Below are 82,437 nucleotides of genomic sequence, written 5' to 3' on the forward strand. Positions count from 1 at the left end.
GCCTGCTCTCAAGCGGATAGGGGCCGTAACATTGCGTTTTTCCGCAGCCTGCTAGATCAGGTCGTGTTCGTTTGGAATCGCCTCTGGCGATCCAACCAAACCTGTGAAGGTGCTATAGCGCCGCCAGGGATAGGGCCGGACGCCATTCGCGGTGGTTTCCTTTCGCCGGGGTTTCATTGTATGAGACTGTCTTGCCGGCGGGGACGGCAGTGACGCGTGCTTCCGTTTCCGTCGGGACCTGCTTGCAAACGCGCGACGGGCCCGTAAACAGGCGGCGGAAGACCGCCGGGATATGACGAATGAGCGGCGACGGCGCGAAGCGGCCAGTACCAGAAATCATTGCGGCTTGCGCCGTCGCGCTGGGGCTCGCCCTGCTGGTGCTGCCGGTATTCGAAGGCATACCGCAGGCGGCCCGCCAGGCGCTGGGCCTTGTCATCATCAGCGCGTCGCTCTGGGCGACGGAGGTGGTTCCCGCCCACCTGGCCAGTTTCATATTCTTCTTTCTGGCGCTCGTCGTCGCCGGTCAGCCCGCGCCGGTGGTGTTCTCGGGCTTCCATTCCGGCGCCACCTGGCTGATTTTCGGCGGAATCGTGCTGGGCCATGCGATCAACAGCACGGGCCTGGGCGCCCGCTTCGCCGAGGGGCTGATCGCCCGCCGCGAAAGCGGCTATTCGGGGCTGGTGATCGGCATCGGGCTGGTGGCGTTCCTGCTGTCCTTCGTCATGCCGTCGGCGATGGGGCGGGTCGTCCTGCTGACGCCGATCGTCGGCGCGCTGTGCGACAAGCTGGGATATGGCGCGGAAAGCCGGGGCCGCGCCGGGCTGGTGCTGACGATGATCTTCGCCACCGCCCTGCCGCCCAGCGCGATCCTGCCGGCAACCGTGCCGAATGTCATCCTCAGCGGCGCGGCGGAAAGCATTCACGGGGTCGTCTTTCGCTACGGCGAATTCCTGCTGCTGCACATGACCGTGTTCGGGTCGCTGACGCTGCTTCTCGTGCTCGTCCTCGGGCTGACCCTGTTCCGCGAGGCCCCGCCCGTCCGCCTGGTGCCGGAAGTGCGCGGCCCCGTGACCGGCGTTGAAAAACGGCTGATGGCGGTGCTGGCGCTGACCCTGCTGTTCTGGACGACTGACAGCCTGCACGGGGTGGCGCCGGCCTGGGTGGCGCTGGGCGCCGCGGTCGTCTGCCTGTTGCCCGTGGTGCGGCTCGTACCGCCCTCGGCGATGATACATAAGGTCAATTACGGCCCCTGGTTCTTCGTCGCCGGAATTGTCGGCATGGGGGCGGTCGTATCCCATAGCGGTCTGGCGGGATATCTGGGCGAATATCTGATCCGGTCGATCGGGATTGCGCCGCAACAGGACGCCTATAATTTCTTCGCGATGATCCTGACCGGCGGCATCCTGTCGCTGGGGGTCAATTACGCGGGCGTTCCCGCCATCCTGACGCCGCTGATGGGCGATCTTGCGGTGGCGGCCGGGTGGCCGCTGGAAACCATGCTGATGACCCAGGTCGCCAGCTTCTTCTTCATCCTGCTGCCCTACCAGATCGCGCCGGTCTTCACGGGCATGCTGCTGGCCGGCATTCCGCAGCGTTACGGTATCCGGATGTGCCTGATCTTCACGGTAATCCACCTGCTGGTCGTGTCGCCGCTGAATTTCCTGTGGTGGCGCTGGCTGGGGGTGTTTTCCGCGTAAACCATCCGTCGACAAGGCGACGGCATGCCGCCCGTCTTGCGCGATATGGCGAATGCTGCTTCACTTCCGTCACGGGAACGAAGTCGGGAGGAGTAACGAACATGACGCTGACCATCAGGAAACTGGGCGAGCATCTGGGTGCGGAAGTGTCGGGCGCGGACCTGACGACGGTGACGGACGACGCCGTGATAGACGAAATCAGGGCCGCGCTTGACGAACATTCCGTGCTGGTGTTCCGCGATCAACGGTTCGAGGACAACACGCAAACGGCGTTCAGCAGCCGTTTCGGCGCGCTGGAGCGGATGCTGTACAAGGCGGAGGGCGATGGCGGCATTCCCATCTCGAATATTTCCAATGTGGACTACAACACGGGGCAGATTTACCCGCCGGGCCATCGGCGCCTGAAGTCGAATACCGGCAACGAGATGTGGCACACCGACAGCTCCTTCAAGCCGGTGCCGGCCTATTGCTCGATGCTGTCGGGCCGGGAAGTACCGCCGGTCGGCGCCGACACGGAGTTCGCGACCTGCCGCGGCGCCTATGACGCCCTGCCGGAAGCGGAACGCCTGCGGCTGGACGGGCTGGTCGCGGAGCATAATTTCGCCTATTCGCGCAGCAAGGTGCCGGGCTATACGCCGCCGGCCGAGACACTGGCGGAGGTGCCGCCGGTCCGTCACGCGGTGGTGCGCACGAATCCGGCGACCGGCCGGAAGAATTTCTACACCGGCGCCCACGCCTCGCACATAATCGGCTGGCCGGTGGAAAAGGGCCGCAAGCTTCTGGAAGACCTGGTTGCCCAGGCGACCCGTCCGGAATTCGTCTATGTGCATAAATGGCGGCAGTTCGATTTCGTGATCTGGGACAATCGCTGCGTCCTGCATCGCGGCACGCCTTATGACAGCGCGAAGTACCGCCGTGTGATGCGCCGGACCACCGTTGCGGGCGCCGGACCCACGGTCAGCGAAGCCGGTGAGGCGCTCGCCGTCGCATAGGTGCGCCGGCGTCCTGTGACCTTGCGCCCGCCTCCGATAGCTGCTTCATTCCGGTTCTGGCGGCGCAACCCGGGAGACTGGACATGCAGTTGGATACACAACAGTTGGAAATACGGCCCCTGTCGGACCATACCGGCGCGGAGGTGCGGGGGATCGACCTGTCGCGCCCCGTGGATGGGGAAACCCGCGCGCGCCTCAACCGGGCCTTTGTCGATCATTCGGTTCTGGTGATCCGCAAACAGACGCTGACGGCGCCGCAATTGCTGACCGGCGTGCAACTGTTCGGCGACGTCTTCCATCAGCATAATACCCGCTTCGCGCTGCCGGAATGTCCCGAAATTCACTACCTGTCGAACCAGGACCGGTACGACGACGGCAAGCGTTATATTCCCGGCGCGGGCTATCATACCGACCATTCCAACGCCGCCATGCCGCCGAAGGCGACGATCCTGCTGGCGATCAAGCTGCCGGATTCCGGCGGCGACACCCAGTATGTGAATATGCATCGCGCCTATGAGGATCTGCCGGATGATATCAGGAAACGGATCGCGAACCTGAAGGGTATCCATGTCTATCAGAGCAAGCACAGCGAGCGGAAGCTGACGGGGCTGCCGCCGGAGGCGAAGGGCCGGGTGCCCGAATTCGTCCGCCACCCCATCGTGCGCACCCATCCGGAAACCGGCCGGAAGTCGCTTTACCTGAATCCCATCCGCATCGAATCCATCGAAGGCATGGGCGAGGCGGAGGCGCTGACGCTGCTCGACGAACTGCTGGCGCATGCGACGCAGGAAAAATACCAGTACCGGCATCGCTGGCAGCCGGGCGACATGGTCATGTGGGATAATCGCTGCCTGCTGCACAAGGCCAACGGCGACTATGACCACAGCCAGGTCCGCTATATGTACCGGGTGATGTTGCAGGGCGATACGCCGTATTAGATCGGCGCGGCGCGGTTCGGTTCAATACGGTCGGTATGCCGCCGCTCATCGACGGCGTCTCTGTTGGCGCGTTGATCGCCGACAAGGCTTTCGACAGCAACGCCATCATCGCCGGCCTCAACGAGCGCGGCGCCGGGATCGTCATCTTCCAGCATCCGCGTCGCGCCATGCGCGCCTATCTCGCAGCGACCGCAGAGAAATAGAAGTCGAGCATGGAATCAAGCGGTGCCGGGTCGCGGCGTAGACGGCTGCGCAGAGCCGCGCCCTCCCAGCAATTAACCAAGAGGTCCGCCATGCTGCACGGATCGACGTCCGCCGGCAGGCCACCACTGGCTTGCGCTTCCTGCATGCAGGAAGCGATGCGCCCGGCAATGGTGTCGAGACACGCCTCGATTTTTTCCTGGAAGACGGGATTCACGCCTGAGAGTTCCTGACCGAGTCCCCCTAGCATGCATCCGAGATAGCCGTCCTCACGATACTTGTCGCGCGTCGACTCAAAGAACTTGCGAACACGGTCGAGCGGCAGGAGCGAACGATCGCCGAGCGAAGCGTCTAGCCCTTTGTGAACCTCATCCATGTAGCGATCGATAACCTGCAGGGCGAAACCCTCCTTGCTGGCGAAGTGATGATAGAACGATCCCTTCGGCATGTTGGTTTCCTTGAGCACAGCCTGGATGCCGAGATCGTTGTAGCCATGGCGCAGGAGCATGGTCAGCCCTATAACAAGCATGCGCTCCTTGGTGGAATTGTTCATTCGTATGAGACCCGTAATCTTTTGCAATCGCAGATTGACCGCCGGGTAACCAAGTTCAATGCCAGGCGCGCACGGCGTCAGTGCTGGTGTTCGGGCGGTGCGAAAAGGACCAGTTCCACACGATCGTCGCCTTCGACATAGGCGTCGTGACCTGGCGGTATCTCGAAAAAGTCGCCGGGCGCGATTGTCGTGCTCGTTCCGGTGTCGAGCATGCGAACGACCAGGGTGCCGGAAATGCAGTAGCCCGTGTGATGCATCGGGCATGAATCCGGATTGCCGAGCAGAGGCTTCTCATCCTTTTCCCAAGTCCAGCCTGGTTCAAACACCGCATGCAAGCCGGTCGCTCCGGTCCCCATCTTGACGATGGCTATGCCGCCGCATTCCTTCATGTCGAGTAGCTGGTCGGGCTGTTCAAAGCGCCGGGTCTCGATTGTCGTGCTCATGATGTCGTTTCCTTCCTTCCGTCCATCGGCAAAATTGCCCGGACGCAACAGCTGTTGCATTTATTAGACCGACCGGTCTAATTGCAGGTTCGCACGGGACCGGGTTTGCGTCAATCCATGCGCTTGAGAGGCAGCTTTCTTTTCCATGGCGAGGCGGGCTTTACCGGTGTCGAAATAGAGCGTGTCGCGGCGCCGGTCCGTCCGGCTTCAGTTCAGGCATGCCTGCAATTCGAGAAGAAAATTTTGGGGCCTTGCCCGTCTCGCGCCGGATATGCATCGCAATGCGCGCGGCCAAAACCAATCAGAGCCTGAAGGCCATAATCTATCTCGCAGCAGCCGTGATAAACTCGCGATGAATCTCGACAGCCCAAGGCTGGCGCGGTTCGGTTCAGTCGGAGATCATGGTCAGCGCGGCCTTGCGGTCGCCGGGTTTCAGCCGCAGGAACAGCGTGCGGGCCTTCTTGATGTCCTTGTCGGCGCCGCTTTCGGCGGCGGCCGCGAGGGCCAGGGTTGTCGCATGATCCGGCCCGCAGATGAATGCCAGGGCCTTTGCCAGTCGGCCCATGGCGGCGGCGTCGGTTTTCATGTCGTCCATACAGGTTTCCTCCGGATTTTCAGGACTGTACAGCGCAGCGGTCAAATTGCTGGCCTGCGGCGGGACACTATCGCACATCAGGTTTGAAGGGAACCGCGACAGGTTCCGTTCAAACCTGCGAATCTGATCTACCCCGGCTGGACGGGCCCGTCACCGACAGGCGTTTTCGGTTCCTGCAGCAGCAGGTTCCGCAGATAGGCGCCGTAACCGGATTTATCCATCGGCCCGGCCAGGCGGTCCAGCTGGGCGTCGTCGATGAAACCCCGCCGCCATGCCACTTCCTCGACACAGCCGATCTTCTGGCCCTGCCGGGCTTCGATGACCTGAACGAACTGACCTGCTTCCATCAGCGACTGGTGCGTACCCGTATCCAGCCAGGCGGCGCCCCGGCCCAGCACTTCGACCGTGAGTTTCTCCTGCCGCAGGTACATCCGGTTAAGATCCGTGATCTCGAGCTCGCCCCGGCCGGACGGTTTCAGCGAACGGGCCATGTCGACCACATTCCCGTCGTAAAAATACAGCCCGGTGACCGCGTAGCGCGATTTCGGCCGCGCCGGCTTTTCCTCGATTTCATATGCCTTGCCCGTCGTGTCGAAGCTGACGACGCCGTACCGCTCCGGGTCGGCGACGGCGTAGGCGAAGACAGTCGCCCCGTGATCCCGGGTCCCGGCGCGTTCCAGCCTTTCGCTCAGCGCGTAGCTGAAGAAGATATTGTCGCCGAGGATCAGCGCGACCGGATCGCCGCCGATCCAGCCCTCGTCCAGCAGGAAGGCCTGCGCCAGGCCGCCGGGCGACGGTTGTTCGGCATAGGCGATACTCATGCCCCACTGGCTGCCGTCGCCCAGCAGCCGACGGAAGGCCGGGTTGTCCCGCGGCGTGGTGATGACAAGGATGTCGCGGATGCCTGCCAGCATCAGGGTCGACAGCGGATAATATATCATCGGCTTGTCGAATACCGGCAGCAGCTGCTTGCTCGTTGCGACGGTAACCGGAAACAGCCGGCTGCCGGATCCGCCCGCCAGAATAATGCCTTTCTCGGTGCGCGCCATGATACCGGTCCCTAATCCATTCCTCGTCTGTCGCTCAGGCCGCGGCGGCCGATTTCGCCGCCGTTCAGGACGGCTTCGGTCCAGTCGGTGTTTTCCAGATACCAGCGCACGGTCTTCCCGAGTCCCGTCTCGAATGTCTCAACCGGGCGCCAGCCCAGTTCCGCTGTGATTTTCGAAGCATCCATGGCGTAGCGCAGGTCATGGCCCGGCCTGTCGGTTACCAGCCGGATCAGCCTTTCATGGGGGCAGGCGGGCGAATCCGGCCGCATTTCATCCAGCAACGCGCATACGGTCCGCGCGATGGCGATATTCGTCCGTTCGCTGTCGCCGCCGATATTGTATGTCTCCCCGACACGGCCCCTGTCCAGTACGAGGCGCAACGCCGCCGCGTGATCCTCCACATACAGCCAGTCCCGCACGTTTTCGCCGGTGCCGTATATCGGCAGCGACCTGCCGGCCACGGCGTTGTTGACCAGAACCGGAATCAGCTTTTCCGGATACTGGTACGGGCCGTAATTGTTCGAGCAACTGGTGATCAGGCAGGGCAGGCCGAAGCTGCGCTGCCACGCCCTGACCAGGTGATCGGCGGCGGCCTTGGTCGCGGCATAGGGCGAACCGGGCCTGTAGGAGGATGTTTCCGTAAAGCGGCCCTCCGGTCCCAATTCGCCGAAAACCTCATCGGTGGAGACATGCAGGAAACGGAAGCCGTCCCGGGCCGCGCCCGTCAATCCGCCATAATAGCCCCGCGCGGCCTCCAGCATGTTGCAGGTGCCGGTCACGTTGGTTTCCAGAAAGGCGCGCGGGCCGTCGATGGAGCGGTCGACATGGCTTTCGGCCGCCAGATGGATGACGCCGTCGGGCTGAAATTCGGCGAATGCGCGGGCGACGGCGTCGAAGTTCCGGATATCCGCTTTCAGGAAATGATGGCGGGGATTGTCGCTGACGGACGCGATATTCGACAGGCTGCCGGCATAGGTCAGGGCGTCCAGGTTCAGGACACGCGCGTCCGTCTGCCGGATCAGCTGGCGCACCACCGCCGACCCGATGAAGCCGGCGCCGCCGGTAACGATTATTCGCACGCCTCGTACTCCTGCCGGTTCCTGCAATCCCGCAATCCCGGTCATTCCCGGGCGGCGCGACGCAGAAGGGTACCATCCTCCCGATTTATAGCGGACACGGAGCCAATCCGGCGATTTTGTTTGGCGGCAACCGGAAAAAAGCTGCCGACCCTACCGCAGATAGAACTGCACGGGGACAACCAGCCGGATGCGGTCGCCGGCGACTTCGGGCGGCGGCGGCGGCAGGGGTTCCGCGCGGCGGATCAGGGCGCGGGCCTCGTCGTCGAGCGCCGCATGCCCGGAACTCTGCCGCAGGGCCGCGGTGTGAATACGGCCGTCCCGGTCCATCTCGAAATACATCAGCGCCGTTCCCTGCTGCCTGTGCCGGCGGGCCAGCCGTGGATATTCCTTGTGCTTCTGCAGCCAGGCCAGCAGGTAGGACATGTAATCCGCCGAAGCGCCGGGCGTGCCGCCGCCGGCCGTGCTGTCCGCGTCGCCCGCGTCGGGTCGGTCCTGGATCCCTGATTTTCCGGCGGCGCCGGCGACGGACGGGGTTTCCCTGGCGCGCTGCTCGCGAACCGGTTCAGCGGCGGCGACGGCTTCCGGTGCGGATACGGCTTCGACCGCAGGCGGCGCACGGCGCGGGGGTTCCGGCGGCTTCGGTTTCTGCTGCGGCCGGGGCGGCGGGGCGATGGCCCGCACCTCGGCAATCGCGACCGGCGGCGCCGGGGCGACATCGACGGATTCGGCGACCGGTTCCGGCGGCGCGGGTTCGATAACGGTTTCAGGGGGCGATTCCACACGGGCTTCCTCGGGCTCCACGACGGGTGTTTCCGGGGTTTCGGCAACGGGATTTGCCGTATCGCCGGGGGCGCCGCCCGCCGGTCCCAGGGAAACCTCCACACCGCCCAGCCCCATCGCCTTTGCGCCATCGGGCGGCGGCGCCCACAGGACCGAAATTGCGAATCCGGCATGAAGCGCCGTCGCAATTGCGGCCGCCGCCGCAAGCTGCCGTCCCGTAACGCCGCTCATGGAACTTTCGGCGTTGTGAGAAGGGAGAGCGTCTCGACGCCGGCTTCGCGCAGCAGTTCCATCACCGCGACAACCCGGACCGCCGGCGCGCCGCCATCCGCCTTCAGCCGGATGCGCGGATTGGCGTCGCCGGCGCCGCCCAGCCGCGCCGCGACATCGGCGCCGAGCGCGGCGTCGTCGAGGATTTTCCCGTCCAGCGCCAGCTGTCCATCCGCGCCGACCAGCACCAGCATCTCCGGCGATTCGGCCGTCGCCTCGCTGGCCGATTGCGCCGGCGCCACGTTGAACGGGTCCGATGCGGCAAGCCGTCCCGCCAGCATGAAGAAAATCAGCAGCAGGAAAACGATATTGATCAGCGGCAGAATGCGTTCTTCATCCTTGCGGGGGCGGGGTGACGCGAAATGCATGGGGCGCCTACCGTACCGGCTTTCGGATCAGCGACAGGTCGCGCACGCCGGCCGCGGTGAGCGCGTCCAGAATCGCCACCGCATCCTGCAGCACGATGCCCCTGTCGGGCCGGACGACAACTTTCCGGTCCGGCTTCGTCCGCAACCCGTCGCTGACCTGCGCCACGAGTTCCCGGAGGCTGACCGACCGGCCCGCGAGGCGCAGCCCGTCGGGCCGGATGTCGACCAGTATTGTACCTTCCATCGTTGCCGCCGCCGCGGCCCTGCCGGGCGCGTTGAGGCCGATGGCGCGCCAGTCCAGAAAGGACGACGCCAGCATGAAGAAGACCAGCAGGATGAAGACGACATCGATCAGCGGCGTCAGGCTGATCGGCGAGCGCCGCCGCCTTCCCCTATTCGCCAGTCGCAGCGACGGCGGCGCGGATGCGGACGGTGTCATGGGTCCGGGATTCCCTGTGCGGGGTCAGGGGGGCGAGGGCGTCCTCCGAGAGGTCCTCGGTGAATACCTGCGTGACGATGCTGTCGAATTCGAAGGCGATCCGATCGACCCGTCGCTCCAGCCAGTTCAGCGCCGCGACGGTGGGGATCGCCACCGCCAGCCCGACCGCGGTCGTCAGCAGCGCCTCCCAGATACCGCCCGACAGGATCGACGGATCGACGCGGTTGCCGGCCTCGGAAAGTTTCCGGAACGCCTCGATCATGCCCAGCACCGTGCCGAACAGGCCGAGCAGCGGCGCCAGCGAGGCGATGACCTCCAGCGGCCGGAAAAGCCCGCGCAGGTCTTCCAGCATGTCGCCGCCGCAGCGCAGCAGTTCCTCGCGCAGCCTGGCGTCGGCGACGCCGCGCTGCTGGCCCCGGATCGCCTGGCCCAGCAGGACCGCCACCGGGTTGGCCGCGCCGCGCAGCAGCAGCAGGGCCTGGCCGGCGCGGCCCGATTTGAACAGGTCCAGCGCCTTGCGCGCGGTCTTGCGGTCGCCCAATCGCGTCACGTGGAACTGCCACAGCTTGGCCAGGATGATCGCGAGCGCCGCTACCGACATCGCCAGAAGGATCGCCACGACCGGACCGCCGGACGCGAGCAGTTCCGACAGGCGGCCAAAGAGGCTGTCCAGGGCGCCGGGCGCGGCAGGGATCGATTGGTCGGCATTGTCCAGGTTGTTCATCAAAGGCTGCTTTCGTTCGGTCCGTTCGATTATTTTATGAAGGGCGCGGTTGTCCGCGACGCGGTTTCCACCAGGTCCAGACAGTCATGGCGCGGCCCCGCCGCGCCGTGGCAATCCAGAATGTCGTTCAGCAACATGCGGCTGATGCCGTCACAGGGCTGGTCGGCGATATCGAAGACCTTCAGGCTGGTCTTGCCGGCCGGCAGCGGCGCCGCCTCGACCGCAATGCGGCGGGAAACCACGCCATCGGTGTCGAACATCACCAGGTCCAGCTTCAGCGACTCGAATCCCGCGCCCGCATCGTTCCGCATCATCAGATATGCCCGGCACGACGATCCGTTCGCTTCCAGCTTGTTCAGTTCGATCGTGACCGCCGGTCCATCGGCAAGCGCCGGCGGCGATACCAGCCCCATCGCCAGAACGAGCAACACTAAGCGCAACATCAATTACCTTCTCAAATTAGCGTCCTTGCGCGGCGCGTGGCCGTGCGCCACAGGCGACATGTTATTTATAATGATTCGCATTATCAATAAATTAATTCATACGCCGGCCGCGTTTCCCGAATGTCAGGCTATCCCTTCGCAGTTGCTTTCAATTTAGTTGCAATTGATTATCAATAACGATATTAATGCCGAATTGCCGGGGCGGGCGATGGCGCACCGTCCCGGCGAACCGCGCAATGGAAAATCCGTGACGGACAACGAACCGAGAAGCCGCGACCAAATGAAGACTCCTGAAAAGCAGCCCGTACGGGTCCTGCGCAGCGCCGATCTGCTGGCCAACGGCAGGGAGGTGGTGATCGACCATGGTGGCGAGCATTACCTTTTGCGATGCACCAGCAACGGAAAACTGATCCTGACGAAATAGTCCCGAACGGAGCGTCCGTGATGCGTGCGCTTCCCGATAAACAGAACGCCCAGCCAGCCACCCACCCCTTTGCGGTTTCGGCAGCCAGCCCGGACATAAATCTCGCAGCGAGAGGGTGGAACGATGAATCCGATTACAAGGGTGGCCCTACCGGCCATGGTCATGACCGTCGCCGGCAGCCTGGCGTCCGCGCAGGAGGCGAATCCGGACGGTACCGGTGCGGAACTGCACTACGTCCCGCCCGTATCGGTGACGGCGACCCGGAATGCGGTTGAGGCGTTTGAATATCCGGGCATGGTGACGGTTCGCGATCGCCGCGACATCCAGGACCGGCAGGCGACGTCGCCGGACGATATCCTGCGCACTGTTCCCGGCGTCGATTTCTTCGGCGGCCCGCGGCGGACCGGCGAGGTTCCCAGCATCCGCGGCTTTTCCGGCCCGGATGTGATCCTGCTGCTGGATGGCGCGCGGCAGAACTTCATCTCCGGCCATGACGGCCAGTTTTTCGTCGATCCGCTGTTCCTGCGCCGGATCGAGGTGGTGAAGGGCTCCAGTTCCGCGCTGTACGGCAGCGGCGGGACCGGCGGCGTTATCGAAATGCGGACGGTGGAGGCTATCGATCTGCTGGCCCCGGGCGGACGTTATGGCGGCGAAGTCAGCGCCGGATACCAGGGCGTGAACGAGGAATGGACCGCCGGATTTGTCGGCGCGGCAAAGCCGGGCGAGCGCTTCGAAGGGGTGGCCGGCATCACCTGGTTGACCGGCGACGATTACCGTCTTGGCGACGATTCATCGCTGGTTGCGGAAGACGATATTATCTCCGGCCTGCTCAAAGGCACGGCCAGACTCACCGAGCATCAGACGCTTGAGGCAAGCTGGCAGCGTTTCCAGAATGACGCAAAGGAGCCCAATAACGGGCAGGCGACCGGCGCCGATCTCGTCGACAAGGAGGTCCGGACCGACAATTTCCGCGTCGCCTACAAGAACAGCGACCCGACCGATCGCTGGCTCGATCTCGACGCGATCGCCTATTACGTGGACACCAATGTGCTGGAAACGCGGCTCGATAACCTGGGCGCCGGGCCGGCCGGGCAGGTCGAGGACCGGCAGTTGAGCACCATCGGCGCGCGGATCGACAACCGCACCCGCTTCGTGCACAGCGAAACCGCGCTGACAACCCTGACCTATGGCGTGGAAAGTTACCGCGACACGGGTGAGGGGACGACCGACGGCGCCGCGCGCGGCGGCGTGCCCAATGCGGAATCGACCTTCGCGGGCGTATTCATGCAGGGACAGGTCGATTTCGACGATATCCTCGGTAGCGGCGCCGGCATGTCGATCACGCCCGGCATCCGTTACGACTATTATGCCTCTGACGGCGATTCCGGCGAGATTTCCTCCGACGAGGTATCGCCAAAGATCGCGCTGCAAGTGCGGCCGGTCGAGCCCGTGTCGCTGTTCGCCAGCTACGCCAATGCCTTCCGCGCGCCGAACCTGAACGAACTGTTTCCCAGCGGCACGCATTTCGTCATTCCCGGTTTCGGCGTCAACAGTTTCATCCCGAATACGGCTCTGCAGCCGCAGTCCACCAGGACGTTCGAAGCCGGCGCGGGGCTGAAATTCGACGATGTCGTGACCCGCCGCGATCATTTCCAGATCAAGGGCTCGCATTACTGGATCGACGGCGAAAACTTCATCGACACCCAGGTGATCCAGCCCGCGCCGCCGGCCTGTTTTCCGCCGAACTGCAACGGCACGACGCAAAGCGTGAATGTCGCCAATGCAAATCTCGACGGTTACGAGATCGAGGCCAGCTACGAAAACGCCTCGCTGCTGTTCGAAACCGGCTATTCGCGGATCGACGGCGACAATGAGGCGACCGGCGCGCCGCTCGGCGTTCTGCAGCCGGACAAGTTCACGATGCATTTCGCCTACAAGATTCCGGAAACCGGCCTGCGGCTCGGCTGGCGCTACCTGCATGCCAGCAGGTTCGACAATACGGCGGACCCGGCTCTGGTTCGCGATGCCTATGACCTGAACGATGTCTACGCCAGCTGGCACGCGTCGAAAGACAGTCCGGTGACCGGACTGGGCGTCCTGGTCGGCGTCGATAACGTATTCGACCGCGCCTATACGCGCACCGCAAGCGGCGCCCTGGAACCCGGCCGGAACCTGAAGGCGACCGTCCGCTATGCGATCAAAATGTAGCCCGACAGTGAACAGAGGAGAAACAGCGATGACAGAGACAGCCATGGCAGATCCGGCGGAATCGGCGCCGCTACAGGCCCGGTTGGTCGCCCTGCGTGACGCCGAACCGAACATCCGCGCCCGCGATGCGGCGGAAAAGCTGGGCGTCAGCGAGGGGGAACTCCTTGCCTGCCGATGCGGCGCGGGCGTGCAGCGCCTCCAGGGACCCTGGGGCGACCTGATCCAGGCCCTGCCGGGACTGGGCCGGGTCATGGCGCTGACACGGAATGATCATGCGGTGCATGAAAAGAAGGGCGTATTCGGCAATATCTCGATCTTCGGCGACAGGATGGGGCTGGTGCTGAACCGCGATATCGACCTGCGCATCTTCCTCGGCCACTGGCATTTCGGCTTTGCCGTGGCGGAGGCCGCCGGCGAAAGCACACGTCACAGCCTTCAGTTCTTCGACTGCGATGGAACGGCGGTTCATAAAATCCACCTGCTGGAGGACAGCAACCGGGCGGGTTATGACGATCTGGTCGCGCGGTTCCTGACGCCGGACCAGTCGCCGGCGATGGCGGTTACACCGGTTCCGGCAGGCCCGGACGACCGGCCCGATCCGGCCATCGACACGGTCGTGCTGCGGGACCGCTGGCTCGGCCTGAGGGATGTGCATGACTTCCACGCCATGCTGGACGAAGTGGGCACGGGCCGGATGCAGGCGCTGCGTCTGGTCGGCAGGGATCTGGCCTGGCCTGTCGACGTGAAATCGTTCCGGATTGCGGTAACGGCGGCGGCGGCGCAGGAAATACCGGTCATGGTCTTCGTTGGCAGCCCCGGCGTCGTGCAGATCCATACGGGGCCTGTGGTCACCCTGCGCGATGTCGGCCCGTGGTTCAATATTCTCGATCCGCATTTCAATCTTCACCTGCGCGAAGACCGCATCGCCGGGGCCTGGGTCGTCCGCAAGCCGACGCGGGACGGCATCGTCACCTCGCTGGAAATCTATGACGGAGACGGTGCGCAGATCGCCTGGCTGTTCGGCGAACGCGGCGAAGGCAAGGGGGAGCGGCATGACTGGCGGGCGCTGGTCGAATCGCTGGAAGGAGCGGACGCTTGAACCGTTTTGTCCGGCTTGCCGTCGTTCTGGCGTTTGTTGCATCCGCGGCGCGGGCCGCCGATGCGCCGGCGCAACGGATCGTGTCCGCCGGCGGGGCGATCACCGAGATCGTCTACGCGCTGGGCTTCGCCGATAACATCGTTGCGGTCGACACGACGAGCTATTACCCGCCCGACGCGATGAAGAAACCCAAGGTCGGCTACTTGCGGCAACTTGCCGCCGAACCGATCCTCGCGCTGCAGCCGACCCTGCTGCTGGCGGATGGCGATGCCGGCCCGCCGGATGTCCTGGCGCAGATGCGCGACGCGGGGCTGGATATCGTCATGGCGCCGGACGATCCTTCGCCGGAAGGCGTGCTGGTAAAAATCGATCTGGTCGCCACGGCGCTGGGCGTGCCGGAAAAAGGCGCGGTGCTGGCGGCGCGGCTGCAATCCGAGCTGTCGGCGCTGAAGGCGCGGATCGATACCGCAAGGCACCGGCCACGGGTCCTGTTCCTGCTGTCCATCGGGCAGGGGGGTGCGCCGCTGGCGGCCGGTACCGACACCGCCGCCGCCGAGATCATCCGCATGGCGGGCGGGAAAAACGTCGTCGATTCATTCGAGGGCTACAAGCCGCTGTCGCCGGAAGCGATGGTGGCGGCGGCGCCGGATATCATACTCGCGACCCACCGGTCGCTGGGGCTGCTGGGCGGGCAGGACACGCTGCTGGCGATCCCGGAAATCGCCGCGACCCCGGCGGGTGCGGAACGGCGGGTCATTGCGATGGACGGGTTGCTGTTGCTCGGGTTCAGCCTGCGCCTGCCGCAGGCCGTGCGCGGTCTCGCAAATGCACTGCACCCGAACCTGAAACTCGCGGACTGACCGATGAGCGTCGCCGCACTATCCGGCCCGACGCTGCGGCCCTACCGGAACCTTGTGACGATTCTGTCCCTGGCGGGTTTCCTGCTGTTCGCCATCCTGCTTTCGGCCGGAAAGGGCGCGGTGCCCATCGCGCCCGGCGCCTTCTTCGCCATCCTGGGAAATTTCGTGGGGCTGGAGCTGCCCTGGGCGTTTACGCCGCGCGAACAGACGGTCCTGCTGGCGATCCGCCTTCCGAGGGTCTGCCTCGGCATCCTGACAGGCGCCGGACTGGCGCTGGCCGGCGCCACGCTGCAGGGGCTGTTCCGCAATCCGCTGGCCGATCCGGCGCTGATCGGCGTGTCCTCGGGCGCGGCGCTGGCCGCGGTATCGGTCATCGTGTTCGGCGGCGGCGCGGCGGCGGCGCTGCCCTTCCTGCCGCAAACCTGGCTGCTGCCGCTGGCCGCCTTCGCCGGGGGGCTGGGCTGCACGGCGCTGGTCTACCGGATCGCGAACCGGGGCGGCCGCACGGATATTCCGACGATGCTGCTCTGCGGGGTCGCGGTCAACGCGATTGCGAATGCGGGGATGGGGCTGCTGATCTTCCTGAGCGACGACCAGCAGTTGCGCGACCTCAATTTCTGGCTGCTGGGCAGCCTCGGCAGCGTCACCTGGGACAAGCTGCTGCCGGTGATTCCGCTGGCCGGTCTCGCCATCCTGCTCCTGCCCGGATTTGCGCGGTTCCTGAACGCGATGCTGCTGGGCGAGGCGGAAGCCCACCACCTTGGCTATGACGTGGAGCGGGAAAAGCGCCTGGCTGTCCTGCTGGCCGCGCTGGCGACCGGCGCCGCGGTTGCGGTTTCCGGGATCATCGGTTTTGTCGGGCTGGTCGTGCCGCACTTGATCCGGCTGCTGATCGGGCCGAATCACGTCACCCTGCTGCCGGCTTCGGCGATGCTGGGGGCGGCGCTGATGCTCATCGCGGATCTGGTGTCCCGTCACATCGTGCTGCCGGCGGAATTGCCAATCGGCATCGTGACCGCCTGTGTCGGCGGGCCGTTCTTCCTGTGGCTGCTGTGGCGGCGGCGCGGCATCGGGGGCTGGTGATGCTGGCGGCAAATGGAATCGGCGTTTTGCTGGGCGGCAAGCGGGTTCTGGAGGATGTGTCGCTGCGCGTCGACTCCGGCGAAGTACTCGCGGTACTGGGTCCGAACGGGGCAGGCAAGACGACACTGATGAACGTGCTGACAGGCGCCCTGAAACCGGATTCGGGGAGCGTTACCCTGTCCGGTACGCCGCTGTCGTCCTGGTCGCGGCGCGATCTGGCGCGGCGACGTGCGGTCCTGCCGCAGCATTCCGATCTTTCCTTTCCCTTTCCGGTACTGGAAGTCGTACTGATGGGGCGCGGCCCGCATGCCCGCCATTCCAGCCGGCAGCGTGATCTGGCGGTTGCCCGGGCGGCGCTGCGCGAATGCGGTACGGATCACCTGGAGCGCCGCATCTACACAACCCTGTCCGGCGGCGAGCGGCAACGGGTGCACCTGGCGCGGGCGCTGGCGCAAATCTGGGCCGGCGACGGCGCGGCCGGCCAGTGCTGTCCGGATCGGTACCTGCTGCTGGATGAGCCGACATCCAGCCTGGACCTCGCCCATCAGCACGCGGCGCTGGATACCGCGCGCCGGCTGGCGGCCGATGGCGCCGGCGTGGTCGCGATCCTGCACGACCTGAACCTCGCCGCCATGTATGCGGACCGGATCTGCATGCTCCGGTCCGGCCAGGTCCATGCCTGTGGGACGCCGCAGGCGGTGATCCATCCGGACAGTATCGCCGCCGTCTATGGCGTGACTGCCAGCGTCATCACCCATCCGACCCGTAATTGCCCGCTCGTGATAGCGGCATAGGGATGACCGGATACCTATCCTGTTGAAGATATGGTGGTTTCACAGGTTTGAATGAAACCTGTTGCGGTTTCGTCTAAACCTGATGTGCTATAGTCTGTGTCCGGGAATCGGAAAAATTCTCCCGTCCCGTCCATTTTGAACGGCAAAAACACCCGGCCTGCATCATGAATACCGCCATCGCTGATGACTTAATCGACACGCTCACCGGTCGGATCGCGGAATTCATCGCCGGTGACGCGCCGGCCAATGCGCCCGAAGGTACGGACAGGCACGTCATTCGGGCCTTCGTCAACTGGCTTGGCTGCACGATCGGGGGCAGCCGGGACGAGTCGGTTTCCCGGTTGCTCGCCGTAATGGATATTGTCGCCGGGGCGGGGCAATCCACGGTTTGCGGGCTAAACCGGAAACTGGATATGGCCCATGCGGCATTCGCCAACGGCTTTGCGTCCAATGTGCTCGATTTCGACGATATGCATGTGCCGACCCTGATCCACCCGACGGGGCCGGTCGTCGCGGCCGCCTTGTCTGTCGCGGAAGCGTAGCGGGATACCGGTCGGGCGCTGCTGGACGCGATCCTGATCGGTATCGAGGTTGAGCTGCATGTCGGGCGCTGCCTGTTCCCGGATCATTATGATCGTGGCTGGCATATCACGGCGACTGCCGGCGTTCTCGGCGCGGCGGCCGCTGCCTGTGCGCTGATGCGGCTCAACCGGCGGCAGACGGCGCGGGCGCTGGCGATGGCGGCGACGCAGGCGGGCGGGCTGCGCGCCATGCTGCCCAATGAGGGGAAGAACCTGAATGTCGGCAAGGCGGCGCAGGGGGGAGTGCTTGCCGCGCTGCTGGCGAAACAGGGGCTGGGCAGCGCGCCCGCCATCTTCGATGAGCCCTTCGGCTATTTCAGCGTCTTCGAACCGCGCGGCGATTTCCGGGAATCGCTGCGGGACCTCGGCCGCCGGTTTCTGGTCTCCGAAATCAGCCTGAAACCCTATCCCTGCGGGGTTGTCATCCATCCGGTAATCGACGCCTGCATCAACGTTACCCGGCGTTCCGGTTTCGATTGCGGCGCGGTCCGGTCCGTGGATATCTTCGTCCATCCCCGTACCGCCGTCCTGGCGGAAAAGCCGGATCCCGGTTCGCTGATTACCAGCCGGTTCAGCCTGCATCACGCGGCGGCGCTTGCCCTGACCTTCGGCGCGGCGGATTTCGACATATTCGAAGGTACGGACGTTGCCGATCCCGGCCTTACCGCCCTGCGCAAGCGGTTCGTCATTCACCGGTCCGACGAGATGACGGCGACGCAGGCTAAAGTCGTCGTTGAACTGGCCGACGGGGAGAGGATGGCGGAACATGTCACGAAGGCGGTCGGCGGACCGGACAATCCGCTCAGCGATGACCAGTTGAAGCGCAAGTTCATCCAGCTTTGCGGCGGGGTCATGGACGGGTCGGCGGCCGGCTCATTGTTCGCGCAATGCCTGGCGCTTCACGACGTTCATGATGTCGGCGACTTTGTAAACAAGGCCGTTTCAGGCTCATATGCGCCATGAGTGGCTCGGACGCGATACCTGTTCTGAATCACCGGATGGCAATGGCGGAACCATGGAAACACTGAAACTGGCGATCGTGACGGACATTCACCACGGGCCGACGCGCTATACCAAACAGGGCGCCGCGGCGCTGCCGTTGCTGCAAACGGTCGGCCAGCGGATTGCGGCGGGCAAGGCGGATCTGATTGTCGATCTGGGCGACCGGATTTCCAATGTCGACCATGATACGGATGCGGGGCTGATGCGCGACGTCATGTCGGTTTTCGGCGGGCTGGACAAACCCCGCGCGCACCTGCTGGGAAACCACGACCTGCATTACCTGACCCGGGCGGAAAACGAAGCGATCCTCGGCCGGCCCCTCGGCAGCCACAGTCAGGACCTGAAGGGGCGGCATCTCGTGTTCTGGCAGATCGACCTGTCCGGCCGGTTCCCGGACAGCCCGATCCCGAGCGACGCCGACCTCGACTGGTTGCGCCGCGATCTTGCGAACACCACGCTCCCCGCCGTCATCTTCACCCATGTGCCGCTCGACAGCGAAGCCATGACCGGCAATTACTATTTCCAGAACAACACGGCCTCCGCGACCCTGCGGCATACGCAGGCGGCGCGGGAAATCATCGAGGCTTCCGGCAAGGTCATTCTCTGCGTCGCCGGTCACGTGCACCGCAACCACAACACCACCATCGACGGCATCCGTTACCTGACGGTGCAGTCGCTGGCCGAAAGCTATACGACCGAAGGCGCGGCAAGCGGCGCATGGGCGGAAATCGAGATCGATGAACAGGTTCGCTGGACCGTCCACGGCGCCGATCCAATGCGGTACGAGGTGCCGGTGCGCGGGCTGAACGCCCATTGGACGCAACCGCTGCCGTCCTTCGATATCCTGCGGCTGAAGAACAGCATCGCCGATGCCGGCCACCCGGTTCGCGGCGTCATCCTCGATATGGACGGGGTGCTGTTCCGGGGCGACGAACCCATCGAGGGGTCCGCCGCCGCCGTTCGCGACCTGCAGGATCGCGGTATCCGCGTGGTCTGCCTGACCAATAATGCGCGGCGCACGCCGGTCGAATATGCGCGGAAACTCGGCGGCTTCGGCATTGCCGTGGATCCCGCCGATATCATTACCTCGGGCATGGCGGTTGCCCGGTACCTCATGGCGCAGGGCGTCGCGCCGCGGGTCCATATCGTGGGTAGCGCGACCCTGCGGGACACGGTCCTCTCGGCGGGGGCCGTCGAAAGCGACGATCCCGAATATGTCGTGGCCGGGATCGAATCCGGCCTGAAAATTGCCGACCTCACGCCCGCCGTTCGGCATCTTGCCAATGGCGCGGTCCTGCTTGCCAGCAATGCCGATGCGGTCATTCCGACCCCGCATGGACCCGAGCCGGAAGCCGGTCCGGTCGTCGCCTTCCTGGAAGCCGCGAGCGGCAGGACAGCCACGGTTCTCGGCAAGCCCCATGCGGCGATCTTCCACCTTGCCGTCGAACGGCTTGGCATTGCGAAGGATGAAACCGTCATGATCGGCGATACGCCGGAGACCGATATCGCCGGCGGTTTTGCCGCCGGGCTGCGAACGTTTCTGGTCGAATCCGGCAATGCGGTTTCCGGCGCCGACGTAAGGCATGAACCGACCGCGCGCTTCGCCGATTTACGTTCGGCGGCCGAGTTTCTTCTCGACGGGGCGGCCGTCCCGGATCATCGGAAGGCGTAGATCGGGCTGCTCCAGGCCTGGAAGCCGTCCTCGGTGGTGACGCAGACCCAGACGGGATTGTCGCCGGTCGGTTTCAGCGCGATGTCCAGTTCGATATCCAGGGAAAACGTCGTGTTCTCCGCCGGCAGGCGGAAGGTGCGAATCCTGCGCTCCAATCCGCCCGCTTCGAGGACGGTATCCTCCAGGCCGATTTCCGCGAGCGGAACGGTCAGGCTGCCGAGGTTCGTCGTGACCTCCAGGTCGCCGGGCGCGCCCGGTTCGATCCAGGCGTCGAACCCGCCGAAGTTACCGGTCGTGATGGAATCGAAGACAACCGTATCCGCGCCCTGCTGCTCCAGCAGCCGTTCCAGGTTGAAGGCATTGATCTTTTCGATACGCCGGATGGTCGCGCCGGAAAACCGGGCCTTGCCCTTCCAGTTGGTTTCACGGCCGCGACCGCGATATTCAGCGCCGCTCCACACCACGCGGATGCGTTCGCCAAGATCGCGTTCGGTATAGCCGCGCGCGGTGTGCAGGACGTCGAAGCCGTTGCGGATTTCCACCCGTTCGATCGGCGACTGGGTGGCGACCGCGACCTTCAGCGACAGTGACGAATCGTCCGTCTGCACGATATCGCCCATCATGACCTCTTTGACGCTTTGCGATGTCGCATCGTCGAAGGCATCGGGATCGCGGTCGAATAGCCGGCCGGATGTCGGGAAGGTTGCGCGCACGTCCAGATGCATCCGGGTGCCGGTCGTGCCGTAGTGATGGCGTTTGCGCAGGCAATCGAAGATCGCATCGCGGGTCAGTTCCGTTGCGTAGAAGCAGGTCAACCCGCCATAGGCGCCGAATGTGGAGGCTCCCGGATAGCTGGCGCCGGGCCGGCCCTTGTGGCCGTCGCTGTTGCAGACGACGCCGCTGCGATGGCCCAGCGGGAAGCCGTCGGTCAGCAGCCACTCGAAGGTGCCCCAGGCGGAGTGTATCTCCATCGCCGATTCCAGTTTCGGGTCATGGGCGTATTTGACATCCGCGTAGCGCCCGCCGACATGGGCATAGATCACGCAATCCTCGTCCTTCAGCGCCTCGAACAGCAGGTTGACATTCGGGGCGTCGGTGTCGAGGTCATGGCGTTCCGGCAGCAATGCGTGGGACGAGCGACGGATCGGCCGGCCCTCCGTGCGGAAATAGACGTTGCGGTCGCCGCCGACCGCCGTATTGCCCGACCATTCATAGCCGGGGAAGGTGACGAAGCGATGGTCCTCGTGATACTCCGCCGTCAACTCGTTGAGGAATTTCCAGAAGGCGTTGTTGATCTGGAAGTCATTCGCCTGGTGGCTGGTCAGGTCGAGAAAGGCCCGGTTGCGCGCGAAATTGAAGTAGGATCGGGACGTGCCGATGCCGATGGATTCGCCGCTCTGCCCGTGCAGGTCGCCCCAATAGGCGCCGTACTGTCCCTCGCGGATCATCATCGGGTGCGACCGCGCGACGACATTCCCTGTTGTCTCGTCCCGTACCGTTATGCGCAATTCGCCCGGCTTGTCGACGCTGAGCCCCTCGAAGGTGACGGCCCGCTCCCCGCGCGGATAATCGAAGCGGGAGGGCAGGTTGTTTACCGGCACGCTGGTTTCGAAGGTGAAGGCGCCGGTCGCATGTTCCGTCGGGTTGCCCCATTTGTCCTCGGCCTTCAGCCCGAAGATGAAACTTTCACCCGGCCGCCGCAGGCTGCTGAGCACGGCGCGCCAGACGACCGGCTGCCCCGGCACGATGGCGATGCTGGGCGTATTCGGGATCGGCGTGAAATGGCCGGTGGCGCAGACATCGGCCAGCACCTTGAACTCGAACCCGTCCTCGACGACGGTCTGCATCTTCATGCCGGGCGACCCGTGGCTTGTGTCGCCGAACACGATGGTGATGGTGTCGCCCTCGCGCAGATAACCGCCGGAAACCCCGATGGTCAGGGCCTTCCAGCGCGGCCGGGCGGACGCGCCGCGACGCGAATATTCCACCGACAATGTCGCGCCGTTGCTGGCCGTGGCGGTGACATAGCCGTCGCCGGACGGGTCGCTGGTCTGCAACCGGCCCGCATCGCCCATGGCGCGGAAGACGACCCGTATCGCGCCGCTGTCATCCAGGCCGAAACGCCCGACGGTATAGGTCAGGGTGAAGGTCTGGAAGCTGCGGACCTCGAACGCGCCCTTGGGGGAGAGATCGACATGCCCGTACAGGACCGGATCGGCGCCCGGCTGCACTTCGGACCAGCCTTCGCCGACAAGCCTGGAATCGGCGAGCGTTTCCAGTTTCTGGTCGGTTAATTTCCCTGTATCCGGCATGGCGTTACTTCCCCTGATAGTGACCGCGCGACAGACCGGGTCGGCATGGCAAATGAACCGGTTCCGGGCGGAATACGATATCGTGCCCGCGCCAAACATGCGAGGCAACCGGAATCAGCCTCACCGTCAGGGCAATCGGGTGAACCCGGTTGCCCTTTCATTTTTCCTTCCCTCAAGCGCCGGGCGGGTGCTCCGCGCCCTTGGCTTTCGGTGCACGAGCACCGACGGCCGCCTGGCCTTATCGTCCGAAGGCGTAGCCCTGTGTATTGCGGGCTGTCGCCGCCGCCTTGAGCAGATGGCCGTCGCGGGCGACCGCGCACATCCGGCCCTGCGACCATTCCTCGCCGATGGAAACGTCATGGCCGCGCCGGCGCAGCGCATCGACCGTTGCGGCGGAAAATCGCCCTTCGACGCTGAGCGATTTCAGCGCCGCGCGTTTCGGGTAGAACGATCCGGGGAAATGCGAGGTATTGAATGTGGGCGCATCGACCGCCTGCTGCAGGTTCTGGCCATGATGGATATGGCGCAGCAGGAACTGCAGGGCCCATTGATCCTGCCGGTCCGCGCCGGGCGTGCCGAAGGCCATGTAGGGCTTGCCGTGACGGGTCGCGAAGCCGGGGCTGAGCGTTGTGCGCGGCCGCTTGCCCGGCGCGATGCAGCCCGGCGTGCCCTCTTCAAGCGTGAATATCTGTCCCCGGTTCGACAGCGCGAATCCGAGGTCCGGGATGGTCGGCGAACTGCGCAGCCAGCCGCCGCTGGGCGTGATGGATACCAGGTTGCCGAACCGGTCGGCGACGTCGAGATGCACCGTGTCGCCGGTCGCGATGGATACGGCCGGCGACGGGGCGGACAGCGGGGACGGCGCGCCGTCTTCGGATATGGCGTAGCGCTGCCCGTCTTCGAGGCCATAGATGACCGGCCCGCCAAACCCCGGTATCGCGCCGGGCCGGATCTCTCCGGAGGCCGTTTCGCCGACCAGCGCGCGGCGCGCGGCATTGTATTCCTCGCTGAGCAGGACAGAGACCGGCACATCGACGAAATCCGGGTCGCCGTAGAATTTCTCGCGGTCGGCAAAGGCGAGTTTCGCGCATTCGGTGACGAGATGGACAAAATCCGGGCCGTCCGGATCCATCGATCCGATATCGAAACCGCGCAACAGCGCCAGTTGCTGCAGCAGGACGGGGCCCTGGCTCCACGGGCCGCATTTGAAAATCGTATAATCGCCGTAATCCAGCGACAGCGGCGCCTCGATGCGGGCCGACCAGCGGGCCATGTCCTCCCCGGACAGGAAGCCGCTGTGGCGTCGCCCGGAGGTGTCGAGATATTCATTGTCCCGGCAGAACCGGTCCACGGATTCCGCGACAAAGCCGCGATAGAACGCATCGCAGGCCGCATCGATCTGCTGTTCGCGGCCGCTGCCGGCGGCTTCCGCTTCGCGCAGGATGCGTTCGAAGGTATCCGCTAGAACGGGATTGGTGAACAGGTCATTCGCCTTCGGCACCCTGCCGCCGGGGCAGTATACCGCCGCCGAACTCGGCCAGTGTTCGACAAACAGCTCCTTCAGGCTGTCGATTGTCGCGACAACGCGTGCGGCGATAGGATAGCCGTTGCGCGCATGGCCGATGGCCGGCTCCATTACGTCGCGCAGGCGCAGCGAGCCCCAGTCGCGCAGCAGGGTCATGAAGGCGCCGAACGCGCCCGGCACCACCAGCGGCAGCAGTCCGGCGCCGGGGATGATGTCCAGCCCCAGATGGCGGTATGCGGCGGCGGTCGCCGCGGCGGGCGCGCCGCCCTGGCCGCAGATCACCGATACATCATCGTTTTTTGCATCGTACAGGATAACCGGCGCATCGCCGGCGGGCCCGGCCATGCTGGGTTCGACGACCTGCAGGGCGAGGCCGGTCGCAACAGCCGCGTCGAAGGCGTTGCCGCCCTTTTCCAGAATTGCCATCCCGGCCGCCGTTCCCAGCCAGTGGGTCGATGCCACCATGCCGAAGGTGCCGCAGAGTTCCGGCCGCGTGGTGAACGGCGGCTGCCCCGGCAATCCCTGCGTTGGCGCTGTTGCGCTGCCGCGAAACAGGTGTTCGATTTCCTGGGCCTTCATGGTCCTGTCTTTCTGTTGTCCGGCGACGCCCGCCATTCCGGACAGCGTAGCATCGCCGGTGCTCGTTTTGGAAATCTCCGGTCAGTTCTCCGGTAAATGGCAGATCAGGTTCAGGTGCCCATCGACATCGACTTTGGCGCCCGGTCCGATGACCGTCGTGGATTCCCGTTCCTCGACCACCGCCGGGCCATCGAAGCGGTCGCCCGCGCGCAGTGCATAACGGTCGTAGACATCGCATTCGACGAAGCCGGTTTCAGGGAAGTAGACCTGCCTTGTGCCTTTCAGGGCGGTTCCCGCTTCGCCGCCGCTGCCGAAATTCAGGGAAATTTCGGGGTTCGGGCCGCTTGCCGCCAGACGCCAGCTCATGGCCTCGATCCCGACGTCCCGGACCGTGCGTTCGAACAGCTTCTGGTAGGTATCGAAGAAGGACTCCCGCAAGTCGTTCAGGGTATCCGCTGACAGTGTCCCGTTCGGTACGGGGACGGAAATTTCGAAGCCCTGGCCCACATGGCGCATTTCGGCGGAGCAGGTGATCGTGACTTCGTCGCCGCTGACCCCCGCATCGGCGAGCAGCGCGCGCGCATCCGCTTCCATTTCCGCATACAGCGTATTGAGGTGCGCCCAGTCGAGGTTTTCCAGACGGGAAACATAGCTGCGCACATAGTCGATGGCCGGCGGCGCGACGAGAAAGCCCAGCGCCGAGGTCACGCCGGCCCCCAGGGGCACCACCAGTTTCCGCAGCTTGAGAATCCTGGCGAGCCCGTAGGCATGGACCGGTCCCGCGCCGCCAAAGGCGATCAGGTCGTAACGCCTGGGATCGCGTCCCTTTTCCGCGAGATGCATGCGGGTCGCGGCGGCCATGTTCTCGTTGACGATATTGTGGATTCCGATGGCGGCCTCCAGCGCCGTAAGCCCGAGCGGTTTGGCGATTTTCTCGACAATCGCCTTTTCCACCGTGTCCATGTCGAGGGCCATTTCCCCACCGAGGAAATAATCCGGGTTCAGGTAACCCAGATAGAGATCGGCATCGGTGACGGCCGGGTTCTCGCCGCCCAGCCCGTAGCATACCGGTCCCGGCGCCGAACCGGCGCTGCGCGGACCGACCTTGAGCAGCCCCATGCCGTCCACATTGGCGAGGCTGCCCCCGCCCGCGCCGATCTCGATCATGTCGACCACGGAAACCTTCAGGGGAAGGCCGGAGCCCTTCATGAATCGCCGCACCCTTCCGGCCTCGAAATCATGCTTGCGATCCGGTCTGCCGCCGTCGATGAGGCACATTTTCGCCGTCGTGCCGCCCATATCGAAGGAAATGAAGTTTTCGGTATCCGTAAGCCGGCTGTAATAGGATGCCGCCATCGCGCCGGCCGCCGGACCCGATTCGATCAGCTGGATCGGAAAGGCGCGGGCGGATTCAACGGTCGTGATGCCGCCGCCCGAAAGCATGACATACAGGGCGCCGTCATGCCCGGCGGCGCTCAGTTCGTTTTCCAGCCGTTTGAGATAGGTCTGCATGCGCGGCTGTACATAGGCATTGGCGCAGGTCGTGCTCGTGCGCTCGAACTCGCGGATTTCCGGCGCGGCTTCCGACGAAATCGTGAACGGAATGTCGCCCAGTTCCTCGATCAGGATCTGCCTGGCCTGCCGTTCATGGTCGGGATTGCGGTAGGAGTGCATGAAGCAGACGGCGACCGCCTCGACGGCTTCCTCATCGACCAGTTGCCGGGTAACGGCGCGGAATTCATCGGCGTCGAATGCCAGCAGGACTTCGCCGTCGGGCGCCATGCGTTCGGATACTTCCTTGCGCAGATAGCGCGGGACAAGGGTCGGCGGCGACTCCAGGAACAGATCGTACAGGTCGTACCGGATCTCCCGGCCCATTTCCAGGGCGTCGCGGTTGCCCCGGGTGGTGATCAGGCCGACCCTGGCGCCGGTCCGTTCGATCAGGGTATTCGTGACCAGCGTCGTGCCGTGCACGATGCTGTGCACCGCCGACGGGTCCGTACCCGCCTCTTTCAGGATGCGGCTGGTGCCTTCCAGGATGGCTTCGCTGGGATCGTCCGGCGTGGTCAGGCGCTTGCCCGTGAAGATAAGGCCGCGGTCGTCGTCGACCAGGACAAAATCGGTGAATGTGCCGCCGACATCGACGCCGATTCGAATTTTCTTTTTCATCGTTGCTCCAGTTTGATTCCTGCGGCCCGCCTCAGGAGATGCCGTAATCGCGAAGTGCCGCTTCCTTGCTGATATAGCCGTTCTTGATGTCGTCCCGGATCCGGGCTTCGTCCCGTTCCGCCGGGTTACCGTACCCGCCGCCGCCGGCGTAATGCATGTGCAGGCGAATGCCGGGATCGATCGTCGTGCGCGACTTCTGGTGCGGTACGGTGCCGTCGCTGAACCGGATGGCGCTGGTGGCGCCGTTCCCGCCGCCGAGAACGCCTTCCGCCGGGTGGTTCCAGCGGTCGGACAGCAGCGACAGCCGCATGGGTTCCCTGGACCGGACCTCGATTTCGCATTCCTGGCCCAGGCCGCCGCGGAATTTTCCGGCGCCGCCGGAATCCGTCCGGAATTCCTTCTTCCAGACGATCAGCGGGGCGATGCTTTCAAAGGCCTCGATACTGCCCGCGCCCGCATTGGTCGGAAAGGCGGTGGTCGAAAGCCCGTCCTTGCCGGGACAGCCGCCGACGCCGCCGCTGGCGAACAGAATCTGCGTGACCTGGTTCCCCTGCCGGTCCGTGCCGTTGAACACGGCCCGCATGGACGGCGCGCTGCCGCTGTCGGCAATGATCTTTTCCGGTACGGCCTGGGCCAGCGCCTTGTAGATGACGCCGGCGAGCAGATGCCCGGTCAATTGCCTGGCGTTGCAGGGGGCGGGGAAACGCGGGTTGAGGATGCAGCCTTCCGGGGCGTCGACGGTGATCGGCCGGTACGATCCCTCGTTGCGCGGCGTCTGGGGGTCGAGCGCGCATTTGATGGGATAGGCCGAATAGGCGTAGGTGTAGTTCATTACCGTGTTGAGGCCGCGTTTGATCTGCGGCGACGTGCCCGCATAGTCGATGTTCAATGTGCTGCCCTTTACCGTGATGGCGCATTCGATATGGGTTTCGTCGGGCGCGAAACCGTCGGCGTCCAGGGTGGCGTGATACACGCCGTCCGGCACTTCCTCGATTGCCCGGCGCATGACCGTTTCGGCGCGCTGCTGCAGGGTTTGCGACAGGGCCGTCAGGTTGGTCAGGTCGGAATCGCCGAGAAATTCGTTCAGCCGGCGGCCGCAGACCTGGTTGGCCGTCACCTGCGCGTTCAGGTCGCCGAGCACCTGGTCGGGCAGGCGGACATTGCTCAGGATCATTTCCTGCAGCAGTTCGTTCGGTTCCCCTTCGACCAGAAACTTCATCGGCGGAATGCGCAGCCCTTCCTCGAAGAGTTCGCCGCAATCCGCCGACCAGAGCGACCCGCCGATATCCGGCGAATGGGCGATCGATCCGGAAAACCCGACCAGGTTGCCATTGTGGAAAATCGGCATCGCCATGGTGATATCGGGCAGGTGTCCGGTCGCCAGCCAGGGGTCGTTGGTGATGACGCAATCGCCGGGCTTCCAGGTTTCCTTGGGAAAGCGGGCGAGGAAATGCTTCAGGGTCCGCGGCAGGATGCCGGAAAATGAGGGAATGCCGCCGGTGTTTTCCGACAGCGAATCGCCGTTTTCATCCATCAGCACCGTGCCGAAATCATTCGATTCACGGACAATGGTCGAAAAAGACGTGCGCAGCAGCGCCGCCGCCGACTCGTCGGCGATGGAAATCAGCCGATTCCAGAAGATTTCCAGGGTGACGGGGTCGAAGTTCCCGCCAGTTGGGTTTTTCCTGTTCATGTTATCTCCCGTTAAATGTTCCGTATTCCGGACGTTTGTGGCTTGCCCGGGTAGAGCCTGGATTGGTATTGCTTGGCATTTCAATTCGCCAGGGCGGCAGTTTGCAGACGGCGGCGTTGCAGCGCAACGACCGGCAGCAGCAGCAGGAGGCAGGGCAGGTAAATCCATTCCTTGTCCGGCTGCGGATTGTTGATGTCCACGCCTGTTATCTCCCAGTCGAAATCGAGGCCGGATGACTGCGCGACGCTGTTGAAGCCGACGTCGTCAACGAAAACCCGGCTACCCTCGATGCGGACAGTCAGGCCAGCCGCCTGGCTCAGCCGTTCCACGCCGCCCGCGCCGCTGGCGCCCAGGGGCAGGACGACGATGCGCTCCACCGGCGCGCCGGTAAAGTCTTCGCCCCGGCTCATCAGCCGGATCAGGGCGTCATCCTTCTGCGTGGCGACGACCTCGACAAGTCGGGCCGGTTCGACCGACTGGAACGGCGGTACAACGAGGTCGATCCAGAATCCGGGCCGCAGCAGGCTGAATGCGATCAGCAGCAGGAAAGCCGATTCATAGCGCCGGCTTCGAACCACGAAATAACCCTGGCATCCGGCGACGAACAGCAGCATCGCGATCAGCGATATGATGATCGTGACCGAGACATGCCACCAGCTGTCCAGGCCGATCATCAGGAGTTCCGTGTTGAAGACAAAGATAAACGGCAGGATGATCGTGCGGATACCGTAGTAGAACGCCTGCAGGCAGGTCCGCATCGGATCCGCCCCCGCAAGGGCTGCCGCGGCATAGGCATCGACGGCAACCGGTGGCGTATTGCCGGACATCAGACCGCAATAGAATACAAACAGATGGACGGCGATCAGTGGAATGATGACGCCGGACTGGGCTGCGAGCGTTACGACAACCGGCGCCATCAGCGATGCGACCACGACATAATTCGCGGTGGTCGGCAGCCCCATGCCCAGGATAATCGTGACGACAGCCGTAAAGAACAATATGGCCAGCAGGTTTCCGCCGGACACGATTTCGATCACATTGACCATGACCAGCCCCAGGCCCGTCAGCGATACAGTTCCGACAATGATGCCCGCCGCGGCGAGGGAGATTGCGATCATGGCCATGTTGCGGCCCCCGGCAACAAGACCGTGAATGACCTCGGAAAGCCCCGCAACCACGGCGTCGCGCATGACCGTGTCGCCCCTGATGCCCCGGAAGACGGCGGCCAGCGGGCGCTGCGTTATCATGATCGCGATGATGCACAGGACCGCCCAGTATACGGACAGGCCCGGCGACAGGCGCTCGATCATCAGGCACCAGATCAGGACGACGACGGGGATCAGGAAGTGCAGCCCGGCGAGGATGGTCGGCAGGATTTCGGGAAGCTTTTCCAGCGGCGCTTCGCTGTTATCCAGTTCGAGGACCGGAACGCGCGTCGAAACCCACAGGAGGCCGATATAGGCCGCCGCCAGCAGTACGGCGAGCACCGGACTTGCGGCGGGCCCCAGCGCAACACGCAGCCAGCCGACCCCGTAATAAACGATGAACGACAGAATGGTCAGGCCGGCAAAAGTCAGGACAAATGCGGCAATGCGCTGGAAGAACGTGGTCCGCGTGACCCGCTGCAGCATGGGCAGATCGAGTTTGAGCGCCTCCAGATGCACGATATAGAATAGTCCGACATAGGATATGACGGCCGGCAGGAAGGCGTGCTTGATCACTTCCGTATAGGAAATGCCGACGAATTCGGTCATCAGGAATGCGGCGGCGCCCATCACCGGCGGCATGAGCTGGCCGTTGATCGAGGACGTGGATTCGATGCCGGCGGCTTTTTCGGCCGAAAAGCCGACCCGCTTCATCAGGGGGATTGTGAACGTCCCCGTGGTGACGACATTGGCGAGCGCGGAACCTGAAACCATGCCGGTCAGGGCGGAGGAGACGACGGCCGCCTTTGCCGGCCCGCCGCGCAGATGACCCAGCAGCGCAAATGACGTCTGAATGAACCAGTTCCCGGCGCCGGCCTTTTCCAGCAGCGATCCGAACAGCACGAAGAGAAACACCAGGCTGGAGGAAACCCCGAGCGCGAAGCCGAATACGCCTTCGGTCGAGAGCCACATATGATCCGTCATCCGGGTCAGGCTGGCGCCGCGATGGGATAACACCTCCGGCATGTGTGCGCCGGCAAAGGTGTAGACGATAAAGACAAGGGCGACGATCAGGAGCGGCAGGCCGGTGGTGCGGCGCACGGCTTCCAGCAGGGCCACCATGCCGATTGCGGCAACGACCATGTCCTGGGCGATAGGCACGGCGGCACGCCGTGAAAGTTCCTCGAAGAACACGACCATGTACAGGGCGCTGCCCGCGCCGATAATTGCCCAGAGCCAGTCAGGAATCGTTACCCGGTCCCGGGGCGACGACCGAAAGCAGGGATGCGTCAGAAATACCAGGATGATCGCGAAGGCATAATGGATCGTGCGGGACTGGGTACCGTCCAGAACAAAACCCGCGCCAAGGATGTAAGGCAGTGGCGACGCGATATATATATGAAAAAGCGACCAGATGAGCGCCAGAGAAAATATCAGGCCGCCAGGAAAACCGCCGAGTTGGCGCGCGCCTGTGTCCGCGGCACTGGCCATCGCCTTCACGTCACGAAGGGCTGCTGCGGAATTCGAGGGCGGTTCTGTGGGCAAAATGCGTTTCCTTCGGGCGACGGGCGGGCCAAGGCTCCCCCGCGCCGGCTCATCGGTGTCCAGGGCGGGGGGAGGATATGACGTATGGTTTACGCGGCTACGGGCCTATTTGATGAGGCCTGCTTCGCGGTAGTAACGCTCCGCACCCGGATGATACGGCGCCTGCTTCCCGAAGGTGATGGATTTTTCACGCGTCATCAGCTTGAACGCGGGAGCCTGCTGCTTGAGGCTTTCGAAACCGTTCATCACCGCTTTGGCGAGGTTGTAGCCGATTTCATCCGACAGGCTTGATGTGGTTACCAGTGCGGCGGCATAACCAAAGGTCGAGACGTCCTGGTCAACGCCGTGATAAACGCCCGCGGGAATCGTCGCTTTTTCGAAATAGGGACGTTCCGCCAGCAGTTTGTCCAGTTCCGGCCCGTTCACCGAAACGATGTGAATGTCGCATGTATTGGCCGCTTCCTCGATGGTGGCGACAGGCACGGCTGTCGGATACAGATAGGCATCGATCTTGCCGTCGCACAGCGCGGATGACTGTTCGCGTGACGTCAGTTTTGAATCAAGCGCCAGGTCGGTTTTCGGATCGATTCCGAAATAGCTGAGCAACATATAAGAGGTTGCTTCCGTTCCGGACCCGACATTGCCGCTGTTGAAGCGCTTGCCCTTCAGGTCATGAACGCTTTTGATGCCTGTCTCCTTGCGCGTGACCAGATGAATCATGTTCGTGGTGTAGGACATGATGAAACGCAAATCCTTGTTTGCGCCTTCGCTTTCGAACGGGCCGCTGCCGTTATAGGCATGAAACAGCAGGTCGGACTGGGCAAGACCCATGTCCAGGTCGCCGGTTCTGATGGCCCTAAGGTTGGAGACCGAACCGGCAGTGCTTTCCACGGTGCAGCGAAGCTTGTGTCCCTGCGACTCGCGGCTCTTGTTTACGAGGTTGCAGGTGTGACCGCCGGTGGGCCAGAAAATGCCCGTAATACCCGCCGTGCCCAGGTTGAATATCTGCCTGCTTTCCTGCGCCGCCGCGTCCTGCGTTGCGGAGGATGCGAGCAGGAGGCTTCCTGCGATGCCAATGGTTCCTAAAACCGATGCAATTGTTCTCACTGTCTTATCCTCTTCTGGTTTCGTAGTCTAATTGCCGGAATGTCTCCCCCCGGGGAAACGCTATCCGGTCAGGACCGACAACACGTGAACCGGGCGCCGGGAGAATCGTTCTTGTCGGTACACAGGAAACCCTGACTGCCCTGTCAAAGCAATGGCCGTGCCAGAAGCGCAATGCGGCGGAATGCCTTGTTCCGGAAGTGACCGGCTTGCCCATTTCGGTGCCGTTGCCGCAAAAGGCAGCAATCCGTTCACAACATTGAGGCAATCCGATTCCTGCCAGGCGGGTCGGCGGCGGCGGGCATGCAACCGAAGGGGGCGACATCGCCGTGACGGGAGGTCCGATACCTGTTTCATGCGCGGTCCTGATGGGGCACCCAGTCCGGTGGGTTCCAGAAAATGTGTGGACCGATTTCCCCAACGCTGTTGAGGCCGAGCTGGGCCATGACGCGGTCCATCTCCGTGCGGAAAATCTCCAGCGCCCGGCAGGCGCCGGCCTCTCCGGCGGCGGCGGTTCCATATAATGTCGGGCGTCCGGACATCACCATGTCGGCGCCAAGCGCCATGGCCTTCACCAGGTCCGATCCCCGCCGCGCGCCGCTGTCGATAATGATTTTCAGACGATCCCCGACGGCCGCCCGGACCTCGGGCACCAGCTGCAGCGGCGCCGGCGCCGAATCCAGGTAGCGGCCGCCATGGTTCGACAGGACGACGCCGTCCAGCCCTCTGTCCGCGGCGATAACCGCGTCCTCACGGCTTTGCAGTCCCTTGACGAGCAGATGCCCCGGCCATTTGTCCCGGATGCGCATGATATCGTCCCAGCACTGCCGGTCAGACTTTGTATATTCGTGATCGACAGTCTTGTCGGTCAGTTTCCGCGCCAGTTCCGGCGGATAATTTGCCTTCACGAAGGCGCCGCGCGTCAGGTACTGCGGCGCCAGGACGCGCAGGCACCAGCCTGGTTTCGCAAGTACCTGGGCAATCAGTTTCGGTCGATAGCGCAGCGGCATGGAGAAGCCGTTGCGGTAGTCATTCTCGCGGTTCGATCCGACCGATCCGTCCACTGTTACCAGCAGCGTCTTTATGCCGATTGACTTGATCCGCTCGACAAACGCGTCCCGTAGTGTGATGTCCCGCCACATATACAACTGGAACCAGAGATGGCCGTCCGAGGCTTCGAAAATGTCCTCCACAGGGGTCAGCGAATTCGTCGCCGCGGTGCAGGGCACGCCCATCCGGGCCGCCGCCCGGGCCAGGTCGATCTCGCCCAGGTCGCTCATCAGGCCGGCGCTCGCCGTGGGGGAAATCCCATAGGGCATGGTGATTTTTTGGCCGAATATTTCCGTCGCGGTCGACCGGGCGGATACATCGATCAGCACACGGTTCCTGATCTTCAATGACTGGTAGACGGCGCGGTTGTGGTTCAGCGCAATTTCGTCTTCCGCGCCGCGATCCATATATTCGAAGATTCCCCGCGGCAGGCGCGACCGCGCCATCTGCCGGAGATCCTCGATATTGAAGGCGCCCAGATCGTCACCGGCCGCGGCGAGGTCGAGTGTCGTGCGAGCCCGTTTTCCATCCAGACTTTTCCCGGATACCGCAACCATCGGGCGCCACCGTTACTTGTGGGCGTTCACGACGATTTCCACGTGGGTGTCGGGCGTGCCGAGTTCGACGGCGACGCATGCGCGGGTCGGCGGGTTCGACGGGTCGATCCAGGCGTTCCAGGCTTCGTTCATCGCCGGCTTATGCGACATGTCGGAAATATAGACGGTCGCGGACAGCAGCTTCGATTTGTCGGTGCCGCCCACCGCAAGGTAACCGTCGATCCGCGCCAGCACCTGTTCGGTCTGTTCCTTCACCCCGACGGATGTGTCGGGCGCCGTGGTCCCGGCGATATAGACGACGCCGTTATGCTCCACCACCTTGCTCATGGTCGCATTGAGGTCATGACGTTTGCAGTTCATGATACGTTTTCTCCGTTTTCCTGGGTATGGGTTTTTTCGGTGCGTGCCCGCCGTGCTTTTCCTATGCCGCCGCGCGTTTCCTGAATTCCGGCGCGACTTTCTCCATGAACAGGCGCACGCTGTTCTCTACGATATCGTAGGAAGACGATCCGAGGCGGAACTGCAGAATGACGCCGCCGACGCCGATGGCGTCGATCTTCGCCAGGCGCTCCGCGACCGTCGCGGGCGAGCCGCAGATCAGGCTGTGCTCGGTGACGTTGCGGGCATAAGCCGTCGGCGCCGCGCCGGTTTCGCCCGGTTTCGCCATGCTTTCGCCGCGTTCCTCAAGGATGCGTTTGCGCATGCGGCCCCGATGTTCGCGCTGTTCCTCAAACAGGGGGATACCAATCCGCTCCGCTTCCGCGTCGGTTTCGGCAATGAAAATGTTCCGCCATACCCAGGTATCGTCCACCGCGTTGGCGACATGGCGTTCGCCGAAGCCGGATTCGCGCATGGTCTTTCGGTACAGGTCCATGCGGTGTCTGGTGACCTCGTCGGTCTGCACATTCATCAGGAAGGGGCGTCCCTCCCGCGACATCTCCAGCATCGATTCCTCGCCGGAGCAGGCGCGAATGAGGGCCGGATGCGGCTTGGTATACACCGACGGCCGCAGGATCGGCAGCCACAGGTCCCAGTACTTGCCGTGATGTTCGTAATTCTTCGTCGTCCAGGCCTTGATCATGATTTCTTCGGCTTCGATCAGGCGCTCCTGCGCCTCCGCCGGATCGATTCCAAAGCCGCGATAGTCATAAATATTGTGCGCCGTTCCGCGGCCCAGACCGACAATGAGGCGGCCCTTGGACAGGTTGTCGACCATGGCCAACTGTTCCGCCATGCGGATCGGATGGTGAAGGGACATCTGCGCGACGGCGAAACCGATCTTGATCTGTTTCGTGGCGACCGCGAGGGCCGCGGCGAAACTCACCGGATCGACATAGGCGCAATTGCCGTCGAAGTGATGCTCCGCCAGCCACAGGGTCTCCATGCCCAGTTCATCGCAGAGCCTGGCTTCGGCAAGCGTCTCGTCGATGACCTGCTCGTCCTTCTCCGGTGTTTCGGCCTGCGGAAAGAGAAAATTGCTAAATTTCACGGGACTCATCCTCGGTTGATTGGTTGGGGTTCCGTTGTTCGCTGTCGATTCGCGCCGTCGCCTTCAGGAATCGGCGTTTCCCGGCCAGGATATGCGCCTCAAGGGCATTGGCCGCCTTTTCCTGATCCCCTGAAGCCAGCGCGCGCAGAATTTTCCGGTGCTCCCTGTTCGACAGATGAAGCCCGCCGCCCTGCAGGATGCTGCGGCTCCGGTACAGGTGGAGTTCCTTGGACAGCCCGTCGCACAGGGCTCGCAACCGGTCGTTTTCGGCGAAGTCGATGATCCTGTCGTGGAACTCCCGGTTGAGGGTGTAGAACGAATCGAAGTCTTCGTCGGCCTGCGCGGAATCCATTTTCGTGACGAGATTCCGGAGATGCTCAATCTGCGACGGGGTGATACGCGCCGCCAGCGTGGCGCCGGCAAGACGCATCAGACTGGCCCGGACGTCGTATACGTCTTCGGCGTCTTTCAGCGAAATCGAGCGTACGAAAAAGCCACGGTTCACGATGACCGTCAGCAATCCGCTCTCGACGAGGCCGCGGCACGCCTCGCGGATAGGGCCGCGGCTGACCCGCAGTTCGCCGGCGAGCCGGTTCTCGTTGATGCGCTGGCCCGAACGGAACGTTCCGGACAGAATACGGTGCTCAATTTCATCCTGGACCGCGCTGGAAAGCGACCGGGATTGAAGAACCTGCAGCAGTTCGGAAATCTGTGTTGCTTCGGGCATACGGGGCAAGGCACCGTTTTGTTGTCGACGCAACGAAGTATGCGGCGTGACACATTATTGTCAACAATTGACAAAAAACAAATACGAGTCTCAAGATCGCGCATGGCTGACAGCACACTGGGCGCATACAACATCGAGGATCTTCGCCGGATGGCGAAGAAGCGGTTGCCGCGCGGCATATTCGAATATGTCGACCGCGGCGCGGAAGACGAAATCGCGCTCCGGAACAACCGCGAGGCCTATACGGCGCTCAAGATCAAGAACCGCGTGCTGATCGACGTCTCCGGGCGTTCGACCGAGACGGAAATTTTCGGCCGGAAAATCGCCATGCCGTTCGGCATATCGCCGACCGCCTCCGCCGGGCTGGTCTGCGAGGGCGGCGAGGTCGGGCTGGCCAGGGCCGCCGCCCGGATGGGCGTTCCCTGTACCGCCGCGACAAGTTCGCTGACGCCGATGGAGGAAATATACGAGGCGGCGGGGGGCAATCTCTGGTTCCAGCTTTACATGTGGACCGACCGGGACCTGACGGCGACCTTTGTGAAGCGGATCAGGGATACCGGCTTCGAAACCATGCTTGTCACCGTGGACAGTTCCGCCAGCCCGAACCGCGAATACAATCACCGCAACGGTTTCGCCATGCCCCTGCGCTATTCGCCGACCCTGGTCGCGCAGGTGCTGGCCAATCCGGGCTGGTGCTGCCGGGTGCTGGCGCCGCAATACCTGAAGCGGGGGCCCTTTCGAAAAGCCAACAATCCGCCGGAACTGGCGAGCAAGCTCACCCAGGCCGAGGTGGAATCGGAATACACAAAACCGAGCAGCCAGAGCTGGGACGATATCCGGCGCATTCGGGACATGTGGCCCGGCAATCTGCTGGTGAAGGGATTGCAGAGTTCCGAAGACGCGGTGATCGCGGCGGAACTGGGGTTGCAGGGAGTGGTGCTGTCCAACCATGGCGGCCGCTATCTGGATTCGGCGCCAGCGCCGTTGCAGGTGTTGGCCGAGACACGCGCCGCCGTCGGACGGGACTTCAAGATCATTATCGACAGCGGGGCAAGGCGCGGGTCCGATATCGTCAAGGCGGTCGCCCTTGGCGCCGATATGGTCATGTCCGGGCGGCCGACGCTCTATGGTTCGGCGGTGGCGGGCGAGGCGGGTTCGTACCGGGCGCTGGAGATTTTCCGGACGGAGATGGACCGGGTAATGGCGCAACTGGGCATCAATCGCGTCGACGAGATCGGCCCGCATATCTTCTGGAACCCGCCGGACTGGGCGAGGGCTGCGACGACGTCGGCGAAGAGATTATCTATAGCACATCAGGTTTGAATGGAACGGCAACCGATTCCAATCAAACACGATCTGATCTAACAGGCTGCGGAAAAACCCTTCCGACCGAACATCACCGCCGCGCATCGCAACCTCCCCCCCTAAAATCACAGCGAGACTTGAATCACGACCGCGCACCAGATGGAAGGTTTTTTCCGCAGCCTGTTAGTAGCGGTAAATTGCGCCGACAGCCGTTTCGCCGGGCATTTCTTCAGCCGGAACAACGATAACGTCGCCGCCATGTTTCAGTGTTTCATGCGCTATCCTGTCGATCTCCTCAAGGCCGGAATTCCGCCAGTCTTCGGTCAGGAGTAAATTTCCAACCCGACCTTCCGTGGCGGACTTGAGGATCTCTCCCTGCTGTACCGAAACGGTTGCATCGCCGCGCTGGAAGCCGGCGTTAAAGCGGTCTATCGTCTCCAGTTTCGGTCTGTTCAGTTCCGGCTCGACAATTTCGACGCACGCTTCATGAATTTCACTTTCGTCCAGACCGACCGGTGACTTGGCTATCGAGTCAGAGGCGAGCTTTGGATACTGGCAATGCCTGCGAAACATTCCAAGCAGGTTCGGTTCGCAGACCGCAACAAGAGTGGCGGTCTCCTCTGCAAGTATCCGGTCCACCGCATTCGCGACGCCATGGGTGAATTCGTCCAGCTGGACCTGTTGATAGTCAGCCGGGCTTTCCCCCTGGGCATGATGTTTTGCATCGGGGCGACCGCCGCCGGCGCTGCTTGCAGAGTGAAACCCGACATCCGCCGGAAGTTGGGTTATTCCCCTTATTTTCGCCATGCTGTCTTCCATGACCTCGGTTTCAATAACGCTTATTTCATATCGGGTTGCCCTGAAAAGGCAGACGTCCTTCTGATCGATAGCGATGATGAAGAAGGATTGCGCGCTGTCGATCAGGGGCATCAAGGGAAGTATATGAAAGGAGTCCTTGACCGCGATATGTTCCGGCGGCGCGATCGGCAAGGGGTGCGTGCGTGTGAACGCGGCAGAAATAAAAATAGCGATTCCCCGCATGCCGGGGCTGCCAATGGGAAGACGGAAGATTTCATCCCGTTCGGCATATGCAAGAATTTCCGACGGATCAAATCCGTTGCGTTCGAGGTCTTTTTCCGCATCCCGAATGAGATTCCGAAAACGGATACCGTTCACCTTGTCTTCCGGCGGTATCTGATGAACGGGAAGATAGATGGATACGGCCGGGTCAGAATCGGCATCGATCAGCGTCATGACATCGGATCTTGTTATCATCTCTGCTCCTTCTCATTCGCGCCTCATTTGAAAACCCGTTGCGAACAAGCGTCGTCTTAAAATACGAACCTGCTCCACTCGCCGTAGCTTTGCCTGACGCGGCCCCGGCGCACGCCAAGGGCGATCAAACCGGCTCCGCAGGCGAGACTCGACACCATGGCCGACAAATCCGCGCCATAGACAAACGGCGTGATCAGAAGCGCGACGCCAAACGCAATATTGAGAAAGCGAAGCGGCCGCGCCACCTCTGCGAGGGACGTCACTGTAACCGTAATCACCAGGGCGCCTATAAGGTGGTCGGCGTCCGCCATCCCACCCTGAGTGCCTAAAACCAGTCGCGTCAGCATCAACCAGACGCCGATTGCGATGCTTAAACACAGGTTCCACGGCAGCCCGACGCCGCCGCTGACCATTTCCCGGACGACTGTCCCGGGGCTCTGCTCGAACGTGTCGTCTTTCCGCTCATGGCGACCGTCATCCGTATCGCCGGTGAAGAAGATGCGCATCACATTAGCGCCCGCCTTTCGCCGTCGAACGAGGAACTGGCCTGTCGCGACAAGTTCGTCCAGGGAATACGGAATCTGGACAAGCATGGCGACGGCTGCGACGAGACAGAGCGTGCACCAGGTTCCGATGACAAGGGGCTGGATAATGATGAAGGTGATCGAAACGGCGCCGAGGGGAACGATCATGAAGCCGAACAGGACAACGAGCCATGGCATCGTGCGCCACCGCCGCGCGGACCCGATAATGCCGGTGAGGATTTCAAGCATGTAAGTGATCGCCCCAAGGCCGGCATCCGAAACCGGCCATGCTTCGGAAACGCTCGATGTGATGATTTCCTCGGTACCGTTCATGGGTGACGGTCCGCCCTCGAAAAACGGCTCCCAGACGCTATCGATATGGCCCAGCTGATACGCGGCGAGATACCGGGAGATAACGAGCCCTATCAGCGCAAGGAAAATGATCGGTGCGCGCTGGAACCAGCTCGACGGCGAAAAATCCCAGCCCGGTGGAACCGTCGGGCCCGTCAGCGCGGCAACGGCGCTGACTCCCGGCGGCGGGCGCGTCAGAACGGCAAACCCGAATGCCAGCGCGCCCACCAGCGTATCGTTGAGGTACGCGGCCGCTGTCGGCGCCCAGAAGATCAGCGGCGCCGACATTACCCATAGACCGATTGCCGCCGTAACCCATCGGACCAGGCCGTAGCGTGTGGAAAGGGAAACCAGGGCGCTCATAATGAGCAGGATGCCGGAAACGAAATCGCTTATCACAAGTGCGGCGGACTCGTAGCCAAGAATTGGGGGCGATGTCGCCAGCCAGAATCCCAGTCCCATTGTGGCGAAGTGAGCCCAGATGAAGCGACTGTGCGCCTCTCGATTCTGCTCCTCGTGCCGCGCGCGCAGTTTTTCGGGATTGTCGACCTTGCGGGCCGCCGACTGCAACCAGAGTGGCGCGGTAATGCCGTTCTCTTCGTACCACTGCGCGGGGTCGTCCTTGAGCGCTGTCACGAGTTTCGGCAGTTCGTCGCCGATCCAGTGCGCCGGGCTCCAGCCGAGAAGTTCCCGCGCGCGCGAAATGTCGAGGGCGTAATGATCGTCGGCCATGTCGATCATGAACGGTCGGATAAACGGCGCTTCGCCCTGGTCGATGACATCCGGTACGATCGGTTCGGACTTTTCTTCGAGCCAGGCGCCGACGCGCGCCAGACCTTTCGGCGCCTCGATTGTCGTCCAGTTTTCCTCTCCATGGATCAGGCGGCCCAGTTCATCCTGCAGCGCGCCGTATCCCATCGCCTCCGGCTCGCCCACGAGAATTGTCGCCTCCGGCGGCAAATCGTTGCGGCGGTCGACAGCGCGCATGAAGGCGTCGATCATGTCGTCGGTGTGGAGAAAGGACTGCCCGACAAGCAAGTCGCCGGAATAGACGCGGCTTTTAATGTCGCGCTCGTAAATTCGCGCAATCTGCTGCGATAGCGTGGGCACAGCCATCCGGTCGCTGTAGAGCCCGGACAACCGGAGCAGCAGATAGGGAATCTCGCCGTGTTCCTCTTCGATGACCTTCTCGGCAGCGGCCTTTGACCGGGGGTAAGCCCACTTCGGCGCCAGGGGGGTTTCCTCGTCGATGCGCTCGCCCGGTTTGCACGGTTGGTGCACCAGCATCGTTCCGGAAAAGATGAAACGCTCGACGGCAAAATCCTGCAGTCCCTGCAACAGGCGTCGCGTGCCTTCGACATTCACTGTTTCGTACAGCGGGCTGTCCTCGCCCGTAAAATCGAAATAAGCGGCGAGATGGATGACCGCTGCAATCTTGTTTCCGTACCGCTCCTTGAATTTGTAAAAGAATAGCGCAACCGACTCGTCGGAGGTCAGGTCGCAGCGCAGATAATCTTCCAGCGAACCGGTCTGTTCTTCATCCAGATCGGATCTGTCCAGGCCGACGACGCGATATCTGTCTTTCAATGAAGCGCTTAACGCAGTTCCGATCCCTCCCGCAGCCCCCGTTATGAGAACGGTTGGTTTGGTTTTTTCCGTCAAAACAGTGCCTTGTGCCGTTTCAGTAGAAGTCCGTTCCGTGCATTAACGTTCCGGGAAAGAACATTGTTCCGGCCTATCGGTCAGCAACCTCACCGAGGCGTTCGTGTTGGTGTCTGGAGGTGCGAGTCTTCGTGAGCGCATCCCGGCCGTGGGGGCCCTCGAAGTCGATTATCGGTCCGGCGGGCACAATACCGGTAGGGTCGACCTGGGGCTGACTGGTATAATAATGGCCCTTGATATGATCCAGCCGGACCGTTTCGGCCACCCCGCTCTGTTGGAACAGGTCTCGCGTATAGGGCCACAGATTTGCATAGTCCATCAGGCGGCGAAGGTTACATTTGAAGTGGCTGTAATAGACGGCGTCGAACCGGACCAGCGTGGTAAACAGGCGCCAATCGGCCTCGGTGATGTTATCGCCCATCAGGTAACGGTTTTCCGATAACCGTTTGTCGAGCCAGTCCAGCGTTTCAAACAGCGGCGCCACGGCTTCGTCATAGGCGTCCTGGGACGTCGCAAAACCGGCTTTATAGACGCCGTTATTGACCGTGTTGTACACCCGGTCGTTGATCGCGTCGATTTCGGACCGCTGACTTTCGGGATAGTAGTCGTGATCGGACGCGCCCAGTTCGTCAAATGATGCGTTCAACATGCGGATGATATCAGCGGACTCGTTATTGACGATCGTGCGCGTATGCAGATCCAGCAGCACGGGCACGGTGACTTTGCCGGTGTAATCGGGCACGGCCGCGCTGTAGACCTGATGGAGGTAGTCCGCGCCGAAAACTGGGTCCGGTATGACGCCGGGCCCGTCCTGGAAACTCCAGCCCTTGCTTCCCATGTGCCAGTGCACCACCGACAGGGAAACGATGCTTTCGAGCGCTTTCAGCCGGCGAAATATCAGTGTCCGGTGCGCCCAGGGGCATGCATAGGAAACGTACAGGTGATACCGGTGACGGTCTGCCTCGAACCCCTTCTTCCCCGCGGGACCGGCAGCGTCACCTGGCGTGATCCAGTCCCGGAGGACAGAATCCGGGCGGTTGAACCGGCCATCGTCGGATTCGGAAATTAGCGATTCTTCACACCATTTCCCGTTGACTAACTTTCCCATATTGAAAATACCTCCCTTCGGATCCGGGTTTACCTGCTATTTGCGCTCGAAGAATCGAAGCGGCTTATGCGGGCGAGGTGCGTTGCATGTGGTAGTGGTTGATCAGTCCGCCGGCGCGGATGATTCGGATCTGCCGGGGCGAAAGGACGTGTTTCATGGGTATCGGGACGTCGCCGCCATTGTGTTCAAGCCGTACCGTAAGCGAGTCCTCGTCCAAGGCCCGCCCATCGAGCCCGGTGAGCCGAATTTCGTCACCGGTCGAAATTCGTCCAAAATCCTCCGGATTCACGAACACCAGCGGTAATATGCCAAAATTAACCAGGTTCTCGCGATGAATGCGGGCAATGCTTTTTGCGATGACAACACGCAATCCGAGATGCCGGGGTGCGATGGCGGCGTGTTCCCGGCTGGATCCCTGGCCGTAGTTCCTCCCCGCGACGACGATATGGCCATTTTCCCTGCATTGTGACGCACGCGAAACGTAGCCCGCGTCCACGCCACCGAACACGAACTCGCTGATCCGTGAAATATTGCTGCGGAACGGCAGGACCCTGGCTCCCGCGGGCATGATTTCGTCCGTGGAAATGTCGTCGCCAACCTTGAGCAGGACGCGAAGCGCCATAGAGGAGGGAAGCGGATCGAATGTCGGCATCGCGGTAATATTCGGCCCCTTGACGAGGTCGGTTTCACGCGCCGCTGTGTCGCTGACCGGCCCGATCAATAAGCTGTCGTCAATAGAGGGGTTCTCCGGCTGCCGAATGTCGACGGGATCGATTCCGAGGTCGCGCGGGTCGGTTATCGTCCCCTTCAGCGCCGACGCCGTAGCCGTTTCGGGGCTGCAGAGATAGACTCGGTCCTCCCGCGTTCCGGATCGGCCAGGAAAATTGCGCGGCACCGTTCGCAGGCTTGCGCGCCCCGTCGCTGGCGCCTGCCCCATACCGATACAGCCATTGCAGCCCGTCTGGTGAAGCCGCGCGCCGGCGGCGATCAGCGTCGCCAGGCTGCCGTCCCGTGTGAGTTGCAGCAACAACTGCCGCGATGTCGGATTGACATCGAACGATACACGCGGCGAAATTTTCCGGCCCGCGACCATATGGGCGGGAACGGCGAAGTCGCGGTAACCCGGGTTGGCGGAGGAGCCGATATAGCTTTGGTATATCGCTTCTCCCGCCACGTCCTGAACGGGCACGACATTGCCGGGGCTCGATGGTTTGGCGATGAGCGGTTCGAGCGCCGATAAATCCATTTCGTCGCTGATATCGTATACGGCGTCCGTATCCGCTTCGAGCGGTTTCCAGTCGTCCGCCCGTCCTTCGCTTGCGAGAAACCGCCGAACCTCGTCATCTGAAGGAAACACGGACGTCGTGGCGCCGAGTTCAGCGCCCATGTTGGCAATGACATGGCGGTCCATTGTGCTCAGACAGTCCAGTCCCGGACCGTGATATTCAATGATCCGACCCATGCCCGCCTCGACCCCGTGACGACGCAGCATTTCCAGTATGGTGTCTTTTGCGCTGACCCAATCGGGCAGGGCGCCCGTCAGGCGGACGCCCCAGATTTCCGGCATCCGCATATGAAACGGGTCGCCCGCCATCGCCATCGCCACGTCCAGACCGCCAGCGCCAATCGCGAGCATGCCGAGCGCGCCGGCACCGCAGCTATGGCTGTCGGCTCCCAACATCGTCGCCCCGGGCTTTCCGAAACGCTGCATATGGACGGGATGGCTGACGCCGTTGCCCGGCGGGCTGAACCAGATACCGTACCGCTGGCAGGCGCTTCGCAGGAAAAGATGGTCGTCGGGATTCCTGTTGTCCTCCTGGAGCAGGTTATGGTCGACATACTGGGCGGACAGCGCTGTCTTGACGCGCGGAATTTGCAGTGCTTCGAGCACAAGCATCACAAGTGTCCCCGTCGCGTCCTGCGTCAGGGTCTGGTCGATGGAGATCGCGATTTCGCTGCCTGGAACCGGTTCGCCATCCACCAGATGATCGGTAATGAGTTTCTGCGCGAGATTCAGGGCCATAAAAAATCACCTCCGCGAGGAACGTTACTTTTCATGGATATCGTGCTGAAGGCGCGCGAACAGGTCGGGCGTGATGTTCTCATCATGCTCGTTCTTGAGATGCGCGGCGATCGTCTGTATCACCTCCTCGTTGCTCTCGCCTTCCGCCGAGAAGCCGCAATCGGCATCGCCACGAATACAATTCAAAACCTTGGTCATAGCATTCTCCTATCATCTGGTTTCGCAGTACGTCTCAGGAGCATATCAGATGGGATGAATCGACCCTGCTTCCCTGCTCCCTACGGCTTGATTACGCTGCTTCCGCCGATCCCCGCGTCATATGTTCGGTCGCTATGTCGCGAGAATGAAACGATCGGGGTCGGCAAGGGTTTCCATAAAGGTCGCCATAAATCGCGCCGCGTCCGCGCCGTCGTTCACGCGATGGTCGAAGCCGAGACAAAGCGGCAGCATGAGCCGCGGCACAAACCCGATGGCGCCTGTCGCGGATCGTTCAGCGGCCGGCTCGTATCGTGCTTCGCCAAGGCCCAGAATAGCGGCCTCGGGCCAATTGATGATCGGCGTGAAAGCCCGCCCGCCCAGCGGTCCGACATTGGTAATGGTAAAGGTGCCGCCGGACATGTCTTCCTTCGACAATTTCCCCTGTCGGGCCCGCTCTGCGAGTTCGGATATCTCGGCGGCGATATCGAGAACGGATTTTCCGTCGGCGTCCCGCAAGACGGGGACAAGCAGCCCTCTATCGGTATCAACCGCCACGCCGATATTATGGTAGTGCTTGAAAACAATTTCCTTTCGCCGGCTATCGATGCTCGCATTGAACCGGGGGTGCTCCTTCAAAGCCGCCACCACTGCCTTGACGACGAAGGCGGTGAGGGTCAAGTCGCCGCCGCCTTCCGCGGCGTCGTCTCTGTGACGTTGCCGAAACGCTTCCAGCAAATCGATGGCGACGGCATCGATATGCGTCACGTGCGGAATTTGCTCCCAGGCCGTCGCCATTTTATTGGCAATCGCGCGCCGTACGGATCGTAATGGCTTGCGTTCGGTTTCGCCCCACTGCGCGAAGTCCGGAAGTGCGGAAGACGGTCGGCGGGATACACTTTCATCTTCCGCGGCCCGGCGCACGTCCTCGTCCGTGATGCGACCATGCGGGCCGCTCGGGGTAACGGCCCGCAGGTCGACACCGAGTTCGCGCGCCAGTTGTCGCGTGGCCGGAACGGACTTGACCGGCGCGCGTTTGCCCGAACCGCTCTTCCGGTCGGCTGCTTCGCCGTCGTCGTCGGCGTCGCCGTCACGATCGGCGCTATCTTCGGACGCCTCGTCTTCGGCGTCTTTACGCGACCGGCTCTCGCTCCGGGCCTGCCTGCTCCCCTGTCTGGTCTCGGAACGTTCCGACTGCTCGTCATGTTCCGCTTCGGCCGGTTCATCGCCGTCGCGATCGTCACCGCTGGCGGAAACTGGCCGTTCTTCTTCCTCCTCATCTGATGGTTGCCTGTCTTCAGAGAGCTGTTCGTCGTTTTTCTCGTCCCGCCGTCCTTCTTTTTTTTCCTCGCGGGTCGGCTCGTCTGTCGAGGGTTCACTCTCCTGCGCGCGATCCGACTCCCCGTCTTCATCCTTTTCGGTATCCCGCCTTTTGCCGGACTGCCCGGCGTCGGCAAATGTTATCAGGACGTCACCCACGGTTGCGATATCGCCGGCGCTGACATGAATTTTCTCGATCACGCCGCTTTCCGGTGCGGGAAGTTCCAGCGATGCCTTGTCCGTCTCCACCAGAAGGACGTCCTGCCCCTCCTCGACCTCGTCTCCTTCTCCGACCAGGATTTCCAGAATTTCCGCTTCGTGGATGCCTTCGCCCGGGTCGGGTAGCTTGAATTCGCGCGCCATGGTTATGGATCCTCAATACGACAGGGTCGACCGCGCCGCTTCGGCAATCCGATAGGCATCCGGGAGGTAGGCTTCCTCCCGGAAGAAGAAGGGAACGACGACATCGAACCCTGCTACCCGTCCGACCGGCGCTTCCAGAAATTCGAAAGCCTTTTCCTCAATTCGGGCCGTGATTTCGCCGCCGGGACCGAAGCTACGCGGCGCTTCGTGGATAACGATCGCCCGTCCCGTCTTTTTGACGGATTCTGTAAACAAGGCATCGTCCATCGGCGACACGGTAAGAAGATCGATGACATCGCATGCAATCCCGTCCTCCCGGCTTAGCAGGTCGACTGCCTCAAGCGTCCGTCGAAGCATCGCGCCCCAGGTGATTACGGTGAGGTCTTCACCTTCGCGAACGCGTTCCGAGACTCCGATTTCAATACTGTCCGGTTCGTCGGGCACCTCCTCGCGAAAGCTCCGATACGCCGCCTTCGGCTCGTAGAAGATGACGGGATCGGGGTCGCGGATGGCGCTCCGCAGCAACGCCCGGGCATTGCGTGGCCCCGATGGAATGACCGTTTTCAGCCCGGCGATATGCGCATAAAACGCTTCACGACTTTCCGAATGATGTTCAAGAGCCCGGACGCCTGCGCCATATGGCATGCGCACGACCATCGGCACATGGAACCGGCCTTGCGACCGATAGCGGAATCTGGCGGCATGCGATTCAATCTGGTGGAAGGCGAAGTAGCTGAATCCCGAAAACTGCATTTCGCAGACCGGCCGCAAGCCATAAAGCGCCATCCCGATCGCGGCGCCGACGATTCCCGACTCGGCCAAGGGCGTGTCCATGACGCGCGCCTCTCCGAACCGGTCGAGCAGGCCTTCGGTGACACGGAAAATGCCGCCGTCGACGCCGATATCCTCGCCCAGCAGGATAACGCTGTCATCGGCTTCCATTTCTTCCCGCATGGCAAGGTTGAGGGCTTCGATCATTGTCATTTCGGTCATTCGTCAGCGCCCTTGCCCCGCGCGTCAATTTCGGCCGCCAATTCATCCCGTTGCCATGCCAGGTAGGCGGGAAGCGTGTCGTAGACATGCGCAAACATGTGCAACGGGTCGGCGCATGCCGCCATTTCCTCGTTCGCGGCTTTCCAGGCGGCGTCGATCTTGTCGGCGACCTCTTCTTCAAGCGTTTCCAGGTCCTCGTCGGCCAGAAACCCCTTTTGCACGAGATAATTCTGAAAGCGCGGCAAGGGATCGCGTTCCCGCCATGCCTCGACTTCTTCATCCTCTCGATACTTGGTCGGGTCGTCCGCGGTCGTATGGACGCCAAGGCGATAGGTTACACACTCGATCAGGGTCGGTCCGTCACCCGCACGGGCGCGGTCGACGGCCGCCCGGGACGCGACGTAGACGGCGAGTAAATCGTTGCCATCGACCTGCACGCCCGGCATGCCATATGCCAGCGCCTTCTGCGCCAGCGTCGCGGATTTCGTCTGCCGATCCCGCGGTACGGATATTGCCCACTGGTTGTTCTGGCAGACAAAGATAGTGGGCGTCTGAAACACAGCGGCAAAATTCATGGCCTCGTGAAAATCACCTTCCGAGGTCGCGCCGTCGCCGAAGAAGGTCATGGCAACGTCGTCCTTCTCTCGGTATTTCATGCCATACGCAATGCCAACGGCATGCGGGATCTGGCTCGCGACCGGTATCGCGATGGGCAGATCGTTTTTCCTGTCGGGAATTCGCCCGCCTTCATTGAATCCGGCGTTATAAAGAAAGATGCCTTCGAGCGGCGTGCCGCGCCAGATCAGCGCCGCTGTTTCCCGGAACGCCGGTACCAGCCAGTCGCTTTGTCTCAGAACCGCGACGGCGCCGAGCTGCGCGGCCTCCTGTCCCTTGACCGGTGCGAACGTCCCGATCTTTCCCTGACGCTGCAAACTCAGGAGACGTTCGTCGAAGCGGCGGGTGAGAAGCATGGCGCGGTGCAGCTCGAGCAGTTCTTTTTCCTCCAAAGAGGGTTCGAGCATTTCGTCGAGGTTCCCGTTCGCGTCGAGAACCGAGACGTATTCGATATCGTTTTTCGGTGTGATCCTGCCCCTTGGCATTTATCTCACTCGACAATTGTCGCGCTGCAAAGACCAGCGACGTTTCTTCATCAACACGCAGCGATACCGCGGGTTCCAAAATTTATGTTACGGATATGTGCGACGACAGCCCGATACTCCGGTCGAAGAATGTCGGCGTCATGAAAGGGCTCCGGACGCGGTGGAAACGCCTACATCCCCGTATTGCCGCCTTTGGGGCGGCCTTTTCGCCGGGCCGGCCTGCCGGGTTTCGTGACATAGGCCGCAATGGCCGCTTCAATATTCGCCAGTTCGTCATTCGTCTCTGCCGTTGCTCCCGAGTCCCGGAGTGTCGACGCCTGCTCAAGCGCCTTCCGGTAATCAGCAACAGATTTCAATATCAGCTTCGTCATCGATCCTTCCTGGGGAACGAGCGCCGCCGCACATTTCCGATCAGACGATTTCGCCTGGGCGGGCGTCGCGGGATCCACTTCGGTCAGTCACGGGTCCGACTTCCATCGCGGAGCCAGTTTAGAAAACGGCCCGCCTTCCAACTTTGTTCCATACCGCGCCACTATTTCTTCAATAGGATAGATCTGATTTAATGAGGATTTCCGCTTCGGGGGAACCGTTTACGTCAGGGTTTCGTTTGTAACGTCGACCGCGCGTATCGGACCGATACCTGCCATGCGGTAACATAGGGCCGGGGGTGAAACCGAATTCGAAGGCCGCTGATCCCGTCAGCAGTATTGGAAAAGGTTGTGGGAAATTTCGAGTCGTTAAGCCTTTCCGGCAATAGTCTGATATTCGCCGGAGCGGCTGTCGCGGTCTGGATCGCCGGAACGAAAATGGCCAAATATGCCGACGAAATCGCAGACCGTTCGGGTATTGGCGAGGCTTTGATCGGCATCTTTCTTCTCGCCGGGGTCACCTCCCTGCCGGAGATCGCAACCAGCTTTACCGCGGCGCAGAGTGGCGATGCGCCGCTCGCCATCAACAACCTGCTCGGCAGCATTGCCATGCAGGTCGCGGTTCTCGCCGTGGCCGACCTGATCTACGGCAAGAGCGCCCTCACGTCCATCGTTCCCAATCCCGTCGTTATGCTGCAGGGCGCGCTCAACATATGTCTGCTCACGTTCGTCGCGGTCGCGGTCGTCGTCGGGGATTTCGCGGTATTCGGAATCGGCATCTGGTCGTGGGGTCTCGGACTTGGCGCCCTGTACAGTTTCAAGAAGCTCGTGGACGCAAGGGGCAGGAAGCCCTGGATCGCCAACCTTGGCGACGATAAACCTGGCGATGCCGATGAAAGGCAAAAAGAGGACTATGGCAGCCTGTCCCTTTTGATCGTCAAGACATTGATCGCGGGGGTGACTATTTTACTGGCCGGATTCTTCGTCGCCCGCAGCGGGGCGGCGCTCGCCAATCAGACCGGGCTCGGTTCTTCCTTTATGGGCGTCGCATTTGTCGCCATCGCGACGTCCCTGCCGGAAGTAAGCACGGTATTTGCCGCCATGCGCCGCGGCCTCTATACCATGGCGATTTCCGATATATTTGGAACGAATATTCTGAATGTAGCGCTCATCGTCGGGGTCGACGCCATTGCACCCGGTCCGCCTGTGCTGGATCGTGTCGGTGAATTTTCGATTATCGGCGCCTTGCTCGGCGTTGCCGTCACCGGCATTTTCCTCATTGGCATAATCGAGCGGCGGGACCGGACAATCGGGCGAATGGGCGTCGATTCGGCCGCAGTCCTGGTGACATATGCCGGGGGTCTGGTGCTTCTGTTTTCAATGCGGCATGCCGTGTGATTCACCCGATGGACGGTAACGCTATCCGTGCGAATACAGGCAGGTGATCCGACGCCTTTTCGGCTTCCTTTACGGCACGCGATTCGAGCACCATCGGCCCGGCGCGGCATATGATCCTGTCCAGCGCGAATAGGGGAAGCCGCGATGGAAAACTTTTGTTCCCTCTTCGAATTTCAAACAGATCTGAAAGCAGACGCCGCAGCCTGCGTTCATGCCATTCGTTCAGATCACCGAACAACAGTAACGGCGCTGTATGATCTTCCATTATAATCTCGCGAAGCCACTTGACCTGGCGCATCCTTTCTGCGGTTCGCCATCCCAGGTGGGTCGAGATGACGCGCAGCGGTCCGAAGGGGGAGCGTGCCCTGGCCTCCATCACTTTTCGGGGTTCGCGGCCTGGCAACGAGATGTCGTGAATATGCCGGTCTTCCAGTGGAAACCGGCTTGCCAGCATCTGACCATACTGTCCATCCGCACCCGACAGCGCCCATGCCTGATGACCATGGTCGCCCACCTGACTGCGCAAATATGCGTATATGTCGGTTTGCGCATCACGCTTCGTCCGCATATCCACTTCCTGAAACGCTGCGATCTCGGGCGCCAAGGCACGGATAATCCCGCCGATCCGTTTCAGGTCGAACCGGCCGTCGGTTCCGATTCCGCCATGGATATTCCAGGTGACGAGGCGGAGCGTCCGGGGCGCATCACTCATCTTTGCGGGAACGCAGTTTCGGCGCGATAAAATAAAAGCCCAACGCAAGCAGAAACCATCCGATCAGGCCAAGACCCAACATGGCCAGTTCTGTGGAACTCGGATTATTAAGCGTCCGGGCAAGCTGGCGTCCCAGGAAACTCACGACGAAAATGCCCGGGGTCATGCCCAGGATTGTGCCGATCAGGAAGTCGGAGGCGCGGATATGGGAGGCGCCGGCAACCAGATTTATCAGGGTAAACGGCGCGATAGGCACCATCCTGAGCGCAATCACGCTCAGCACGCCACGACGCGCCAGAGCGCGGCTGACGCGATTGACTTTTGTTCCTATCAAGTCGCGCAGCGGACTCCGGCCCACATTGTAGCCGATAAAAAACATCACGGCGGCACTCAGTAATGAGCCGGCAAGGCCGCAAAGAAACGCGGTGAATGGATTGAACATCATGCCCGTAACCGCGATCATGACCGTAACCGGAAACGCCACCAATCCGCCCAGGACGAAGAGGACAACGACGACGGCCGGCATCCAGAAGCCACTGCCGATCGATTGCAGCCACGCGATAAGGTCGCCGGGGTTGGTCAATTCGGACAAGGGGGTGAACCGCCAGATCGCGACCAGACCGAATACCGCGAACAGTAACGCCAACAGTTTTATCAGGCGGCTGGATGCTCCGCTTGTGGCCGCTCCATCGAACAATTCGCCTGCGAAATCCGGCGTCGCCACGGGCTTTTCCGGATCGGCCAGCCAGCCAACCGTTAAGGCGAGTTCGTTATTCGGTACGTTGTCCAGTTCGACCGGCCGTAGCGATTTTGGGCCGTCGGAAAGGCTCTCCACAGCGGCGAGCAGCGACCCTTTTTTCTCGATGGCCTGTTCGACAGCGGCGATTTCGGTTCCTAAATGCTCGGCGAGAAGGCGATTCCGGATGAAGGTAATTCGCCTGGATTGTTCTGGAGATGCCGCTTCCAGCGCCAGGTCGCATTCCGTGTCCATACCCATTGATCGATTGTTCAGATTGGCGGACCCGATACGAAGAAACCTGTCATCGACGATGGAAATTTTAGCATGGACCATCACCCCTTCTTGCGTGTCGTCGTCGGGTATGGTGGGATACAACAATCGAACGCGGTCACGAAACCCGGCTTTCTTCAAGTATTCCATGAAGCGGCGCCGGCCGTTATTCATGCTTTGTTCTTCCAGCCAGCTATGGTGTACATTGGGTCCGACGATGAGCGCTTCAAGGTCTGGCTTTTCCTGCAGGCGCTTCGCCAGTTGCACCGCCACGCTTCCTGCCGTGACGTACTGGGCTTCCAGATAAATCGATTTTTCAGCTGCCTCGATCGATGACTTGTACAGGGCTTCCACCTCGCGGATTTCGTCTTTTCCATCATAGGCCGGCGCCGTACGGGCAATACCGATCCGTACATCGGTAAAATCGATTTCCACATTCTCTGGCCACAGGTCGCCTATGGGATTCGATTTCAGCGGTGTCTCACAGGCCGCGTTCCGCCATCGCGCGCGCACCAGTTCCCCCAGCGCAACAGCGGCATCGCCATCGACCATCATCTGAACATCGTGAAACGGCCGGTATGGCTTTCCCGTCGGGTCAAGACGGGCCTTGTCGCCGATGTTGTGGTGTGATGTGTCCCATCGTCGGATCGTTAGATCAAGTCCGCCGGAGAATGCGACGCTATCGTCGACAACGACGATCTTCTGATGGTGGCTGGCGCCTGCGGGCAATACATCGTCGAGACAAACTGAAATCTGCTTCGGCGTCTTCCAGGCGAGATTGATCGAAGGTAGCGGCTCCCGATCCAGCGCGTAGAGCATGGCGTAATCCCACAGAAGCAGATGGATCCGCAGATTAGGGCGTTTCGCGACAAGGGCCGTTAGAAACGGCCCCAACTGCTCCGGAAAGCCGTCTTCCGCGTTACCGGATGGCCCGACCAACCGGGTGCGGCTGTCAATATCCCACCCCACGATAAATATCGAACGTTCCGCTTTTAACAGGGTCGCGCGCAACGCTCCAAAATAGGCGGCGCCATCAATCAGAACCGCCGCGCGGCCTGCATTCGCAATGCGCCAGCAGTTTCGACCTTCGGTAAGTATTTTTTCTTCACAAAGTTTCGTCATGGTCAGGTTACTGAAAACCGGCTCCTCTGAACATTTAATGTGCGGCTTAAACCTGCCATGGCAACTACAATATCAGGGAACCAACGTCCAATAGCGATGCCGGTTCCGATGCCTTGCTCCCCGGAACGATCGAACAGGCTGTAACGTAAGATAGAAATATAATAATTTTATTCATCTTATAGTAATGAATCCTTTGCTTTCTTAACGCGTTCTTTACCTTTTACGCATTAGATACTTCGAATGCGTTCGTCCCGATTCGTGTACCATTTGCTGGTCGATCCGATGCCGTTTTTTGCGCTGGCCGTGAAAGCAACTTTCGTACTGGTGGGAATTGGCGTTCTAACTGCGTGCAGTACCCTGGATAATCATCCGTTGACGCACGAGTCGTCGGTCGTCGTGGCGCCGAATATTCCCGCCACCGTATTTAGCAGCCTCGATCCGCCGACCGCTTTTCCCCGGCCCGCGATGAAGCCGCCGGCGCGGGGGCGGTATCCACCAGAAATTCCCGCGGAAAGCGCCAATTTCAACGGCTTCCTGCAGTTGAGCCCGGAGTCGTTGCTGGGGTATTCAGGTCGGGACGTCGCGTTGCTGCTGGGCGATGCGGTGGAAAACGTGCGGTCACCGCCATCGCAGGTGATGCATTATCGCTTCACGGATTGTCGCGTGACGCTTTACCTGTATGCCAGTCTGTCCAACGGGGTCTACAGGGTCCTCTATTCGGAAATCGATTCTTCCGGGTCAATGGCGCCGGCTGAAAGCTCGTCGAACTGCGTTATCTCTTCGGCGCAGCTCCCGGCGCGCAAGACGGGCAATATGTAAATGGCCCGGGTGGAGAAAGGGCAATCGTGGCGGGCGCGCCTTGTGAGTATGGAGGAACTGGCCGAAAGCGGCCACGAGTGGCGACGGATCTTAAAACGGCGGGCCTTGCGCCTCTTCAGTCAGGACCTTCCGACACTTCTGCGTTCTTTAAGTCAGGCCTGTGGCCGGCAGGTACCGCACCGGCGCAGCCTGTCGGCGAAAATAGCGGTGGCCGGATTGGTGTTTATTGTTGTGCCGCTGATCATATACGAACGGCTGGGCGAGGCAGAAAAGGACAAGGCGGAATTACTGTTCCAGTCGGCGCGGGAACAGGGACGTCTGATTGCACTCAATCTCGCGCCGTTGTTGCGGGAAGGGCCAAAAATCCTGCCGCAACTGGACAGTGCGCTGGTGACGCTTGCCAGTGATAACCTTAACATCAGGGTGCTTTACCGGCCTAACGCCGCTACCGCCGACAACGGGTACTATGACAACGGGTACTATTATGTCGCTGCGCATCCGGCGCTGACCGAAGCCTATCTCTCGTCCGAGATAGAAGTTCTGGGAAAAATTGGAGTCCTGTCGCGGCTGTCCGGTTCGTGCAGCAAAAATAAAACCATCGGCATTCGCCACAATGTTCCCGATGGTCCGCAGCAACTGATTACGGCCATAGTGCCTGTCACGACGGATAACGGTTGCTGGTCGATCGTGACGTCGTATGCGGGCGATGCATTTATGCAATCCTCGTTCGGTCGCCCTTACTGGCAGTCCCCGGAAATCCAGTTTGCCAGCCTGCTGTATTTTGCGGCTGCCGGCGTCACGCTGCTCCTTCTGATTCGGATCAGGGCCGGGCTGCGCGGATTCCGCGATACCGCTGTCGCGGCGGGACGTCGTGGCGGTACCGCCAACTTTTCCGAGGGTAACGACAATTCCGACCTTGCCGACGTTGCCGATGAGTTCGATCGCATGGTACAGCGCATCGGTTTGCTGTCCTTCGCCGTCGAAAACAGTCCCGTCGCGGTCTCCGTTGCCGATGCCAACTGGCAACTGGAGTACGTCAATCCGGCATGCGAAAAGCTGTCAGGCAAGTCCTCGGGCGATCTGCTTGGTCTCGATCTGCGGCAGAAGGAATTCGAAGGCCCTCACGACCTGTCCTGGACCGCAATCTGCGACAGGGTATCCTGCGGCGATACCTGGCACGGGCTGCTTCGGCGCCGAAAGCCTGACGGCCGCGTATTGTGGGTGGACGTATCGCTGTACCGGCTTGCCGGCGAACCGTTTGGAGAGGAGCATTTTGTCTGCCTGCAGGAAGACGTGACCGAACGACAACGGATGCTGAACGGACTGGTCGACGAAAAAGAAAGGGCGTTGGCGCTCAATCGGACGAAATCCAACTTCGTCGCGCAGATGAGCCATGAATTCCGTACGCCGCTGAACGCTATCCTCGGTTTCTCGGAAGTCATCGCGTTGGAAAGTTTCGGTCCGTGCGGCGAAGCGCGGTACGTCGAATACGCACGGCACATCCACAGTAGCGGCCAGCACCTGCTATCGCTGATCAATGACGTCCTCGACCTGTCTAAGCTCGAATCCGGAAGGGAAGCGCTGCATCTCGAACCCCTGGACCTGTCGCAGTTGACGGCGAACATGGTGGCGCTGGTTGCGCCGCTGGCCGAAGCCGCGGGTGTCGTGCTGGAAACGGAAGACGACCTGAACGGAGCGTCTGCAATCGCCGATGAGCGGGCGACGAAGCAGGTGCTGCTCAATCTGCTGTCCAATGGCATCAAGTTCACGCCAGACGGGGGCACTGTTACGGTTGCCCTCGCGGCGATGGATTCCAGTCACATCCGCTTGACGGTATCGGATACGGGCTGCGGCATCGCCGCGGACGAAATCCCGAAAATCTGCGAACCCTATGAGCGAGCGGATACCGAACAGGTACGGAATACGGCGGGTACCGGCCTCGGCCTGCCCATCGTGAAACGCCTGGTCGAGCAACAGAATGGCCGCTTCGCGATCTACAGCACACTCGGCGAGGGGACGACGGTAGAAATCATCCTGTCCGCCACGCACGCGGCCTGAGCCGGTCGGACGCAAGTTGCCTCAGATAAAGACGATCTGGTTTATTGCACCTTCACAGGTTCACATGCCTTCGAGAAGCGCCTTCAGCGCCGCCAGGTCTCTTGCGACCCATGCCGCATCCCGGTCGAATTCCGCATCGTTCATACCCGACCGCTGGAACAGTGTGAAGGTGACTTCACAGCCTGCGCCATTGCGGACGACGCGCAACGGATTATACATCGCCGCCCCTTGCGCCGGAATCAGCGTGTGGTCGGCGATGCCATGATCGTTGGGCGCGGTGAAACGCACTGTCATTTGCCCCATGGGAGTTTCCACGCGCCAGTCCGTCCCGGTGACATGGTGGAAGGAGTCGCCCAGCCCTGACGCCCATTTGGGAAAATTCGCGGGATCGCCCAGAAAACCGGCGACCGTCGCCAGGGGCTGTTCGATACCGATGCTGATATGACGTGTACTGTGTTGGTATTAATTATATGGGCATGTACACAATTATTTGGGCATTTAACCGGGACTATTCGGGACCATGGGGGATATAACGGGATTCGGATCGACTCTGAGATGCTTCTCAAAGGGCCATTAAATGGCAATTACGCGTCGGTCAAACATGCCCGTTTCGTCGCGCCGCGCTGGCGATGAAACGCCTGGCGATATCCGGTATCGCGCTGGCCTTTCTCGGAGCCTTTTGAAGCGGCTCTGAGAGGCGTCTCGGAAGCGTCGTCAGTGGATCGAAGGGCCAGCCCTGCGCCCCTCACCGGAGGCCGTCAACTGCTCCTTAAAGCGCGAACCTTGCTTGCTCTCAAAGTAGCACGCCCATAGATAAAGTCTCACTTCCAGAAGCTGGTCATCCACTTCAAGCGGCGCAAACACACCGTGCATCCGGCTGGCAATGCGATGCGCGGCAGCCAATAGCGGCGGCACAGGATCGTTTTTCGGGCCGCTGCCGAAGTGCCACATCCAGAGATAACGCCGGGCATCGTCAAGCGCACGGTCTGCGTCCAGCAATGTCATGCCCGCGCATTCCTGCGCCAGCTCGACGGCGAATGCCGGGAAGCCGTCGAGCTGATCTTTGTCCATGGTCCGCTCCGAATAGTCGTCTGTATCGTTCACGATGGCGCTGCTTTCAGTTTCGAGCGCCGCCGCCCTGCGAAGGGATGAAGACAGGACGGCGGCACCCGACGCGGGGGAGTCGAGGCCCGCGCGTTGGTGTCAGGTGACCACGGCCTTGTATGCGCCGCGATAATCGGTGACCGCCCCGCCATAGATATGACGGATCTTGTAGGTGACCTGGTCATTACTGAACATGGAGCCCAAACTCGGGTGATCCTGGACGAACAGCTCCGGCTCTTCCTGGCCGGAAAGGAAGCCGACTTCCACCGGCGGCAGGTCGTTCACATCCGTCGTCAGACACCAGTCGTTGCTGTCGGTCCAGTACCAGACCGGAATAACGTCGAGGCTGAGCGACTGGATGAAGTTGTGGTCCTGCTCGGTATTGCGCCGGAACAAATCGACGGCCGTTTCCTCAAGCGTATCGGGCACCCAGAGATTGCGGGGACCGAGGCCGATCTTCTCCCCGGAATCCATTTCGACCTGGTTCTTTATCGCGAGCCGTCCGGCCGCCAGCGAACCGGTACCCAGCGCCGTCGATCCCAGGTTTCCATGATCGCCGTGGAAGAAAGCGATATCGTCGTAGATCACCGGATTGGTCCTGAGAAAGTCCAGGACGAACTTTGACAGGGTCCGCTTGGCCGCGCGCACAAGGTTGCGCGGAATACGCTGGACGGCGCCCACGTCGTCGTTGGTGATCATTTCCAGCGTGAGACTTTCCGTGCCGCCGCGCTTGGCGATGGCATAGACGGCCTTTTCATCGGTCGGAGAACTCAGCGCCAGGTACGGGTCGCTTTCGTCAACGACAGGCAGATCGCCATAGCCGCCGAAGCGCGTCCGCTGCTGCTCCCGGAAGTCGGCGACCGGAACAACGTTGGCGAGCTTGCGCCACACATCGTAGATCGTCTCGTTGGCATACTCCTTGAGGATGCGCCGCGCGATGCTGTCGCCGAGAACTTCGGTGAAGCTTCCGCTGTCGAGCGCTTCGGTCATCCGCCCCTGGTCGCAGTTGCGATACAGGCCGGTAAAGTTACGGTCGCCGGTGACACTGAGATAGACTTCGCGGATTGACCGGACGGAACGGTCGGCCGGATCGAAAAAAGCGTCCAGCATCTTCTGCACCTTGTCGCCGCGCCCTTCGATCAGGCGAACGTCACGGCGATCACCCGCGCCATCCCCCAGGCCTGTGACCTTGCCGCTATCCGAGACTGAAGCGAGATAGTCGGCTTCGGTACTGATCGCTTCGCGAAGCTGCGCTTCGGTCAAGTCTTCTGTCACGTTGTGATGCGCGATCAGTTTCGTCTTCGCCGGTTGCGGCAACCTGGTCGCCTCGACGATCCGTCGCACGTCGGCGCCGGTCAGGAATTCATCTTCGTCCATGCTCTTGCTTCCCTTGCTCTCGATGAGGTTGAGGACCTGTCCGCCGGCGCCCGGCTCGACAATAAGGTCCAAGGAATTGACTTTCTGAACCCGCCGCAATATCCGCACGGGTTTCCCCTCTATGGCGCCCTTCACCGACACGCACATTGCATCGATGGAAAACCCGAACAGATCTGTCATGCCCCGGTCCCAGGCGGCCTTGATCTTGCGACCGATCACGCCGTCCGGCTCGATCAGATCGAGCGTGCCTTGCAGCTCTCCCGCATCGGGACCATTGCCGGCCACAAAGGCGGTTTCGGACAGGCGGCCGATCAGGTTGCGCACATCCTTGCCAAGGCCCTTCAGGTGTTCCTGGTCGCCCTTCACGAAAACCCTTGCGCCGTTGAACAGCGAGGCGGCTTCCATGAGCGCCTGGTCGGAGTAGAAGTTGCCGTTGCCGGACAGGCCGGCGCGGATTATCCGGATGCGCCACCGGCCCCGGTATGCGGTGCCGTCTTCCGGCTGAATAATGATTGCGTCGTCATCCATGGGTCAGCTCCGGTCGGACGAAGGCGAAGCGCTTGGCGGCTGCGCCGGGATATCGACGTCAAACGAACGCAGATAAGACCTGATGTGGCGCACGTATCGCATGGTCACGCCACTCCGCCGCGCGATTTCCAGAACACTGTACTCGCCCCGCAACAGGTCATCGACGATTTGACTTTTTTTCGCGGTTTCACGGGGAGGCAACGGGATATCGATCTTCTGCCCGGCCATGACCGCGACAAGTTTCTCGAAGTTCTCGTTGCCGACGACATCCCGTAAATCACAGTTTTTTCCGGCGTCAGCCGGCACGCGAACATCCTCCACGCCCCCGAAACGCTGGCAAAGAAGGTTCGTCGCGTGGAAGCCGATGACTTCGGCCAATTTCATGAACTGGGAGCAGTAGAAAATCGTTCGGGAGTGCAGCAAGCCCCTATCCTCCGCCATGCAAGCCGGATCATGTCCGGTTTTGACAGGGAAATCGCCCCGGAACAGTTCCGGGCAGTTATCGAGGAGGGGATTGAAACGCCGTCATTGCGCTCGCAGCGGCGGCGTGGCAAGTCCGGACACGGGATATGCTGAATCCGTGATCGTCAAAGCGCAGCGACTGCGCTTTGGTCGGCAGAGCGCAACGACTGCGCTTTGCCTGGCTGGCGATCCATAAGCTATTCTCCGCCTCGCGCCCGGATAGAGATTTTTCAGAATGACCTCGTTGTCATTCTGAAAATTCGCGGAGCGCCGGTCGCCGGCGTAAATCCGAGCAATCGCTTTCCTGGCATTTATAAATTGATTTCCGGCTTCCCGGTGTCATGGCGTAGGATCAAGCCATGCCTTTATCCAAGAAGATCTCCCTTTTTTGTTTCGCAATGGCGACCGCCGTCGCTTGGGCCGCAGTGGTCACTTGGCTATTCGGCTTTGGGCTTGTCGGATTCACGATCTGCTTGTACATCGGCCTTTGGCTCGCACCGCATTGCCTGGCCGATTACGGTTGACGCCGCCGGAGTCCCGCGCAATCGCGTTTCCAGCGTTCAATTTTGCGTTTGAGGAAATTCCGGGTATCTCCGGGCCATGAGCGGGAGCTGGTCACCAGCGGCGATCCTCGCGCGATTATGGCAGTAACGCCGATGCAGCTATCCTGGTTGTTCGGGCCGCAGGACAGATAACCGGCCCGGCACCTCTTTTGAATACCCATTAAGAGCCGATAAGAGGGCGTGGAAGCGTGGACTCCGCTTTTCGGGTACGTGGGAGCGCGGCAAACCGAATGACGCCCTCCCACGCGCTCAGTTCGCGTCGTCGTCCAGGCCACGAGCGCGGCGGTATTCTGGTGTCGTTTTCCAGTACCTGTGAATGGCCGAACTTGAAGGCGAGCGCTCAGGCCCAAAGCGTTCGCGGCAGGCGTCACCCAGCGCCGCGAACGTCATCACAGGCAGATTCTTTTCGATGAATTCGCGAACCTCGGCATCGCGTTCGATCTTTGACGCGATGCCGGGAAGATGCAGACGGCGCCGCTCTTCTTCACTGTATATTGTCACGGCGTGCTTTCCCCTTCTTCATGGCCTTCAAGGCCGTGATTGCCTTCGGCGCATCCTGCGCCGTCAGGAACCGGAGCGCGGATATATGGAAGGTCCGGTCCAGCCATTTGCCAAGCGATGCGTCGTCACCCTTGCCGTCCGTATACTCGGTCCAGAGTTTGCGGATCAGCCCGACCTGGCTCGGGCTCGCCCTGCCGGGCCGGTGGCCGAAAAAGGACTCGGTGAAGCCGGACTTGAAACCCAGCGCCGCAAAATACTGCATGACGGCCTCGAAGCCGTAGCCGTCCAGCTCGCTGCACGATTCAACCCCGGCCGTTTTCGCCAGGACTCCGCGGTATTCATCTTCCGTGAGCGCGAGCTGCTTCTTCGCAATGTGGACAAGGGCGGTCTGTTTTCTACTGAGGGACATCGCGCGGCTCCATCCCCTTGATTTCGAGTTCCAGCCTTTCCAGCTTCTCGATGGTATCCTTTGTTATGGCTTCTATTCCCGCCAACAGGGCGCAAATGTTTTCGCGCTGAGCATCGAGCATGCCGTCGCGGGCGACCATCATATCACCGGCAATTTCATCAGCCAGAGCCGCAAGGTTTTGCACCTTGGTAACGGAAAAGCCGACATCGCCAATTTTGTGGCCAAAGCTGTTCAACCTGTTTTTGTCAATGCCACTCATGACGCTTCACTCCCTTCCGTCTTTCTTAATTCGGCTTCCATATTGTCCAGGGCATTTGCTGCCCGTTCGGCTATTGCGCCGATTCCGGAATTGACGGCCATTACCAAGTCGCGCTCGGTTCTAAGAGAATTGTCTTCGATACACATCTCACCCGCCAGGGTTTCCGCCAGAAGCGCAAGATTTCGAACCTCATCAATGGCGGTGCCGATGCTGAATATCATATCGACGATTTCACGCATCGTTACTTGCGCGGGTCCACTCATTGCCCGTCTCCCAGCGACATTGACGCTTCTTTCAACGTGGCCAGCGTGACCGGCCCGCCCTTTCCCGCGATGGCCAGAAGCTTGCCGACATACCGCAACCCGGCATGAATGCTGTGGCGCTCCAGGAATGCGACCGCCTTCCTGTCGGTTACGCCATGATGCCTGGCCAGGGCCGCGATATCGGAATAGGTCGATTCGTCCAGGAACAGCTTCGGGCCGATCCGCGACGTGAATTGGGCGAACGACGCCCTTTTTGTGTTGTTGTACCGGTTCCGCAGCGTGTGGTTTCCCGCGAAGACAATCGGCAATCCCGTCTCATCGTTTACGCAACGCAACGAATCCAGCGTCAGGTCGTTCAGGTGCTGCGCTTCATCGATAATCAGCAATTCCGGGCCTTGCTGCCATTCGGTCGCGTTGCACATGACGTGATGAATTTCCGCAGCCCGTTGGGGCGAATACCCGGTCAACGCCTTGCAGATCAGTTGCAATGCCGCCGACATGGACGCCACGGCCGGGTTCATCAGGCAGTATCGCGTATTCGGGTTTTGCTCCCTGTACCAGCGCAACGTTGTCGTCTTGCCGACGCCAGGCGCGCCGACGATAAGGCCGATATCGCGGAGTTCGCGTGTCATTTCGAGAACCCGGATGATATCGGTGGCAGTCGGCGTTTCACAAAAACCGGGATCGCTTCTCCGGTTGAAAAAATCGATGACTTCCGGCATATCATTCTCCTGCTTAGAGACGGCCTTTTCGGGGCCACAATGGAGGGCGGCCGGCTGCTACCGCGCCGCCCTCCGGTTTTTCGACTTTCCTAAAAACTTGTCGCTGGCGTCGCGAAACGCCTGGCGATCCGCCTCGGCTTGCGCCCGCTCGATGGCCTTGCGTTCACCGGGCGTTGCGGCCATGTCCCTGCCGATAGCCCGCATGGTGTCGGAAAGCCGTATTGTCCCGGCGCTTTCGGGAACCGGCGCTGCATCCGCGCGTTCCGCCAGGCGCTTCAACTCTGCCCGCATATCGACGGGATCTACATCGCCGCGCATTTCATTGATGGCCCGGCGGTTGACGCTCTGCCGTTTCGCGGCCTCCCTGGCGCCGGCCGGATCGAGAATATCGAATGCAACATCGGGCACGGCCAGGCCTATGTATTTTTCATGCCGGTCGCACACGGCAAGCTGCGACAGGTCACCTGAAACCGGTACCCGGATATATATTTGTGTGCCGGCCGGAAGCCGCTGGATTTCGCGGGATGTATAGGAAACGTTGTTCAGGGTGAACGCGCCCTGGCTGACTTTCCGCGACACGGTCCTGGCAAATACGGCGCGCAGCGCTGTCTCTTCAATATCCATGCGCTGCCAACCGGCTTCGACGGCTTCCGCAAATTTCTGACGCGGCGATAATCCGGCGAGAAACCCCGATTGCGGCGTTGTCTCGTATGCCGCCAGGGCGTTCGCCAGGTCCTCCCGGAAACGGTGTTCGCCATGAGGATACGGCTTCGGTTCCCTGCCGACATTGGCGGTTTTTTTCTTCATTCGGTTGCCGCCAATCCATCCCGGCAGCATCGAGAATACGCCGCCTTCCAGGACACCGAACCCGCCTTCGATTGCCTTCGCCGGGGCATTGTAGGGCCGCGCCTTGATGATCGCCGAAGAACGCGCCCGAAATATCTTCGCCAGCTCGGGGTCCGAGTCCAGGTGACGGATCGTCGTATTGAGCTGCATTGCGTCGTCGATAAGGCCGGCCCAGTTGTATTCGCCGCCGTTGTCCAGATAGAGGTTTTGCGGCATGCCCCATTCGGGATGCAGCGCCATGGCAATAACTGATTCGACGACATGCTCCTGGCGGACGCCTTCGCCCTTCTTCAGGAAAACCGGCCAGAAAAAGAACCGGTTCGTCGCCAGATCGTACCAGGCAACGAGTTTCGGCGTGAACGTCCCGCCGCCAGGCCGGGGCAGGAGGATATCGATAGGGTGAACGTCACCGACGACGATATCCATCGGAAGCCGCCCGTCGCGGCTCCGCTTTATCCGTGGCGCCGACCTGTCGAAATGGCGTTTCCGGTCCTTGTCATATATTGCAATTTCACGATAGGGCCGCGCGGCTTCCACGAAGGGGCGGCTCACTGTGCAAATGGCTCTGAGACGCCTTTTATCGGTGTCGTAACCGGCGTCTAAAGTCTCTTCATACAAGGTCTCGTTGGCGAAACGCGCGATCCACTGCCAGCCGATAGACAGGTTTTCCGCAAAGAACGACCGCGTTTTGCGCTGTACCGTTTCGGCAATCCGCGCCTTCGTAGCATCATCGAACGGAACGCCGTCGCTCCATGTCCGGCTGATGAAGACCCGGCTCGCGCCTTTATCCGACCGCTGGCGATCCCGCAGGCCGGCCATGCCCCCGGCTTCGTAGTCCCGAATCCAGCGCCGGATCGATTTTGCGGAGACTGTCGCATAGCGCCCGCTGGGCCAGGCTACGGACTTCCGCGACAGGCGCTCGATAGTTTCCGAACGCTCCGCTGTTCGCGCCGGATGCTGCAAAGCGTCCTCAATGACGCCATACCGCCAATGCGCTGTTTTCGAGTGCTGGCTGACGATCTGGACCGGGCTGTCATCCACTACGGGTACCAGCGCCTGGGCATGCCAGGCGTCCTGCAATGGCGCGGGAAGGCTATCGACCCGCACCTGGTACTGCACGCCGCTCTTGCCGCCTTTGCCCCGGACTGTGCGGACGATCAGATTATGCTTTCGCCACGGGTGGCCAGCATGGGCTCGGGAAAGGGCAAATCGTGCTGGCCGTGCAGTGATACCCGCTGCCTCAGCGAAGGCCGACGCGTCGATCCATGCTAACTCCATCGCAGACCGATCCCCGCCGCGCGCTGAATCCGCGCCTTCAATGCCAGAGACTTCGGTCCCTTTCGCTCATCCTTGATGCACTTCTCGGCATACTGCCGTAGTACATTGTTTGCGCGGCACCATTCGTTGAGTGTCGTGCCCTTGAGAATAAAGCCGGCCCTGACCCGATTATAGAGGGTAGAGCGTTGAGATATCTGGCATGCCTGCTGTTTTGTGGTACGGTTTGGGGTATTCATGCACCCAGTTTATGCACAAACGGACAGTATTACAATATATGACTGCTCAAATGAACACTGTCGCTGAAAGATTCAGATACGCTGTCGAGAATTATCGACCTGCAGAACACATGACGCATTTGGCGTTTTCTATAGATTCCGGTATCCCAATTCGGTCTGTTTACAATTACATGGAAGGAAAAAGGCAGCCGAATAGTAATGCTCTCGCAAAACTTGCTGTAATCGGAGTAAATGTGAACTGGGTTCTTACTGGTAACGGCTCCCCATTCGAGCGAGATTATTTGGATAAGCGAATAGTCGATAAGTTATTAGTGTTATTTTTGCATCCTATTCTTGATTATATTTTTTCAAAAAAGGATGGGGCACTCAACCAGGCAGAACGAGAACGCTTGGTTTTATATATGATGGATGACGCCGAACTAGGCTTGGGAGGCGCAATTAGGGCACTAATCGATGAGGGTGCGGCAATAGGAGGCGTCAATGATTTGCGCGAATGGGTCGATGCGTTAAAAGATATGACAACACCAGAGCCGACTGAAGAATAGCCGCAATAGTAGCCGCAATCAAATTGCGCCTGTGTAATATCAATGACTTAGCAGATTCGGACGCTGCAATAATTATTTGGGCATAAGCCCGCTTAAGTCACTGTTTTAAATGCATTTTTAGGGTCCGCAACGTGTCCGCAATCAGGGTCCGCAATGCCCAAATAATTTTTTCCGCCTCAGTACGCTGTAATGGCATGGCTGCATTGTTCAAGAACAAAAACAGAACGGTATACGACTGTCTTCCTTGCGGCAAGTCCCGTTTTCACAAGTCGTCGCGCTGACCGGCTTGCCCGTTCGGGCGCGGCGCGGCATGGTGTTGCCCGTCGTTTTGTATGGGTACGGGCAGGTCATGGAACAGCGTCCTCTGGAAGGTATTGTCGTCGCCGAGTTCGGAAACACGATCGCCGGGCCGTTTACCGCCCGGATCCTCGGCGATCTGGGCGCGGAGGTGTTCAAGTTCGAACCGGTCAATGGCGGCGATCCGGTGCGGCAGTGGTCGCCGCCCCATGTCGGCGGATTGCCGAGCACGTTCCAGGCGCTGAACCGCGGCAAGCGATCCATCGCGGTGGACCTGCGACGGCTGGAAGACCGTGACGTGCTGTTCCGCTTCATGACGGAAAAGGCGGATGTCGTTGTCCAGAACACCCGGCCCGGCGCGATGGACAAGCTTGGCCTTGGCGCAACGGCCCTGTGCGCGGCGGCGCCGCGGCTGGTCTATTGCAATATCAGCGGGTTCGGCCGGTCGGGGCCGCTGAAGGACCTGGCGGGATACGACCCGCTGATGCAGGCCTTTTCCGGTATCGTCAGCGTTACCGGCGAAGCGGACCGCCCGCCCAGCCGGGTCGGCGTGTCGATTGTCGATATCGCCACCGCGACCTGGGCGACCATCGGCATTCAGGCGGCGCTGCTGCGCCGGGCGAATACGGGCCGGGGCGGCGTCGTCGATGCGTCGCTGTTCGAATCCGCGCTGAACATGATGATCATGCCGGTGGTGCAGATGCTGGCCGGCGGCGCCGCGCCGGGCCGCAGCGGGCTGCGCGGACCGCTGGTGGCGCCGAACAATGCCTACCCGGCGTCCGACGGGCTGCTGATGATCACGACCGCGACCGACGGGCAGTTCGTGAAGCTGTGCGGGTTGCTCGGTCACCCGGAACTGGCGCAGGATCCGCGCTACCGGACCGTCAGCGACCGGATGGCGAATGAGGCGTCGCTGAGCGCGGTCATCCAGGCAGCGGTCTCCCGCCGGCCGCGCGCGGAATGGGCCGCGCTGCTGGACGCCGCGGGCATTCCGAACGCCCCGGTCCAGGACCTGGCCGAGGTGATGCGCCACGCGCAGACCCTGGCGACCGGCATGCTGCAATCCAGCCCGGACGCGGATTTCAGGCTTCTTGGCCTGCCGGTATCCATCGACGGCGAGCGCCCGGGCTTTGGCAGACCGGCCCCGCAACTGGGCGCGGACAATCAGATGCTCTTTGACTTTGCCGGGGAAGGCATGGAAGCGGGAGGCAGTGTATAATGGATATTCAGCCGGTGGCTGGTGCGCTGGGCGCGGAAATTTCCGGCGTCGACCTGCGCCAGGAATTTTCCAACAGCGTCGCGGCGGAAATTCACGCAGCCTTCCTGAAGCATCATGTGCTGTTCTTCCGCGACCAGCACCTGACGCCGCAGCAGGAACTGCGCTTCACCCGTATATTCGGCGAACCGGATCTCTATCCGTTTCTCCAGGGCCTGCCGGATGCGCCGGAAGTCATCGAAATCCTCAAGACCGAGACGGATACGAAGAATTTCGGCGGTTCCTGGCATTCCGACACGACCTATATGGAGAAGCCGGCCCTGGGTTCGGTGCTGAGCGCGGTGGAGGTTCCCGATTACGGCGGCGATACGCTGTTCGCCAATACGGCGATGGCCTATGACGCGCTATCCGACGGGATGAAGGCGCTGCTGGCCGGTCTGGTCGGCGTCAATTCCTCCGAAGGTCCCTATCGCGGCGGCCGCAAGGCGGCGATGGCCACGCTGAACGGCATGAAGGACGCCTATGCGGTCGAGGCCGAAGTCTACGAATCCGAACATCCGGTTATCCGCACCCATCCCGAAACGGGCGGCAAGGCGATCTATGTGAACAGCAGCCATACGAAGCGCTTCCGCGGCATGACCGAAGCGGAAAGCCGGCCGCTGATCGATTTCCTGTGCCGGCATGTCATCCGGCCGGAATTCACCTGCCGCTTCCGCTGGACCCCCGGGGCGCTCGCGGTGTGGGACAACCGCTGCACCCAGCACCATGCGCTGAACGACTACGCCGGCAGGCGCCGGCGGATGCATCGCGTCACGATCAAGGGTGACCGTCCTTTCTGACGCAACCAATCGACGGATAATCAACAAGGGAGAACACCATGCTTGCCAAATGGATCAAGGTCCGGGTGAAACCGGATATGCACGAAAAATTCCTCAAGGCGATCGAGGTCGATGCGCTGGGTTCCGAGCGGGACGAGCCCGGCTGCTGCCGTTTCAACGTGCTGAAGGATGTCAGCGACCCGAACGTCTATTACTTCTATGAAGTCTATGTGGACGAGGCGGCGGTAGAGGCGCACCGCGCGGCGCCGCATTACGCCGTATGGAAGGCGGCGGCGGATACGCTGGACGGTCCGACCGAACGGATCGAGACGACCTCCGTGTTTCCGGCCGATCCGGGTTACTGGACGACGAAGGCTTAAGGCGCCGGACGGCTGCAGATTGCCCGGCGCCCGCGTTTCCCTGGCTATTTGTTGTCGGCGGCGGAAACGATCGCCGAGTCGTCCCGGTTGCCCCATTCGCCCCAGGAGCCCATGTAGTTCTTCACCTTCGGATAGCCCAGCGATTTCAGCACGATCCAGGTGCTGGCCGACCGGTATCCGCCCTGGCAGTAGGGGATGCAGGTCTTGTCCGGGGTGACGCCCTTCGATTCATACATGGCGCGGATTTTGTCGGCGGGCAGTAGCGCGCCCTTGTCGTCCAGGTGGTCGCGCCAGAAGATATGCACCGCGCCCGGCATGGTGCCGACGCGCCGGGCGCGCTTTTCCGTGCCCAGATATTCGGTTTCCCGCCTTGTGTCGATCAGCACGACGCTGTCGTCCTTCAGCCCGGCATGCACATCGAACCGGGTCGCCAGTTCGGTCAGGTTGCGCTCGCCCGACAATCCGCCGCCGGACGGGGGCGATGGCTCTGTAGTCAGGTCGTAGCCGGCATCGAGCCATCCCTGTGCGCCGCCGTCGAGGATACGAACGTCCCTGTGGCCCAGCACGGTCAGCAGCCATACGCCACGCGCCGCGCGTTCGCCGGTTTCACTGTCATAGATCACAACCGGCCGGTCCATGGTGACGCCGCGTGAGGCGAACTGCGCCTGGAACATTGCCAGGAAGGCGTTCAGCGGCGCTTCCGACGTGTCGTTCAGGCTGACGCCGTAGAGATCGAGATGCTGCGTGCCTGGAATATGTCCTGCCGCATAGTCTTCCGCCGGTCGGAAATCGAGGATGCTGACCTGGCCGAGTTTGTCGTGCAGTTCCTGCGGCGTGATCAGCAGGTCGAGTGTGGGGAAGCCCTTATGAGACATCGGTTTCGCTTTCGTCATAATGGCGGCCGGATGCCGCGCGCAGGCCGGGACCGTACCAAGGAGTACGACACGGGGCAACGATTTGCGGCGTCGTTACCGCTATGCCGATCCGAATGGCGGTCAGGGCGGAACCGCGCCTCGATTGTCTGTCATGGGACGGACCGGTAGGCGACATGCACCGGCGGCGGTTCGGGATGCGGGCGCGGCGGATCCTGCGGCGGCGGTTCGAATGGCGGGTCATCAATCGGGTCGTCCGGCGCCTCATCCGGCGGCGGCTTCACCGGCGGCCGTTCGGGAATGATAATCGGTGGTGGCGTGACCGGCGGGTCCGGCTCCGCCGGCGGGTTCGCGGGATTTCTGCTGACGTGAAGCGAATTCATGCGAATACCTCCTTGTCGTTACTATCTGGTGACGACACGGGCGATGTGAACCCCTGCGCGGGAACCGGATTAACCGGAATCACCCGCGGCAATGCGCGTTCAAGACGATTTTTAGTTCCGCAACAGCAGGATAATGCCGCTGACGAACAGCAATATGCTGACCAGATGGACATAGGCCTGGGTCGACATGATGGCATGAGCGCGCCCGCCGACCCACAGGCCGGCGGCGATCAGCGGCAGGCCGGCCAGAATGGCCAATGCCATATCGCCTGTCAGCAGGCCGAAGGACGCAAATGCGGCGAGTCTAATGGCGCCATCGATCAGGAAGTTGGCCGAGAAGGTCGCCCGCGAGGCGTCCTTGTCCAAGCCGCGCAGGTTGAAATAGATAATGTAGAACGGTCCGCCCGTGCCAAATAGCGTGCCGATCATGCCGCCCAGGAGGCCGCAGGGGACCGCCAGAACCCGTGACCCCCGCAAAACCGGCAGTGGCAGGATCTGATACACGGCGTAAATGATCACGAAAACCGCCAATGCCTGCTTCAGCGTCGACGATGCCAGCGACTGCAGCACGGTGAGGCCCAGAGCAACGCCGACAAGAGTGAATGGAATCAGCACAAGTTCCTCGCGCCATACAATCTTGTCGTGGTTACGAATGCCCTGGCTGGCGGAACCGATATAATCGAACAACACGACAACCGGCACGACGAAGTGGACCGGAAACACCATGGCCAGCAAGGGCACGGCGATAAGCCCGGATCCGAATCCGGCCATGCCGCGAACCATATAGGCGATGAACACGACCATCGCCGCAAACAACCATTCCAGCTGAAATTCCACGTCGGTGGTTTCTACCTGATTATTGCCAAGGCGAGGACATCCGGTTGGCGGCTATGCGGCGGGACCGGGACCGCGGCGAAAGGGTTATAAATACCGGCTGATTCCTTAACCAATATGGATATCACGCCGGGGTGGCTGTTTGTAGCTGATACAGTTACAGGTGCGGGGAGCGCAAGTCTTTGATCCATGATTCTGTAATAACCCGGGCAAACTTTTGCCGATGGGGAGACCCGGTTGCGAATTGCCTCAATCCAGAAACCGCGCCATTTTCCCGATGGCGCGAATCCGGCTGGAGGGGAGAAATCCGCCGGCAAACTGCCTCCGACGGTAATCCGTTAATCTTTAATAAATCACTCGCGCATAAACTTGGTTAAAGTATGAGCAACGTTTCAAACGAGAAGCTATGGCTGGTTGCGCGCATGAAAGCGGACATGGTTCCTGTCCGGTCGGGCGGCGATCGTTTTTGGAAAGGATAAGGTTATGGTGCCCGTGAATTGGTTCCCGGTCGTTTTGACGTTCACGCTAGTCGGGTCGGTATTGGCGCCCGCCGCCGTTACGGAAGCCGCCGAAAAAAAATGCCTCTTCGTTTCTTCCTATCATCAGGGATACGCCTGGTCGGACGGCGTGGAGCGCGGTCTTCGCGCCGTCCTTGACGGCAAATGCCAGTACCGCCAATTCAACATGGATTCAAAGCACCGGAAATCCGTGGAAGTAAAAAAGCAAATCGCGCTCGAAGCGAAAGACATTATCGATTCGTGGAAGCCGGATGTCGTGATTACCGCGGACGACAATGCCGCGAAATACCTGATTCAGCCGTACTTCAGGGATCATGCGGTTCCGTTCGTCTTTTCCGGCATAAACTGGACCGCGGAGGAATACGGATTTCCCTACAGCAATATGACCGGCATGATTGAGGTGGCGCCGATCATGCCGATGCTGAAAAGTGCAATGGATATCGTACCGAACCTTCGCCGGGCCTTTTACCTGGGCGCCGATACCCTGACGGAAAGTAAGAACCTGGAACGGTTCAGGGAGGCGGCGGAACAGCTTGGTTTCGAACTTGAATTCGCGCTGGTCGATTCGACTGAAAAATGGCTGCAGGCCTATGAGCGGGCGCAGGAAACAGATCTCGTCGTTCTTGGCAGCAATGCCGGTATAAATGACTGGGACGAAGCGCGGGCGCAGGCGGGCGTGCTGAAGCTGACCGGCAAACTGAGTGTAACCAATCATGACTGGATGATGCCTTTCGCGATCGTCGGCGTCACGAAAGTACCCGAGGAACAGGGAGAATGGGCGGCGAAAGCAGCGCTTGCGATCCTCGGCGGGATTTCGCCTTCGGCGATCCCCGTTGTCCCCAACAGCCGGCGCGATATCTGGGTAAATCCGAAAATCATCGATGCGGCGAAGATCACGCTGCCTGTCAGTATGATGCGAAAAGCCAAAAAGGTACTGTAGGTTGACTGCAATCCGCTATCGCTGGCCGTTCAGGACATTTGATACTGTCGGATTTTCGGTGTTTACCGGCCTGACATGCGTTTCCCTGGCCGTGCTGGCCATATGGCTTGACCTGGGCGCATCGAAAACGGCGTTCGACGAACGCGTATCCAGCATGCAGCGAATGCTGGCGCAGCAGTTCGGCAATACCGATGCGATCCTCACATCGCTGGCCGGGCTGCACCATTCAAGCGACAATATAAAAAACCATGAATTCGCAGGACAGTCACGCGAACTTCTTGCGGCCTACCCGTTCGTCGACGCGATCGTGCAGGCGAACGTGCTGGAGGCGGAGAATCGTGCCGCGATGGAAGAACGGATGCAGCGTAACGGCTACGTCCAGTTCAGCCTGAGCGAACATATCGACGGTGAAATCAGGAAACGGACGTCCGGCCGCAAGTTTCACCTGCCGATTGTCGTTCTTGAACCCTTCGATCCCATGAATGCGCCGCTCATTGGCTTTGACCTGCTTTCCAACCCGGCTCTGGCCGATGCCCTGGCGACAGCGATCGCGAGCGGACAGGTGGCGATTTCCAATTCGGTAATCCTCCCGAATCTCGGGGAACGCATATTTGTCTTCAAGGCGTTCTATCTTGGCTACACATCGCCCACCACGGAGAGCCTGCGCAAGATTCAGACCAGCGGCATCATTGCGCTGATCATCGATCCGCGCCGGTTTCTCGAAAAAATCATTAAAGATTACAGCGACCTGGAGATCACCTTCCTCGTGTCCGATGATTCGGAGAACGAATCCAGCAGGACGTTGTTCGAACATGTGCCGAAACAGCAGAGCGTCCGCCTGCCGTTCATCAAATCGTTCACGTCGCAAATACCGCTAAGCGAGAAGAATGCAACCTTCATGCTTGAGATCCGCCGGGCGCCGACACTGGAGCAGATCCGCTTCTGGCTGGTCATTCTGCTGGTCGTCATCGGCGCATTTGGTTGCGGATTCCTCGGTCTCGCGATCTGGCAGAAGCGCGCCAGCCAGTTACGCAGTGACGAAGACGAACGGATCTTGCGTGAAAACGAGATCAGGTTTCGCGACTTTGCGGAAATAGCATCCGATCTGTTCTGGTCGACCGACAGGGATCTCAGGATCGACTATTCCTCCGACGGGCCATTCGTTCTTTCCGTGGAGCCGCTTCAGACGCTGCTGACGGGGGACAGGAAAGACGGCGAGATCAGCATCAGTGAGAGTGTCGCAAGACGGCTTGCGGACGACCTGGAAAATCGCAGGCCGTTTCGTGATATCCGTTACAGCTGCAATGACGCGGACGGTTCCGTCAGGTGGTGGGCGGTGTCCGGCAAGCCGACATTCGACAGCGATGGAACGTTTAGCGGATACCGGGGTACCGGACGCGACGTCACGAAGGAGACGGAAGCGCGCCATGCCCTGATCGAGTCGAAGGAGGAAGCGGAAATTGCCAACCGCTCGAAGTCCGAATTCATCGCGAACATGAGTCACGAACTCCGGACGCCGCTGAACGCGATAATCGGGTTTTCAGAGGTGCTGGAGTCGGAACGCCTCGGGCCGCTGGGGTCGACGCGCTATCGCAGTTACGTGAAGGATATCCACAATTCGGGCATTCATCTCCTGTCGTTGATTAACGACATTCTTGACCTTTCCAAGGTGGAGTCCGGTTTTGATGACCTCAATGAAGAGAGTATCGATATCGCCGAAGTGGTGCGCGCCCTCATTATCCTTATTAACCCGCATGCGGTGAAAGGCGACGTCACGCTTGAAATGGAACTGGAGGAGAACCTGCCGCCGCTGTTTGCCGACGAGCGGAAAATCAAACAGATCCTGGTCAACATCCTGAGCAATGCGATCAAGTTCACGCATTCGAACGGCAAGGTCGTCCTGAAAATCCGGTGCCTGGACACCGGTGCGTTCGAATTCCAGACCTGTGATAACGGTATCGGGATGTCGCCGGAGGAAGTTGAAAAGGCGTTGCTCAAATTCGGTCAGATTGACAGCGAACTCAACCGGAAATACGACGGCACCGGCCTTGGGCTTCCGCTGTCGAAGGCCCTGACGGAGCTTCACGGCGGTGTCCTGAAGATCGACAGCCTGAAGAACTGCGGCACGACTGTCACCATCCGGTTGCCCGCGTGGCGGACCCTGCATGCTGACAATTTGGTTCCCCAAACACATCCCGGCACGTCACGGTCGACTGCCACCACGGTTTGACCGGCGGGGCGTTACTCGTAACAAATTGTTAATCGTTCGGGTAAATAATGCACACCAGAAATCCTCAGCGACGCAGGACCAATAGCGGGCCGACGGGATTTACGGGGGGAGGAGCGCATGGCGCAGGACCCGGTACTGACACTGGACATGTATCTTCGCGCGCTGGCCGCCGAGCGGTCCCGTCTGGCGGATGAAAACGCCCTGTGCGACGTCGCGGGCGATGGTCCGGCTGAAATCGACGCCGCATTCGCCGCCCATAGCGAAAAATGGCATCCGGCAATGCGCAGCCTCGCCGATACGCCTGCCGCGACAATGGATGGCGTCATCGCCAAGCTCCGCATCCTCGCGGCGTCAATGATCGCCGGCCGGGAGACCGTCTATGACGAGGATATTCTCCTGCTCGCCATAGCCGATCTGGAACGGCTGTCCCGGCCGCAAAACCGCATTCTTCCGCACCCTGCTAAAACTGATTGATTACCCCGCCGTTGATCTGCAGCATCTGGCCGTTGATGAAACCGCCCTGGTCCGTCACCAGCAGGTCGACCATCGCGGCGATATCGTCGGGGGTGCCGAGCCGTCCCGCCGGGTTGTTCCGGAGCAGCGCCTGGTAGCGCGGCGCGGAGACGTCCTCGCTGATATCGGGGAAGGTGCCCGGCGAAATGATGTTGGTCGTCACGCCCTGCGGTCCGAACTCCTTCGATAGCGACTTTGTAAGGCCCCACAGCGCGTGTTTGGACACGCTTACCGCCGCCTTGCCCGCATAGCCCTGTTGCGCGTTCATGCCGGTGAAATGGATGATGCGGCCCCAGCCCTTCGCCAGCATGCCCGGCGCACAGGCGCGGGCAAGGTGATAGGCGGAATAGAAATTGGTATCCATGACGCGGTTCCAGTCCGCCTCGCTCGACTTCAGGAAGTCGCCGTCGGGTCGGATCGCGGCGTTGTTGACCAGCACGTCTACGCTGCCGAAGCGGTCGATGGCGGATTGCGCCATGGCCTTGACCTTGCCGGCATCGCCGATATCGCACATCTCGACCATCGATTCCGCGCCAAGTTTCTTGATTTCGTCAGCCACCGCCTCGCAGGCGGCGCGGTCGCGGGAACCGTTGAGCACGATGTTGTAGCCGGATGCGGCAAGATGCAGCGCGATGGCCTTGCCGATATTGCGCCCCGATCCGGTGATCAGCGCGGTCCGCTTGTCCTGAGCCATGAATTGATCCTCCCCGTTCTGCTTCAGATTTCAGGTTCCAGATTTCCGGCGCTGCCAGCCCATCATATGGCGCCGGCGCCGTGGTCGAGTCGCCCCTGCGCCAGCCGGCACAGCGCGTCGTAAATCCGGCGGTCGATTTCGATCCCTTCGCGGCGCAGCACCTCGCGCACGCGGTAGCCGCGTTCGCCTGGCAGACGGATTTCGTCCACGCCCGGCCGGCGCGGTACCGCCTTTATCGCGGCAATGCGCGCCGCCAGTTCGCGCCGGTAGTCGTCCAGGGAAACGAACAGGTCCGGCTTGAAGGCCATGATCATGTAGCCGCGCACATCGCCGGCTTCCCGCGCCTCGGCGCAGAGTGCGCCGATTGCGTCCATGGCCAGCGCCAGGCCGAATCCCTTGTAGCCGCCCTCGGGCCCGCCGAAGGGCAGCAGCGTGCCGCGCCGCGCTTCGCGCGCATCGGTGGTCGGTCGCCCCGAAGCATCCAGCGCGACGCCGTCCGGGATCGGCGCGCCCATGCGTTCGCGCAGCTGCAGGTCCGTCGCCATGAAGGCCGACGTCCCCATGTCGATGACCAGCGGGTCGCCTTCCGACGGAAAGCCGAAGGCGATTGGATTGGTGCCAAGCGCCGGTCCCGCCCCGCCGAAGGGCGCGACCTGCGCCGGGGAACTGACCGTATGGATTCCGACCAGCCCCGCCCGCGCGATCGCTTCGCAGTAATAGGCGCTGCGACCGCTCATCCAGGTATTCGCCATGCAGACGACCGCGAGCCCCCGCGCCGTGGCGCGGCGGATGGCTTCCTGTGTTGCGTAGTGGATGCCGATCATGCCGCTCTGGTTGCCGCCGTCCATCAGCGCGGTAACAGGACTTTCCTTCAGTACACGGGGCGTCTGGCGGGGCTCCCTGAAATCGGGCGCGTCAACGACGTTCAGCAGTTTCGGCAAACCGGAATATTCATACCCGCACAGCGCCGCATCCATCACATGGTCGGCGAGAATCCGGGCATCCGCCGGATCATAGCCGACGCCGCGCATCGCCCTTTCGGCCAGATCCTGCGCCTCGGCCGTGGCGAGGTGAATTCTTTCTTCTCTTTCGGTGTCGGGCATTCCGGCTCCTGATGTACATTCGCGCCGCGAACGGGCGATACTCCGCGATAATACCCGCTGCCGCAAGCACCCGTGGAGCAATACGGCGATATCCCCTAAACTGGTCCCCCGACAGCGCGAACGCACTGACAAATCATCGATAAAACCGGGGGAAGGGTCCATGGCGGACGCGAATACAGAAACATACGACTACATCATTGTCGGGGCGGGTTCGGCCGGTTCGGCGGTGGCGCACCGGTTGTCGGCGAATCCGGACCATCGCGTGCTGCTGCTGGAAGCCGGCCCGCCGAGCCATCCCCTGTCGCGTTTTCCCTTCGGCGCGCGGGCGCTGCTGGCCAATCCGCTGGCCAACTGGTGCTACACCGCGGAGCCGGAAGCGAACACCAACGGCCGCCGCGTTCCGGTGCCGCGCGGCAAGCTGCTGGGCGGATCCAGTTCGATCAACGGGCTGGTCTTCGTGCGCGGCCAGCGTCAGGATTACGATACCTGGGCGCAGATGGGGAACAGGGGCTGGAGCTATGACGACGTGCTGCCGGTATTCAAGCGCCTCGAAAGCTACGAGGGCGGCGACGACGAATACCGGGGCCGCGAAGGCCCGCTGCGGGTGACCTTGCCGGACGAGAAAGGGCCGCTATACGACGCGCTGGTCGAGGCGGCGGCGCAGGTCGGTATCCCGCATGTCGCGGACTATAACGGCGCGACCCAGGAAGGCATTTCCATGAGCCAGGCAACCATCGCCGCCGGCCGCCGGATGAGCACCGCGTATTGCTACCTGGATCCGATCAGGCGCCGCCGCAACCTGACAATCGAAACCGGCGCGCTGACCGAGAGCCTGATGCTGGACGGCACGCGCTGCACCGGCGTGCGCTATTCGGCGAACGGCCGGAAATGCGAGGCGCGGGCGAGTCGCGAGGTCGTGCTCAGCGCCGGGACGATCAATTCGCCGCAGATCCTGGAACTGTCGGGAATCGGCCAGCCGGGGCGGCTGCGGGCGCTGGGCATCGAAGTGAAACACGGGCTGAACGGCGTCGGCGAGAACCTGCGCGACCATTACGCGCCGCGCACCCGCTGGGCCGTCGGCAAGCCCGGTATCACGTATAACGACAAGGCGCGCGGCATCGGGCTGGCGGGCATCGCGCTGCGCTACATGCTGACCCGCAAGGGGCTGATGGGTATCCCGACCGCGCCGATGCGCGCCTTTGTGAAAAGCCGCGACGGGCTGGAGGCGCCGGACGTGCTGCTCGGCTGGGTGCCGCTGCTGTACGAGGCGAATTACAGGATATCGAAACGGCAGGGCTTCACCTGCTACGCCCATGTCATGCGGCCGGAAAGCAGGGGCAGCGTGCACATCGCCGCCGCCGACCCGACGAAGCCGCCGGCGATCAACTTCAATTTCCTGTCGGCCGCGCCGGATGCGGAAATCACCATCCGCGCTGTCCGGATCGCCCGCGAACTGATGACCGCGCCGGCGATGCGGGCCATCGACACGACCGAGATCGCGCCGGGGACGGAGAAGCAATCCGACGAGGATATCCTGCAATGGGTGAAGGAAGTAGGCGAGACGACCTACCACCCGGTCGGCACCTGCAAGATGGGCCCGGACGACATGGCCGTCGTCGATGACCGGCTGCGGGTCCGGGGAATCCAGGGTTTGCGGGTCGCGGACGCCTCGATCATGCCGACCCTGATTTCCGGCAATACCAACGCGCCGTCGATCATGATCGGCGAAAAGGCGGCGGAGATGATATTGAACGCCCGGGCCTGATTGTCCCCCGGGCCTGATCGTCCGGCGGGCGGCGCCGCCGGCATTTACCGAAAATTAACGATAAACTATGAAGGTAATACAAGATTAAGAATTTCCATTGTAAGTGTCCGGCATGCCGCCTGATCCGATCGCCAGGATAATAAAGAACCACCTGCTGTACCGCATGAACAAGGGCGGTATGCGGGGCAATCTGTCTTCGCGGCGATTGACGGGGCTCAGCCTCGCCGGGTTCGACCTGAAATCGATCATCGCGCCCGGCGCCCATTTCGGCGAGTGCAATCTGAGCGACACGGACCTGAGCGAGGCCGATCTTTTCGGCGCCACGCTGGAGCGCGCCAGATGCATTCGCACGAATTTTCAGTACGCGGATCTGCGCGGCGCGCGGCTGCACGGCGCCACGCTGGAAGGCGCGAATTTCAACAATGCGGACCTGCGCGCGGGCCGCTACGCCAGCGACCAGCCCGAGGCGGCGACGAATCTTTCCCGGGCGCAGCTGGATCAGGCCCAGTTCGCCAATTCGGACCTGGACCACGCGGACATGTCCGAGACGAGCTGCGTCGCGTGTAATTTTCGCGGGGCGCAGATGCCGCAGGTCGACCTCACCGGCGCGGATCTGCGGGGGGCCAATCTGAGCAACGCGCGCCTCAAGGGCGCGGTGCTCGCCGGCGCGAACCTGACCGGCGCGGTGCTGGCGGGCGCGTCGCTGGTGGAAGCGGACCTGCGCGACGCCTGCCTTGTCGGCGTCGACCTGAGCCAGACCAACATGTCCTATGCAACGCTGGATTCGCCGGTATCGAAGCCGGATGAGGATCTCGCCATTGTGCTGCGGCAGCACGGGGACTGGCTGAAGAGCGGCGGGAAGGAGGGTTCCCGCGCGGATTTCACCGGTCTCGACCTGAGCCGAATTGACCTGTCCGGCATCGATTTCTCCGCCGCGGGACTGGCCGGCGTGTGCCTGGCCGGCGCCCGGCTGAAGGGCTGCACGCTCGCCATGTGCGATCTCTCCGGCGCGAACCTCGCCGGCGCCAACCTGGCCGAGGCGGATCTGCGCGGCGTCAATCTGTCCGGCGCCGACCTGAAAGCGGCGAACCTGCGCAGGGCGAATATCGGCGTGCTGCACATTCAGGACAGGAACGGCAGGCGTACCGGCAAGGCTGCGACGTCGAACCTGGCCAAGGCGGATTTTACCGACGCCACGCTGACGGACGCCACGCTCAACGGCGCCGCGGTGGCGGGCGCCCTGTTTCTGAGCGCCACGCTGGTGCGGGCGGATTTGCGCGGCTGCGACATGACCGCGGCGGACACCGCGGGCGCCGTGATGGAAGGCGCCAGGACAGGATCGCCGGAAGCGCTCTCCGATCCGGCGGGAGCCTGACCGCGCTATCCCCGACGCCGCTCAGTCGATCACCGCGACGGCTTCGATTTCCACGAGATATTCCGGCGCGGCCAGGCTTTCCACGATGATCAGCGTATTCGCCGGGGGCGGGTCCTGGAAGAACTCGGCCCGCACCTTGCGGTAGGCGTCGCGATAGCTCGGATGGGTCAGCAGCGTGGTGAGCTTGGCCACATTGCCCATGCCGCCGCCGCATTCCTGCAGGATGTTGCGCATATTGGTGAGCACCTGGCGCACCTGCGCCTCGATATCGCCGCGCCCGGCCAGGTTACCCCGGATGTCCCTGGACACCTGGCCGGAGAGGTAATAGGTGTTCCCGACCTTCGCGACATGCGAATAGCCGTCCGTCGGATGGACGCTGGTCAGTTTCAAAATTTCATGCGGCATGACAGTCTCCTCCGTTTGCGGGCCCGCCGGTCATCACGGAAAGAACCGGTTTTCCGGTCTTGGCAGGCCAAGATTCTCCCGTAGCGTAGCGCCCTCATACGCGGTGCGGAAGATGCCCCGGCGCTGCAGTTCCGGCACCACCCTGTCGACGAAATCGTCCAGCCCGGCGGGCAGGTAGGGGAACATGACGTTGAACCCGTCCGAGCCCTTCTCCATCAGCCAGACCTCCATTTCGTCGGCGATGGCGGCGGGCGTGCCGACCAGCGCGTGCCCCGCATAGCCGCCCATGCGCCCGGCGAGCTGGCGGACGTTCAGCCCTTCCTCCTTCGCCATGCGCAGCACGCGCGCGCGGCCGCTCTTGCTGGCGTTGGTTTCCGGGATCGGCGGCAACGGCGCGTCCGGGTCGAACGGCCGCGCATCCACGCCCAGCGCGATGGACAGCGCGGCGATGCCGCTGTCGTAATGCACCAGGCTGTCCAGCAGCGCGCGTTTCTCCCGCGCCTCCGCCTCGCTGTCGCCGACCACGACCAGCGCGCCCGGCAGGATCTTCATATGGTCCGGATTGCGCCCGGCGGTGGCCATTCTGCCTTTCACATCGGCGTAGAATTCCTGCCCTTCCTTCAGCGTGCGCTGCGAGGTGAACACCATCTCCGCCGTTTCCGCCGCCAGCTGTTTGCCGTCTTCCGACGCGCCGGCCTGCACGATCAGCGGCCAGCCCTGCACCGGGCGGCCGATATTCAGCGGCCCGCGCACCGACAGGAACTCGCCTTCATGGTTCAGGGTGTGCAGCCGTTCCGGATCGAAATAGACGCCGCTGTCCACGTCGCGGATGAAGGCGTCATCGGCCCAGCTGTCCCACAGCCCGGTGACCACGTCGTAATATTCGCGCGCCCGGCGATAGCGCGCGGCGTGTTCCATCTGTTCCTTCTGGCCGAAATTCAGCGCGGCGTCCGGGTTGGACGTCGTGACGATGTTCCAGCCCGCGCGCCCGTTGCTGATATGGTCCAGCGAGGCGAAGCGCCGCGCCACCATGTAGGGCGGCTCGAAAGTGGTGGAGGCGGTGGCGATCAGCCCCAGATGCGTCGTCACCATCGCCAGCGCCGGCAGCAGGGTGAGGGGATCGAAGGATGTGACCGTCGCGCTGCGCTTCAGCGCCGCCATCGGCATGTTCAGCACCGCCAGGTGGTCGGCCATGAAGAAGGCGTCGAAACAGCCGCGCTCCAGCGTCTGCGCGTAGCGGACAAGCGCCTGCAGGCTGAAATTCGCATCCGGCGTGCCGCCCGGATAGCGCCAGGCCGCCGTATGGATGCTGACCGGCCGCATGAACGCGCCCAGCCGCAGCTTCGGTTTTTCGGCCGGCATTACAGGCACACGCCCCCGTCGATGATCAGCGTCTGCCCGGTCATGTAGTCCGACGCGGCGGCGGACAGGTACAGCGCCAGGTAGCCGACTTCCTTCAATTCGCCGACCCGGCCAAGCGGCACCACGGTTTTCGCCCGTTCCTTCGTCGCGGCCACGGCGTCGTCGCCGGAGGTCACCGGGTCCGGGAACATGCCCGGCGCGATGGCGTTGACGGTCAGCCCGTAAGGCGCCCATTCCAGCGCCTGGGTGCGGGTGAAGCCGGTCAGCGCCGCCTTGCCGGCGGTGTACAGCACCAGATCCGCGCCGCGCGACTGGGCGGTGAACGACGAGATATTGATCACCTTGCCCGACCCGCGCGCCAGCATGTGCGGCCCCACCGCGCGGGTGCACATCAGCGCCTCGGTCAGGTTGATATCGACGATGAAGCGCAGGTCTGCCTCGGATATCTGCTGCAGCGCGTTTTCCTTGCCGGGCAGGGCGACCAGCGGCTTGCGGATCGAATCGCCCAGCGCGTTGACCAGCACGTCAATGCGGCCCAGCCGTTCGATACCCGCGTCGATCACGCCCTGCGCCCCCGCCGCACCGGTCACGTCGCCGGTGACGGCGACAACCTTGCGTCCGGTCGCCTTGGCCAGGTCGGCGGCCAGCGGCGCCGCGTATTTATCCGTCAGCGCATTGATCGCCACATCGGCCCCGGCCTCCGCCAGCACCTGCGCGATCCCCTTCCCGATCCCGCGCCCCGCGCCGGTGACCAGGATACATTTTCCCGTAACGTCGAATACTGCCGGTGTCGTCATCGCGACCCGCCCCCTCGTGTGTGTTGTGTCCGTTGGGGTGGAGTATCCGTCATGCGGGTGGGGTGGGACAAGTATGGCTATAATTTTCTCATGCAAATTTCGCATGTGACTTCAATATTTTGCACTGTCCCTGATTTCCGTGTCTCACTCAGGGGGTGCAGTTCACTTGTAATTTTGGGGCTGTCACCGATTTGCCGCATAAAACAAGACTTGGCTCCGGACATATGTGGTGTTTATGCAAGGTCGCCTGATTGTCGCATAATTTCCTGTTCTCTAATGGCGACGTCTCCGTCAAAGCACTTGTTGGCTGACATTGTCGATTTTGGATTGTCTGCTAGACCCACTCAAAAGCCGTGGGTTACGGAGATCCTCTTGGTGTTCAGCCTCGCTACAGTACGGCCAGACTGAAAAATCACCGGCTTCCAAAAATTCTTCCCATTTGCGTATTCTCTGCCTTTCCCACCATCCAAAAGTCAGGAGGTTCATGCACCAGTCTTTGCATTCCATGAACGAATACTCCGGCCACAAATATTCTCGATCCGAATGCAAGAAAACGATCCACGTCGCAATCTGCTTCCTCGCCTCTTTGTGCAAGTGGTGTTTATGTTTCGCATAGTGTTGGTTAGTGTCTGAGTATAGATTCCAAGACATCTGATGAACGGCAACAGCCCCTCGGTCACGCCAATCGACTTGGATGTCCGCTAGGTCGTCGTTAGTAATCAACCCGGCAACGTAATGCCGTATAGCGGTAGCTAGCCGGTCTCGGGATTCTCGATCAATCATTGGGATGAGCAGCCTCTATCTGCACTCCTTGGAGCTTTGATTCAATCAGCCAATAGCGTACCTCACCGACATTCGATTTTCAATTTTGTTAATAACGGTGCATTACATTTATGCACTGACAATCATCTAGGCGGCCTCCCCGACGGATGCGACAGTTTCGTTTGC

General features: G+C 61.7%; 74 protein-coding genes and 1 pseudogene. 26 read left to right on the plus strand and 49 right to left on the minus strand.

Annotated features, from left to right (window positions below):
- The first annotated feature begins 299 nt into the window (after window positions 1-299).
- The 4 genes from WD767_14110 to WD767_14125 all read left to right on the plus strand — a co-directional run bounded on the left by WD767_14110 (window position 300) and on the right by WD767_14125 (window position 3,830).
- Entirely contained in the window at window positions 300-1,697 is a 1,398-nt protein-coding gene (locus WD767_14110) for an SLC13 family permease (protein ID MEX2617226.1), read from the plus strand.
- A 101-nt stretch (window positions 1,698-1,798) separates the two neighbouring features.
- The gene (locus tag WD767_14115; GenBank protein MEX2617227.1) at window positions 1,799-2,689 is read left to right on the plus strand and encodes a TauD/TfdA family dioxygenase; all 891 of its coding nucleotides are present in this window, start codon (window positions 1,799-1,801) and stop codon (window positions 2,687-2,689) included.
- Between the two features lie 83 nt (window positions 2,690-2,772).
- Window positions 2,773-3,627 (plus strand): TauD/TfdA family dioxygenase, encoded by an 855-nt coding sequence (locus tag WD767_14120; GenBank protein ID MEX2617228.1) that lies wholly within the window; start codon window positions 2,773-2,775, stop codon window positions 3,625-3,627.
- A gap of 35 nt (window positions 3,628-3,662) precedes the next feature.
- Window positions 3,663-3,830 carry a hypothetical protein gene (locus WD767_14125; GenBank protein MEX2617229.1) on the plus strand — a complete coding sequence of 56 codons (168 nt, stop codon included), beginning with the start codon at window positions 3,663-3,665 and terminating at the stop codon, window positions 3,828-3,830.
- Here the strand turns inward: WD767_14125 and WD767_14130 are convergent.
- The 10 genes from WD767_14130 to WD767_14175 form a co-directional block, all read right to left on the minus strand.
- Window positions 3,803-4,381: a TetR family transcriptional regulator C-terminal domain-containing protein gene (locus tag WD767_14130; protein ID MEX2617230.1), complete on the minus strand. Its 579-nt coding sequence runs from the start codon at window positions 4,379-4,381 to the stop codon at window positions 3,803-3,805. The genes WD767_14125 and WD767_14130 overlap by 28 nt on opposite strands.
- Window positions 4,382-4,458: 77 nt before the next feature.
- The gene (locus WD767_14135) at window positions 4,459-4,824 is read right to left on the minus strand and encodes a cupin domain-containing protein (GenBank protein ID MEX2617231.1); all 366 of its coding nucleotides are present in this window, start codon (window positions 4,822-4,824) and stop codon (window positions 4,459-4,461) included.
- A 388-nt stretch (window positions 4,825-5,212) separates the two neighbouring features.
- A complete protein-coding gene (locus tag WD767_14140; GenBank protein MEX2617232.1) occupies window positions 5,213-5,419 on the minus strand; it encodes a hypothetical protein in 207 nt (68 codons plus the stop codon).
- Between the two features lie 128 nt (window positions 5,420-5,547).
- Window positions 5,548-6,468 carry a glucose-1-phosphate thymidylyltransferase RfbA gene (gene rfbA, locus WD767_14145; protein MEX2617233.1) on the minus strand — a complete coding sequence of 307 codons (921 nt, stop codon included), beginning with the start codon at window positions 6,466-6,468 and terminating at the stop codon, window positions 5,548-5,550.
- A gap of 11 nt (window positions 6,469-6,479) precedes the next feature.
- The gene (gene rfbB, locus WD767_14150) at window positions 6,480-7,547 is read right to left on the minus strand and encodes a dTDP-glucose 4,6-dehydratase (protein ID MEX2617234.1); all 1,068 of its coding nucleotides are present in this window, start codon (window positions 7,545-7,547) and stop codon (window positions 6,480-6,482) included.
- A 150-nt stretch (window positions 7,548-7,697) separates the two neighbouring features.
- A complete protein-coding gene (locus tag WD767_14155) occupies window positions 7,698-8,558 on the minus strand; it encodes a TonB family protein (GenBank protein MEX2617235.1) in 861 nt (286 codons plus the stop codon).
- Window positions 8,555-8,965: a biopolymer transporter ExbD gene (locus WD767_14160; protein ID MEX2617236.1), complete on the minus strand. Its 411-nt coding sequence runs from the start codon at window positions 8,963-8,965 to the stop codon at window positions 8,555-8,557. The genes WD767_14155 and WD767_14160 overlap by 4 nt, the downstream gene beginning before the upstream one ends.
- Window positions 8,966-8,972: 7 nt before the next feature.
- Window positions 8,973-9,404, minus strand: coding sequence for a biopolymer transporter ExbD (locus WD767_14165; protein MEX2617237.1), 432 nt, complete (start codon window positions 9,402-9,404; stop codon window positions 8,973-8,975).
- Window positions 9,358-10,128, minus strand: a complete 771-nt coding sequence (locus tag WD767_14170; protein ID MEX2617238.1) for a MotA/TolQ/ExbB proton channel family protein — start codon at window positions 10,126-10,128, stop codon at window positions 9,358-9,360. The genes WD767_14165 and WD767_14170 overlap by 47 nt, the downstream gene beginning before the upstream one ends.
- A gap of 29 nt (window positions 10,129-10,157) precedes the next feature.
- Entirely contained in the window at window positions 10,158-10,571 is a 414-nt protein-coding gene (locus WD767_14175; protein MEX2617239.1) for a Tat pathway signal sequence domain protein, read from the minus strand.
- A 208-nt stretch (window positions 10,572-10,779) separates the two neighbouring features.
- On the opposite strand from WD767_14175, the gene WD767_14180 reads away from it, so the two are divergent.
- From WD767_14180 to WD767_14220, 9 genes and pseudogenes are all read left to right on the plus strand, one after another.
- Window positions 10,780-10,995: a hemin uptake protein HemP gene (locus tag WD767_14180; GenBank protein ID MEX2617240.1), complete on the plus strand. Its 216-nt coding sequence runs from the start codon at window positions 10,780-10,782 to the stop codon at window positions 10,993-10,995.
- A gap of 123 nt (window positions 10,996-11,118) precedes the next feature.
- On the plus strand, window positions 11,119-13,203 hold the full coding sequence (locus WD767_14185; GenBank protein MEX2617241.1) for a TonB-dependent receptor: 2,085 nt from the start codon (window positions 11,119-11,121) through the stop codon (window positions 13,201-13,203).
- 28 nt (window positions 13,204-13,231) lie between these two features.
- A complete protein-coding gene (locus WD767_14190) occupies window positions 13,232-14,302 on the plus strand; it encodes a ChuX/HutX family heme-like substrate-binding protein (protein MEX2617242.1) in 1,071 nt (356 codons plus the stop codon).
- Entirely contained in the window at window positions 14,299-15,162 is an 864-nt protein-coding gene (locus tag WD767_14195; GenBank protein ID MEX2617243.1) for a hemin ABC transporter substrate-binding protein, read from the plus strand. The genes WD767_14190 and WD767_14195 overlap by 4 nt, the downstream gene beginning before the upstream one ends.
- Window positions 15,163-15,165: 3 nt before the next feature.
- Window positions 15,166-16,245, plus strand: coding sequence for an iron chelate uptake ABC transporter family permease subunit (locus WD767_14200; GenBank protein MEX2617244.1), 1,080 nt, complete (start codon window positions 15,166-15,168; stop codon window positions 16,243-16,245).
- Window positions 16,245-17,039, plus strand: coding sequence for a heme ABC transporter ATP-binding protein (locus tag WD767_14205; GenBank protein ID MEX2617245.1), 795 nt, complete (start codon window positions 16,245-16,247; stop codon window positions 17,037-17,039). The genes WD767_14200 and WD767_14205 overlap by 1 nt, the downstream gene beginning before the upstream one ends.
- A gap of 164 nt (window positions 17,040-17,203) precedes the next feature.
- Window positions 17,204-17,956, plus strand: a pseudogene (locus WD767_14210) (MmgE/PrpD family protein).
- Between the two features lie 60 nt (window positions 17,957-18,016).
- On the plus strand, window positions 18,017-18,583 hold the full coding sequence (locus tag WD767_14215; protein MEX2617246.1) for a hypothetical protein: 567 nt from the start codon (window positions 18,017-18,019) through the stop codon (window positions 18,581-18,583).
- A gap of 52 nt (window positions 18,584-18,635) precedes the next feature.
- Entirely contained in the window at window positions 18,636-20,294 is a 1,659-nt protein-coding gene (locus WD767_14220) for an HAD-IIA family hydrolase (GenBank protein MEX2617247.1), read from the plus strand.
- Here the strand turns inward: WD767_14220 and WD767_14225 are convergent.
- The 10 genes from WD767_14225 to WD767_14270 all read right to left on the minus strand — a co-directional run bounded on the left by WD767_14225 (window position 20,279) and on the right by WD767_14270 (window position 36,189).
- Window positions 20,279-22,606 (minus strand): DUF3604 domain-containing protein, encoded by a 2,328-nt coding sequence (locus tag WD767_14225; GenBank protein ID MEX2617248.1) that lies wholly within the window; start codon window positions 22,604-22,606, stop codon window positions 20,279-20,281. The genes WD767_14220 and WD767_14225 overlap by 16 nt on opposite strands.
- 238 nt (window positions 22,607-22,844) lie before the next feature.
- Entirely contained in the window at window positions 22,845-24,596 is a 1,752-nt protein-coding gene (locus tag WD767_14230; GenBank protein MEX2617249.1) for a gamma-glutamyltransferase family protein, read from the minus strand.
- 195 nt (window positions 24,597-24,791) lie between these two features.
- Entirely contained in the window at window positions 24,792-26,879 is a 2,088-nt protein-coding gene (locus WD767_14235; protein ID MEX2617250.1) for a hydantoinase/oxoprolinase family protein, read from the minus strand.
- Between the two features lie 31 nt (window positions 26,880-26,910).
- The gene (locus tag WD767_14240) at window positions 26,911-28,572 is read right to left on the minus strand and encodes a hydantoinase B/oxoprolinase family protein (protein ID MEX2617251.1); all 1,662 of its coding nucleotides are present in this window, start codon (window positions 28,570-28,572) and stop codon (window positions 26,911-26,913) included.
- 80 nt (window positions 28,573-28,652) lie between these two features.
- A complete protein-coding gene (locus WD767_14245; GenBank protein MEX2617252.1) occupies window positions 28,653-31,262 on the minus strand; it encodes a TRAP transporter permease in 2,610 nt (869 codons plus the stop codon).
- 105 nt (window positions 31,263-31,367) lie between these two features.
- The gene (locus WD767_14250; protein MEX2617253.1) at window positions 31,368-32,369 is read right to left on the minus strand and encodes a TAXI family TRAP transporter solute-binding subunit; all 1,002 of its coding nucleotides are present in this window, start codon (window positions 32,367-32,369) and stop codon (window positions 31,368-31,370) included.
- A gap of 350 nt (window positions 32,370-32,719) precedes the next feature.
- A complete protein-coding gene (locus WD767_14255) occupies window positions 32,720-33,973 on the minus strand; it encodes an alpha-hydroxy acid oxidase (GenBank protein MEX2617254.1) in 1,254 nt (417 codons plus the stop codon).
- A gap of 12 nt (window positions 33,974-33,985) precedes the next feature.
- Entirely contained in the window at window positions 33,986-34,333 is a 348-nt protein-coding gene (locus WD767_14260) for a RidA family protein (GenBank protein ID MEX2617255.1), read from the minus strand.
- Window positions 34,334-34,394: 61 nt separating this feature from the next.
- Window positions 34,395-35,462 carry an LLM class flavin-dependent oxidoreductase gene (locus WD767_14265; protein ID MEX2617256.1) on the minus strand — a complete coding sequence of 356 codons (1,068 nt, stop codon included), beginning with the start codon at window positions 35,460-35,462 and terminating at the stop codon, window positions 34,395-34,397.
- Complete coding sequence (locus tag WD767_14270) at window positions 35,452-36,189, minus strand: FCD domain-containing protein (protein MEX2617257.1); 738 nt, start codon at window positions 36,187-36,189, stop codon at window positions 35,452-35,454. The genes WD767_14265 and WD767_14270 overlap by 11 nt, the downstream gene beginning before the upstream one ends.
- Window positions 36,190-36,291: 102 nt before the next feature.
- Here WD767_14270 and WD767_14275 point away from each other — a divergent pair, with 102 nt between their 5' ends.
- Window positions 36,292-37,512, plus strand: coding sequence for an alpha-hydroxy acid oxidase (locus WD767_14275; GenBank protein ID MEX2617258.1), 1,221 nt, complete (start codon window positions 36,292-36,294; stop codon window positions 37,510-37,512).
- Window positions 37,513-37,677: 165 nt separating this feature from the next.
- On the opposite strand, the gene WD767_14280 is transcribed toward WD767_14275, so the two are convergent.
- The 9 genes from WD767_14280 to WD767_14320 form a co-directional block, all read right to left on the minus strand.
- Entirely contained in the window at window positions 37,678-38,748 is a 1,071-nt protein-coding gene (locus tag WD767_14280) for a hypothetical protein (GenBank protein MEX2617259.1), read from the minus strand.
- Window positions 38,749-38,825: 77 nt separating this feature from the next.
- Window positions 38,826-41,306: an NAD-dependent epimerase/dehydratase family protein gene (locus tag WD767_14285; GenBank protein MEX2617260.1), complete on the minus strand. Its 2,481-nt coding sequence runs from the start codon at window positions 41,304-41,306 to the stop codon at window positions 38,826-38,828.
- A 73-nt stretch (window positions 41,307-41,379) separates the two neighbouring features.
- The gene (locus WD767_14290; GenBank protein ID MEX2617261.1) at window positions 41,380-42,414 is read right to left on the minus strand and encodes a glutathione S-transferase family protein; all 1,035 of its coding nucleotides are present in this window, start codon (window positions 42,412-42,414) and stop codon (window positions 41,380-41,382) included.
- A gap of 64 nt (window positions 42,415-42,478) precedes the next feature.
- The gene (locus WD767_14295; protein ID MEX2617262.1) at window positions 42,479-44,437 is read right to left on the minus strand and encodes an aconitate hydratase; all 1,959 of its coding nucleotides are present in this window, start codon (window positions 44,435-44,437) and stop codon (window positions 42,479-42,481) included.
- Window positions 44,438-44,461: 24 nt separating this feature from the next.
- Window positions 44,462-44,635, minus strand: coding sequence for a DUF1059 domain-containing protein (locus WD767_14300; GenBank protein MEX2617263.1), 174 nt, complete (start codon window positions 44,633-44,635; stop codon window positions 44,462-44,464).
- A 132-nt stretch (window positions 44,636-44,767) separates the two neighbouring features.
- The gene (locus WD767_14305; GenBank protein MEX2617264.1) at window positions 44,768-46,315 is read right to left on the minus strand and encodes a 2-oxo acid dehydrogenase subunit E2; all 1,548 of its coding nucleotides are present in this window, start codon (window positions 46,313-46,315) and stop codon (window positions 44,768-44,770) included.
- Between the two features lie 12 nt (window positions 46,316-46,327).
- Window positions 46,328-47,308 carry an alpha-ketoacid dehydrogenase subunit beta gene (locus WD767_14310; protein MEX2617265.1) on the minus strand — a complete coding sequence of 327 codons (981 nt, stop codon included), beginning with the start codon at window positions 47,306-47,308 and terminating at the stop codon, window positions 46,328-46,330.
- A complete protein-coding gene (gene pdhA, locus WD767_14315) occupies window positions 47,305-48,408 on the minus strand; it encodes a pyruvate dehydrogenase (acetyl-transferring) E1 component subunit alpha (GenBank protein MEX2617266.1) in 1,104 nt (367 codons plus the stop codon). Before pdhA ends, WD767_14310 begins: the two co-directional genes overlap by 4 nt.
- Window positions 48,409-48,578: 170 nt before the next feature.
- Window positions 48,579-48,779 carry a hypothetical protein gene (locus WD767_14320; protein ID MEX2617267.1) on the minus strand — a complete coding sequence of 67 codons (201 nt, stop codon included), beginning with the start codon at window positions 48,777-48,779 and terminating at the stop codon, window positions 48,579-48,581.
- A gap of 348 nt (window positions 48,780-49,127) precedes the next feature.
- On the opposite strand from WD767_14320, the gene WD767_14325 reads away from it, so the two are divergent.
- On the plus strand, window positions 49,128-50,174 hold the full coding sequence (locus tag WD767_14325; GenBank protein MEX2617268.1) for a sodium:calcium antiporter: 1,047 nt from the start codon (window positions 49,128-49,130) through the stop codon (window positions 50,172-50,174).
- A 1-nt stretch (window position 50,175) separates the two neighbouring features.
- Here the strand turns inward: WD767_14325 and WD767_14330 are convergent, their stop codons facing one another.
- Window positions 50,176-50,886 (minus strand): endonuclease/exonuclease/phosphatase family protein, encoded by a 711-nt coding sequence (locus WD767_14330; GenBank protein MEX2617269.1) that lies wholly within the window; start codon window positions 50,884-50,886, stop codon window positions 50,176-50,178.
- Complete coding sequence (locus WD767_14335) at window positions 50,879-53,017, minus strand: VTT domain-containing protein (protein MEX2617270.1); 2,139 nt, start codon at window positions 53,015-53,017, stop codon at window positions 50,879-50,881. Before WD767_14335 ends, WD767_14330 begins: the two co-directional genes overlap by 8 nt.
- A 372-nt stretch (window positions 53,018-53,389) precedes the next feature.
- Here WD767_14335 and WD767_14340 point away from each other — a divergent pair, with 372 nt between their 5' ends.
- Together WD767_14340 and WD767_14345 are read left to right on the plus strand one after the other, a co-directional pair.
- Window positions 53,390-53,836 carry a hypothetical protein gene (locus tag WD767_14340; GenBank protein MEX2617271.1) on the plus strand — a complete coding sequence of 149 codons (447 nt, stop codon included), beginning with the start codon at window positions 53,390-53,392 and terminating at the stop codon, window positions 53,834-53,836.
- A 231-nt stretch (window positions 53,837-54,067) separates the two neighbouring features.
- The gene (locus WD767_14345) at window positions 54,068-55,894 is read left to right on the plus strand and encodes a PAS domain-containing sensor histidine kinase (GenBank protein ID MEX2617272.1); all 1,827 of its coding nucleotides are present in this window, start codon (window positions 54,068-54,070) and stop codon (window positions 55,892-55,894) included.
- 60 nt (window positions 55,895-55,954) lie between these two features.
- On the opposite strand, the gene WD767_14350 is transcribed toward WD767_14345, so the two are convergent.
- The 10 genes from WD767_14350 to WD767_14395 all read right to left on the minus strand — a co-directional run bounded on the left by WD767_14350 (window position 55,955) and on the right by WD767_14395 (window position 64,206).
- Entirely contained in the window at window positions 55,955-56,197 is a 243-nt protein-coding gene (locus WD767_14350) for a hypothetical protein (protein ID MEX2617273.1), read from the minus strand.
- Between the two features lie 411 nt (window positions 56,198-56,608).
- On the minus strand, window positions 56,609-56,998 hold the full coding sequence (locus tag WD767_14355; protein MEX2617274.1) for a hypothetical protein: 390 nt from the start codon (window positions 56,996-56,998) through the stop codon (window positions 56,609-56,611).
- 99 nt (window positions 56,999-57,097) lie between these two features.
- Window positions 57,098-58,903, minus strand: coding sequence for a hypothetical protein (locus tag WD767_14360; GenBank protein MEX2617275.1), 1,806 nt, complete (start codon window positions 58,901-58,903; stop codon window positions 57,098-57,100).
- Between the two features lie 3 nt (window positions 58,904-58,906).
- Entirely contained in the window at window positions 58,907-59,326 is a 420-nt protein-coding gene (locus tag WD767_14365) for a hypothetical protein (GenBank protein ID MEX2617276.1), read from the minus strand.
- 851 nt (window positions 59,327-60,177) lie between these two features.
- Complete coding sequence (locus WD767_14370) at window positions 60,178-60,429, minus strand: hypothetical protein (GenBank protein ID MEX2617277.1); 252 nt, start codon at window positions 60,427-60,429, stop codon at window positions 60,178-60,180.
- Window positions 60,413-60,838 (minus strand): regulatory protein GemA, encoded by a 426-nt coding sequence (locus WD767_14375; protein ID MEX2617278.1) that lies wholly within the window; start codon window positions 60,836-60,838, stop codon window positions 60,413-60,415. The genes WD767_14370 and WD767_14375 overlap by 17 nt, the downstream gene beginning before the upstream one ends.
- Complete coding sequence (locus WD767_14380; protein MEX2617279.1) at window positions 60,825-61,097, minus strand: hypothetical protein; 273 nt, start codon at window positions 61,095-61,097, stop codon at window positions 60,825-60,827. The genes WD767_14375 and WD767_14380 overlap by 14 nt, the downstream gene beginning before the upstream one ends.
- Complete coding sequence (locus WD767_14385) at window positions 61,094-61,360, minus strand: hypothetical protein (protein MEX2617280.1); 267 nt, start codon at window positions 61,358-61,360, stop codon at window positions 61,094-61,096. Before WD767_14385 ends, WD767_14380 begins: the two co-directional genes overlap by 4 nt.
- Window positions 61,357-61,992, minus strand: coding sequence for an AAA family ATPase (locus tag WD767_14390; GenBank protein MEX2617281.1), 636 nt, complete (start codon window positions 61,990-61,992; stop codon window positions 61,357-61,359). Before WD767_14390 ends, WD767_14385 begins: the two co-directional genes overlap by 4 nt.
- A 147-nt stretch (window positions 61,993-62,139) precedes the next feature.
- Window positions 62,140-64,206 (minus strand): helix-turn-helix domain-containing protein, encoded by a 2,067-nt coding sequence (locus WD767_14395; protein ID MEX2617282.1) that lies wholly within the window; start codon window positions 64,204-64,206, stop codon window positions 62,140-62,142.
- Window positions 64,207-64,405: 199 nt separating this feature from the next.
- On the opposite strand from WD767_14395, the gene WD767_14400 reads away from it, so the two are divergent.
- From WD767_14400 to WD767_14415, 4 genes are all read left to right on the plus strand, one after another.
- Window positions 64,406-64,987: a hypothetical protein gene (locus tag WD767_14400; protein ID MEX2617283.1), complete on the plus strand. Its 582-nt coding sequence runs from the start codon at window positions 64,406-64,408 to the stop codon at window positions 64,985-64,987.
- A 349-nt stretch (window positions 64,988-65,336) separates the two neighbouring features.
- The gene (locus tag WD767_14405; protein ID MEX2617284.1) at window positions 65,337-66,503 is read left to right on the plus strand and encodes a CoA transferase; all 1,167 of its coding nucleotides are present in this window, start codon (window positions 65,337-65,339) and stop codon (window positions 66,501-66,503) included.
- A complete protein-coding gene (locus WD767_14410) occupies window positions 66,503-67,339 on the plus strand; it encodes a TauD/TfdA family dioxygenase (protein MEX2617285.1) in 837 nt (278 codons plus the stop codon). Before WD767_14405 ends, WD767_14410 begins: the two co-directional genes overlap by 1 nt.
- Before the next feature lie 38 nt (window positions 67,340-67,377).
- A complete protein-coding gene (locus tag WD767_14415; protein ID MEX2617286.1) occupies window positions 67,378-67,698 on the plus strand; it encodes a putative quinol monooxygenase in 321 nt (106 codons plus the stop codon).
- 44 nt (window positions 67,699-67,742) lie between these two features.
- Here WD767_14415 and WD767_14420 read toward each other — a convergent pair whose 3' ends face one another.
- From WD767_14420 to WD767_14430, 3 genes are all read right to left on the minus strand, one after another.
- Complete coding sequence (locus tag WD767_14420; protein MEX2617287.1) at window positions 67,743-68,573, minus strand: sulfurtransferase; 831 nt, start codon at window positions 68,571-68,573, stop codon at window positions 67,743-67,745.
- Between the two features lie 149 nt (window positions 68,574-68,722).
- Entirely contained in the window at window positions 68,723-68,953 is a 231-nt protein-coding gene (locus WD767_14425; GenBank protein MEX2617288.1) for a hypothetical protein, read from the minus strand.
- A 111-nt stretch (window positions 68,954-69,064) separates the two neighbouring features.
- Entirely contained in the window at window positions 69,065-69,790 is a 726-nt protein-coding gene (locus WD767_14430) for a sulfite exporter TauE/SafE family protein (GenBank protein ID MEX2617289.1), read from the minus strand.
- Window positions 69,791-70,270: 480 nt separating this feature from the next.
- Between WD767_14430 and WD767_14435 the strand changes: the two genes are divergently transcribed.
- The 3 genes from WD767_14435 (at window position 70,271) to WD767_14445 (ending at window position 73,949) form a co-directional block, all read left to right on the plus strand.
- Complete coding sequence (locus tag WD767_14435) at window positions 70,271-71,245, plus strand: ABC transporter substrate binding protein (GenBank protein ID MEX2617290.1); 975 nt, start codon at window positions 70,271-70,273, stop codon at window positions 71,243-71,245.
- Window position 71,246: 1 nt separating this feature from the next.
- Window positions 71,247-73,475 carry an ATP-binding protein gene (locus WD767_14440; protein MEX2617291.1) on the plus strand — a complete coding sequence of 743 codons (2,229 nt, stop codon included), beginning with the start codon at window positions 71,247-71,249 and terminating at the stop codon, window positions 73,473-73,475.
- Window positions 73,476-73,592: 117 nt separating this feature from the next.
- Entirely contained in the window at window positions 73,593-73,949 is a 357-nt protein-coding gene (locus WD767_14445; GenBank protein MEX2617292.1) for a hypothetical protein, read from the plus strand.
- Here WD767_14445 and WD767_14450 read toward each other — a convergent pair.
- Both WD767_14450 and WD767_14455 read right to left on the minus strand, forming a co-directional pair.
- Window positions 73,936-74,682 carry an SDR family oxidoreductase gene (locus tag WD767_14450; protein MEX2617293.1) on the minus strand — a complete coding sequence of 249 codons (747 nt, stop codon included), beginning with the start codon at window positions 74,680-74,682 and terminating at the stop codon, window positions 73,936-73,938. The two genes, WD767_14445 and WD767_14450, sit on opposite strands and share 14 nt — an antisense overlap.
- 62 nt (window positions 74,683-74,744) lie before the next feature.
- Complete coding sequence (locus WD767_14455) at window positions 74,745-75,785, minus strand: Ldh family oxidoreductase (GenBank protein MEX2617294.1); 1,041 nt, start codon at window positions 75,783-75,785, stop codon at window positions 74,745-74,747.
- Between the two features lie 160 nt (window positions 75,786-75,945).
- On the opposite strand from WD767_14455, the gene WD767_14460 reads away from it, so the two are divergent.
- Window positions 75,946-77,550: a GMC family oxidoreductase N-terminal domain-containing protein gene (locus WD767_14460; protein MEX2617295.1), complete on the plus strand. Its 1,605-nt coding sequence runs from the start codon at window positions 75,946-75,948 to the stop codon at window positions 77,548-77,550.
- Between the two features lie 112 nt (window positions 77,551-77,662).
- Window positions 77,663-78,925, plus strand: coding sequence for a pentapeptide repeat-containing protein (locus tag WD767_14465; GenBank protein ID MEX2617296.1), 1,263 nt, complete (start codon window positions 77,663-77,665; stop codon window positions 78,923-78,925).
- Window positions 78,926-78,946: 21 nt separating this feature from the next.
- On the opposite strand, the gene WD767_14470 is transcribed toward WD767_14465, so the two are convergent.
- Genes WD767_14470 through WD767_14480 form a run of 3 tightly spaced genes read right to left on the minus strand, consistent with a single transcriptional unit; the run spans window position 78,947 to window position 81,489 of the window.
- Window positions 78,947-79,330: a RidA family protein gene (locus WD767_14470; protein MEX2617297.1), complete on the minus strand. Its 384-nt coding sequence runs from the start codon at window positions 79,328-79,330 to the stop codon at window positions 78,947-78,949.
- Between the two features lie 33 nt (window positions 79,331-79,363).
- Entirely contained in the window at window positions 79,364-80,692 is a 1,329-nt protein-coding gene (locus tag WD767_14475) for an LLM class flavin-dependent oxidoreductase (protein MEX2617298.1), read from the minus strand.
- Window positions 80,692-81,489, minus strand: coding sequence for an SDR family oxidoreductase (locus tag WD767_14480; protein MEX2617299.1), 798 nt, complete (start codon window positions 81,487-81,489; stop codon window positions 80,692-80,694). The genes WD767_14475 and WD767_14480 overlap by 1 nt, the downstream gene beginning before the upstream one ends.
- Window positions 81,490-82,437: the final 948 nt, after the last annotated feature.

It is taken from the genome of Alphaproteobacteria bacterium, assembly GCA_040905865.1.
Taxonomy (GTDB): Bacteria; Pseudomonadota; Alphaproteobacteria; order UBA8366.

Bases quoted from the DNA above. Each gene is read 5' to 3' on its own strand.
- WD767_14140 (MEX2617232.1), bottom strand. From the start codon at position 5,419: ATGGACGACATGAAAACCGACGCCGCCGCCATGGGCCGACTGGCAAAG.
- WD767_14455 (MEX2617294.1), bottom strand. From the start codon at position 75,785: ATGCCCGACACCGAAAGAGAAGAAAGAATTCACCTCGCCACGGCCGAG.
- WD767_14330 (MEX2617269.1), bottom strand. From the start codon at position 50,886: ATGAGTGATGCGCCCCGGACGCTCCGCCTCGTCACCTGGAATATCCAT.
- WD767_14235 (MEX2617250.1), bottom strand. From the start codon at position 26,879: ATGAAAAAGAAAATTCGAATCGGCGTCGATGTCGGCGGCACATTCACC.
- WD767_14115 (MEX2617227.1), top strand. From the start codon at position 1,799: ATGACGCTGACCATCAGGAAACTGGGCGAGCATCTGGGTGCGGAAGTG.
- WD767_14405 (MEX2617284.1), top strand. From the start codon at position 65,337: ATGGAACAGCGTCCTCTGGAAGGTATTGTCGTCGCCGAGTTCGGAAAC.
- WD767_14425 (MEX2617288.1), bottom strand. From the start codon at position 68,953: ATGAATTCGCTTCACGTCAGCAGAAATCCCGCGAACCCGCCGGCGGAG.
- WD767_14400 (MEX2617283.1), top strand. From the start codon at position 64,406: ATGCCTGCTGTTTTGTGGTACGGTTTGGGGTATTCATGCACCCAGTTT.
- WD767_14120 (MEX2617228.1), top strand. From the start codon at position 2,773: ATGCAGTTGGATACACAACAGTTGGAAATACGGCCCCTGTCGGACCAT.
- WD767_14135 (MEX2617231.1), bottom strand. From the start codon at position 4,824: ATGAGCACGACAATCGAGACCCGGCGCTTTGAACAGCCCGACCAGCTA.
- WD767_14460 (MEX2617295.1), top strand. From the start codon at position 75,946: ATGGCGGACGCGAATACAGAAACATACGACTACATCATTGTCGGGGCG.
- WD767_14290 (MEX2617261.1), bottom strand. From the start codon at position 42,414: ATGGGAAAGTTAGTCAACGGGAAATGGTGTGAAGAATCGCTAATTTCC.
- WD767_14480 (MEX2617299.1), bottom strand. From the start codon at position 81,489: ATGACGACACCGGCAGTATTCGACGTTACGGGAAAATGTATCCTGGTC.
- WD767_14310 (MEX2617265.1), bottom strand. From the start codon at position 47,308: ATGACCGAAATGACAATGATCGAAGCCCTCAACCTTGCCATGCGGGAA.
- WD767_14420 (MEX2617287.1), bottom strand. From the start codon at position 68,573: ATGTCTCATAAGGGCTTCCCCACACTCGACCTGCTGATCACGCCGCAG.
- WD767_14180 (MEX2617240.1), top strand. From the start codon at position 10,780: ATGGCGCACCGTCCCGGCGAACCGCGCAATGGAAAATCCGTGACGGAC.
- WD767_14385 (MEX2617280.1), bottom strand. From the start codon at position 61,360: ATGAGTGGACCCGCGCAAGTAACGATGCGTGAAATCGTCGATATGATA.
- WD767_14185 (MEX2617241.1), top strand. From the start codon at position 11,119: ATGAATCCGATTACAAGGGTGGCCCTACCGGCCATGGTCATGACCGTC.
- WD767_14190 (MEX2617242.1), top strand. From the start codon at position 13,232: ATGACAGAGACAGCCATGGCAGATCCGGCGGAATCGGCGCCGCTACAG.
- WD767_14450 (MEX2617293.1), bottom strand. From the start codon at position 74,682: ATGGCTCAGGACAAGCGGACCGCGCTGATCACCGGATCGGGGCGCAAT.
- WD767_14435 (MEX2617290.1), top strand. From the start codon at position 70,271: ATGGTGCCCGTGAATTGGTTCCCGGTCGTTTTGACGTTCACGCTAGTC.
- WD767_14395 (MEX2617282.1), bottom strand. From the start codon at position 64,206: ATGGAGTTAGCATGGATCGACGCGTCGGCCTTCGCTGAGGCAGCGGGT.
- WD767_14220 (MEX2617247.1), top strand. From the start codon at position 18,636: ATGGAAACACTGAAACTGGCGATCGTGACGGACATTCACCACGGGCCG.
- WD767_14475 (MEX2617298.1), bottom strand. From the start codon at position 80,692: ATGCCGGCCGAAAAACCGAAGCTGCGGCTGGGCGCGTTCATGCGGCCG.
- pdhA (MEX2617266.1), bottom strand. From the start codon at position 48,408: ATGCCAAGGGGCAGGATCACACCGAAAAACGATATCGAATACGTCTCG.
- WD767_14125 (MEX2617229.1), top strand. From the start codon at position 3,663: ATGCCGCCGCTCATCGACGGCGTCTCTGTTGGCGCGTTGATCGCCGAC.
- WD767_14225 (MEX2617248.1), bottom strand. From the start codon at position 22,606: ATGCCGGATACAGGGAAATTAACCGACCAGAAACTGGAAACGCTCGCC.
- WD767_14255 (MEX2617254.1), bottom strand. From the start codon at position 33,973: ATGGTTGCGGTATCCGGGAAAAGTCTGGATGGAAAACGGGCTCGCACG.
- WD767_14170 (MEX2617238.1), bottom strand. From the start codon at position 10,128: ATGAACAACCTGGACAATGCCGACCAATCGATCCCTGCCGCGCCCGGC.
- WD767_14305 (MEX2617264.1), bottom strand. From the start codon at position 46,315: ATGGCGCGCGAATTCAAGCTACCCGACCCGGGCGAAGGCATCCACGAA.
- rfbA (MEX2617233.1), bottom strand. From the start codon at position 6,468: ATGGCGCGCACCGAGAAAGGCATTATTCTGGCGGGCGGATCCGGCAGC.
- WD767_14175 (MEX2617239.1), bottom strand. From the start codon at position 10,571: ATGTTGCGCTTAGTGTTGCTCGTTCTGGCGATGGGGCTGGTATCGCCG.
- WD767_14465 (MEX2617296.1), top strand. From the start codon at position 77,663: ATGCCGCCTGATCCGATCGCCAGGATAATAAAGAACCACCTGCTGTAC.
- WD767_14200 (MEX2617244.1), top strand. From the start codon at position 15,166: ATGAGCGTCGCCGCACTATCCGGCCCGACGCTGCGGCCCTACCGGAAC.
- WD767_14260 (MEX2617255.1), bottom strand. From the start codon at position 34,333: ATGAACTGCAAACGTCATGACCTCAATGCGACCATGAGCAAGGTGGTG.
- WD767_14270 (MEX2617257.1), bottom strand. From the start codon at position 36,189: ATGCCCGAAGCAACACAGATTTCCGAACTGCTGCAGGTTCTTCAATCC.
- WD767_14110 (MEX2617226.1), top strand. From the start codon at position 300: ATGAGCGGCGACGGCGCGAAGCGGCCAGTACCAGAAATCATTGCGGCT.
- WD767_14160 (MEX2617236.1), bottom strand. From the start codon at position 8,965: ATGCATTTCGCGTCACCCCGCCCCCGCAAGGATGAAGAACGCATTCTG.
- WD767_14470 (MEX2617297.1), bottom strand. From the start codon at position 79,330: ATGCCGCATGAAATTTTGAAACTGACCAGCGTCCATCCGACGGACGGC.
- WD767_14410 (MEX2617285.1), top strand. From the start codon at position 66,503: ATGGATATTCAGCCGGTGGCTGGTGCGCTGGGCGCGGAAATTTCCGGC.
- WD767_14165 (MEX2617237.1), bottom strand. From the start codon at position 9,404: ATGACACCGTCCGCATCCGCGCCGCCGTCGCTGCGACTGGCGAATAGG.
- WD767_14360 (MEX2617275.1), bottom strand. From the start codon at position 58,903: ATGGATGACGACGCAATCATTATTCAGCCGGAAGACGGCACCGCATAC.
- WD767_14130 (MEX2617230.1), bottom strand. From the start codon at position 4,381: ATGAACAATTCCACCAAGGAGCGCATGCTTGTTATAGGGCTGACCATG.
- WD767_14205 (MEX2617245.1), top strand. From the start codon at position 16,245: ATGCTGGCGGCAAATGGAATCGGCGTTTTGCTGGGCGGCAAGCGGGTT.
- WD767_14350 (MEX2617273.1), bottom strand. From the start codon at position 56,197: ATGGGGCAAATGACAGTGCGTTTCACCGCGCCCAACGATCATGGCATC.
- WD767_14415 (MEX2617286.1), top strand. From the start codon at position 67,378: ATGCTTGCCAAATGGATCAAGGTCCGGGTGAAACCGGATATGCACGAA.
- WD767_14375 (MEX2617278.1), bottom strand. From the start codon at position 60,838: ATGTCCCTCAGTAGAAAACAGACCGCCCTTGTCCACATTGCGAAGAAG.
- WD767_14275 (MEX2617258.1), top strand. From the start codon at position 36,292: ATGGCTGACAGCACACTGGGCGCATACAACATCGAGGATCTTCGCCGG.
- WD767_14445 (MEX2617292.1), top strand. From the start codon at position 73,593: ATGGCGCAGGACCCGGTACTGACACTGGACATGTATCTTCGCGCGCTG.
- WD767_14230 (MEX2617249.1), bottom strand. From the start codon at position 24,596: ATGGTGGCATCGACCCACTGGCTGGGAACGGCGGCCGGGATGGCAATT.
- WD767_14155 (MEX2617235.1), bottom strand. From the start codon at position 8,558: ATGAGCGGCGTTACGGGACGGCAGCTTGCGGCGGCGGCCGCAATTGCG.
- WD767_14295 (MEX2617262.1), bottom strand. From the start codon at position 44,437: ATGGCCCTGAATCTCGCGCAGAAACTCATTACCGATCATCTGGTGGAT.
- WD767_14320 (MEX2617267.1), bottom strand. From the start codon at position 48,779: ATGACGAAGCTGATATTGAAATCTGTTGCTGATTACCGGAAGGCGCTT.
- WD767_14300 (MEX2617263.1), bottom strand. From the start codon at position 44,635: ATGACCAAGGTTTTGAATTGTATTCGTGGCGATGCCGATTGCGGCTTC.
- WD767_14280 (MEX2617259.1), bottom strand. From the start codon at position 38,748: ATGACGCTGATCGATGCCGATTCTGACCCGGCCGTATCCATCTATCTT.
- WD767_14390 (MEX2617281.1), bottom strand. From the start codon at position 61,992: ATGACACGCGAACTCCGCGATATCGGCCTTATCGTCGGCGCGCCTGGC.
- WD767_14335 (MEX2617270.1), bottom strand. From the start codon at position 53,017: ATGACGAAACTTTGTGAAGAAAAAATACTTACCGAAGGTCGAAACTGC.
- WD767_14240 (MEX2617251.1), bottom strand. From the start codon at position 28,572: ATGAACAGGAAAAACCCAACTGGCGGGAACTTCGACCCCGTCACCCTG.
- WD767_14380 (MEX2617279.1), bottom strand. From the start codon at position 61,097: ATGAGTGGCATTGACAAAAACAGGTTGAACAGCTTTGGCCACAAAATT.